The 113090-nt window shown below is 72.3% G+C and carries 102 protein-coding genes, 1 tRNA gene and 9 pseudogenes (2 of these 112 cut by a window edge); 46 read left to right on the top strand and 66 right to left on the bottom strand.

The window, feature by feature from the left end:
* A protein-coding gene (locus tag ACIQAK_RS13765) for an iron ABC transporter permease (RefSeq protein ID WP_366390508.1) crosses the window boundary here: on the bottom strand, positions 1-279 show its 5' portion. It extends 747 nt beyond the left edge of the window; 279 of the gene's 1026 nt are visible here — the first part of the coding sequence; it begins with the start codon at positions 277-279; its stop codon lies beyond the left edge, outside the window.
* Positions 280-281: 2 nt separating this feature from the next.
* Positions 282-1322 (bottom strand): Fe2+-enterobactin ABC transporter substrate-binding protein, encoded by a 1041-nt coding sequence (gene fepB, locus ACIQAK_RS13760; protein WP_366390507.1) that lies wholly within the window; start codon positions 1320-1322, stop codon positions 282-284.
* 225 nt (positions 1323-1547) lie between these two features.
* On the opposite strand from fepB, the gene ACIQAK_RS13755 reads away from it, so the two are divergent.
* The 3 genes and pseudogenes from ACIQAK_RS13755 to ACIQAK_RS13745 all read left to right on the top strand — a co-directional run.
* On the top strand, positions 1548-2741 hold the full coding sequence (locus ACIQAK_RS13755; RefSeq protein WP_366390506.1) for an NAD(P)/FAD-dependent oxidoreductase: 1194 nt from the start codon (positions 1548-1550) through the stop codon (positions 2739-2741).
* 204 nt (positions 2742-2945) lie between these two features.
* Positions 2946-4499: a M28 family peptidase gene (locus tag ACIQAK_RS13750; RefSeq protein WP_366390505.1), complete on the top strand. Its 1554-nt coding sequence runs from the start codon at positions 2946-2948 to the stop codon at positions 4497-4499.
* Positions 4500-4573: 74 nt separating this feature from the next.
* A pseudogene (locus ACIQAK_RS13745) lies at positions 4574-4789 on the top strand (cupin domain-containing protein); the annotation flags it as partial.
* Between the two features lie 174 nt (positions 4790-4963).
* Here the strand turns inward: ACIQAK_RS13745 and ACIQAK_RS13740 are convergent.
* Together ACIQAK_RS13740 and ACIQAK_RS13735 are read right to left on the bottom strand one after the other, a co-directional pair.
* Positions 4964-5835: pseudogene (locus tag ACIQAK_RS13740) on the bottom strand (NAD(P)H-binding protein).
* Positions 5836-6004: 169 nt separating this feature from the next.
* Positions 6005-6078, bottom strand: a tRNA-Met gene (locus ACIQAK_RS13735).
* A gap of 197 nt (positions 6079-6275) precedes the next feature.
* On the opposite strand from ACIQAK_RS13735, the gene ACIQAK_RS13730 reads away from it, so the two are divergent.
* On the top strand, positions 6276-8504 hold the full coding sequence (locus ACIQAK_RS13730; RefSeq protein WP_366390503.1) for an acetate--CoA ligase family protein: 2229 nt from the start codon (positions 6276-6278) through the stop codon (positions 8502-8504).
* A 25-nt stretch (positions 8505-8529) separates the two neighbouring features.
* Positions 8530-9396, top strand: coding sequence for an enoyl-CoA hydratase/isomerase family protein (locus tag ACIQAK_RS13725; RefSeq protein WP_401848035.1), 867 nt, complete (start codon positions 8530-8532; stop codon positions 9394-9396).
* Here ACIQAK_RS13725 and ACIQAK_RS13720 read toward each other — a convergent pair.
* The 4 genes from ACIQAK_RS13720 to ACIQAK_RS13705 form a co-directional block, all read right to left on the bottom strand.
* The gene (locus ACIQAK_RS13720) at positions 9393-10607 is read right to left on the bottom strand and encodes an FAD-dependent oxidoreductase (protein WP_366390501.1); all 1215 of its coding nucleotides are present in this window, start codon (positions 10605-10607) and stop codon (positions 9393-9395) included. The two genes, ACIQAK_RS13725 and ACIQAK_RS13720, sit on opposite strands and share 4 nt — an antisense overlap.
* A complete protein-coding gene (locus ACIQAK_RS13715) occupies positions 10604-10798 on the bottom strand; it encodes a ferredoxin (RefSeq protein WP_366390500.1) in 195 nt (64 codons plus the stop codon). The genes ACIQAK_RS13720 and ACIQAK_RS13715 overlap by 4 nt, the downstream gene beginning before the upstream one ends.
* 118 nt (positions 10799-10916) lie before the next feature.
* Complete coding sequence (locus ACIQAK_RS13710) at positions 10917-11858, bottom strand: pyridoxamine 5'-phosphate oxidase family protein (protein WP_366390499.1); 942 nt, start codon at positions 11856-11858, stop codon at positions 10917-10919.
* 44 nt (positions 11859-11902) lie between these two features.
* Positions 11903-12358: a VOC family protein gene (locus tag ACIQAK_RS13705; protein ID WP_366390588.1), complete on the bottom strand. Its 456-nt coding sequence runs from the start codon at positions 12356-12358 to the stop codon at positions 11903-11905.
* Between the two features lie 150 nt (positions 12359-12508).
* On the opposite strand from ACIQAK_RS13705, the gene ACIQAK_RS13700 reads away from it, so the two are divergent.
* On the top strand, positions 12509-13093 hold the full coding sequence (locus ACIQAK_RS13700; RefSeq protein WP_366390498.1) for a CGNR zinc finger domain-containing protein: 585 nt from the start codon (positions 12509-12511) through the stop codon (positions 13091-13093).
* A 72-nt stretch (positions 13094-13165) separates the two neighbouring features.
* Complete coding sequence (locus tag ACIQAK_RS13695; RefSeq protein WP_366390587.1) at positions 13166-13780, top strand: flavin reductase family protein; 615 nt, start codon at positions 13166-13168, stop codon at positions 13778-13780.
* Here ACIQAK_RS13695 and ACIQAK_RS13690 read toward each other — a convergent pair.
* Both ACIQAK_RS13690 and ACIQAK_RS13685 read right to left on the bottom strand, forming a co-directional pair.
* Positions 13755-15087: pseudogene (locus ACIQAK_RS13690) on the bottom strand (MFS transporter). The gene ACIQAK_RS13695 and the pseudogene ACIQAK_RS13690 overlap by 26 nt on opposite strands.
* A gap of 118 nt (positions 15088-15205) precedes the next feature.
* Positions 15206-15568: a hypothetical protein gene (locus ACIQAK_RS13685; RefSeq protein ID WP_401848032.1), complete on the bottom strand. Its 363-nt coding sequence runs from the start codon at positions 15566-15568 to the stop codon at positions 15206-15208.
* Between the two features lie 106 nt (positions 15569-15674).
* Between ACIQAK_RS13685 and ACIQAK_RS13680 the strand changes: the two are divergent.
* Positions 15675-16669 (top strand): annotated as a pseudogene (locus ACIQAK_RS13680) (GlxA family transcriptional regulator).
* A gap of 6 nt (positions 16670-16675) precedes the next feature.
* On the opposite strand, the gene ACIQAK_RS13675 reads toward ACIQAK_RS13680, so the two are convergent.
* On the bottom strand, positions 16676-17329 hold the full coding sequence (locus ACIQAK_RS13675; protein ID WP_366390497.1) for a TetR/AcrR family transcriptional regulator: 654 nt from the start codon (positions 17327-17329) through the stop codon (positions 16676-16678).
* A 146-nt stretch (positions 17330-17475) separates the two neighbouring features.
* On the opposite strand from ACIQAK_RS13675, the gene ACIQAK_RS13670 reads away from it, so the two are divergent.
* Positions 17476-17733: a hypothetical protein gene (locus tag ACIQAK_RS13670; protein WP_401848030.1), complete on the top strand. Its 258-nt coding sequence runs from the start codon at positions 17476-17478 to the stop codon at positions 17731-17733.
* 80 nt (positions 17734-17813) lie between these two features.
* Here ACIQAK_RS13670 and ACIQAK_RS13665 read toward each other — a convergent pair.
* The 3 genes and pseudogenes from ACIQAK_RS13665 to ACIQAK_RS13655 all read right to left on the bottom strand — a co-directional run.
* A pseudogene (locus ACIQAK_RS13665) lies at positions 17814-18027 on the bottom strand (alcohol dehydrogenase catalytic domain-containing protein); the annotation flags it as partial.
* On the bottom strand, positions 18024-19175 hold the full coding sequence (locus tag ACIQAK_RS13660) for an acyl-CoA dehydrogenase family protein (RefSeq protein ID WP_366390496.1): 1152 nt from the start codon (positions 19173-19175) through the stop codon (positions 18024-18026). The pseudogene ACIQAK_RS13665 and the gene ACIQAK_RS13660, both read right to left, overlap by 4 nt.
* 173 nt (positions 19176-19348) lie before the next feature.
* Positions 19349-20262 (bottom strand): annotated as a pseudogene (locus ACIQAK_RS13655) (SDR family NAD(P)-dependent oxidoreductase).
* Positions 20263-20346: 84 nt separating this feature from the next.
* Here ACIQAK_RS13655 and ACIQAK_RS13650 point away from each other — a divergent pair.
* Positions 20347-21273, top strand: coding sequence for a cyclase family protein (locus ACIQAK_RS13650; protein ID WP_366390495.1), 927 nt, complete (start codon positions 20347-20349; stop codon positions 21271-21273).
* Between the two features lie 45 nt (positions 21274-21318).
* Here the strand turns inward: ACIQAK_RS13650 and ACIQAK_RS13645 are convergent, their stop codons facing one another.
* The 4 genes from ACIQAK_RS13645 to ACIQAK_RS13630 all read right to left on the bottom strand — a co-directional run bounded on the left by ACIQAK_RS13645 (position 21319) and on the right by ACIQAK_RS13630 (position 25669).
* Positions 21319-21843 carry an ATP-binding protein gene (locus ACIQAK_RS13645; protein ID WP_366390494.1) on the bottom strand — a complete coding sequence of 175 codons (525 nt, stop codon included), beginning with the start codon at positions 21841-21843 and terminating at the stop codon, positions 21319-21321.
* A gap of 436 nt (positions 21844-22279) precedes the next feature.
* Positions 22280-23296, bottom strand: coding sequence for an acyl-CoA dehydrogenase family protein (locus ACIQAK_RS13640; protein WP_366390493.1), 1017 nt, complete (start codon positions 23294-23296; stop codon positions 22280-22282).
* 7 nt (positions 23297-23303) lie between these two features.
* Positions 23304-24458, bottom strand: a complete 1155-nt coding sequence (locus ACIQAK_RS13635; RefSeq protein WP_366390492.1) for an acyl-CoA dehydrogenase — start codon at positions 24456-24458, stop codon at positions 23304-23306.
* An 11-nt stretch (positions 24459-24469) separates the two neighbouring features.
* The gene (locus tag ACIQAK_RS13630) at positions 24470-25669 is read right to left on the bottom strand and encodes an amidohydrolase family protein (protein ID WP_366390586.1); all 1200 of its coding nucleotides are present in this window, start codon (positions 25667-25669) and stop codon (positions 24470-24472) included.
* A 186-nt stretch (positions 25670-25855) separates the two neighbouring features.
* Here ACIQAK_RS13630 and ACIQAK_RS13625 point away from each other — a divergent pair, with 186 nt between their 5' ends.
* Positions 25856-27433 carry an AMP-binding protein gene (locus tag ACIQAK_RS13625; protein ID WP_366390491.1) on the top strand — a complete coding sequence of 526 codons (1578 nt, stop codon included), beginning with the start codon at positions 25856-25858 and terminating at the stop codon, positions 27431-27433.
* A 110-nt stretch (positions 27434-27543) separates the two neighbouring features.
* Here ACIQAK_RS13625 and ACIQAK_RS13620 read toward each other — a convergent pair whose 3' ends face one another.
* Together ACIQAK_RS13620 and ACIQAK_RS13615 are read right to left on the bottom strand one after the other, a co-directional pair.
* Entirely contained in the window at positions 27544-28071 is a 528-nt protein-coding gene (locus ACIQAK_RS13620) for an EF-hand domain-containing protein (protein WP_366390490.1), read from the bottom strand.
* Between the two features lie 93 nt (positions 28072-28164).
* Positions 28165-28539, bottom strand: a complete 375-nt coding sequence (locus tag ACIQAK_RS13615; RefSeq protein ID WP_366390489.1) for an STAS domain-containing protein — start codon at positions 28537-28539, stop codon at positions 28165-28167.
* Positions 28540-28878: 339 nt separating this feature from the next.
* On the opposite strand from ACIQAK_RS13615, the gene ACIQAK_RS13610 reads away from it, so the two are divergent.
* From ACIQAK_RS13610 to ACIQAK_RS13600, 3 genes are all read left to right on the top strand, one after another.
* Complete coding sequence (locus tag ACIQAK_RS13610) at positions 28879-29472, top strand: sigma-70 family RNA polymerase sigma factor (RefSeq protein ID WP_366390488.1); 594 nt, start codon at positions 28879-28881, stop codon at positions 29470-29472.
* Positions 29469-30803, top strand: a complete 1335-nt coding sequence (locus ACIQAK_RS13605) for a zf-HC2 domain-containing protein (RefSeq protein ID WP_366390487.1) — start codon at positions 29469-29471, stop codon at positions 30801-30803. Before ACIQAK_RS13610 ends, ACIQAK_RS13605 begins: the two co-directional genes overlap by 4 nt.
* A gap of 79 nt (positions 30804-30882) precedes the next feature.
* Positions 30883-31587, top strand: coding sequence for a GPR1/FUN34/YaaH family transporter (locus ACIQAK_RS13600; protein WP_366390486.1), 705 nt, complete (start codon positions 30883-30885; stop codon positions 31585-31587).
* A 27-nt stretch (positions 31588-31614) separates the two neighbouring features.
* On the opposite strand, the gene purU is transcribed toward ACIQAK_RS13600, so the two are convergent.
* Both purU and ACIQAK_RS13590 read right to left on the bottom strand, forming a co-directional pair.
* Positions 31615-32514, bottom strand: a complete 900-nt coding sequence (gene purU, locus ACIQAK_RS13595; RefSeq protein WP_366390485.1) for a formyltetrahydrofolate deformylase — start codon at positions 32512-32514, stop codon at positions 31615-31617.
* 128 nt (positions 32515-32642) lie between these two features.
* On the bottom strand, positions 32643-33089 hold the full coding sequence (locus ACIQAK_RS13590) for a hypothetical protein (RefSeq protein ID WP_366390585.1): 447 nt from the start codon (positions 33087-33089) through the stop codon (positions 32643-32645).
* 174 nt (positions 33090-33263) lie between these two features.
* Between ACIQAK_RS13590 and ACIQAK_RS13585 the strand changes: the two genes are divergently transcribed.
* Entirely contained in the window at positions 33264-34544 is a 1281-nt protein-coding gene (locus ACIQAK_RS13585; protein ID WP_366390484.1) for an ABC transporter substrate-binding protein, read from the top strand.
* 51 nt (positions 34545-34595) lie between these two features.
* On the opposite strand, the gene ACIQAK_RS13580 is transcribed toward ACIQAK_RS13585, so the two are convergent.
* A complete protein-coding gene (locus tag ACIQAK_RS13580) occupies positions 34596-36158 on the bottom strand; it encodes a hypothetical protein (RefSeq protein WP_366390483.1) in 1563 nt (520 codons plus the stop codon).
* A 173-nt stretch (positions 36159-36331) separates the two neighbouring features.
* A complete protein-coding gene (locus ACIQAK_RS13575; protein WP_366390482.1) occupies positions 36332-37714 on the bottom strand; it encodes a transcriptional regulator in 1383 nt (460 codons plus the stop codon).
* Positions 37715-37988: 274 nt separating this feature from the next.
* On the opposite strand from ACIQAK_RS13575, the gene ACIQAK_RS13570 reads away from it, so the two are divergent.
* Genes ACIQAK_RS13570 through ACIQAK_RS13560 form a run of 3 tightly spaced genes read left to right on the top strand, consistent with a single transcriptional unit; the run spans position 37989 to position 41209 of the window.
* Entirely contained in the window at positions 37989-38675 is a 687-nt protein-coding gene (locus tag ACIQAK_RS13570) for a bifunctional DNA primase/polymerase (RefSeq protein WP_366390584.1), read from the top strand.
* A 60-nt stretch (positions 38676-38735) separates the two neighbouring features.
* Positions 38736-39578: an ABC transporter ATP-binding protein gene (locus ACIQAK_RS13565; protein ID WP_366390481.1), complete on the top strand. Its 843-nt coding sequence runs from the start codon at positions 38736-38738 to the stop codon at positions 39576-39578.
* On the top strand, positions 39575-41209 hold the full coding sequence (locus ACIQAK_RS13560) for a transporter (protein ID WP_366390480.1): 1635 nt from the start codon (positions 39575-39577) through the stop codon (positions 41207-41209). Before ACIQAK_RS13565 ends, ACIQAK_RS13560 begins: the two co-directional genes overlap by 4 nt.
* A gap of 16 nt (positions 41210-41225) precedes the next feature.
* Here the strand turns inward: ACIQAK_RS13560 and ACIQAK_RS13555 are convergent, their stop codons facing one another.
* On the bottom strand, positions 41226-42134 hold the full coding sequence (locus ACIQAK_RS13555) for an alpha/beta hydrolase (RefSeq protein WP_366390479.1): 909 nt from the start codon (positions 42132-42134) through the stop codon (positions 41226-41228).
* Between the two features lie 672 nt (positions 42135-42806).
* The gene (locus ACIQAK_RS13550) at positions 42807-43499 is read right to left on the bottom strand and encodes a metal-dependent transcriptional regulator (protein WP_366390478.1); all 693 of its coding nucleotides are present in this window, start codon (positions 43497-43499) and stop codon (positions 42807-42809) included.
* 237 nt (positions 43500-43736) lie between these two features.
* On the opposite strand from ACIQAK_RS13550, the gene ACIQAK_RS13545 reads away from it, so the two are divergent.
* Positions 43737-44492: an SIS domain-containing protein gene (locus tag ACIQAK_RS13545; protein ID WP_366390477.1), complete on the top strand. Its 756-nt coding sequence runs from the start codon at positions 43737-43739 to the stop codon at positions 44490-44492.
* Between the two features lie 331 nt (positions 44493-44823).
* Here the strand turns inward: ACIQAK_RS13545 and ACIQAK_RS13540 are convergent, their stop codons facing one another.
* Complete coding sequence (locus tag ACIQAK_RS13540; RefSeq protein WP_366390476.1) at positions 44824-46395, bottom strand: PAS domain-containing protein; 1572 nt, start codon at positions 46393-46395, stop codon at positions 44824-44826.
* A 387-nt stretch (positions 46396-46782) separates the two neighbouring features.
* Positions 46783-47421: a pyridoxamine 5'-phosphate oxidase gene (pdxH, locus tag ACIQAK_RS13535; protein WP_366390475.1), complete on the bottom strand. Its 639-nt coding sequence runs from the start codon at positions 47419-47421 to the stop codon at positions 46783-46785.
* A gap of 375 nt (positions 47422-47796) precedes the next feature.
* On the opposite strand from pdxH, the gene ACIQAK_RS13530 reads away from it, so the two are divergent.
* Together ACIQAK_RS13530 and ACIQAK_RS13525 are read left to right on the top strand one after the other, a co-directional pair.
* Positions 47797-48897, top strand: a complete 1101-nt coding sequence (locus ACIQAK_RS13530) for a citrate synthase 2 (protein ID WP_366390474.1) — start codon at positions 47797-47799, stop codon at positions 48895-48897.
* Between the two features lie 184 nt (positions 48898-49081).
* Positions 49082-49639, top strand: a complete 558-nt coding sequence (locus ACIQAK_RS13525) for a VOC family protein (protein WP_366390473.1) — start codon at positions 49082-49084, stop codon at positions 49637-49639.
* 139 nt (positions 49640-49778) lie between these two features.
* Here the strand turns inward: ACIQAK_RS13525 and ACIQAK_RS13520 are convergent.
* Positions 49779-50458, bottom strand: a pseudogene (locus ACIQAK_RS13520) (DUF4232 domain-containing protein).
* Between the two features lie 270 nt (positions 50459-50728).
* Between ACIQAK_RS13520 and ACIQAK_RS13515 the strand changes: the two are divergent.
* Positions 50729-51403, top strand: coding sequence for an AIM24 family protein (locus ACIQAK_RS13515; RefSeq protein ID WP_366390472.1), 675 nt, complete (start codon positions 50729-50731; stop codon positions 51401-51403).
* Positions 51404-51701: 298 nt separating this feature from the next.
* Here ACIQAK_RS13515 and ACIQAK_RS13510 read toward each other — a convergent pair whose 3' ends face one another.
* Together ACIQAK_RS13510 and ACIQAK_RS13505 are read right to left on the bottom strand one after the other, a co-directional pair.
* Positions 51702-52658 carry an FAD-dependent oxidoreductase gene (locus tag ACIQAK_RS13510; protein ID WP_366390471.1) on the bottom strand — a complete coding sequence of 319 codons (957 nt, stop codon included), beginning with the start codon at positions 52656-52658 and terminating at the stop codon, positions 51702-51704.
* Between the two features lie 10 nt (positions 52659-52668).
* Positions 52669-54114 (bottom strand): carph-isopro domain-containing protein, encoded by a 1446-nt coding sequence (locus ACIQAK_RS13505; RefSeq protein WP_366390470.1) that lies wholly within the window; start codon positions 54112-54114, stop codon positions 52669-52671.
* A 204-nt stretch (positions 54115-54318) separates the two neighbouring features.
* Between ACIQAK_RS13505 and ACIQAK_RS13500 the strand changes: the two genes are divergently transcribed.
* The 9 genes from ACIQAK_RS13500 to ACIQAK_RS13460 are packed head-to-tail and all read left to right on the top strand — an operon-like array spanning position 54319 to position 63583.
* Positions 54319-54852 carry an ATP-binding protein gene (locus ACIQAK_RS13500; protein ID WP_366390469.1) on the top strand — a complete coding sequence of 178 codons (534 nt, stop codon included), beginning with the start codon at positions 54319-54321 and terminating at the stop codon, positions 54850-54852.
* A 44-nt stretch (positions 54853-54896) separates the two neighbouring features.
* Positions 54897-56207 (top strand): glycosyltransferase family 4 protein, encoded by a 1311-nt coding sequence (locus tag ACIQAK_RS13495; protein WP_366390468.1) that lies wholly within the window; start codon positions 54897-54899, stop codon positions 56205-56207.
* A complete protein-coding gene (locus ACIQAK_RS13490) occupies positions 56204-57202 on the top strand; it encodes a D-2-hydroxyacid dehydrogenase (RefSeq protein WP_366390467.1) in 999 nt (332 codons plus the stop codon). Before ACIQAK_RS13495 ends, ACIQAK_RS13490 begins: the two co-directional genes overlap by 4 nt.
* Positions 57203-57205: 3 nt before the next feature.
* The gene (locus ACIQAK_RS13485) at positions 57206-58315 is read left to right on the top strand and encodes a radical SAM protein (RefSeq protein ID WP_366390466.1); all 1110 of its coding nucleotides are present in this window, start codon (positions 57206-57208) and stop codon (positions 58313-58315) included.
* The gene (locus ACIQAK_RS13480) at positions 58315-59427 is read left to right on the top strand and encodes a hypothetical protein (RefSeq protein ID WP_366390465.1); all 1113 of its coding nucleotides are present in this window, start codon (positions 58315-58317) and stop codon (positions 59425-59427) included. The genes ACIQAK_RS13485 and ACIQAK_RS13480 overlap by 1 nt, the downstream gene beginning before the upstream one ends.
* Before the next feature lie 16 nt (positions 59428-59443).
* Entirely contained in the window at positions 59444-60241 is a 798-nt protein-coding gene (locus ACIQAK_RS13475; protein WP_366390464.1) for a radical SAM protein, read from the top strand.
* 23 nt (positions 60242-60264) lie between these two features.
* Positions 60265-61980, top strand: a complete 1716-nt coding sequence (locus ACIQAK_RS13470; protein ID WP_366390463.1) for a carbamoyltransferase C-terminal domain-containing protein — start codon at positions 60265-60267, stop codon at positions 61978-61980.
* 5 nt (positions 61981-61985) lie between these two features.
* Positions 61986-62600, top strand: a complete 615-nt coding sequence (locus tag ACIQAK_RS13465; protein ID WP_366390462.1) for an HD domain-containing protein — start codon at positions 61986-61988, stop codon at positions 62598-62600.
* Positions 62597-63583: a glycosyltransferase gene (locus tag ACIQAK_RS13460; RefSeq protein WP_366390461.1), complete on the top strand. Its 987-nt coding sequence runs from the start codon at positions 62597-62599 to the stop codon at positions 63581-63583. The genes ACIQAK_RS13465 and ACIQAK_RS13460 overlap by 4 nt, the downstream gene beginning before the upstream one ends.
* A 7-nt stretch (positions 63584-63590) precedes the next feature.
* Here the strand turns inward: ACIQAK_RS13460 and gltX are convergent, their stop codons facing one another.
* The gene (gene gltX / locus ACIQAK_RS13455) at positions 63591-64967 is read right to left on the bottom strand and encodes a glutamate--tRNA ligase (protein ID WP_366390583.1); all 1377 of its coding nucleotides are present in this window, start codon (positions 64965-64967) and stop codon (positions 63591-63593) included.
* A 754-nt stretch (positions 64968-65721) separates the two neighbouring features.
* Here gltX and ACIQAK_RS13450 point away from each other — a divergent pair.
* The 3 genes from ACIQAK_RS13450 (at position 65722) to ACIQAK_RS13440 (ending at position 69300) form a co-directional block, all read left to right on the top strand.
* Positions 65722-66801: a MarR family transcriptional regulator gene (locus tag ACIQAK_RS13450; RefSeq protein ID WP_366390460.1), complete on the top strand. Its 1080-nt coding sequence runs from the start codon at positions 65722-65724 to the stop codon at positions 66799-66801.
* A 314-nt stretch (positions 66802-67115) separates the two neighbouring features.
* On the top strand, positions 67116-67463 hold the full coding sequence (locus ACIQAK_RS13445; protein ID WP_366390582.1) for a transposase: 348 nt from the start codon (positions 67116-67118) through the stop codon (positions 67461-67463).
* A gap of 85 nt (positions 67464-67548) precedes the next feature.
* A complete protein-coding gene (locus ACIQAK_RS13440) occupies positions 67549-69300 on the top strand; it encodes an RICIN domain-containing protein (protein WP_366390459.1) in 1752 nt (583 codons plus the stop codon).
* Positions 69301-69643: 343 nt separating this feature from the next.
* Here the strand turns inward: ACIQAK_RS13440 and ACIQAK_RS13435 are convergent, their stop codons facing one another.
* The 12 genes from ACIQAK_RS13435 to ACIQAK_RS13380 form a co-directional block, all read right to left on the bottom strand.
* Positions 69644-69880: a hypothetical protein gene (locus ACIQAK_RS13435; protein WP_366390458.1), complete on the bottom strand. Its 237-nt coding sequence runs from the start codon at positions 69878-69880 to the stop codon at positions 69644-69646.
* 115 nt (positions 69881-69995) lie between these two features.
* Positions 69996-72203 (bottom strand): permease, encoded by a 2208-nt coding sequence (locus ACIQAK_RS13430; RefSeq protein WP_366390457.1) that lies wholly within the window; start codon positions 72201-72203, stop codon positions 69996-69998.
* Complete coding sequence (locus ACIQAK_RS13425) at positions 72200-72892, bottom strand: ABC transporter ATP-binding protein (RefSeq protein ID WP_366390456.1); 693 nt, start codon at positions 72890-72892, stop codon at positions 72200-72202. Before ACIQAK_RS13425 ends, ACIQAK_RS13430 begins: the two co-directional genes overlap by 4 nt.
* Positions 72893-73001: 109 nt before the next feature.
* Complete coding sequence (locus tag ACIQAK_RS13420; protein WP_366390455.1) at positions 73002-73277, bottom strand: hypothetical protein; 276 nt, start codon at positions 73275-73277, stop codon at positions 73002-73004.
* 628 nt (positions 73278-73905) lie between these two features.
* Positions 73906-74508 (bottom strand): TetR/AcrR family transcriptional regulator, encoded by a 603-nt coding sequence (locus tag ACIQAK_RS13415; RefSeq protein WP_366390454.1) that lies wholly within the window; start codon positions 74506-74508, stop codon positions 73906-73908.
* On the bottom strand, positions 74496-75230 hold the full coding sequence (locus ACIQAK_RS13410; RefSeq protein ID WP_366390453.1) for an enoyl-CoA hydratase family protein: 735 nt from the start codon (positions 75228-75230) through the stop codon (positions 74496-74498). Before ACIQAK_RS13410 ends, ACIQAK_RS13415 begins: the two co-directional genes overlap by 13 nt.
* On the bottom strand, positions 75227-76810 hold the full coding sequence (locus tag ACIQAK_RS13405; protein ID WP_366390452.1) for a 4-coumarate--CoA ligase family protein: 1584 nt from the start codon (positions 76808-76810) through the stop codon (positions 75227-75229). Before ACIQAK_RS13405 ends, ACIQAK_RS13410 begins: the two co-directional genes overlap by 4 nt.
* Positions 76811-76948: 138 nt before the next feature.
* Entirely contained in the window at positions 76949-78109 is a 1161-nt protein-coding gene (locus ACIQAK_RS13400; protein WP_366390451.1) for an acyl-CoA dehydrogenase, read from the bottom strand.
* A complete protein-coding gene (locus ACIQAK_RS13395; protein ID WP_366390450.1) occupies positions 78106-80106 on the bottom strand; it encodes a biotin carboxylase N-terminal domain-containing protein in 2001 nt (666 codons plus the stop codon). Before ACIQAK_RS13395 ends, ACIQAK_RS13400 begins: the two co-directional genes overlap by 4 nt.
* 45 nt (positions 80107-80151) lie before the next feature.
* Complete coding sequence (locus ACIQAK_RS13390) at positions 80152-81759, bottom strand: carboxyl transferase domain-containing protein (protein ID WP_366390449.1); 1608 nt, start codon at positions 81757-81759, stop codon at positions 80152-80154.
* The gene (locus tag ACIQAK_RS13385; protein WP_366390448.1) at positions 81756-83483 is read right to left on the bottom strand and encodes an acyclic terpene utilization AtuA family protein; all 1728 of its coding nucleotides are present in this window, start codon (positions 83481-83483) and stop codon (positions 81756-81758) included. Before ACIQAK_RS13385 ends, ACIQAK_RS13390 begins: the two co-directional genes overlap by 4 nt.
* Positions 83480-84286, bottom strand: coding sequence for a TIGR03084 family metal-binding protein (locus ACIQAK_RS13380; RefSeq protein WP_366390447.1), 807 nt, complete (start codon positions 84284-84286; stop codon positions 83480-83482). Before ACIQAK_RS13380 ends, ACIQAK_RS13385 begins: the two co-directional genes overlap by 4 nt.
* Before the next feature lie 333 nt (positions 84287-84619).
* On the opposite strand from ACIQAK_RS13380, the pseudogene ACIQAK_RS13375 reads away from it, so the two are divergent.
* Positions 84620-85335 (top strand): annotated as a pseudogene (locus ACIQAK_RS13375) (NUDIX domain-containing protein).
* Between the two features lie 74 nt (positions 85336-85409).
* Here ACIQAK_RS13375 and ACIQAK_RS13370 read toward each other — a convergent pair.
* Positions 85410-86375 (bottom strand): EamA family transporter, encoded by a 966-nt coding sequence (locus ACIQAK_RS13370; protein ID WP_366390446.1) that lies wholly within the window; start codon positions 86373-86375, stop codon positions 85410-85412.
* Between the two features lie 118 nt (positions 86376-86493).
* Between ACIQAK_RS13370 and ACIQAK_RS13365 the strand changes: the two genes are divergently transcribed.
* Positions 86494-87486: a LysR family transcriptional regulator gene (locus ACIQAK_RS13365; protein WP_366390445.1), complete on the top strand. Its 993-nt coding sequence runs from the start codon at positions 86494-86496 to the stop codon at positions 87484-87486.
* Positions 87487-87580: 94 nt separating this feature from the next.
* On the opposite strand, the gene ACIQAK_RS13360 is transcribed toward ACIQAK_RS13365, so the two are convergent.
* Positions 87581-90478 (bottom strand): FAD-binding and (Fe-S)-binding domain-containing protein, encoded by a 2898-nt coding sequence (locus tag ACIQAK_RS13360; protein WP_366390444.1) that lies wholly within the window; start codon positions 90476-90478, stop codon positions 87581-87583.
* Positions 90479-90729: 251 nt separating this feature from the next.
* Between ACIQAK_RS13360 and ACIQAK_RS13355 the strand changes: the two genes are divergently transcribed.
* From ACIQAK_RS13355 to ACIQAK_RS13320, 8 genes are all read left to right on the top strand, one after another.
* Positions 90730-92274, top strand: coding sequence for an ATP-binding protein (locus ACIQAK_RS13355; RefSeq protein ID WP_366390443.1), 1545 nt, complete (start codon positions 90730-90732; stop codon positions 92272-92274).
* A complete protein-coding gene (locus ACIQAK_RS13350; RefSeq protein WP_366390442.1) occupies positions 92271-92693 on the top strand; it encodes a roadblock/LC7 domain-containing protein in 423 nt (140 codons plus the stop codon). Before ACIQAK_RS13355 ends, ACIQAK_RS13350 begins: the two co-directional genes overlap by 4 nt.
* A complete protein-coding gene (locus ACIQAK_RS13345; RefSeq protein WP_366390441.1) occupies positions 92690-93061 on the top strand; it encodes a DUF742 domain-containing protein in 372 nt (123 codons plus the stop codon). Before ACIQAK_RS13350 ends, ACIQAK_RS13345 begins: the two co-directional genes overlap by 4 nt.
* Entirely contained in the window at positions 93042-93686 is a 645-nt protein-coding gene (locus ACIQAK_RS13340; RefSeq protein ID WP_366390440.1) for an ATP/GTP-binding protein, read from the top strand. Before ACIQAK_RS13345 ends, ACIQAK_RS13340 begins: the two co-directional genes overlap by 20 nt.
* Entirely contained in the window at positions 93683-94945 is a 1263-nt protein-coding gene (locus ACIQAK_RS13335; protein ID WP_366390439.1) for a cytochrome P450, read from the top strand. Before ACIQAK_RS13340 ends, ACIQAK_RS13335 begins: the two co-directional genes overlap by 4 nt.
* A complete protein-coding gene (locus ACIQAK_RS13330; protein ID WP_366390438.1) occupies positions 94942-96171 on the top strand; it encodes a cytochrome P450 in 1230 nt (409 codons plus the stop codon). Before ACIQAK_RS13335 ends, ACIQAK_RS13330 begins: the two co-directional genes overlap by 4 nt.
* Positions 96172-96289: 118 nt before the next feature.
* On the top strand, positions 96290-97408 hold the full coding sequence (serC, locus tag ACIQAK_RS13325) for a phosphoserine transaminase (RefSeq protein WP_366390437.1): 1119 nt from the start codon (positions 96290-96292) through the stop codon (positions 97406-97408).
* A 162-nt stretch (positions 97409-97570) separates the two neighbouring features.
* Positions 97571-98182, top strand: a complete 612-nt coding sequence (locus tag ACIQAK_RS13320; protein ID WP_366390436.1) for a Uma2 family endonuclease — start codon at positions 97571-97573, stop codon at positions 98180-98182.
* 43 nt (positions 98183-98225) lie between these two features.
* Here ACIQAK_RS13320 and ACIQAK_RS13315 read toward each other — a convergent pair whose 3' ends face one another.
* The 16 genes from ACIQAK_RS13315 to ACIQAK_RS13240 all read right to left on the bottom strand — a co-directional run bounded on the left by ACIQAK_RS13315 (position 98226) and on the right by ACIQAK_RS13240 (position 108834).
* Positions 98226-98639, bottom strand: coding sequence for a DUF4259 domain-containing protein (locus ACIQAK_RS13315; RefSeq protein ID WP_366390435.1), 414 nt, complete (start codon positions 98637-98639; stop codon positions 98226-98228).
* A gap of 95 nt (positions 98640-98734) precedes the next feature.
* Positions 98735-99196: an Asp23/Gls24 family envelope stress response protein gene (locus tag ACIQAK_RS13310; RefSeq protein WP_366390434.1), complete on the bottom strand. Its 462-nt coding sequence runs from the start codon at positions 99194-99196 to the stop codon at positions 98735-98737.
* 107 nt (positions 99197-99303) lie between these two features.
* Entirely contained in the window at positions 99304-99591 is a 288-nt protein-coding gene (locus ACIQAK_RS13305) for a gas vesicle protein K (RefSeq protein WP_366390433.1), read from the bottom strand.
* Positions 99592-99608: 17 nt separating this feature from the next.
* Entirely contained in the window at positions 99609-99839 is a 231-nt protein-coding gene (locus ACIQAK_RS13300; RefSeq protein WP_366390581.1) for a gas vesicle protein, read from the bottom strand.
* 5 nt (positions 99840-99844) lie between these two features.
* Positions 99845-100669: a GvpL/GvpF family gas vesicle protein gene (locus ACIQAK_RS13295; protein WP_366390432.1), complete on the bottom strand. Its 825-nt coding sequence runs from the start codon at positions 100667-100669 to the stop codon at positions 99845-99847.
* A complete protein-coding gene (locus ACIQAK_RS13290) occupies positions 100666-101052 on the bottom strand; it encodes a gas vesicle protein (RefSeq protein WP_366390431.1) in 387 nt (128 codons plus the stop codon). The genes ACIQAK_RS13295 and ACIQAK_RS13290 overlap by 4 nt, the downstream gene beginning before the upstream one ends.
* Positions 101049-102269: an SRPBCC family protein gene (locus ACIQAK_RS13285; protein WP_366390430.1), complete on the bottom strand. Its 1221-nt coding sequence runs from the start codon at positions 102267-102269 to the stop codon at positions 101049-101051. The genes ACIQAK_RS13290 and ACIQAK_RS13285 overlap by 4 nt, the downstream gene beginning before the upstream one ends.
* A 6-nt stretch (positions 102270-102275) precedes the next feature.
* Positions 102276-103355 (bottom strand): histone protein, encoded by a 1080-nt coding sequence (locus tag ACIQAK_RS13280; RefSeq protein WP_366390429.1) that lies wholly within the window; start codon positions 103353-103355, stop codon positions 102276-102278.
* Positions 103348-103614 (bottom strand): gas vesicle protein GvpG, encoded by a 267-nt coding sequence (locus ACIQAK_RS13275; RefSeq protein ID WP_366390428.1) that lies wholly within the window; start codon positions 103612-103614, stop codon positions 103348-103350. The genes ACIQAK_RS13280 and ACIQAK_RS13275 overlap by 8 nt, the downstream gene beginning before the upstream one ends.
* A gap of 2 nt (positions 103615-103616) precedes the next feature.
* On the bottom strand, positions 103617-104399 hold the full coding sequence (locus ACIQAK_RS13270) for a GvpL/GvpF family gas vesicle protein (RefSeq protein ID WP_366390580.1): 783 nt from the start codon (positions 104397-104399) through the stop codon (positions 103617-103619).
* Between the two features lie 2 nt (positions 104400-104401).
* Positions 104402-104875: a gas vesicle protein GvpJ gene (gene gvpJ / locus ACIQAK_RS13265; protein ID WP_366390427.1), complete on the bottom strand. Its 474-nt coding sequence runs from the start codon at positions 104873-104875 to the stop codon at positions 104402-104404.
* A gap of 34 nt (positions 104876-104909) precedes the next feature.
* Positions 104910-105233, bottom strand: a complete 324-nt coding sequence (locus ACIQAK_RS13260) for a gas vesicle protein (RefSeq protein WP_366390426.1) — start codon at positions 105231-105233, stop codon at positions 104910-104912.
* Positions 105234-105528: 295 nt separating this feature from the next.
* Complete coding sequence (locus tag ACIQAK_RS13255) at positions 105529-106221, bottom strand: class I SAM-dependent methyltransferase (protein ID WP_366390425.1); 693 nt, start codon at positions 106219-106221, stop codon at positions 105529-105531.
* 61 nt (positions 106222-106282) lie between these two features.
* Positions 106283-106645 carry a GNAT family N-acetyltransferase gene (locus ACIQAK_RS13250; protein WP_401848020.1) on the bottom strand — a complete coding sequence of 121 codons (363 nt, stop codon included), beginning with the start codon at positions 106643-106645 and terminating at the stop codon, positions 106283-106285.
* Between the two features lie 345 nt (positions 106646-106990).
* Positions 106991-107911 carry an ABC transporter permease gene (locus ACIQAK_RS13245; protein ID WP_366390424.1) on the bottom strand — a complete coding sequence of 307 codons (921 nt, stop codon included), beginning with the start codon at positions 107909-107911 and terminating at the stop codon, positions 106991-106993.
* The gene (locus ACIQAK_RS13240) at positions 107908-108834 is read right to left on the bottom strand and encodes an ATP-binding cassette domain-containing protein (protein ID WP_366390423.1); all 927 of its coding nucleotides are present in this window, start codon (positions 108832-108834) and stop codon (positions 107908-107910) included. Before ACIQAK_RS13240 ends, ACIQAK_RS13245 begins: the two co-directional genes overlap by 4 nt.
* 127 nt (positions 108835-108961) lie before the next feature.
* Here ACIQAK_RS13240 and ACIQAK_RS13235 point away from each other — a divergent pair, with 127 nt between their 5' ends.
* Positions 108962-109876 (top strand): TetR/AcrR family transcriptional regulator C-terminal domain-containing protein, encoded by a 915-nt coding sequence (locus ACIQAK_RS13235; RefSeq protein ID WP_366390422.1) that lies wholly within the window; start codon positions 108962-108964, stop codon positions 109874-109876.
* A gap of 62 nt (positions 109877-109938) precedes the next feature.
* Positions 109939-110118: pseudogene (locus tag ACIQAK_RS13230) on the top strand (PPOX class F420-dependent oxidoreductase); the annotation flags it as partial.
* 25 nt (positions 110119-110143) lie between these two features.
* On the opposite strand, the gene ACIQAK_RS13225 reads toward ACIQAK_RS13230, so the two are convergent.
* The 4 genes in view from ACIQAK_RS13225 to ACIQAK_RS13210 are tightly spaced (at most 29 nt apart) and all read right to left on the bottom strand, a layout consistent with a single transcriptional unit that may run on beyond the window.
* Positions 110144-111163 carry a WD40 repeat domain-containing protein gene (locus ACIQAK_RS13225; protein WP_366390421.1) on the bottom strand — a complete coding sequence of 340 codons (1020 nt, stop codon included), beginning with the start codon at positions 111161-111163 and terminating at the stop codon, positions 110144-110146.
* A gap of 29 nt (positions 111164-111192) precedes the next feature.
* Positions 111193-111552: an STAS domain-containing protein gene (locus ACIQAK_RS13220; RefSeq protein WP_366390420.1), complete on the bottom strand. Its 360-nt coding sequence runs from the start codon at positions 111550-111552 to the stop codon at positions 111193-111195.
* Positions 111552-112814, bottom strand: coding sequence for a SpoIIE family protein phosphatase (locus ACIQAK_RS13215; RefSeq protein WP_366390419.1), 1263 nt, complete (start codon positions 112812-112814; stop codon positions 111552-111554). Before ACIQAK_RS13215 ends, ACIQAK_RS13220 begins: the two co-directional genes overlap by 1 nt.
* Positions 112814-113090: the end of an alpha/beta hydrolase gene (locus tag ACIQAK_RS13210; RefSeq protein ID WP_366390418.1), read on the bottom strand. 533 nt of this gene lie beyond the right edge of the window; 277 of the gene's 810 nt are visible here — the last part of the coding sequence; the start codon falls outside the window, past its right edge; its stop codon occupies positions 112814-112816. The genes ACIQAK_RS13215 and ACIQAK_RS13210 overlap by 1 nt, the downstream gene beginning before the upstream one ends.

The raw sequence follows: 113090 nt of genomic DNA, 5'->3' as shown, positions 1-113090 counted from the left end.
GTCGGCCAGGGGGTTACGGGTCATCCCCTGCATCACCGCGCCCGCCAGGCCCAGCGCCGCCCCGGCTGTGACGGCGAGGAGGGTGCGCGGCACCCGGACCTCGCGGACCAGGGAGGCGTGCGGGGCGTCGGGGTCGGCCAGTGCGGCCAGTACCTCGGCCGAGGGCACGGGCTGCGCGCCCACGGCGAGGCCGCCGGCCACGGCGAGGGCCAGGAGGACCAGCCCCGCCGTGAGCCCGGCGGCGTACCGCGCGTGTGCGGCAGGCTTCTTACGGGCCACCGTCAGCCGAAGGCCTTCTCGATCTTGTCGATCAGGTTGCCCGCGCTGTAGTAGTCCAGCCGGAAGGTGTCCAGGCCGAGGTCGTACACGCGCTTGTCCTTGACGGCCGCCAGGTCCTTCCAGACCGGGCGCGCGGTGGCGGCGGTGATCTCCTCGGGGGTGTGGCTGACGAAGAGCAGCGAGCTGTCCTTCGCGGTGTCGGCCACCTTCTCCTGGCTGAACTCGGCGAAGTCCGAACGGCCGCCCTGCGTCTGGCCCTTGCCGGCGGGCGGCTCCAGGACGGTGAAGCCGAGCGAGGTGAGCAGCCGGCCCTGGGCGGACTCGGGGGTGAAGACGGTCATCGCGGACTGGTTGTCGCGGACGAGCGCGGCGGACTGCTTCGGCACGGTGATGGCGGCCTTGACCTCGCCGACCCGCTTGTCGTGGGCGGCGACGACCTCGCTCGCGCGCTTCTCCAGGCCGAGGTCCTTGCCGAGGCGGGTGGTCAGGTCCTGCCAGGAGACGTCGTCGTGGCGGTAGAGGAGGGTGGGGGCGACGACGGAGAGCTTGTCGTAGAACTTCTCGGCGTTCTCCGCACCGGAGGAGGCGCCGACGATGAGGTCCGGCTTCAGCGCGAGGACCTTTTCCACGTCGGGCTCGAAGCCCTGGTAGGCGACCTTGACGCTGTTCTTGGCGGCGGCGTCGGACCACTGGGTGAAGAAGCCCTGCTTGTCGGTGATGACCGAGGGCGGGGTAGCCTGGGAGGCGATGACCGGGGCGTCGAGGGCCAGCAGGTGGCCGGTCATGGTGACGCTGACCGAGACGATGCGCTTGGGCTGGGCGGGCACCTTCTCGGTGGTTCCGGCGTCGTGCTTGACGGACCGGGTGGCGGCGGCCGCCTTGTCGCCCTTGGCGTTCGCGTCGGCCGCGTCGCTCCCGCCGCCACCGCAGGCGGTGAGCGCGAGGAGCCCGGCGGCGACGACCGCCGCGCCCTTGATTCCGGCCCGGAGCCCGGGGAACCCGCCGCGTCCGGTCACTGTCCGGGCCAACTGTCTGCCGTTCATGTACGTCCCACCTTCCAACCGCCTGGTGGGCGCGCGGCACTGCACCGCGCGACGGCCCCCCGGTGGTCACCTCACGTCAACCGAGGCAAGGTTAGCCTTACCTTAGATGGGGTGAGCGGCGCGAAGGGTACGCAATCACCGCATCACGCCCCCCGTGATCAATTCGCAATCGATTTCCATCTTGACCGAGACCCATCAACAGAGCGGGCGATTACGCTCCGAACCATGCCCAACAGCCCGTCCCCCACCGGCACTACCGACGCCATCGCCCTCACCGACCGTACGGACGACCGTCCCGTCTACGTCATCGGCGGCGGCCCCGGAGGCCTCGCCGCCGCTGCCGCGCTCCGCGCCCGGGACGTACGGGTGGTGGTCCTGGAGAAGGCGGACCGGGTCGGCGCCTCCTGGCGCGGCCACTACGACCGGCTGCACCTGCACACCACGCGGCGCTGGTCGGCGCTGCCGGGACTGAAGATGCCCCGTAGGTTCGGGCGTTGGGTGGGCCGGGACGACGTGGTGCGGTACCTGGAGAAGTACACCGAGCACCACGAGCTGGAAGTGGTGACGGGTGTCGAGGTGACCCGGATCGACCCGGCGCCCGACGGCTCCGGCGACTGGCAGCTGACCGCCACCGGCGGCCGGGTCCTGCGGGGCCGCGCGGTCGTCGTCGCCACGGGCTTCAACCACACCCCGCGCATCCCCGACTGGCCGGGCCGCGGGACGTTCACGGGGAAGCTGCTGCACGCGGCCGAGTACCGCAACCCGTCCCCGTACGCGGACCAGGACGTCCTGGTCGTCGGGATCGGCAACACGGGCGCGGAGATCGCGGCGGACCTGGCGGAGGGCGGGGCCGCCCGGGTACGGATCGCGGTGCGCACCGCCCCGCACATCGTGCGCCGCTCCACCGCGGGCTGGCCGGCCCAGGCGACCGGCATCCTGGTCCGCCGCCTGCCGGTGTGGCTGGTGGACCGGGCGGGGGCGGTGATGGCCCGGATCGCCGTACCGGACCTGTCCGCCCAGGGGCTGCCGCGTCCGGGGACGGGCCTGTACTCGCGGGTGCGGGAGGGGGCGATCCCGGTGCAGGACGTGGGGTTGATCGCTGCGGTGAAGGCCGGCCGGGTCACCCCCGTGGCGACCGTCGCCTCCTTCGACGAGGACGCGGTGGTCCTGGCCGACGGCACCCGCCTCACCCCGGACACGGTGATCGCGGCGACCGGTTACACCCGTGCCCTGGAGCCGCTGCTGGGCCACCTGGGCGTGCTGGACGCGGGGGGCCGCCCGGTCACCCACGGCGGCCGCACCCCGAAGCAGGCCCCGGGCCTCTTCTTCACCGGCTTCACCAACCCGATCAGCGGGATGCTCCGCGAAATGGCCCTGGACGCCGGGAAGATCGCCAAGAGGGTGGCGCGGATCCGCTGAGGCCGCGCCCTCCGGGACGGGACACACCCGGGGCGCCGGGTGCCGCCCGGCGGCACCCGGCGTAGATCGAGGCCACGCAGGAGTGACTACGGCGGCATGATGACAACTGTGTGATTGATGCCCCGAGTTGTGGCGCAGCTGTTCACAGGGGGACGTGGAGATCGCTAGCTTTCCCTCAACCTGTCCGTACCGGGAAGGACTTCTGTGAGCGCCTCCGTTCGAAGACCCGTCGCCGCCCTGGCCGCCGCCGTACTCGTGGCCCCTCTTCTGCTGGCTTCCGCCTCGCCTGCCTCCGCACACCGGGACAGGGCGGGCCAGGACGCCGCCGCCCTGTCGAAGGCGCTGGTGCGTGACGCGTCCGCCGAGGACGCCCGCGGGCACCTCGTGGCCTTACAGGCGATAGCCCGGGCGACGGGCGGTCACCGGGTCGCCGGATCACCGGGGCACGAAACCTCCGCCGCCTATGTGCACACCCTCCTGAAGGCGGCCGGGTACCGCGTCTCGTACCAGAAGTTCGACTTCGTCTACACCGAGACGCTGGCCGAGAAGCTCTCCGCCGTCACGCCCACGCCGTTCGACGCGGAGATCAAGGCCCTCACGTACACGAAGTCGACGCCGGTCGGCGGGATCACGGCCGAGCTGGCCGCCCCGCCGGTCGACGCCGACGGCACCACCGGCTGCGAGCCCGGCGACTACGCGGCGGGCGCCTTCACCGGCAAGGTCGCGCTGATCAGGCGCGGCGGCTGCGCCTTCGGCATCAAGCAGGAACAGGCCGCCGCGGCGGGCGCGGTCGGGGCCATCATCTACAACAACATCGACGCCGGGTACGGCCCGCTGTCCGGCACCCTCGGCGACCCGGCCACCGGGAAGATCCCCACCGCCGGGCTCTCCAAGCCCGACGGGGACCGGCTGGCCGCCGGCCTCGCCCAGGGCCCGGTGACGATCTCCTTCGAGGTCCGCCAGCTCCAGGAGACACGTACGACGAAGAACGTCATCGCCGAGACGCGGGGCGGCGACGCCGCCGACACCGTGGTGCTCGGGGCGCACCTGGACGCGGTGAAGGCGGGCCCGGGCATCAACGACAACGGCTCGGGCTCGGCGGGTCTGCTGGACGTAGCACTGAAGCTGGCCAAGAGGGAGAAGCAGCCGCGCAACAAGGTGCGGTTCGCCTGGTGGTCGGCGGCGGAGAGCGGCCTGTTCGGCTCCGCGCACCACGTCGGGAACCTGACGCCCGCGGAGCGGCAGAAGATCAAGCTCTATCTGAACTTCGAGCTCATCGCCTCGCCGAACTACGGCCTGTTCGTCTTCGACGGCGACAACTCCGACGGTCTCAACTTCCCGGCCGGGCCGCCCGGATCGGCGCAGCTCGAACGGGACATCACCACGTTCCTGGGCGGCCGGGGCCTCCCGACCGCCGGAACACCCTTCATCGGCCGCTCCGACTACCACCCCTTCGTCCTGGCGGGCATCCCCTCCGGCGGTACGTTCACCGGTGCCGAGGCGCTCAAGACACCGGCCGAGGCGGCCCGGTGGGGCGGCACGGCGGGGGCCGCGTTCGATGGGAACTACCACGCGGCCGGGGACACGCTCAGGAACATCAGCATGAGGGCGTTCGACATCAACATCGACGTCATCGCCAACGCGGTGGGCACGTACGCCCACGACCTGGGCTCCCTGAAGGACCCGCCCGCCACCGCCCGGGCGCAGAGCACCGCCGTACGCCCCGGACAGGGGGACGGGCGCGACCTGACCGAGTAGGAGGCCGGCGCCCGGACGCCCGCCGCAGGCGGCGGGCGTCCGGGCCGCACGGCGTTTCGTCCTATCGTGGCGCCATGGACGTGTTCGACGAGCTGTTGCGGGGCGTGCGGGGCAGGGGCGCGATGTTCGGGCGGTCGGTGCTGTGGCCGCCGTGGTCCCTGCACTTCACGGACGGGGCCTATCTGACGCTGTGCCTGCCGATGCGGGGTGCCGGGTGGCTCGTGCCGGAGGGCGGGGAGCCGCTGCGGCTGACCTTCGGGGAGGCCGCGATCGTACGGGGGCCGCGCCCGGAGCTGACGGTGGCGGCGGTGGCCCGGCGGGTCGGCTACGCGGACGCGTTCGGGTTCAGCGCGGCGTTCAAACGGCTCCGCGGCGAGAGCCCGAGCGCGTACCGGCGGGAGGCCGCGGCGGCCGGGGCGCGCCGCTCCCCACCCCCTTGACGTCGACGTGACGTACGGGCCTGTTCAGCCGAAGGCCCCCGCCGCCGCCGCGTCCCGGAAGACCTCAGCGACGTCGCGCGGGGGGCGGCCCAGGGCCCGGCGGACGCCGTCCTTCAGCGGGGCCTCCCGGCTCGTGCGGATCGGCTCCAGCGCGGCCATCCAGAGCGAGGCCTCCACCTGCGACATGCCCCCCGCGATCAGCCCGTCCCGGTACACGGTCTCCTCGGCCGGGGCGTAGGAGGCGCGTACGCCGGTCACCTCGGCGATCTCGTCCAGGACCTCGGCGATGCCCAGCGCCCGGGGGCCCGACAGCTCGTACACCTCGCCGTCGTGGCCGTCCTCGGTGAGCGCCGCCACCGCCACCGCCGCGATGTCGTCCGTGTCGATGTACGCGGCCCGGCCGTCCCCGACGGGCAGGGTCAGCTCACCGGCGCGTACGCCGTCGAGGAAGACGCCCTCGCTGAAGTTCTGGGCGAACCAGCCGGGCCGCAGAATCGTCCAGGCCTGCCCGGAGGCGCGTACGGCCTTCTCGCCGTCGAGGTGCGGCCCCCGTCCGCGTACGCGGAGGAACCGAAGTAGCCCGGCACGTCCACCCCCCGGGCCGAGAGCAGCACCAGCCGTCGCACCCCGGCCGCCACGGCCTGCTCGACGAAGGCGGGCGTCGGCGAGGGCACGGTGTCCAGGGGCACGATGTAGACGGCGGCCACCCCCTCCAGGGCGGCCTGCCAGGTGGCCGGGTCCTCCCAGACGAAGGGGGTCCGACCGGACCGCGAGGCCGCCCGGGTCTGCACCCCCAGCTCACGGAGGCGGGCGACCACTCTGCGGCCGGTCTTGCCGGTGCCGCCGGTCACCAGGACGGGGGACGGTGCGGGTGTTGTGTCGGGTGTCTGTGTCATGACCCCAGCCTCGCCCGGCGCCCCGCGCCCCGCCATGGCTCAGCGTCCGGGAGGGATGTCCGCCCGTCCGCCCCGTCCGGGAGGGATGTCCGCCCGTCCGCCCCGTCCTGGGAGGGAAGACGACTGAGGCCCGGATCCAGGGATCCGGGCCTCAGTCGTCTTCTGTCAGTAGCGGGGACAGGATTTGAACCTGCGACCTCTGGGTTATGAGCCCAGCGAGCTACCGAGCTGCTCCACCCCGCGTCGGTGAACACCACCCTACGCCACTCGCCGCCCCTCCGTGACCAGCGCGGGCCGCCGCCCCGCGCCGACGGGAGCCTTTGCCTGCACGACCATTCCTGACACGACGTCAGTTCAGTAACCTGACAGAGCGTCAGCCAACCGCGCCGGCCACCACGGACACCGGGCCGGCGGACCATCGAGCAGGAGTGGGCGGAACGATGCTTGGATCGACTCACGGCACCTTCACCACCGGCTTCCGCGCCCGGGTGGTGGCCTGCGGCGAGGAGCCGCACGCCGCCGTCGTCAGCCTGCCGACCGCCGCGCGGCAGGGCGGGCTCGACGTCAGCGGGCGGCCGCTGCACCTGGCCGTGCCCGACCTGGACCGCTTCTTCCGGCCGCGCTCGGTGGCCGTCGTCGGCGCCTCGGACACCGAGGGGCGCCCCAACACCGGCATCACCCGGCAGCTCATCGCCTGGGCCGAGCGCGTCGGAGCACGGCTGCACCCGGTGCACCCGGCCCGGGACGCCGTGTTCGGGCGGGCCTGCGTCCCGTCCGTGGCCGAGCTGCCCGAGCCCGTCGACCTGGCGGTCCTGCTGGTCGCCGACCCGCTCCCGGTCATCGAGGAGCTCGCCGAGGCCAAGGTCCCCTTCGCCGTGGCCTTCGCCTCCGGGTTCGCCGAGACCGGGCAGGCGGGTGCGGTGGCGCAGGCCAGGCTGGCGGCGGCCATGGAGCGCTCCGGAGTGCGACTGCTGGGGCCGAACACCAACCTGAACGCCTTCGAGGAGTTCCGGGACGACCTGGAGGGTCCCGCCATCGCCCTCATCACCCAGTCCGGGCACCAGGGCCGGCCGCTCCACGCCCTCCAGGAGCTCGGCATCCGGCTCTCGCACTGGGCCCCCACGGGCAACGAGGCCGACCTGGAGACCGCCGACTTCCTCGCGTACTTCGCCCAGCGCCCCGAGGTGGGGGCCATCGCCTGTTACGTGGAGGGGCTCAAGGACGGCCGCTCCTTCCTGCTCGCCGCCGACCGGGCCGCCCGCGCCGGGGTGCCGGTGGTGGCGGTGAAGGTGGGGCGCACGGAGGCCGGGGCCGAGGCCGCCGCCTCGCACACCGGCAAGCTGACCGGGGCGGACCAGGTGGCGGACGCGGCGATGCGGCAGTTCGGGGTGGTCCGGGTGGACGGGCTCGACGAACTGCAGGACACCGCCGCCCTGCTGGCCCGGGCCCGGCCGCCCCACGCGGAGGGCGTCGCCGTGTACTCCATCTCCGGCGGCACCGGCGCCCACTTCGCGGACCTGGCGACGGCGGGCGGACTCTCGCTGCCCACCCTCTCCCCCGCCAAGCAGGACGAGCTGCACACCTGGATACCCGGCTACCTGAGCGTCGCCAACCCCATCGACAACGGCGGCCACCCGGTCGGCGACCGGCGCGGCCGCAAGATCATCGACGCGATCCTCGCGGACCCGTCCGTGGGCGTGCTGATCTGTCCGATCACCGGCCCGTTCCCGCCCATGAGCGACCGGCTCGCCCAGGACCTGGTGGACGCCGCCGAGGCCACCGACAAGCTGGTCTGCGTGATCTGGGGCTCCCCCGTGGGCACCGAGGACGCCTACCGCACCACGCTCCTCGGCTCGTCCCGCGTCGCCACCTTCCGTACGTTCTCCAACTGCGTCACCGCCGTGAAGGCCTACCTGGACCACCACCGCTTCGCCACCGGCTACCGCTCCCCCTTCGACGAGGCCCCGCGCACCCCCTCCCCCTCCGTCCGCAAGGCGCGGGGGCTGATGCGCCCGGGGCAGCGGCTCAGCGAGCACGCGGCGAAGCAGCTCCTGCGCGCGTACGGAATCCGGGTGCCACGCGAGCAGCTGGTGACGAGCGCGGCCGGTACCGTCCGGGCGGCCGGTCCGGTCGGCTACCCCGTCGTGATGAAGGCCTCCGGGCCCCACCTCGCCCACAAGACGGAGCTGGGCCTGGTCAGGGTGGGGCTCACCTCGGCCAGTCAAGTACGCGACACCTACCGCGAGTTGACCGACATCGCCCGGATCGAATCCGTCGACCTCGACGGCATCCTGGTCTGCCAGATGGTCGACCGGGGCGTCGAGATGATGGTCGGCGTCACCCACGACGCCCTCTTCGGGCCGACCGTCACGGTCGGGCTCGGCGGGGTCCTGGTGGAGGTGCTGCACGACACGGCGGTACGGGTGCCGCCCTTCGGCGAGAAGGAGGCCCGGGACATGCTCGGCGAGCTGCGCGGCCGGGCCCTGCTCCACGGGGTGCGCGGCGGGGCACCGGTCGACGTGGACGCCCTGGTGGAGGTGGTGCTGCGGGTGCAGCGGATGGCCCTGGAGCTGGGCGACGACCTGACCGAGCTGGACATCAACCCGCTGGTGGTGCTGGGGCGGGGGCAGGGCGCGGTGGCGCTGGACGCGCTGGCGGTGTGCCGGTGAGCCGGGAGCCGGCGGGGGCGGGCCGGTGAGCCCGGCGCCCGTGGACCGTGCGCCGACGACCGGGCCGGAACCCGCGAGCGGGGCGGCCGGGTCCACCGTCCTCCACCGCACCACCCCCGAGGGCGTCTCCTGGATCACCCTCAACCGGCCCGAGGCCATGAACGCCGTCACCTGGGAGCAGCGCGAGCGGGTCATCGCCCTGCTGGCCGACGCCTCCGCCGACCCCGCCGTACGGGCCGTCGTGCTCACGGCCACCGGGCGCGGCTTCTGCGCGGGCGCCGACCTGCGCGACGCCCGGGCCGGGGCCCCGGCCCGGGCCCGCGAGCGGGTCCCCGGGGATGTCGCCCGGACCATCCGGCTCGGCGCGCAGCGGCTCATCGCCGCCGTACTGGACTGCGAGAAGCCGGTGATCGCCGCCGTCAACGGGACCGCCGCCGGGATCGGCGCGCATCTGGCGTTCGCCTGCGATCTGGTCCTGGCGGCCGACACGGCGACGTTCATCGAGGTCTTCGTCCGCCGGGGGCTCGTCCCGGACGGCGGCGGCGCCTATCTGCTGCCCCGGTTGATCGGGCCGCAGCGGGCGAAGGAGCTGATGTTCTTCGGGGACGCCCTGACGGCGGCGGACGCGGAACGGATGGGCCTGGTCAACCGGGCGGTTCCGGAAGTGGAGTTGGCCGGCCTCGCCGCCGCGTGGGCCGGGCGGCTGGCCTGCGGGCCCACCCGGGCCATCGCCCTGACCAAGCAGCTCGTGAACGACTCGCTCACCGCCGACCGGGCCATGGCGTTCGCGGCGGAGGCAGCCGCCCAGGAGATCAACATGACGACGCGGGACGCGACCGAGGGGGTCGCCTCGTTCGCCGAGCGGCGCACGCCGAAGTACCAGGGGTACTAGACCCCGTATGCGGCCAACGTCCGCCGGTAGGCCGCCAGTCGGGAGGTCCGGCCGACGGTCAGGGCGCCGACCAGCCGGCCGTCCAGGTGGTAGCTGACCTCCAGCCGCCGGGCCTCCCGGTCGCACTCGTGGACCTTCACCGTGTCGCCGAGGACCGGAAGGCCCACCGAGCGGAGCCGGACGCCGTGGATGTCGGACCAGAAGGAGGGCACCTCGGCGAAGGCCGGGGCCGCCGCACCGGACAGCAGCGTACGGGCGGCCGCCGCGCCCTGCTCGACCGCGCCGGACCAGTGACCGAGCGCGGGCGCGGCGCCGCCCGCCAGGGGCTGCGGGACCCGGGCGGCGTCGCCCGCCGCGACCACGCCGGGCACGGCGCTGCCGTCCGGGAACAGGGCCCGCAGCCGGGAGTCCGTAGGCACTCCGCCGGCCGCCTCGATCCCCGACCCGGCCAGCCAGCCGGTGGCCGGGACCGCGCCCAGGGCCAGTACGGCGACATCGGCCGCGACGCTCCGCCCGTCGGACAGCCGGGCGCCCGTGAGCGTGCCGTCCGGGGCGGTGCGGAACGCGGTGACCGTGGTGCCGGTGCGCAGATCGATACCCGCCTCCCGGTGGAGCGTCCCCACGAACGCGCCCGCCTCCGCGCCGACCGCGCGCTCCAGCGGTACGGCCCCGGCCTCCACGAGCGTCACGTCGAGCCCGAGCGCCCGGCCCGCCGCCGCGACCTCACCGCCGAGGAACCCGGCGCCGACGACCAGGAGCCTGCGCCCGGGGGTGAGCGCGGACCGCAGCGCCGCCGCGTCGTCCCGGCCGCGCAGGGTGAACACCCCCTGTTCCGGACCGGGTTCGCCGGGCACGGCACCGGTCCGGGCGGCGGCCCCGGTGGCGATGAGCAGACCGTCGTAGGGCAGCCGGGTGCCGTCGGCGAGGGTGACGATCCTGCTGTACGGGTCGAGCCGGACCGCGGCCCGCCCCAGCAGCCAGCGGGCCCGGAGGTCGTCGGGGACCGGGAGCCGGGTCTCGGCCGGTTCGGTGGCCGTCAGGTACCTCTTGGACAGCGGCGGGCGGTCGTACGGGGTGTACTGCTCCGCCCCGACGAGCGTCAGATATCCGTCGAACCCCTCGGCGCGCAGGGTCGCGGCCGCCCGCAGCCCCGCCAGCGAGGCCCCGACGATCACCACCTCGCGCGGATGGCCGGCGCCGGCGGTGTTCACGGGGCGGCGGCCACGGTGATGGCGCGGACCGGGCAGGAGGCGGCGGCCTTCTCGGCGCCCTCGCGCAGTCCGTCGTCCGGCGCGGCCTCGTAGAGGAGGTGGTCGTCGTCGTCGAACGAGAAGATCTCGGGGGCCGCGAAGACACAACTTCCGTGGCTCTCGCAGAGGTCCAGGTCCACGGTGATCCGCATGGTGGCTCCGTCAGAGGTAGGGGCGCGGTGGGGGTGGGGCGGCGAGGCGTCAGCCGGCCGTCGGCGGGTTGAAGCGGGAGAAGGCCGGCGCGGACCAGCGGGGTGGGGCGGCGAGGCGTCAGCCGGCCGTCGGCGGGTTGAAGCGGGAGAAGGCCGGCGCGGACCAGCGCAGCGGCGAGGCCGCCGCGATCTCCCGTACGGCGGTGATCTCGAACTCCACCAGCCGCTGGGCCCCGGGGTGGCGGGCCACCCGCTCCTCGTCCCACACCGTGCGGGCGAAACCCGTCAGGTGCAGGGAGGTGCCGGTCTCCCAGCCGGGTACGAAGAGGCCGGCGGCCGGGTTGAGTTCGAGGTTGCCCAGGGTCAGGAACATGGCGTTGCCGGCGTAGTCGGGCCAGCGCAGCAGCCGGGGCGAGAGCACCTGGACGAAGCCGGGGTTGCCGCCCCGGTGCGAGGCGTCCGCGTCGCCCCGGTCGGAGGCGGTGGCGATGAAGAAGGTGTCGGCGGCACGCAATGTGCGCTGCTGTCCGGGGCTCAGCTCCGTGCTGTCGGCGGCGGTACGGGTCACGGGCGCGCTCGTGTCCGCAGCCGCTGCCGGGGCCGGGTGGTGTTCGCGTTTCTGGATGTACTTGGGGCAGTTGGAGAGGACCTGGTCGAGCTCGACCCGCAGTCCGTCGCCGTCGCGGACCGCCCGGCCGTTCATCCGCATCCGGCGCCGGGTGGCGGGTTCGATGCCGATCATGCCGATCGGGACGCGACCCCGACCGGCACGGGAACCCGTCAGGACCGCCGCGAGCGGGTCCTCCGGCAGGGGCAGCACCCCGATGTTCAGGGTGTGCGGCCCGGGAACGGTCAGGAAGCCCGGCTCCCCGGTGAGCTGGGTGGCCCAGACCCGGCCCCGCTCGTCCGTGCCGCCCACCACCACGTGGGGCTGTTCGGCGAGGAACGCCACCGCCACGTCGGGGACGGTGTTGCCGATGGCGCCCCGCGCGTGTCCGGCCTGGCGCGCGAAGCCCGCCCGCTCCTGCACGGCGATCTCGCCGCGGTGGTAGCCGCCCATGGTTCCGCCTTTCGCCGGGAAGTGGCCGGTGCCGCGCCTGCCGCCTAGAAGAAGCCGCAGGTGGGGGCCCCGGTGGTGGGGGCATCGGCCGGGTCGGCACCGGTGGGCGCGTAGATCTCCAGGCGGATGCCGTCGGGGTCGGTGAAGAAGATGCCGCCCGAGGTGCCGGTCTCGCCGTGGGGCACGACCCCGTCGTAGGCGAAGGTGGCGCCCAGCGAGCGCAGGACCTGTTCGGTGGCCCGGATCTCCTCGACGGTGTCCACCTGGAAGGAGAGGTGGTGCAGGCCGGGCAGCGCGGGGGCGAAGGTGCCCTCGCTCTGCTGCCACAGGGTCACCACGAGCCGGGAGTCCCGCCCGAGGAAGGCCCAGCGGCGGTCGCCGTCCTTGCCCTCTCCCTGCACCTCGAAGTCGAAGACCTCCCGGTAGAAGGCGATCGAACGGTCCAGGTCGGTGACGTTGAGGCCGATGTGGCCGGTCCGCAGGTTCTTCGCCTTGCCCATGGTCGTCCCCATGCTTTCGGTCAGGGCCGCGAGGCCACCTCGCAACCAGTGAAAACGAATTTAAGGGTTAGACCGAGAAGGGTCAACCAGTGAAAGGCTCTTGTCCGGTTAGAATCGGGGAAGTACCCCGCGACGGAAGGACCCGCTGCCGTGCCGCACCCCACCGGCGCCGACCCCCGGCCGCTGACCGGCGAACCGCTCGCGCTGGATCTGCTGAACACCCGCTGGATCGGCGCGGAGGGCCCGCGCGACCTGCTGGAATCAGAGGACGGCCTGGCGGTCTGGCTGGGCAGCGAGCCGGTGCGCGCCCTCACACGGCCCGCCGCCCCGGCCGCCGACCGCGCCACCCTGGACCGGCTGCTGGCCACCCGTACCGCACTCGAAGCGCTGGCCGGGTCCGCCACCCGGCGGGAGCCGGCCACCCCCGGCGCCACGGCCGCGCTCAACGAGGTCCTGTCCCACGGGCGCATCCGCCGCACCCTGGGGGCCGGCGGGCTGCCGGAGTCGGCGGTGGAGGTGGACGACCCGTCCTGGGCTCCCGCGTGGCACGCGGCCGACAACTGGCTCCAGCTGGTGGCCGACCGGCCCGACCGCATCCGCCCGTGCGCCAACGACACGTGCGTCCTGCACTTCTACGACATCTCCAAGAACGGGACCCGCCGCTGGTGCTCGATGGCCGGCTGCGGCAACCGCGCGAAGGCCCAGCGCCACTACGCCCGCCGCACCGGCGCCTGAACCGGAGGTACGCGCAGGTTCTCATCTGACGTATCGTCAGTTCTAATGGGCGGTGTGATGGGACACGCAGGCATGGCCGCCACCGCCGTCCGGTACCTCAGGTCCGTCGGCGCCGCCACGACAGCGGGAGAGCCGCAGCCGCTGGAGGCGCTGCCGCGGCCCGACCTGCGAGCCGTCCGGGACGACGAGCGGCTCTCGGTCGACCCGGACGAATTCCGCCGCGTACTGGGCCACTTCGCCAGCGGCGTCACGGTCGTCACCGCGCGTGACGCGGACGGGCCCACCGGATTCGCCTGCCAGTCCTTCGCCTCGCTCTCGCTGGACCCGCCGCTGGTCGCCTTCATGGTCGCCCGTACGTCGACGACCTGGCCGCGCATCGCCCGCGCCGGGGCCTTCTGCGTCAACATCCTGGGGGCCGGGCAGGGCGCGCTGTGCCGGGGGTTCGCGGTGAGCGGTGCGGACAGGTTCGCGGGGGTGGCGTACGGGGACGCCCCGGCGACCGGGTCACCGCTGCTCGACGCCGTACCCGCCTGGGTCGACTGCCGCGTCCACGCCGTGCACACCGGCGGCGACCACCTCATCGTGGTCGGCCGGGTGGCGGCGCTGGGGGCGGCGGCGGAGGGGGAGCCGCTGCTGTTCCACCGGGGACTCTTCGGCCGGTTCAGCCGCCCGGCACTCCGGGAGTGACCGGGTCCGCGTCCAGGGCCCGTCGGTGCCGGATCACCAGCGACATCAGCGCCGCCACGGCACACAGCGCCCCCGACGCGTACCAGACCACGTCGTAGGAGCCGAACCCGTCCCGCGCGACTCCGCCGAGGAACGCCACCACGGCCGCGCCCACCTGGTGCGAGGCGAGCACCCAGCCGAAGACGATGGCACTGTCCTCGCCGTACCGCTCCCGGCAGAGCGCCAGCGTCGGCGGGACCGTGGCGACCCAGTCAAGACCGTAGAAGACGATGAAGAAGACCATCGGCGGCCGCACGTCGGGCGCCATCAGCATCGGCAGGAACAGCAGCGAGATCCCGCGCAGCGCGTAGTGGACCGCGAGCAGCCTGCGGGCGTCGAAGCGGTCGGTGAGCCAGCCCGAGAAGATCGTGCCGATGACGTCGAAGACCCCGATCACCGCCAGCAGCGAGGCGGCCGCCGTGATCGGCATGCCGTGGTCGTGGGCGGAGGGGACGAAGTGGGTGCGGATCAGGCCGTTGGTGGAGGTCCCGCAGATGGCGAAGGTGCCCGCCAGCAGCCAGAACGGACCGGTACGCGCGGCGTCGAGGAGCACCTTCACCGTGCGGCGCGCGGCGCCCCGGGCGGGGGCGGGCTTCGCCACGAACGGACCGGCGTACGGGGCGAGCCCCACATCGGCCGGGTGGTCACGCATCAGGAGCCAGACGAACGGGACGACGACCAGGGCGGCCAGGGCGACCGTGATGGAGGCGGGCCGCCAGCCGTGTTCGTCGACGATCCAGGCGCAGAGCGGGAGGAAGACGAGCTGCCCGGAGGCGCCCGCCGCCGTGAGGATGCCGGTGACCAGGCCCCGGCGGGCGACGAACCAGCGGTTGGTGACGGTCGCGGCGAACGCCATCGCCAGGGACCCGGTGCCGAGGCCGACGAGCAGCCCCCAGTAGATCATCAGCTGCCAGGAGGCCGTCATCCAGACGCCGGCGAGCGCCCCGGCGGCCACCATGGTCAGCGCGGTCGCCACGACCCGCCGGATGCCGAAGCGGTCCATGAGCGCGGCGGCGAAGGGCGCGGTGCCCGTACAGCGCCATGTCGATGGAGACCGCGAGCCCGATCTCGCCCCGCGACCAGCCGAATTCGGCGTGGAGCGGATTGATGAGCAGCCCGGGCAGGGAGTTGAAGGCCGCGCCGCCGATGATCGTCACGAAGGTGACGGCGGCGACGATCCACGCCCGATGGACGCGGGGGCGGCGGCGCGCCGCGCGGGGTGTCCGCCGGTCGTCGTCCCGGTCGGCACTTTCGATGGTCTCGGTCACGTGGACCAGCTTCTTGGCCTGCGCCTCTCCCCACGAGTGGCCCAGAGGCCACGGTTCGCAGGAATCGGGCCACGGCCCCGCGTGCGAGCCCGGGGCGAGGAGTCCCGCCCCGGCGGTCTCACCCGTACCCCATCCGCCTCAGCCGCCGGATCGGCCGGGCCACCAACAGCACCGCCACCACCCCCATGTTGATCACGGCCGCCGCCACCAGCAGCCAGGCGGCCAGCGCGAACCCGACGGTTGAGGCGGGGCGGCCCGCGCCGAGCAGCCCGGCGGTCAGGGTGACGGGGATCATGCCGTCGCCGAAGAGCGTGACCGTACGGGCCACGAAGAAGTAGCGGAAGTTACGGTTCCAGAGCCCGCCGGAACCACCCGGGCCGCCCGGAGCACGGGGCCCCCAGGCCCTCCAGGCCTCCCGGACCGCCGGGAGCACCGACGCCGAGCGGCGGCAGGGGCGGCAGCCGCCCTGCTCGGGGGGCACGCGGGACGTCGGGAATGGACGCGGCCCCTGTCGGCTTCTCCGGCACGTCGCCAACCTGTAACAGCCCATGGTCTATACCAGCCAGTGAGTTTCGAGGAGGCCCGCCGTGCCGCACCGCGTCGCCGTCCTGGCCCTGGACGGACTGCTCCCGTTCGAGCTGGGCATCCCGGCCCGGATCTTCGGCCGCTCCCTGAACCCCGAACCGGGCAACAGGGGGGAGAAGCTGTACGAGGTCGTGACCTGCTCCATCCGCCCGCCGGGGCCCGTGCGGACCGACTCCGACTTCTCGATCCTCGTGGAGCACGGCCCCGAGGCGCTCGCCACCGCCGACACCGTGGTCGTCCCCGCCTCCTACGAACTGGGCCCGGTCTTCGAGGAAGGCAGGCTCACCGAGGAGCTGGCGGCCGCCCTCGCCCTGGTCCGGCCCGGCACCCGGATGGTCTCCATCTGCACCGGCAGCTACGTCCTGGCCGCCGCCGGGTATCTGGACGGCCGCCCGGCCACCACGCACTGGTCCTGCGCCGACCACTTCCAGCGGCTCTTCCCGCAGGTCCGGGTCGACCCGGACGTCCTGTTCGTCGACGACGGCGACGTCCTCACCTCGGCCGGGGTGGCCGCTGGGATCGACCTCTGCCTCCACCCCTGGTGCGCCGCGACCACGGGGCGGCCGTCGCCAACGAGATCGCCCGGCGCACGGTCGTCCCCCCGCACCGGGACGGCGGGCAGGCCCAGTACATCCAGCGCCCCGTGCCCGAACCGCAGTCCGCCACCACCACCGGCGCCCGCGCGTGGGCGCTGGGACGGCTGGACCGGCCGATCCTGCTGCGGGACATGGCCCAGCAGGAGTCGATGAGCGTACGGACCTTCACCCGCCGCTTCCGGGAGGAGGTGGGCGTCAGCCCCGGCCAGTGGCTGACCCGGCAGCGGGTGGAGCGGGCCCGGCACCTGCTGGAGTCCTCGGACCTGTCGATCGACCAGGTGGCCCGGGACGCGGGCTTCGGCACGGCGACCTCCCTGCGCCAGCACCTCCAGGCGGCGCTGGGCGTGCCGCCTACGGTGTACCGGCGCACGTTCCGGAACGCGGCGGACACCACCCGTTAACCGCCGTTACGTCCGGGGCGCCGACAGGCTCTCCAGTTCGGCCGCGAAGAGCTGAGCGGGGTCGAAGCGCATCCCGGTGAAGTGGCCGGCGAGCTCCAGGGACAGGACGCCGTGCATCCGGGTCCAGAAGCTCATGGCCAGGTGCAGGGCGGCGGGCGGGGCCGGGTGGTCGCCGGCCCATTGCCGGTGCTGCACCAGGTGGGCGGCGAGCGGGGTCGCGGGGGCGTCGGGGGTGAGCGCCGCGCAGGCGTCGAGCAGGGTCGCCATGATCTCGGAGGAGATGCCGGTGATGTCGCCGGGCGCGTGGTAGCCGGGGACCGGGGTGCCGTAGATGAGGAAGTACCGGTGCGGGTCCTCCAGCGCCCAGCCGCGCAGGGTGTGCGCCAGCCCCGACAGGCCGGCGCCACCGGCGGCGGCCGTACGGAGGGTGTCGGCCAGGCTGCGGTAGGCGTCCCGGATGAGCTCGGTGATCAGCTCGTCCCGGCCGGCGTAGTAGCGGTAGAGCGCGGGGCCGCTGACGCCCATCCGCTTGGCGATCGCGTTGAGGGAGAGCGCGGACGCGCCGGCCGTGGCGATCTGCTCCCAGGCGTGTTCCTTGATCTCCGTACGGACCTGGGCGCGGTAGCGCTCCCGGGGGGTCGTGGTGTCGGGCTCCGCCATGGTCTGCCACCTTCCTCAGCCGCGAGCGCCGCAGGGCTACTTATTCAAAGTTTCGTTAGAAGCTATCACGAGACCTGTTGACCCCTCAGCCGACAGCGCGTTACAACTTCTAACGAACAAACCAAGCACTCACCGGGGAGGCCGTCATGTCCCGCACCCGCACCACCGCCCTGTCCGCCGTCCCGCTCGTCGTCGCCGGGGTCCTCGCCACCGCCGCCGCACCCGCCGGAGCCACCGCCGCCGCACCCGCCGGAGCCGCCGCCCCGCACTCCGAGCCGTCCCCCTCCCTCACCTGCCAGGGACGGGGAGTTGACCCGAAGGCCCTGGTCCGGGCGAAAGCCGAGACCGTCGTCGACGCCCCGCTGAGCACCGTCTGGAAGCTCCAGACCGACGTGCGGCGCTAGCCGTCCCGGCAGACCCACGTCACGAGCGCGGACCGCCTCGACCACGGACCCTTCCGCGCGGGTTCGGCCTTCCGCTGGACCACCCCGATCCCGCCCAACCCGGCGACCCCCGCCACCGGTCTGGACATCACGACCACCGTCGGGGAAGGGGATCGTGCCGTCGATCACCGACAGGTCGCTGTGGCAGAGGCCGGCGGCGGCCACCGCGACCAGCACCTCACCGGGGTCCGGGTCGCGTATCTCCAGGTCGTCGACGACCTCGGTCCGTGTGCCGTCGAAGACGACGCCTCTCATCCCGGCTCCCTCGGTAGGCCGAGCACCCGCTCGGCGATGATGTTGCGCTGGATCTCGTCGGAGCCGCCGTAGATGGTGTCGGCCCGGCTGAAGAGGAACAGGTGCTGTGCGTCGTCGAGTTCGTACGGGTGCTCCGGCGACCAGGGCCGCGGACCGACGGTCCCCGCCTCGCCCGCCACCTGCACGGCCAGCTCGCCGAGCCGCTGGTGCCAGCCGCCCGACAGCAGCTTCGCCACGCTGGGGGCGCCCGGGTCGCCGGTGGTGCCGAGGGTGCGCAGGGCGTGCCGGCGCATGGTGATCAGCTCGGCCCACTGCCGTACGAGCCGGGCCCTGATCACCGGGTCCCGCGCCGCGCCGCTCGCCACGGCGGCGGCCACGACCTGGTCCAGCTCGGCGGCGAACCCGACCTGCTGGGCCAGGGTGGAGACCCCGCGCTCCAGGGCGAGCAGCCCCAGGGCGACCTGCCAGCCGTTGCCCTCACCCCCGACGACCTCGCCGGCCCGGGCCCCGTCGAAGAAGACCTCGTTGAACTCGCTGGTCCCGGTCATCTGGCGGATGGGCCGCACCTCGATCCGGCCCGGCTGGTCCATCTCCACCAGGAGGAAGGACAGGCCGCGGTGGCGGGCGGAGCCGGGTTCGGTGCGGGCGAGCACGAAGCACCAGTCGGCGTCCCGGGCGAGCGAGGTCCAGATCTTCTGCCCGGTCACGGCGTAGGCGCCGGTCCCGTCCGGGGTGGCGGTGGTTCGGATGCCGGCCAGGTCGGACCCGGCTCCCGGCTCGCTGTACCCCTGACACCAGAAGGTCTCGCCCCGGGCGATGGGGGGCAGGTGGCGCCGCCTCTGCTCCGGGGAGCCGTACGCGATGAGAGTGGGCGCGAGGAGCTTCTCACCGATGTGGCCCATACGGGGCGGGGCGGTGGAGCGGGCGTACTCCTCGGCCCAGACGACCTGTTGGGTGAGGGTGGCCGGCCGGTTGCCGTAGCTCTCGCCGCTCTTGGCCGGCCAGCCGATCCCGATCCACCCCGCCTGCCCCAGCTCGCGTTCCCACGCGCGGGGGGCGGGGGCGGGGGTCGCGGCGAGGCGGCTCTCCAGCCAGGTGCGGGCGTGGGTGCGCAAGGTGTGATCGTCCTCGGTGAACCGGAAGTCCATACGTGCCTCCTAGATCAAGCCCGTCCGGCGTTCGAGGACCGGGGGCCCGGGGGGCGGAACCCCGAATCCAGCCCCTCCGGCGTTCGAGGAGCGGGGGTTCGGGGGCGGAACCCCGAATCCAGCCCCTCCGGCGTTCGAGGAGCGGGGGTTCGGGGGCGGAGCCCCCAAGGCGGTCAGGCGTTCGGCCGCGCCCACCGTCGCGCCGCCGCCGCCCTCTCCTCCACCCGCGCCAGCATCGGCATCGGATCGGCGCCCACCGTCCCCGGCAGGAACTCCGCGATCCGTTCCGGGGTCCAGGGCCCTCCCCGTAGGCGGCCCGCAGCTCCCTCGGCTGGGCCCAGACCTCGATCTTGGGCCCGGCGACCGTGTACACCTGCCCGGTGATCTTCTCGGCCCGCGCCCGCTCGCTCAGCAGGTAGACGACCAGCGCCGCCACGTCCTCCGGCTCCCCGATCTCCGAAAGCTCCGTCGGCACCCCGGCCGACATCCGGGTCCGGGCCACCGGAGCGACCGCGTTGGCCGTCACCCCGTACCGGTGCAGGCCGAGCGCCGCGCTGCGGACCAGCGAGATGACGCCGCCCTTCGCCGCGCTGTAGTTGGCCTGGGACACGCTCCCCTGGTGGTTGCCGCTGGTGAAACCGATCAGCGTGCCTCCGCCCTGCTGCCTCCGCATCACCGCCGAGGCCGCCCGGAAGACCGTGAAGGTGCCCTTGAGGTGCGTGGCGAGGACCGGATCCCACTCCTCCTCGGACATGTTGAAGAGCATCCGCTCCCGCAGGATCCCGGCCACGCACACGACTCCGTCGAGCCGCCCGTACTCCGCCAGTGCCGTGTCCACGATCCGCTGCCCGCCCGCCATCGTGGAGATGTCGTCGGCCACCGCGACCGCCCGACCGCCCGCCGCCTCGATCTCCTTGACCACGGACCGGGCGATCTCGCTGGTCGGCTCCGCACCCTCGACGGAGACGCCGTAGTCGTTGACGACGACCCGCGCCCCCTCCGCCGCCGCGGCGAACGCGACCGCCCGCCCGATGCCCCGGCCGGCCCCCGTCACGGCGACCACCTTGTCTGCCAAGAAGTTCCCCATGCCCGGCCCCTTCCCGAGGTTTCTGACGGACCGTTAGATTTTACGGGCAGTCGGATGCTCCGGCACAAGACCCAGGAGGCCTCCATGTCCCTGCCGGCCGAGTTCCACGAGATCGCCGAGCGCGTGAACAACTGGGGGCGCTGGGGCGGGGCCGACGAGCGCGGGACGCTCAACCTGATCACCGACGCCGTCATCCGGGAGGCCGCCGCCACCGTCCGTACCGGCCGCCGGATACCGCTCGCGCTCCCCCTGCGGCACGGCGGGGTGCAGAGCGGGCTCATCCCGGGCCGGATCGACCCGCTGCACACGATGGTCCAGATCAACCAGGAGACGTTCGGCCCGGGGACCGTCGCCACCAGCGACGACACCGTCACCATGGGGCTCCAGGCGGCGACCCACTGGGACGCCCTGACCCATGTCTCGCACAGCGGGAGGATCTACAACGGCCGCCCCGCGGACACCGTCACGGCGCACGCCGGCGCACGGTTCTCATCGATCGCCGCGGTGGGGCCTCTCGTGTCGCGGGGCGTCCTCCTGGACGTCGCGCGCGCCCGGGGCGTGGACCGGCTCTCCGGCGCGCACGCCGTCACGCCCGAGGACCTGGACGCGGCGGCGGAGTTCGGGGACGTACGCGTACGGGCCGGGGACATCGTCCTCGTACGGACCGGTCAGGTGCGGGTGGTCCTCGCCGGGGACCGGCACGCGTACGGCCATCCGTCCCCCGGGCTGTCCGTGCGCACGCCCGAGTGGTTCCACGCCCGGGACGTGGCGGCGGTCGCCAACGACACCCTGACCTTCGAGATCTTCCCGCCGGAGATCGAGGACCTGTGGATGCCCGTGCACGCGCTCCACCTCGTCGAGATGGGCATGCTCCAGGGCCAGAACTGGGACCTGGAGGCGCTGTCCACCGCCTGCGCCGAGGAGGGGCGCCACACCTTCCTGCTCACCGCCGCGCCGGAGCCGTTCACCGGGGCCACCGGCTCTCCGGTCGCCCCGGTCGCGGTGCTGTGATCGTTCGCGGTGCCGGGAACCGCCGCCGCGAACGATCCGCCGGACTCAGGCCAGGTTGGTGAAGAGGCGGGACGGCGGCTCGCACACCTCGCCGCCCTGGACGACGACCTTCGGCGACGCCTCCTGGACCACCGCAGGCGCGCCCATCGGGCCCCCCGCCGGAACGCTCCGGTCCACCTCGCACCAGATCCGCTTCCCGGCGCCCTCCGGCTGCCAGCCCCAGCGGTCCGCGAGGCCGTCCACCAGCTCCAGGCCCCGGCCGCCCGTGTCGTCGCCCTCCGCGTGGCGCGGTCGCGGCGGGCGGTCGCTGGCGTCGGCGACCTCGACCCGGACCGTCCCGGCCTCCCCCACGCCGCCGCCCCCGCCGAACAGCATCCGCAGCACGGCCGGACAGCCCGTGTGGACGACCGCGTTGGTGACCAGCTCCGAGATCAGCAGGATGAGCGTCTCGGCGAGCGGCTCGTCATCCCCTATCCCGGACCCGAGCAGACGCGACCGCGCCCATCTCCGGGCCCGCCCCACCTCTGCGGGATCCGGACCGACCTCCAGCTGAACCTGAAGCACCTGCACCGCTCACACCATCCGAACCGGCGGACACATCGCCTCGCGCCTCCTCAGGGTCACGGAACGTGATTCCCTTACGCGACAGCATGGTTGACGTACAGTCACCGCAACAAGCGCTTCGGGCATATTCCAGCGCGAAGGAGTACGCGTGGTGCATACTGTGCGACGCACGCTGCGGGGAGTCGAACAGGAGCGCGCAGAGACCGCGAGAATCGCTTCCCGGGCAGGCCCGGCACATCTCCGGCAAGAGCCCTCGCCCCGGACCGGAGCCGCCGCACAGGCCGCCCCCGGATCGTCCGGTTCCAGAACCACTCGCATCCCACGGAGGGTACCCGAGCCCGGCACCGACTCCACCCGGTGACGAATCACGCAAAGGACACAACCCGGTATCGACGCCGGCCAACTGCGCTGAGTCACCCTCCGCCCCTCGCTTCCCGACGCGTCAACCCTGGCCCGCTGAACCGCCGTACAGCGGCGCCACGGGACCCAGATCGGCGGCCAGGATCTCCTCCGCCTCCGCCGCCGTGAGCCACCGGGCCGCCCGGAGCCAGGCCCGTTTCAGGTGGAGGTGAACATCTGCCTCCCAGGTGAACCCCATACCGCCGTGGATCTGGAGGCAGTCCCGCGCGTTGCGGACGGCCGCCTTGTCGGCGAGCAGCTTGGCCGCGGCGATCTCCACCGGGTCGCCGGTCAGCGCGGCCGCGTACAGGGCGCCGCGGGCGGGTTCGGTGCGGGCGAGCATGTCGGCGCAGAGGTGTTTGACCGCCTGGAACGATCCGATGGGCGCTCCGAACTGTTCGCGCGCACCGGCGTGTTGAACCGCCGTCTCGGTGGTCCGGGCGGCACTGCCGAGCTGTTCGGCGGCGGTGAGCAGCGCACCCGTGGAGCGGAGTGCGCCGGGGTGCGCCTCTGTCGCGGCTACGAGCCCCGGCGCCCGGCGCAACGGTCCGAACGCCTCCCGGGCGCCCTCGCGCCCCTCCACCTGGTGCAACGGGGTGAGCGGGTCCACCGACCGGATGGGCCGGGCGGCGGCCGCCCAGTCCCGTAGTGCCTCCCCGCTGAGCGGGTGGGCGCCCACCAGCACCGCGTCCGCGCCCGCCAGGTCCGCCACCGGCAGGCCGCCGCCCTCCGCGACCGTCACCACCGCCTCCCCCTCGGCCGCCCCCTTCACCAGCCCCGCCGCCAGGTGCGTGGCGACCAGCGGGCCCGGCAGCAGGACCCGGCCCGCCTCCTCGAAGAGCAGCACCGCCTCCGGCAGCCCGAGCCCCACCCCGCCCGCCTCCTCCGGCAGCCGCAGCGCGAAGGACCCGGCCGCCCCCAGCTCCCGCCACAGCCCCCGGTCCACCGCCCCGCCCCGGTCCACCGCCGCCCGCATCCGGTCCCGGTCGAACACCGCACCGAGCAGGTCGCGCATACCGGACCGCAGGGCCCGCTGGTCGTCCGAGAGCTGGAAGTCCATGGCTGCCTCAGCGCCCCTTCGGGAGGCCGAGGACGCGCTCGGCGACGATGTTCCGCTGAGTCTGCGAGGTGCCCGCCGCGATCGGGTAGGAAAGGGAGGAGAGCCGGTCCAGGACCCATTCCCGGTCCACGTCGAACGCGTCCGCCCCCAGCACCTCCGCCGCCGCCTCGTACAGCTCTTGGCGGAGGCCGGAGTACCGCAGCTTGAAGACGGACCCGCCGGCCCCCGGCACCCCGCCCGTACGCTCCGACTCGCTCACGTTGCCCTGCGTCAGCCGCCACAGCGCCCGGAACTCCGCGTTCAGCCGTCCCAGGCGCCGGCGCAGCACCGGGTCGTCCCACCGTCCGTTGCGCCGGGCCTCGGCGGCCAGGGCGTCCAGGGTGCGGCGGCAGGCGACGACCTCCCCGACGAAGGCCGTACCGCGTTCGAAGGAGAGGGTGACCATGGTGACCCGCCAGCCGTCGTTCTCGGCCCCGACCCGGTTGCGTACCGGCACCCGGACCTCGTCGAGGAAGACCTCCGCGAACTCCGTCGACCCGGCGAGCGTCCGCAGCGGCCGGACCGTGATGCCGGGGGCGTCCATGGGCATCGCCAGCCAGCTGATCCCCCGGTGCTTCGGCGCCCCCGGGTCCGTACGTACCAGCAGCTCGCACCAGTCGGCGACCTCCGCGTGCGAGGTCCAGATCTTGCTGCCGCTGACCACGTACGTGTCCCCGTCGCGCACCGCCCGCGTCCGCAGCGCGGCCAGGTCCGAGCCCGCGTCCGGCTCGCTGAACCCCTGGCACCAGATCTCGTCGCCGCGCAGCACCGGGGGCAGCCAGCGGGCCCGCTGCCCGGCCGTACCCTCGGCGGCGATGGTGGGTCCGGCGTGCAGCAGTCCGACGAAGTTCGCCCCGACGTAGGGCGCCCCGGCCTTCTCGGTCTCCTCCAGGAAGATCAGGTGCCGCGTCGGGGTGGCGCCCTGCCCGCCCGCGTCCACCGGCCAGTGCAGGCCCGCATACCCGGCGTCGTACAGCATCCGCTGCCACGCCGTGTCGTACGCCCGGCGCGCGGGCCAGTCGTCGGGCGAGGGCTTCGGGGGCAGGCCGGGGAGCACGGCGGCCAGCCACTCCCGCAGCCGTCCCCGGAACTCCTCCTCGGCCTGCGTGTACGCGAGATCCACCGCTCCGCCGCCTACTTGTCCAGGTCCAGGCCGAGCATCCGGATCACGTTTCCGCGCATCAGTTTGTGGACGGTCTCCTCGTCCAGTCCCTTGACGTGGTCGAGTGCGACCTCCTTGGTGTGCGGGAAGGTCGAGTCCACGTGCGGGTAGTCGGTCTCGAAGGTGGCGTTGTCGCGGCCGACGGTGTCGAGCGAGGCGATGCCGTGCTTGTCGCGGAAGAAGCAGCAGAACATCTGCCGGTAGTAGTACGTGGACGGCGGCTCCGGGATCAGGTCGCGCACCCCGCCCCAGGCCCGGTGCTCCTCCCAGACGTCGTCGGCGCGCTCCAAGGCGTAGGGGATCCATCCCATCTGGCCCTCGCTGTACGCCAGTTTGAGCGTCGGGAACCTGACCGGCACCCCGCTGAAGAGGAAGTCCATCATCGAGGCCATCGCGTTGTTGAAGGAGAGCGAGGCCTGCACGGCCGGGGGTGCGTCCGGGGAGGCGGCGGGCATCTGGGAGCTGGAGCCGATGTGCATGTTGACGACGGTGCCGGTCTCCTGGCAGACGGCGAAGAACGGGTCCCAGTAGCCGGTGTGGATGGACGGCAGACCCAGGTGGGTCGGGATCTCGGAGAAGGTGACCGCACGGACGCCCCGGGCCGCGTTCCGCTCGACCTCCGCCACCGCGAGGCCGATGTCCCAGAGCGGGATGATGCAGAGGGGGATCAGCCGGCCACCGCTGTCGCCGCACCACTCCTCGACCATCCAGTCGTTGTACGCGCGCACGCAGGCGAGGGCGACCTCCTTGTCGTGCGCCTCGGCGAAGGTCTGCCCGCAGAAGCGCGGGAAGGTCGGGAAGCAGAGCGAGGCCTCGACATGGTTGAGGTCCATGTCCTTGAGACGCTCGGCCGGGTCCCAGCAGCCCGGGCGCATCTCGGCCCGGGTGATCCCCTCCAGGGTCATGTCGTCGCGGTCGAAACCGACGGCGGCGATGTTCCGCTTGTACGGGAACTTCAGGTCCTCGTAGATCCACCAGTCCGTCGGCGGCCCGTCCGGGTCCATCGTGATGACGTACTTCCCGCCCGTGTAGGCCAGCTCCCCGATGCCCGCCGTGAGCGGCCGCGGTCCGCGCTCGCGGTACTTCGCGGGCAGCCAGGTGGCGAAGAGGTGCGCGGGCTCGATCACATGGTCGTCGACGCTGACGATCCGAGGCAGTTCCGCATCCGTCATGGTGTCGTCATCGGTCATGGTGTCGTCCCCTCCGGCGCACCCGGCACGCTCCCGGGCGTACATTTTCTGATGGACCGTCAGATGTGGTCGCGGCCTTCAGGCTAGCCCCGCACCCCTGGACCGACAAGGCGCGGGGCCCTACGCTCTCCGCACTACCTGACTGAACGTCAGTTCGGAGGGACCGCTGTGACCGCCGTGAACGACGTGACCGCCACCGCCCATGCCCTGGGCGCCTCCCGTACCTTCTGGGAGCTGATCGAGGCCCGCGCCGCCCTCACTCCCGACCGCCCGGTCCTGCTCCAGGAGGACCGGTCCCTGACCTTCGGACAGCTGCGGGACCGCGCCGAACGGGTCGCCACCGGGCTGTACGGGATGGGCGTGCGGGCGGGCAGCGTCGTCGCCTGGCAGCTGCCGACCCGGCTGGAGACGGCCCTGCTCTCCTTCGCCCTGACCCGGCTCGGAGCCGTACAGAGCCCGGTCATCCCGTTCCACCGGGACCGCGAGGTGCGGTTCGCGCTGCGGGAGTCGGGGGCCGCGTTCTTCGCCGTGCCGGGCGTGTGGCGGGGCTTCGACCACACCGCGCTGGCCGAGCGGATCGCCGGGGAGCTGGCGGACCCGCCGCAGGTCTTCGCGGCGTACGACACCCTCCCCGACGGCGATCCGGCCGTGCTCCCGCCCCCGCCGGAGCCCTCGTCGGGCGAGGAGGTCCGCTGGATCTACTGGACCTCCGGCACCACCTCCGACCCCAAGGGCGTCCTGCACACCGACCGCTCCCTGATCGCCGGCGGATCCTGCCTCGCCCACGCCCTGAGGCTTCTCCCGGACGACGTGGGCTCGATGGCCTTCCCGTACGCGCATGTCGCCGGGCCCGACTACACCGTGATGCTCCTGCTGTACGGGTTCCCCGCGGTCATGTTCGAGCAGTTCGCGCTGTCACAGGCGCTGGCGGAGTACCGCAGGCACGGGGTGACCGTGGCGGGCGGGTCCACGGCGTTCTACGCGATGTTCCTGGCCGAGCAGCGCAGGGCCCCGGACCGGCCGCTGATCCCGTCGCTGCGGCTGCTGGCGGGCGGCGGGGCGCCGAAGCCGCCGGAGGTGTACCACGCGGTGGTGCGGGAGATGGGGGTCCAGCTCACCCACGGGTACGGGATGACCGAGGTCCCGATGATCACCATGGGCGCCCCGGACGACACCCCGGAGCAGCTGGCCCTGACCGAGGGGCGGCCGCCGGAGGGGATGGAGATCCGGATCACCGACGAGCGGGGCGAGCCGCTCCCGTACGGCAGGGAGGGCAAGGTGCGGCTGCGCGGGGAGGCGGTCTGCCGGGGCTACCTGGACGCCGGAGCCTCCGCCGCGGCCTTCGACGCCGAGGGGTTCCTGATCACCGGGGACCTCGGCCGGCTCCAGGAGAGCGGGCACCTCACGCTCACCGGACGGCTGAAGGACATCATCATCCGCAAGGGCGAGAACATCTCCGCCAAGGAGATCGAGGACCTGCTGCACACGCACCCGGGCGTGGCGGACGCGGCGGTGATCGGCCTCCCCGACGCCGAGCGCGGCGAACGCGTCTGCGCGGTCGTCGAGCCGCCGCCCGGCGTCCCCGCGCCGACCCTGGCCGGGATATCGGCCCATCTGCGGGGCGCCGGGCTCTCGGTCCACAAGGTGCCGGAGCAGCTGGAGGTGCTGGACGCCCTGCCCCGCAACGAGACACTGCGCAAGGTGCTGAAGTACCGGCTGCGGGAGCGGTTCGGCGGGGACGCCTGAGCGGGGAGGGTCACGGGGGTGAGGCACCCGGGGACACCCGCCCCCGTGACCGCGCCGTGGGACTACGGGACCTCGGGACTACTCGGCGTCGGGACTACTCGGCGTCGGGACTACTCGGCGTCGGGCTCGATCACGGTGAAGTACACGGCGAGCGCGGACACCGCATCGCTCTCGGCGATCAGACCGTCCCGGTCGGTGTCCAGACTCTGGGCCGCGATGCCCGCGATCTCGGCGCTGGCCCCGAGCACCCGCAGGGCCCGCTCCACGGATGCCACCGACGCCCGGCCGCCGTCGTTCTCGCTGTCCGCCACCGCGATCGCCGCCCGCAGGAAGGGACGGGCGATCTCCGCGAACCGCTCGGGATTGTCCCTCAGCCGCTTCACCGCCCCGCCGACGAACTCCTCACGGGTGACCCGCTGGTCCCCGTCCACGTCGGCGATCCCGGCCATGCCCTGCCAGAAGGCCTCGGCCCCGGTGTAGAGCGCCTGGCCCTTGTCGCAGCGGGCCGTCGTACCGAACTCGGTGAGCAGACGGGCGGCTGCGGCGTTGAAATCGGCGCGATCGATGGTGCCGTTGCCGTCCTGGTCGAAGGCGGCGAAACGGTGCGCGATCTTTCGCTCGTACTCTGCGCTGTCCATGCGGGGAGCGTACGTCGCCCGGGGCCTTCACGTGTCACCGAGCGACGCCTCCTGTGTGACAACCTCGCTTCAGCACCGAACGCTTTCGGCCGCTCACACGGTCAACGGCCGGCACGCCTCGTCGACGGCGGACACCGTGTCCGGGTAGACGTCGAAGAGCCTGCGCACGCCCAGTACCCCCAGCACCTTGTTGACGTGGGAGCCCTCCTCGGCGCCCCGGGCCGGGAGGATCAGCCGCAGCCGGCCGCCGCAGGACTTCATCAGGCGGCGCGAGGCGATCAGTACGTTCACCCCGCTGGAGTCGCAGAAGAAGACCTCGGACAGGTCGAGCACCACGTCGTGCTGACCCTCCGCCACGGCCTCGTGGACGGACTGACGCACGACGGGTGAACTCACGAGATCGAGTTCACCGCTTATCTGCAGCACGGTCCAGTCGCCCTGCTCGGTCTCGTCCACCTTCAGCGTCACGCGGCTGGACCTCTCGTTCCGGGGCTCCCGGCAATCCGGAAGTTTCCGTTCCTCCTCGCGGCTGCCCAACCGCGCAGCCATGAAACACCGCTCCGCCCCCCGAGGCCCAGGGGATTTCCGGGGGAAATGATCACTTCGGCCGGTTTTCCCTGCTCAGGGGAGCCCGAGCGGTGAGAACGGCCGAAAACGATGGGTGGGGGCCGAACCGTCCTCACCTCGGACAGTTGCGGTAAAGGCAGGTGCGGGGCCCGCGCGGCGGACTACATTCGGACAACAAGGGCAGAGGCTGGATCACGAGGCGTCACGGAGCTGGGCACAGGGCCGGGGGCTGGGGGTTTCATGGCGAAGGACACACCGCCCCGCTGGGACCGCAGGATGCAGCAGAGGCTGGCCCGCGGTGAGGCGGCGGCACTCGGTGAGCTGTACGACCGGTTCGCCTCCCTCGTCCACAGCCAGGCGCACCGGATGCTCGACGACGAGGACGCCGCCGACCTGGTGACCCGCGAGGTCTTCGCCCAGATCTGGGAGAACCCGGAGGCGTACGACCCCGAGCAGGGCTCGATGCGCTCCTGGGTGGCCCGGCTCACCCACCGCCACTCCGTGCGGCGGCTGCGGCGGGCGGCCGCCGTGGCGTACGCGCGGGAGCACGGCGAGGGTGCCGTACCGGACCCGGAGGAGCTGGAGCGGCGGGTGCGCAGCGCCACCGCGGCGGCCCGGGCCGACTACATCGTCTCCTCGATGCCCGTCTCGCTGCGGCAGGCACTGGAGCTGGCGTACATCCAGCGGCGGGACTACCGGCAGACCGCGGCCGACCTCGGGGTCACCGAGGACGAGGCCCGCCGCCGGCTCCGGCTGGGGCTCCAGCTGCTGTCCACCGCCAGCACCCGGCCGCTCGACGGGGCCTCACCACCCGGTTACGGGAGCGTCCGGTGAGCGGCGACGGACGCGAGGGCGAGCGGCGTGACGACGAGGTGCGGGGCGCGCGCCGCATACCGGGTCCGCGCGGCGCGGTGGACGACCTGGACCGGGAGTCGGCGGAGACGGACCCCGAGTCCGGCCCGGCCGACGCCACCGCCCCCTGTCCCGAACCGGCGGAGACGGACCCCGTGTGCGGCCCGCCCGACGCCACCGCCGCGGCGCACGCCGTGACCGCCGCCGCCCCGGTCCTCCCGCACCGGGTCCTCAAGGCGCTCCTCGGTGCCTGGGCGCTCTCCGCCTGCTCGGCCGGGGAGACCGCGGCCGTCGAGGACCACCTCACCGGGTGCGCGCCCTGTGCGGACGAGGCGCTGCGGCTGCGGGACGCGGTGGGGCTGCTGCACACCGACGGCTCGCTGGACCTCGACCCGACCCTGCGGACCCGGGTGATGGACGGCTGCCTGGGGCGCCGCCCGGCCCGGATACCGGTGCCGGAGTGGGCCACGCCGTACGACGCCGAGACCGCCCGGCTGGACGCGCTGCTGCGGGACATCGCGGACTCCGAGTGGCACGCGCCGGTGCGGCTGCGGTGGTTCGAGGACGAGCGGGCCGTCACCCGCAGGACCACGGTCGCCGGGGTGATCGGCCACCTGATGGCCGTCGACGGGCTGGTCTCCGCCGCGCTCGGCCTGGACGACCCGCTCGGCGGCCCCGAGGTGCCGCTCTCACCGACCCGGCGCACCGAGACGTACTGGGCGGCCACGCGTCCGCCCGCCACCCGGGCCGTCCGTGAGCCCTGGCGGGACCTCACCCATGAGCTGATCCGTACGGCGTCGCTCGGCGGGCCGAACGTGGCCGAGCGCTCCGTCTCGTACGGGGACTTCGCCCTGCCCCTCCAGGACGCGCTGCTGGACCGGGCCTTCGAGTGCTGGGTGCACGGCACGGACATCGCGCAGGCGGTGGACTACCCGTACAGACCGCCGTCCGCCGCCCATCTGCACCGGATGATCGACCTGGCCGCACGGCTGCTCCCGGCCGCCCTCGCGGGGCGCCGCCGTGCCGGGCTCGCCGGACCGGCCAGGGAGCTGGTGACGGCCGGGGAGCCGGGCCGCTCGGTCCATCTGGAGGTGGAGGGGCACGGCGGCGGCGACTGGTACATCGCGCTCGACTCCCCGGCCGCCGTCGGCTCACCCGACCGCGCGGTGGCGCAGGTGGCCCTGGACGGGGTGGAGTTCTGCCAGCTGGTCGCGGGCCACATCCCGCCGGTCGAAGCGGCGGCGGGCCAGGAGGGCGACCGCGAGGCCATCCGGGACGTGCTGTTCGCGTCGGCCTCGCTCAGCCGGCTCTAGGGCCCGTCGTCGAACCGCCGCCTGCCGCGCGACGCCCCGCCCTGGCCGCGGGCCGGTCCGGGACTCGTACGCTTGTGCCGTGTCCCACGCTTCCGGCAGCCCCGGCCCCTCAGAACCGCTGACCACCGACGCGGTGACGCGTATCGTGCTCCGCCCGATCGCCAGTCCCCTCCCGCTGGGCTTCTTCGCCCTCGGCATGGGCAGCGTGGTCCTGTCCTCCCTGCAGCTCGGCTGGGTACCGGCCGCGCAGAGCGGCATCCTGCTGCTCCTGGTCCTCATCTTCGTCGTCCCGCTCCAGCTCGTCGCCGGGATCTTCGCCTTCCTCGCGCGCGACGCGGGCGCCGGTACGGCGCTGCTCCTGCTCGGTGCCGCCTGGGCCGGGACGAGCGTGACGTCCCTGGACTCCGCGCCCGGCGAGCCGGTGGTGGCCCAGGCCGTCTTCCTCCTGGCCCTCGTCCCGTTCGTCCTGGCGCTCGCCGGGGCGGCGGTGCAGTCCAAGCCCCTGTTCGCCGTACTGCTCAGCCTCACCGCGGTGCGCTTCGCCCTGACGGGCCTGTACGAGGCGGGCCTGGGCAACGCGCTGCAGGTCGCGGCGGGCTGGACCGGTCTCTGCATCGGGGTCTTCGCGCTCTACGGCGGCCTGGCCCTCCTCGTCGAGGACGGCAAACAGCGCACGGTGCTGCCGCTGTTCCGGCGCGGCAAGGCCCGCGAGTCCATCGAGGGCGACCTGCGGGACCAGCTCACCGAGGCACAGCAGGAAGCCGGGGTCCGGCACCAGCTGTGAGCCCCGCGACGGCCGTGCGTACGGGAGCTAGTTGAAGATCACCGTGCGGCGGCCGTTGAGCAGGATGCGCCGCTCCGCGTGCCACTTCACCGCGCGTGCCAGCGCCTGGCACTCCACGTCCCGCCCGATCGCCACCAGCTGGTCCGGGGTGACGTCGTGGCCGACGCGCTCGACCTCCTGCTCGATGATCGGGCCCTCGTCGAGGTCGGCGGTGACGTAGTGCGCGGTGGCGCCGATCAGCTTCACCCCGCGCGCGTGCGCCTGGTGGTAGGGCTTGGCGCCCTTGAAGCTCGGCAGGAACGAGTGGTGGATGTTGATGATCCGGCCGCTCAGCCGCTTGCACAGGTCGTCCGAGAGGACCTGCATGTAGCGGGCGAGGACGACCAGCTCGACGTCCTCCTCGCGGACCAGCTCCAGCAGCTGCGCCTCGGCCTCCGGCTTGTTGTCCTTCGTGACCGGGAGGTGGCGGAAGGGGATGCCGTACGAGGCGGTGAGTTCGGCGAAGTCCGTGTGGTTGGAGACGACGGCCGCGATCTCGACGGGCAGCGCCCCCGTACGGGAGCGGAACAGCAGGTCGTTGAGGCAGTGGCCGAACCTGCTGACCATCAGCACGATCCGCATCCGCTCCGCGGGCCGGTGGATCTGCCACTCCATCCGGAAGGCCTCGCCGATGGCGGCGAAGCTGGCGCGCAGCTTGTCGACCGTCACGGTGGCGTCGGCCGAGAAGTGGACGCGCATGAAGAACAGACCCGTGTCGTGATCCCCGAACTGCTGGCTGTCCTCGATGTTGCAGCCCGTCATGAAGAGGTAGCTGGAGACGGCGTGCACGATGCCCTGTTTGTCGGGGCAGGAGAGCGTGAGGACGTACTGCTCGGGCAGGGCGGTGTCCGAGGCGGTCTGGGGGGCGGTGGGCTGCGGTGCGGTCATCCTCGTAGGGTGCCACAGCCGCTTGGCGCCGGGCGGCTGTGGTCACCATGCCGCCCGGTGATCACACGGCCCCGGTGATCACACGGCCCGGTGATCACACGGCTCCGGTGATCACATGGCTCCGGTGATCACGCGGCCCGGGTCATGATGCGGATGACGTCCAGCGAGCGCGGCGGGGTGTCGGGGTCCTCGGCGTCGTTGGTGGCGAGCATCACATGCGCCTCGCGCGCCGCGCGGACCGCCTCCGGCCAGCCGTGGTGCTCCAGATAGGCGGATACCGGGGCGTCCGCGCCGACCTGGTGCATGATCCGCAGTACCCGCAGCGCGGCGGTGTCGACGGCCGCCGCCTCGGCGGAGTCCCGGAAGATGGTGCCGACGTACTTCTCCGCGGACCAGTTGTCGAGCCAGGTGTCCTCCACCAGGCGGTACACGGCGTCGGTGACGTCTCCGTACCCCTCCCGGCCGGCCAGCCAGCACTCGCGGTGGAAGTCGGGGTCGGAGAGCATGTGCAGCGCCGAGCGCACGTTGGTGCGCCAGCGCCACCACGGCATGTCAGTGAGCGGCATGACGCCCATGGTGGAGGAGCGACGGCCGCGACGGGAAGAGTTCTCCGAACCTTGCTGCACGGTCGTCGATCGTACGTTCCCCTCCGGCGGGCCCGCGCGGGCCCCCGTAATTCACCTGGACGTCACCGAGCGTTGAGCACGGCACACCGCGGCGTTACCCCGGGGGCGGGAGCGTTGCTGTCCATGACCGGACGGAGACGCACCGCCTTCCCCCGCCCCTTCCAGTTCCTCATCGGTACGGCGGCGGCCGGGGCGCTGCTCCTGTCCGGCTGCGGCGTGCTCCCCGGAGGCCCGGGGGGCTCCGGGGAGCCGGTCACCGTGATGACCTGGGCACCCGACCGGGTGGACGACGCCGACGCGGTGAGCATGCCGGGCGTCCCCGCGATGGCCCGGACCTACGCCCGTTGGATCAACGAGCAGGGCGGCATCGACGGCCGCGAGCTGCGGGTGATCACCTGCGACGAGCGCGACACGGCGGCGGGCGCCGAGCGGTGCGCCCGCCAGGCCGTCGACCGGAAGGTGGCCGCGGTCGTCGGCTCGTACAGCCGGCACGGGCAGGGCGCCATCCCGGTGCTGGAGTCCGGTGGCATCCCGTACATCGGCGGCTACGGCGCCTCCGACGAGGAGTTCCGCAGCTACCTCTCGTACCCGGTCAACGGAGGCCAGTCGGCGCTGCTCGCGGGCCACGGCCGGCAGCTGGCGGGCGGCTGCGAGCGGGTCGCGCTGGTGCGGCCCGACTCGCTCGGCGGCGCCCGGATGCCGCAGCTCCTCAACACCGGGCTGCTCGCCGCCCAGCGGCCGCGGACCACCGACATCCTGGCCCCGGAGAACGCCACCTCCTACGACGAGCAGGCGGCGAGGGCGCTGGAGCGGCGGGCGGGCGGCAGCTGCGTCACGGCGGTGCTCGGCACCCGTACGGAGACCTTCTTCGACTCCTTCCGCCGGCTGGAGCCGGAGGGTGACCAAGTCAGGATCTCCTCCGTCCTCGGCAGCGTCAGCCAGCCGCTCATCGACCGCACGGGCGGCCGCAGGAGCCCGTTCGAGGGGGCCTACATCACCGGCTGGTACCCGGACGCGGGCGACGCGCGCTGGAACGGGATGCGCGAGGTGATCCGGAAGTACGCCTTCGGGGACAACCGGATCGACCCGAACGACGCGGGCGTGCAGACGACGTGGATCGCGTACACGGCGCTGCGGGCGGTCGTCGCGGCGATCGGTGACGACACGATCACCGCGAACAAGGTCACGTCCTCGCTCAACCGGGGCACCGAGGTCGACACCGGCGGTCTGACGCCGGTGCTCCGCTGGCGGTTCAAGGACCTGCTCGGCACCTCGCCCTATCCGCGGATCGGCAATACGGACGTGACCTTCCAAGTGGTCCGCGAGGGGCGGCTCATCGCCCAGAAGCAGGGCTTCGTGGATGTCGCGGAAACCCTGTCGAACGCCCGGCGGACGGTCGGCTGATCCCGCCCCCCCGCCCGCCCCGGTGTGCCCGGGGTGGGCGGGGGACGCGGCTCAGAGCTCCACGGGCGTGTGCTTGGTCAGGCCGTACTTCTCAGCGATCGTGTTCCACAGCCCGGAGGCTTCCTGCTTGGCCGCGGTCGCCACACCGCTCTGCTGGTTGGCGCGGGCCGTCTCGTTGGTCGACCGGGCCTGGCCGCCCTTGCAGACGTTCTTGTTCTTCTTGGCCTGCCGGGCCCAGGTGGCGTAGTGCTCGTCGGCCGCTGCGGAGGCCTTCCACGCCCGGGTCAGCGAGGAGTTCAGCGCCTCGTGCCGCGGCAGCCGGTCCAGGCTGAGACCCTCCAGCCGGGTCACCAGGTCGCGGCGCTGCTGGGCGGCGCCCCTGAGGTCGGTGTTCGCCCGGTCCAGGTCCTTGCAGGACTTGATCTTCTCGACCGCGCTGATCACCGCGGCACGGCTGTCGTTGCTGTCGGCGAGCAGCTTGTCCAACGCCTCGGCCTGCGGCTTCGCGGGGTCGGCCGCCGCCTTCGTGGTGGGGGCGGTGACCGGTGAACTCTGCGAGGCGACCGGCTGCTCGTCGTCCTTGCCCACGTCGTCGCCGCCGCTCAGCAGCGCGCCCGCGCCGAGCCCGATGACCGCACAGCCGATGACCACCGCGGCGATGAGCGGGATGTGGGCCGAGCGCCTGCGCGGGGCGTCGTCGCCGCCGCCGTGCAGGGGCGGCTGCGGCTGGTGGTACTGCTGCTGCGGCTGCTGATGGGGTGACGGCTGGGGTGACCGCTGGGCCGCGTCGAAGTGCGGCATCTGCTGGGTGGCGCCCGCGGGCCCCTCCGCGCGGAACAGGTTGTCGAACTCCGCGGGCGGCTGCCGCTCCTCCGGCGGGCCCGGCCTGATCCCGTACGGGGCTCCGCCGGGCACCGGCGGTATGTACTGCGTCGCGTCCGTGTCCCCGCCGCCCGGGACCGGCGCGATGTACTGCGTGGCGTCGGCGTCCCCGCCCGGAGCGCCCTGGCCCGGCCCGACCCCGGCCCCGGCCTCCGGCGGCAGCGGCTGTGCGTACGGCTGCGACGGGTGGTGCTGGGGCGGCTGCTGGGCCTGGTACGGCTGGGGCTGCTGCTGCGACGGGTACGGCTGGTTCTGCTGGTACGGATCGGAGTACTGCGGCTGCTGCTGCGGCGGCTGGTACGCCCCGGGGCCGCCCTGCCCGTACGCCTGCCGCGCTTGCTGCGGCTGCCCCTGGCCGTACTGCTGGCCCTGCCCCTGCTGCCCCTGCTGCCCCTGTGCGGGCGGCAACGGCTGAGCCTGCGGCTGCTGGTGCTGGTGGTGCGGGTGCTGCTGGTGGTGCTGCTGCTGTTGCTGCTGCCGGTCCTGCTGCTGCTGTTGCGGGTACCCGTACGCCCCCGGCGCCTGGGCGTCCGGCTGCGGCGGGGCGTCGGACCGCGGCCCCCAGGGCCGGTCCCACGGCTGCCCGCCGGCCGGCGCGGCCTGGTCGGCCTGGCCGCCGGTGGGCGCCCCCGGGATATGGGGGGCACCGCCGTCGGAGGGCAGCACGACACCTTCGTGCGCGGGTCGTCCAGCGGGGAGCTGTTGCTCGCCGCCCTGTCCGCTCTGCGTCACCGGGACTCCTACGTGTGAACCAACGGAATCGTCGGCTCACGCTATCGGGTGGCCGCCCGCCTCCGCCAAGCGCGTGGTGCCCCTCACCACCCCTTCACAGGGCGGGTGACGCCCAGCACCCGCGGGGCGCTGTCAACGGCCGGCCCGCCAGGAAGCCCCTCCGCACCGGCCCCTCACGCCGCCTGGAGCTCCAGCCGCTCCCCGAACTCCCGGACGGCTGGCTCCTGCCCGTACGGCGCCAGCCGCTGCTGGAGGTCGTCGAGATACTCGGCGCCCCGGCTGGAGCGCACCGTCCCCAGCAGTTCCATCGCCCGCGTCCCCGTGTGGCAGGCGCGCTCCACCTCGCGCTGCTGCACCTGGGCCGAGGCGAGCAGCACGAGCCCGATGCCCCGGCGCCTGGCCCGGGTCTCCGGCAGGGCGGCCAGCGCCTCCTTGGCCCGCTTGGCGGCCTCCGGCGCCTGGCCGAGGTCGCGGTGGCAGTGGGCCAACTCGTCCGCGAGGTAACCGTGGTCGAAGTGGGCGATCCAGTCCGGGTCGTCGCCGCTCTCCGGATCGGCCTGCTCCAGCGCGGCGACCGCCCGCCCCATCACCACCTGGTGGGTCCGGGCGTCCCCGAGCAGCGCGTGGCCCCGGGCCTCCGCCGCGTAGAACATCGCCTGGGCGCGGGGGGTGACCCGGCCGCGGGCCCCTTCCTGGGCGGCGCGGGCGAGTTGGGCGATCTCGCGGGGGTTGCCGAGCTGGGCGGCGAGGTGGCTCATCGAGGCGGCCAGCACATAGCCGCCGTACGCCCGGTCGCCGGCGGCCTGGGCGAGCCGCAGGGCCTGGATGTAGTAGCGCTGGGCGAGGCCGGGCTGGCCGGTGTCGACGGCCATGTAGCCGCCGAGTTCGGTGAGGCGGGCGACCGCGGCGAACAGCTCGCGGCCGACCTGTTCGCGGTACGCCCCCGAAAGCAGGCTGGAGACCACGCTGTTGAGGTAGTGCACCAGCACCGGGCGGACATGGCCGCTGCCGAAGCGGTGGTCGAGGTCGGTGAGGGCGGTGGTCATCGCCTTCACCGCCGCCACGTCCGCCATCCCGACGCGGGCCCCGGCGGCCCGTTCGACCTGGGGGTCCTTGCCGGAGATCAGCCAGTCGCGGCTGGGCTCGACCAGGGCGGAGGCGGCGACGGCGGAGCCGGTGAGCAGGTCACGGCGGCCGACGTCGCTGCGCCACAGCTCGCAGACCTGCTCGATCGCCCCGGCGACGGTCGGCGCGTACTGGAGGCCCACGCCGGAGGCCAGGTTCTTGCCGTTGGCCATGCCGATCTCGTCGATCGTGACCGTACGGCCGAGTTTGCGGCCGAGCGCCTCGGCGATGATGCCCGGGGCCCGGCCCCGGGGTTGCTGTCCGCGCAGCCAGCGGGCCACGGACGTCTTGTCGTACCGCAGATCGAGGCCGCGCTCGGCCCCGACCATGTTGACGCGGCGCGCGAGGCCCGCGTTGGAACAGGCGGCTTCCTGGATGAGTGTCTGGAGCCGTTCGTTGGGCTGGCGGGCTACGAGAGGCCTTGCTGCCACATTTCCCCCTGGAACAGTCTGGAACAGTCTGGAACAGTCGAATACGCGGTGATCGGTGGAAGCATCACTTCCCGTCACCCACACAAGAAATGCGCATATTCCATCGGCATTCGGTACGGGCGCGGCGAGTTGCCCGGCCCTGCTGGGTGCTACCCGCACATCGGGTCACCGCCGCACGCGCGCCCCCGCCCGTGCTCCGATGCGCCCCGCGTGCGGGATCGACGCGTCGTGACCCGGTCCTCCGCGCCCGTAACCCCAGGTGGTGCCGGGAGTTGTGCTGGACGTGGAAGATCGCATCGGAGTCACGGAAGCCGCACAGGTCCCTCAGCAGCGGAGGGAGCACCTGCTCGACGCCGCGGTGCGGTACGCGGAAGAGCGCCACTGGGACGTGTTCCCCGGCACCTGGCTGGAGGCGGTGGAGGGCGCGGAGCGCTGCTCCTGCGGCGACGCGGCCTGTCCGCTGCCCGGGGCCCACCCGGACCGGCCCGACTGGGCGGGCCGGTCCACCGGCAGCGGGGCCGCCGCCCGGCGCATGTGGTCCAAGCAGCCGCGCGCCTCGGTGCTGCTGCCGACCGGCCGCACCTTCGACGTGCTGGAGGTCCCCGAGTCCGCGGGTTTCCTGGCGCTGGCCCGGATGGAGCGGATGGATCTGACCCTCGGCCCGGTGACCTGCACCCCCGACCGCCGGATGTTCTTCTTCGTGCTGCCCGGCGCCGCCGCCAAGGCCGCCGAACTGGTGCGCTCGCTCGGCTGGAACGCCGGGGCGATCGACCTGACCGGCCGGGGCGAGGGCCACTACATCGCCGCCCCGCCCACCCGGGTCGGCGGCCGTGGGGCCGTGCAGTGGGCCCGTCGGCCCACCCACGTCAACCGGTGGCTGCCCGAGGTGGACGAGCTGATCAGCCCACTGGCGTACGCCTGCGCACGCGAGGCGGCGGACGCCCGCGCCCGCGTCTCGTAGCTGCCGGCGGGCCTTTCGTAGGGTGGTCCCCATCTAGCGGGGAAATCGAAAGGCTGTGCCATGCCGGACCAGGCAGATGCACGTACGGAAGACGCGCGTACGGAAAGAGACGCGACGGCGGGCGGAGCGCGGAGCGCGCCTCCCGCGGTGCGCGTACAGGGTTTGTGGAAGCGGTTCGGGGACCAGGTCGCCGTCTCGGGGATCGATCTGGAGCTGCCCGCCGGGAAGTTCATCGGTCTGGTGGGGCCCAACGGGGCGGGCAAGACGACGACGCTCTCCATGGTCACCGGGCTGCTCCGGCCCGACATGGGGAAGATCGAGGTGGCGGGCCACGACGTGTGGACGGACCCGGTCGCGGTGAAGTCCCGGATCGGGGTGCTGCCGGAGGGGCTGCGGCTCTTCGAACGGCTCTCGGGGCGCGAACTGCTCGCCTACAACGGGCGGTTGCGCGGCATCCCGGGGGGCGAGGTCGACAAGCGGGCCGCCCAGCTCCTGGACGTCCTGGATCTCGCGGGCTCGCAGCACAAGCTGGTCGTCGACTACTCGACCGGTATGCGGAAGAAGATCGGACTCGCCGCCGCCCTCCTCCACAATCCCGAAGTGCTCTTCCTGGACGAGCCGTTCGAGGGCGTCGACCCGGTCTCGGCACAGACCATCCGGGGCGTGCTGGAGCGGTACACCCGGTCCGGGGCGACCGTGGTCTTCTCCAGCCATGTGATGGAGCTCGTCGAGTCGCTCTGCGACTGGGTGGCCGTGATGGCGGCGGGCCGGATCAAGGCGCGGGGCACCCTGGCCGAGGTGCGCGGCGACGCCCCCTCGCTGCAGAGCGCCTTCCTCGAACTGGTCGGCGCGGGCGGCCGGGACACCGGCGACTCCCTCGACTGGCTGGGCGGCTCCCGATGAGCGTGCTGGACGCCCCCGTCACCGCCGCCCCGGCCGCACCGGTGACGGGCCTGACCCCCCTGTTCGTACGGCTCAAACTGACGCTCCTGCGCAACGGGTTGCGCCAGTCCAGCGGGCGCAAGGCCGCGTTCATCGCCTCCCTCGTCCTCACGCTGCTGCTCGCGGCGGGCCAGGTCCTGGGTCTTGTCCTGCTGCGCGGCAACGAGCACGCGGGGACGGTCGTGGTGCTGCTGACGGCCCTGGTGGCGCTCGGCTGGGCGGTGCTGCCGCTCTTCTTCCCCAGCGGGGACGACACGCTCGACCCGACCCGGCTGGTGATGCTGCCGCTGCGGCCGCAGTCGCTGGTCCGGGCGCTGCTGGTCTCCTCGATGATCGGCATCGGGCCGCTGTTCACCCTCTGCCTGGTGCTCGGCTCGGTTCTCGCGCTGGCGCACGGAGTGGCGGGCGTCGTGTTCGCGGTGCTCGCGGTCCCGCTGACGATGCTGCTCTGCGTGGCGCTGTCCCGGGCCGTAGCCACCGCCAACGTACGGCTGCTCAACTCCCGTAAGGGCCGCGACCTCGCGGTGCTCAGCGGGCTGGTGATCGCGGTGGGCATCCAGTTCGTCAACTTCGGCGCACAGCGGCTCGGCCAGGCCGGCGGGCTCTCGGCGCTGGAGCCGGCGGCGGACGTGGCGCGCTGGCTGCCGGGTGCCTCCGCGATAGCCGCGGTGGACGCGGCGGCGGACGGTTCGTACGGAGTCGCGGTCCTCCAGCTGCTGGTCACGGTGGTGGCCCTGGTGGGGCTGGTGTGGCTGTGGCAGCGGGAGCTGGTGAAGCTGATGACCTCGCCGGACGGCTCCACGCTGGCCGCCGCCGAACCGGACCGCGAGGAGTCCGGGCGCACGGGCCTGTCCGGGCTGCTGCCGGAGGGCCGTACGGGAACGGTCATGCAGCGCAGCTTGCGGTACATCGCACGGGACCCGAAGACCAAGGCGGCCTGGGTCACCGCGCTGGCCGTCGGCGCGATCGTGCCGCTGCTCAACGCGCTCCAGGGCACCGGCTCGCTCTACTTCGCCTGCTTCGCCGCCGGGATGCTCGGCATGCAGATGTACAACCAGTTCGGCCAGGACACCTCCGCCTTCTGGATGGTGGCGCTGACGATCTCCTCGACCCGCGACGCGTACGTGGAACTGCGGGCGCGGGCGCTGGCCCTGCTGCTGTTCACGCTGCCCTACACGGTGCTGGTCTGCGCGGCGACGGCGGCGCTGCTGGGCCGGTGGCAGGCGCTGCCGGAGGTGCTGGGCCTCTCCTTCGCGCTGCTGGGCTCGATGCTGGCGATCGGAGCGGTGGCCTCGGCGCAGTTCCCGTACTCGATCCCGCAGGAGGGCGCGTTCAAGAACGTGGCGCCCGGACAGGGCGGGCTGGCGTGGATCTCCATCCTCGGCGGCATGCTGGCCGCGCCGGTGCTGGCCGGTCCGGTGATCGGGCTGACGGTCTGGCTGCATGTCGCGGATCACCACGGCGCGCTGTGGCTGGTGGTTCCGGCGGGTGCGGTGTACGGGGTGTTCATCGGGTGGGCGGGGCTGCGCATCGCGGCACCGCGCACGGCGAACCGGCTGCCGGAGATCCTGTCGGCGGTCAGCAAGGGGTGACCGGCGCCCGGCGGTCCTACGGGGCGACCGGCTCCCGGTCGCCCCGTGCGTCCTCGGCGAACTGCTCCAGGAACGGCTCGACCGCCGCCCGCCACCCCTCCGGCCGGTCGTAGTGGACGAGGTGGCCCGCGTCCGCCACCTCCGCGTACTGGCCGCGGGGCAGCACCCGGACCATCTCCTGCGCCTCGGCCCGGCCCAGCTCCCCGTCGAGGCCGCGCAGCACCAGGGCGGGGCATCTCACCTGGGCCAGCTCCTCCCAGTGCGCGTCGAAGACCCAGGTGGCGCGGGAGCTGAGCATCTGGCTGCGGGAGAAGACGGGGCGCCAGCCGTCCTCCGTCTCCGTCATCACCTCGGCGTAGAACTCCCCGCGCGAGGGGTTCGGCCGCTCCACCCAGGGGTCGTCCTCGCCGAACCACTTCCGTACGTCGGCGAGGGTGGCGAAGGGCAGCGGCCAGGACGCGAACCAGTCGCTCCACTCGCGCTGCGAGACCGCCCCGAGGGCGGAGGCCCGCATGTCGCAGATGACGACGGCGCTGACCAGGTCGGGCCGCTGGGCGGCGAGCTGCCAGCCGGTGAGCGCTCCCATGGCGTGGCCGACGACGGTGACGGGGCCGAGGTCGAGCTGTTCGATCGCGGCCTCGGCGTCACGGACGTAGGCGTCGCGGGTGTACGGACCGTCGGCGGGCTTGTCGCTGCGGCCGTGGCCGCGCTGATCGAGGCCGACCGCGCGGTACCGCTCGGAGAGCCAGCGGGCGGTGGGGGCCCAGTGGGAGGCCCGACCCATCAGCCCGTGCAGCAGTAACACGCCGGGGGCGCGGTCCGCTCCGGCACCGTCGGCCCCCGCACGCTCCTTGGGCGGATCCGCGAACTCCCACGCCGCGAGGCGTACGCCGTCGAATCCGGTCACATCGATGCGCCGCACCATGGTCCTGGCACCCCCTTCTGGTTCTCGGTCACCCTGGGCTCTCGATCACCGCGTGGTCGCGTCACGCCAGACTATCGAACTCTTATTCGAAAACAGGGATCCGCCGCTCAACACCCCACGTTCGAGTGACACCTGACGAGGATTGCCGTCGGCTGCCCTGGGGAGATCTTCAACGGGAGGCGGACCGCTCGGGGACAGGGGTCCGCGGGGATTGACCTTGAGAGCTCGGGGCTCCAGGTCAGCACAGGGGAGGACAGACCCCGGCGCCTTCGGGTGCCGGGGTCGACCCTTGTTCACGTCGATCACGACAACGATGGCAAAGGACGGCGGAGTGAGGGCCGGACCGTCCCCGGCCAGGGCATCTCGGACCGTGGCAGCCGCCGATCGGCGGACGTGCCGGTAAGACGGGCGCATCCCCTGCTCCCTCCCCGACCGTGCCGGGCCGCATCCGGTCCGGCACCCTCAGGTCATATGCCTGGCCTCAGCCTGGCACGCGATCGCCCGGCCCGCTGCGATTCCACCGGGAAACCCGTCCCGGCCCGCCCGGGCCGCACCCGGCCCGTCCGGACCCCACCCCAGCCCGTCCGGCGTCTGCGCACGGAACCCCTCGCCGAGGTGAGCGGCATCCCTGCCAGGGCTCCAGCGGGGTGCGAGGCAACGACGCCGAAGGCGTCAGCGCTTGGCGACGAACACGTGCGACGCGACCTCCGCGTCCAGCTCGGCCGCCTCCCCGCTGGAACCGACCAGCACCCCGCCGGGCGACTCCGTCACACTGACGACCGACCCGGGCTGCACCCCGGCCCGCCGCAGCGTGTACATCAGCTGGGCGTCCGTCTGGATCGGCTCCCCGATCCGGCGCACGACCACGGTCTTGCCCTCCGTGCCCGGGTCGAGCTCGGCCAGGCTCACCATGGAGTCGTCCAGGAACGGGTCGGCCTCCGCCTTCTCCCCCAGCTCCTCCAGGCCCGGGATGGGATTCCCGTACGGAGACTCCGTCGGGTGCCGCAGCAGATCGAGCACCCGCCGCTCCACGGCCTCGCTCATCACGTGCTCCCAGCGACAGGCCTCGGCGTGGACCTGCTCCCACTCCAGGCCGATCACGTCGACCAGCAGGCACTCGGCGAGCCGGTGCTTGCGCATCACACGTGTCGCGAGGCGGCGGCCCTCCTCGGTCAGCTCCAGATGGCGGTCTCCCGCGACCTGGACCAGGCCGTCGCGCTCCATGCGGGCCACCGTCTGGCTGACCGTCGGACCGCTCTGGTCCAGCCGTTCGGCGATCCGGGCGCGCATGGGGACCACGCCTTCCTCTTCGAGTTCGAGGATGGTGCGGAGATACATCTCCGTGGTGTCGATCAGTCCGGACATACGTGCCCCTCGATGCTGTGACAGAAAAACGTCGTGCGATGGCCCTGCCCCAATTCTGACGCATGGCGACGACAACCGTGCCGCGCCGGTGGAAGACCGGGCGACGGAGGCCGCAGGACGCTATTGACAGGCCACTGGTCCAGACCGCAACGTGATCGGCGGCGCCGGCATTCCCCCTCCGCACAAACCTGCTGAAACCGCCGAACCGCAGAAACCCCGTCGAAAGGGCTCTCCCCGATGAGCGACAGCAAGCTGGCCGGTCAGTTCTTCGATGCGGCGATCGGCCTGCTGCAGCGGGTGCGGGACGAGGAGTCGGGCTCCATCGCGGCCGCCGGGGCCGCCATCGCCGACACGGTCGCGGCGGGCGGGCGGCTGTTCGCGTTCGGCGCGGGGCACTCCTCCCTCGCCGCCCAGGACGTCGTCTACCGGGCGGGCGGACTGGCCCTGATGAACCTGCTCACGGTGCCCGGCACCGTCGGCGTGGACGTCATGCCCGCCACCCTCGGCTCCGCCCTGGAGCGGGTGGACGGCCTGGCGTCGGCGGTCCTGGACTCCAGCCCGGCGGCCTCCGGTGACGTCCTCGTCATCATCTCGCTCTCCGGCCGCAACGCGCTCCCGGTCGAGATGGCCCAGAACGCCCGCGCCCTCGGGCTGAAGGTCATCGGCGTCACCTCGGTGGCGTACGCGGAGCACACCCGCTCCCGGCACACCTCGGGCGGCTTCCTGCGCGACCACTGCGACATCGTGCTGGACAGCAAGATCGCCATCGGGGACGCGGAGCTGAGCACCCCCGGCGTCGAAGCCCCCTTCGCCCCGGCCTCCACCGTGGTGACCAGCGCGATCATGCAGGCGATGATGGCGGCCGCCGCCGAGCAGCTGGTGGCCCGCGGCATCGAGCCGCCGCTCCTGCGCTCGGGGAACGTCGACGGCGGCCACGACTGGAACGGCCGGGTCATGACGGAGTACCGGGAGCGGATCTTCTACCGCCACTGAGCCCCGCGCCCTCGCCCGGCGCGTGGCGGCGGGCCTGCGCCCGGCGCGTGGCGGCGGGCCTGCGCCCGGCGCGTGGCGGCGGGCCTGCGCCCGGCGGAGCGGCTCGAACAGCGGCGGTACGGTCGCCGGGTCGACCACGGGCCCGGTGTCGGCGACCTCCAGGCCGCCCGGGCCGGGCCGGACCCGTACCGTCCCGCCGGGGTGGTTGTGGCGCAGCGCGTTGGCGACCGGGTTGTGCACGAGGTGGTGGTACCCGGGAGTCTTCGGGATGGCGCCCCCGGGGCTTGAGGTGGTGGCACCCGGGGCCGCGAGGTCGCGGCCCCGGACGCCCTCAGTCAGTCGGCCGGCCCGCCGCCCGCGCCAGGTCGACGGCGACCGCGACCCGGGCCGCCACCGTCTCCGCGTACGCCGTGTCCGGGCGCTCGAAGGCGGCCCGGTTCGCCGCGCGCAGGAACGTCAGCACCCCCAGCGTCCGCCCCCGGCTCCGGAGCACCGTGCACAGGGCGTGGACCGCGTCCCGGGGCCAGCGGCGCTCCGCCGCCCAGGCCGCCGCCGCTCCGGCGTCCCCGGCACCCGCGCTCGTACGGACCGAGCCGGTGCGCTCGACGGCCTGGAGGGCGGGGTGCCCGGGGCCGTAGCGGACGGGGATGGCACCGCCCGCCACCAGCAGGCACGGCCCGGGCGTGTCCGAGGGCGTCGCGGCGGTACGCACCAGGCGCTCGTCCGCCGCCGGCCCGCCCGGCCTCGCACCGCCCGCCGTCCAGCTGCCCGGCCTCGCACCGCCCGCCGTCAGGTCATCCGGCGTCCGGCCCCCCTGCATCGCACCGCCCGCCGTCAGATCGAGCAGCACGTGGTCGGCGAATCCGGCCAGCGCGAAGTCGAGCAGGGAGGTCGCCGCCTCCATCGGGTCCTGGCACTCGGAGGCCGTACGCGCCGCCCGGTGCAGCTGGCTCGTGCGGAACCGCAGCCGGTCCGCCTCCTGCTGCGCGAGCTTGGCGGCGGTGACGTCCCGGAACAGCCACCCCACCCCGAGCGGAACCGGCTCCTCCGTCAACGGCGAGGCCAGCCGCAGGAACCCGCTGCGCCAGCAGCGCCGCCGCTCGCCCTCCGCCGTACGCAGCGTCACCCACAGCTCGGCCGGGGCGCCCGGCGCGCCTTCGGCGAGCACATGGTGCAGGGCCGCCTCCAGCTCCTCGACCCCTTGGACCACCAGCTCGCCGAGCGGCCGGCCGAGGAGGGTGGTGCGGCCGCCGCCGAGCGCACGGGAGGCGTACGCGTTGACCACGGTCGGGCGGAGGTCGACGTCCACGAGCACCACGCCCCAGGACGCGTCCTCCAGGAGCGCCTCGCTCAGCGCGATGGACCGCTCCAGGTCGATCTGCGCGTGCACTTCGCTGAACGCGCAGTACACCCCGGCCGGCTTGCCGCCGGCGCCCAGCACCCGGGCGGACTGGGTACGGACCAGCACCCGGCTGCCGTCCTTGCGCAGCAGCGCGAACTCGTGGACCTGGCGCCCGGGCGCCTCCATGGCGGCCATCAGCCGCCCCTGCACCTCGTGCGCGTCGGCCCGCCGCACCGCCCATCCCGCGAACCCCGTACGCCCCACGGCCTCCTGCGCGGACCAGCCGAGGATGCGCTCGGCCTCGCGGTTCCAGTGGGTGACCGCACCGCCCGCGTCGAAGGCACAGAGGGCCGCGTCCATACCGTCGAGCAGGGCGGCCAGCAGCTCGGCGCCGGAGTCGGCGCCGAGCCCCCCGGCGCGGGCGGCGGGCAGCTCGGGGCTCCTGGGTCCACCCGTGTCCCCGGAGCCTCCTGGTCCGCCGGAGCCGCCCGGGGGATCGCTGCCGGCGCCCTCGTCCGGTCCGAGCGCGTCGGTGGTCCCGCTGCTCCTGGAAGCACCCACTCCGTACCCCCCGCAGAACGTGTCGGCCGTTTCCCCGCGCGTCTCCGCGCGTATTGCTGCACGTCAGATCATTCAACTCGAACGTGACCCAGCGCACATCCCCCTTCGCCAAATAAATGGGTTGAACCGCAGCGGGGGCCGCTCCTAGGCTGGGACCAGCGAAGAAAGGAGGTGTTCCGGAAGTGATTTCTTCTCGGACTCGTGAGGTGACTGCGGGCTGACGCCCGTCGTCGCGCTCTTTGCAGTGCATGGCCGGACGCCGGCCAATCCCCAGCAGTCACCGACCCGCAGGCTCGCCGGTAAGTCCGGCCGGCTCCTCTGTGCACGGAGGAACCAGAGCCTGCGGGTTTCTGCTTTTCCCTGGGTTGTCCCCAGGTGAGACGGGCCCTACGGGCAGAGCCGCTCCACCCGCCACCCGCCGCCGGACCCCTGGCCCTTCCTCACGTACCGCAGCCGGTCGTGCAGCCGGTTCCCGTGCCCCTGCCAGAACTCGATGGTCTCCGGGACGACCCGGAAGCCGCCCCAGTTCGGCGGCGCGGGCACCTTCTCGCCCTCCGGGTAGCGCGCGGCCAGCTCCTCGTACCGGCCGATGAGCTCCTCGCGGGAGCCGATCACCGTGGACTGGTCGCTGGCCCAGGCGCCGAGCTGGGAGCCGTGCGGACGGGTGCGGAAGTAGCCGACGGTCTCCTCGCGGGAGACCCGGGAGGCGGTGCCGGTGACGATCACCTGGCGGGCCATGGGGTGCCAGGGGAAGAGCAGCGAGATGTGAGGGTTGGCGGCCAGCTCGCGGCCCTTGCGGGAGCCGTAGTTCGTGAAGAAGACGAAGCCCCGGTCGTCGTACTGCTTCAGCAGGACCGTACGCGAGGAGGGACGGCCGTCCGGGGTGGCCGTGGACACGACCATCGCGTTGGGCTCGTGGAGCACGCCGCCCGCGGCGACCTGGCGGAACCAGCGGGCGAACTGGTCCATTGGATCGGGGCAGAGATCGGACTCGGTGAAGTCCTCGGAGCGGTAATGCTCGCGCATGGCCGCGGGATCGATGGCCGAGTCGTCGGGGGCCGGGCCCGAGCGCCTTGAGGAACCTGGAGAAGGAGCCTGGCGGGCCTGGTCCGCGGCCGACGCGGAGTGCTGTGCGGAGGGGTCTGGTGTGGGCACGGCCCCATCCTGCCGCAGCAGCCGAGTGTGCCCGGCGGGGAGGGCCGGTAACCACGCACCGCCGAAATGGGGTCCTGTGCCGGATGTCACGCTTCCCCGCTCCGTGGGAACCCGCCAATATCTTGGGGCGGGCCCCTGTGGTCTTCGCACAGCCGCGGCCTGAGTACACCGGCGTCCACGGACGTCCGTACGGACGTGGCCGCAGGGGCCGTCGCCCATCCGCCGCCGAACTGAGGGAGCCGCCTGATGTCCGACTTCGTACCCGGTCTTGAGGGAGTCGTCGCGTTCGAAACGGAGATCGCCGAACCGGACAAGGAAGGCGGTTCGCTCCGCTACCGCGGGGTCGACATCGAGGACCTCGTCGGCCATGTCTCGTTCGGGAACGTGTGGGGCCTGCTGGTGGACGGGGCGTTCAACCCCGGGCTGCCGCCGGCCGAGCCGTTCCCGATCCCCGTGCACTCCGGAGACATCCGGGTCGACGTGCAGTCCGCGCTGGCGATGCTGGCCCCCGTCTGGGGCCTGAAGCCGCTGCTGGACATCGACGAGGCGACCGCCCGGGACGACCTGGCGCGGGCCGCGGTGATGGCCCTGTCGTACGTCGCCCAGTCGGCGCGCGGCCAGGGGCTGCCGATGGTGCCGCAGAGCGAGATCGACAAGGCGCAGTCCGTGGTGGAGCGGTTCATGATCCGCTGGCGTGGTGAGCCGGACCCCAAGCACGTCCAGGCGGTGGACGCGTACTGGACCTCGGCGGCCGAGCACGGCATGAACGCCTCGACGTTCACGGCCCGGGTCATCGCCTCCACCGGCGCCGACGTCGCGGCGGCGCTCTCCGGCGCGGTGGGCGCGATGTCGGGCCCGCTGCACGGCGGCGCCCCGTCCCGGGTCCTCGGCATGATCGAGGAGATCGAGCGTACGGGGGACGCGACCGCGTACGTGAAGCAGGCCCTGGACCGGGGCGAGCGCCTGATGGGCTTCGGCCACCGCGTCTACCGCGCCGAGGACCCGCGCGCCCGCGTCCTGCGCCGCACGGCCCGCGAGCTGGCCGCGCCGCGCTTCGAGGTGGCGGAGGCACTGGAGAAGGCGGCCCTGGAGGAGCTGCACGCGCGGCGTCCGGACCGGGTCCTGGCGACGAACGTGGAGTTCTGGGCGGCGATCGTGCTGGACTTCGCGGAGGTCCCGGCGCACATGTTCACGTCGATGTTCACGTGTGCCCGTACGGCGGGCTGGTCGGCGCACATCCTGGAGCAGAAGCGCACGGGCCGCCTGGTGCGCCCGTCGGCGACGTACGTGGGCCCGGGCACGCGGAACCCGCGCGAGATCGAGGGGTACGCGGACATCGCGGGGTGAGCGCCTGGTGGGCGCAGGGGGCGCTCGTCGGCGTACGGGATGCTCGTCGGCGTAAGGGGCGCTCGTAGGCGTACGGGATGCTCGTCGGCGTAAGAGGGGCTCGTAGGCGTAACGGGGTGCGGGATGTTGGATGTGCCGGCACGGGGTACTCGTACCGGCACGTCTTCGACCCGAGGAGGTCACCGTGACCACCACCCCGCGCCCGCCGCGACCGTCCCTGACCCTGTCCAGCACGGTGCTCGACGCCCCGGACGCGGCGGAGCTGGCGGACTTCTACCGCCGCCTCCTGGGGTGGGAGCCGGTGCAGGACGAGCCGGGCTGGGTGAAGCTCCTCCCGCCCGGCGGCGGCTCCGGCCTGGGCTTCCAGACGGAGAAGGAGTACGCGCCCCCGGTCTGGCCCGCCTCCCCCGGCGACCAGCGGATGATGCTGCACCTGGACTTCGAGGTGACGGACCTGGAGGCGGGCGTGGCCCACGCGGTGGCGGAGGGCGCGACGCCGGCGGAGTTCCAGCCACAGCACGACGTACGGGTGCTGTTGGACCCGGCGGGCCACCCGTTCTGCCTGTTCGTGCGCGACCAGGTGCCGGGCGAGACCCCGGCGATCAGCCCGGAGTGGGTGGCTGAGCAGGCCCGGGACATCAGGTCGCAGGACCGGGTGACGGCGGCGGACGCGGTGGAGCCGGACCGCTGGGAGGCGGCGGGCACGCCGGAGCCGGAGGCGGGGGACGGAGTGCCGGCTTAGCCGGAGGGGCTCCGGCTAAGCCAAACAGGCCCCCGGCTCAGCCGGTGGGTTTCCAACTCATCCGCAGGGCCCCCGACTCATCCGGTGGGGCCGTCGGCTCATCCGCAGGGGCCCCGACTCATCCGAAGGGGACGTCGGCTCAGTTGAAGGGAACGGCGTCCTTCGGGGCGGTGTGCCAGTTGGTGACGACTGGCTTGTCGACGTTGATGGTGCCGACATCGAGGGAGACCGGGTCGGGGTCGTCGTTGCCGACGGCCACGATGATGCTGTCGAGCTCCTTGCCCCCGTCGGTGTTGGTGGTCTTGGGGTTGACTCCCGCGTAGGCGACCGTCCCCCCGCCGAGCGTGATCTGCTTGCCCACGGACTGCTCGGCGGGCCCGGCCTCGGTGCCGTCGGACCCGAAGGCCACGGTCGGCAGCGCGGCCGGCAGGACACAGGTGATCCCGGACTTGGCCTTCGCCATGACCAGGATGTAGCCGCCGGCCTGGCTCTCGGAACGGGTGCTCCAGGAGAGGTCGTCGGCCCCGCAGACCTGCCCGACCTGCTCCCGCTGCCCGGACCCGGTGTCGGCGCCGGAGCCGTCCCGGCTGCTCTCGGCGGAGGGGGTGGCGGAGGGAGTTTCGGAAGCTCCGCCGGAAGCGTCTGCGGAGGCGGACGGGGTGGCCGAGGGGCTGCCCGCCCCGCCGGAGGGGGAGCCGCTCTGCGCGGCACCGTTGTCCACGCTCCCGCCGGTGTCCTGACATGCCGTCACCAGCATGGCGCCGCCCACGAGGGCCGCGGAGACAGGAGGGCCTTGCGGTGGTGGCGGTTGCCGAACATGAGATCCCCTAGGTCTGGGTCGGTGGTCCGAGACAGAAGCACTTTCCGGTCTCCCGTTGGATTCCGGATCACCCAGGAGGAGCGCGCCGCGCGCCGCGGGGATCCCGGCGTCTCCGATCCCGGACATCGCCGTCACAGCCGGGTTACATGATCTCGAAACAGTGGCCCGGGCGGAGACGAGACCCAGGCCCGGAAGCCCTAGGCCGAGCAGTGGGAGCGGAGTACTCGGCTCCGAGGCTGCCCGCGCGAGGCCGGGGTAAGCGGTGCGGCATGAGCCGAAACCTGTTCGACCCCGAGAACTTCATCCAGCCTGCCCAGGCCCCCGGGCTGACGCAGGAGAACCCCATGGCGGTGCGCTACGCCGTCAAAGGCGAGGCGTACGCCCGCCAGGGCACGATGGTGGCCTGGCGCGGTTCGCTGTCGTTCGAGCGGCGGGGCCAGGGCGTGGGCAACTTCCTCAAGCGCGCGGTCACCGGCGAGGGGCTGTCCCTGATGACCGTCAGCGGCGAGGGCGAGGCGTGGTTCGCCTCCGACGCGGCGCACTGTTTCCTCGTGGACGTGGACGAGAGCCACGGTCTCACCGTCAACGGCAAGAACATCCTGTGCTTCGACGCATCGCTCAGCTACGAGATCACCACCGTCGAGGGTGCGGGGATGGCCGGTGGCGGCCTGTTCAACTGCACCTTCGGCGGGACCGGCCGCCTTGCGCTGACCAGCGCGGGCGTCCCGCTCGTGCTGCCGGTCACGCCCGACTCGCCGGTGTACGTCGACACCGACGCGGCTGTCGCGTGGAGCCCGCAGCTACGGCCGTCCCTGCACCGGTCGCAGAGCATCGGCTCGATGTTCAAGGGCGGCAGCGGCGAGGCGGTTCAGCTGAAGCTGGAGGGTGAAGGGGTCGCGGTGGTCAATCCGGGAGAGCCCAAGCCGGCGCAGGCGTCCTCCTGAGCCCTCCCCCCTCCCCCGCCGGACGCCGAGGCGTGACGCCCGGGTGCCGGGCCGATCCCGCCCACGCCGAAGGCCTTCGGCAAGCAGGAGGTGTGGGCCGACCGCAGGGCCCCCACCTCCTGCACGGCTCACGCCCTGGCGGGCCGGATGACGGCCGACGGGTCCCGCAGCCACACCTGCTGCCACCCTCCGGCGAAGGCATTCCCGCAGCCTGGTCCGTACCTCATGGAAGGCGGCCGACCTGGGTGGCAGTGCCCTTGAGCACGGGGATGCGTGTGATGGGTGTCCGGCATGGTCGTCACTTGGCAGAGAGCAACTTCCGAGCTTCTTCGGCACACCCCCACGAGAGCGTGACGCCGGCACCCCCGTGCCCGTAGTTGTGGACGACTACGGTGCCGGTCTCCTCATCTCGCTCCGCTTCCATCCGAACCGTGGCACGGCTTGGTCGAACACCGATCCGATGCTCCAGGACGCGCACCTGAGCGAGGCGGGGTTCGACCTGGATACAGCGGGCCAGGATGCCCGCAGCCGCCATGTCGTCGGGGGCGAGGCCGCCTTCGTCGTCGATGGCTGTGCCGCCCAGGACGACGGTGTCGCCGTGGGGATAGAAACACAGAAGGTCCGGGGAGAGGCCGGTGTCCTCGGAGAAGAACTCGGTCAGCCCCGGGTTGGTGACGACGACGTGCTGTCCGCGGGTAGGCCGGAGGTCAGGGTCCGGAAGCAGATCCTTGGCACCGAGACCCGTGCAGTTGACGATCGCGGGGGCAGGGCCGACTTCCGCGAGCGAGGTCAGGCGTCGCCGCTCGATCGTTCCCCCGGCGGCATGGAGGCGACGAAGGAGGTAGTCGAGGTAGGTGGGCATGTCGATCAGCGGCACCGTGAACCGGTAACCGGCCGAAAACCCGACCGGCAGTTCAGTCGGCTCGCACAGTCGGAAGCCGGGCAACGTGGTGGCCCAGTCCGGTGGGGCCTCAGCCGTGCGGGACGCCTCGATTCCGCTGGTGAGTCGAACGCCCGTGGCCGGGTCCTCGGCCAGTTCGCGCAAGATCTCCAGGGACCGCTGCCCCCACTGGTCGACCTTGTTCTTCGGCTCGACCAGATACGGGCCCCACATCGCTCCGGCCGCCAGTGACGTGACGCCGGGCACCTGCTCGGCAATCACACGCACTGAGGCTCCGGCCTCGGCGAGAACGACGGCGGTGGTGAGTCCCGCCACCCCAGCCCCGACAACGACAATGCGCTCCCCGGCGGTCATGATCCTGACCCTACTGACCAGGTGGCGTCGACGGGGCATGTTCGGCGAGGGCGTGCTCCAGGGTCGGCAAGAAGCTGCGCACGTGCGCGTTGCGCTGTCGGCGGCGCAGGTCTGCGGCGAGCTGGTGGAGCAGGGCCGCGCTGCGAGGTGAACGCACGACGTCGAGGCGGTCAGCGACGATCCGACCGACCTCACAGGCGGCCTCCAGATCACCATGAGCGCTGTGGCCCAAGGCCAGCCACGCCCCTTCGAACATGGCCCTGCGCTGGCTGGGGTCGCCGCGCGGCACGTCGTACGCCCCGGACCGGAGCATCTCCGTCCCTCCGGCGAGGAACCGTCGCCCCCTCGTGCCCCTGTCCACTTTCAGCTGGGCGCGGCCCATCTGTATGAGGCCGTAACCGGCCTGGCAATCCAAGTGGTTGTCGGTGAGGAAGTACATCCAGCGCGGCTCTTCTCGGCCTCCGTCCCGGCCGGCGATCAGTTCGCGGGCGGCCCCGCAGGTGTGGGCGAAGTCGTTGTCACGACCGGCGGCGGCGTACGCGTAGGCGAGCCGCGACAGTACGGATGCTCGGACGACCGGCGGTGCGGCATCACTGGCACGGCGGGCGGCTTCGCCGAGGACGATGGCGTCCGCCGGGTGCCCCCGGCTCGCCGCCTGGAACGAGAGGTCGCCGAGGATGTGAGCACACAGGGGCAGGTCGTTGGCCTGGTGTGCTGCCCGCAGCGCGGTGGCGAAGTAGCGCTGCGCCAAACCGTGGTCGGCGGCGTCGAAGGACATCCAGCCGGCCAGCTGACCGATCTCCGCGAGCGCGCGGACGAGGCGGCTCGTGACAGCGGGAGCCTGATCACCTTCGCGGATCAGCAGACCGACCGCACGGAACTGGGCACCCACGTAAGGAAGGTGACGTGCCCCTCCGTGCTCGTCGTCGAGCGCGGAAAGCATAGGTAGATGCTGTTCAACCTGGTCCACCAGCGGATCGGTGCCCACGGATGGTGTAATCCGGGGCGCGTACTGACCGCGACCCGCAGTGCCGTCGAGGTACTGGGAGACGATCGCCAGAAGCCCTGCACCCGAGATCGCGAGGAATCGGCGTCGGTCGACGAGCCCTCCCATCACCCAGTCCTCCACGATCGCCTCCATGCCGCGCACAGTCCAGGGCCGTGCGAGATCCGTGTCCGCCGGGACGAGTGCCGAGGAGTCACCCACGCGGCCCTGCCAGAGTTCGGCCACCGAGACAGGTCTACCCAGTTCCTGGGAGAGCACGTAGGCAGCCATCATGGGTAACGGCAAGCGCGGAAGGGATCCGGCGTCGCGCCAGTGGTACGGCGCCGAATCGGCCACCGTCCCTGCTCCGAACACCCTGTTGAGTTTGCGAGCGAGCGCTTTCGGGCTCCATCCGAGTTCATTCAGGCACCCCGCCAGTACGTCGTTGGATTGCCCTGCCTGCGGTGCCACGTGTGACCACCTCTTGCCCCAGTGGTTCATCCATCACTTCTCGCGCTCTCTCATGGTGACGCCCTCGGGTGACCGAGTCGCCCCCTTCTCAGAGAAGTTGACCGAGTTGACCCGTTGATCGGGTCCTGCGCGACCCCCTCCTCCGGTCTTCTTGGATTCCGGCGAAGGCGCCGCCCTTGGTGCCGACAGAGAAAGAGGTGGGTCTTGAGACACCGCACGAGCACCTCCCGAGGCCGTCTCGGCAGTGTGCTGGACCACGGCACCGAGCGTCCGGACTGCGTCCCGGAGTCCGGGCCCACCGACGGCGCCGGCGCGACCACACTGATCACGGATCTGCCGTACGGGCCCAAGGCGGCCGAGGTCGCTCGGCAGGCTGTGGCTGTCGCACTCCACGGCGCCGAGGCGGACCTCCTCGATGACGCCCGATTGATCACATCCGAGCTCGCCACGAACGCGTTCGCCTCGGGCAGCCCACCCCTGGTCCTGTGCGTCGACCGCACGACTCCGCCCACCGGCGGCCTGGAGGTCGAGATCACCGTCACCGACGGCGGCTGCTGTCACGTCGCTCCGCCTCCTCCGTCGGCTCCGTCGGCTCCTAGTGATGAGACCGAATCGGGACGAGGGCTGGTCATTGTCGAGGCCCTGGCCAATGCCTGGTTGTTGACGACCGGCGCCCACGGCACCCGCGCCTGGTGCCGACTCGCCCGCGAGGCCCGCCCTTCGACGGCCAACACCTGATGCCCACGCCCGCGATACCCCGTTCTTGAAGGAGGCACCACACGGTGCGCATCGACGAAGCGACTCCACCACCCCAGCCCACGGCCGTACCGGAGCTTGTCCGTCCGCCCCGTGTCGTCGTCACGCTCCACGAGGGCCTCTACGGCACGGCGTCGGGCACCGGCTTCAGCAACCGCGCCTTCCTCACGGCCCTCGCCCGCCTGCTGCCGCCGGGCCGCCTCTCCGTCATCGCCCCGCACGTGGCGGAGACGGCAGGAGCGCACGACGGACGGTGGGCCGGCGAGGTCCAGCAGATGCTGCGACAGGCCGAGGCCGACGTCATCACGATCCCGGAGGTCCAAGCGGCGCCGGAGTCGATCCACGGTTCCGTGCAGCTATGCGGCCTGGCGGGTGAGATGGCCGCACGCATCGCTGAACGAGCGAGCCGGTGCCTCCTCATCGGCCTCGACATCCCGTTCCTCGGACTGGCCCCCTACCTGTCGCCCACCACGGACCTGCTACTCGTTCCCCGCTCCACGACGGCACTGACGCGACCCAAGGACATCTCCCGAGTCCGCTGGGAGCGGGACGCTCTGCGGGCGGCGACGGTCCGAGGGGGACTGGTCGGCGCCATCTCCTCGCACATGCGGGGCCATCTCATCGTCAGCTACGCCGTCCCCCGGGGAAGCATCGTGAACGTCCCCAACGGGCTGATCCAGGAGGAGACGGTCCGACCGACCAGCGCACCGACCCTACCCTTCAGGGCCCGCGCCGGCTTCCTGCTCGCCATGGGCCGTGCCGTGCCGACGAAGGGGTTCGCCGACCTCCTGGAGGCGCTGCGCATCCTCAAGGAGCGCGGGGTCCGCGCTCCGCACCTGCTCCTGGCGGCCGTGACTTCGGACGAACCCGAGCGTCCGACCCCGTACCAGGCGGATCTGGCAGCACGCATCCGCACCTATGGCCTGGACGCGACTCTGATCACGCGCTTCACTCCCGCGATCCGCGCCTGGCTGCACAATCCCGCCCTGCGGGCGGTCGTCGTGCCCTCCCGAGTGGAGCCGTTCGGGCGCATCCCCCTGGAGGCGTTCGCGGCCGGTGCGGGCCCGGTGGTGGCGACCACTGCCGGCGGGCTGGCTCGCACCGTCGTCGAGGGCGAGACCGGCTTCACCGCCGCCCCGCAGGACGCCAGGTCGCTGGCCTCCGCCCTGCACCGCGCCTTGACTGTCCTACCCCGAGAACGCGATCGGCTCCGGAGCGCCGGGCTGGCTTTGGTGCGCTCGCGCCACGACTACGAGGCCGGCATCGGCTTCGCGATCGACCGCATCGCCCCCTGGGCTCTGATGGCGGAGTCCAACGCGGAGGGCCAGGCACGATGAACCGGCCGGTGGTGTTGATCAGTCTGGAGTCCCCGCACTCCTTCTGGCGGTTGTCCGCCGAGCACGAACGGGCGCTGTCCGCCGCCTTCCCCGGTATCGAGTTCCGTACGGCGACCGAGCAGGCTGTGCCGCATCGGCTGGCCGAAGCACATGTCTACTTCGGCTGGAGGTTCGAGCCGTCGTGGCTGTTCGGCGCGCCTCACCTGAGGTGGATCGCCTCCCCAGCCGCCGGCACCGACCATCTGCCCATTGCGGAGGCCCACTCCGTCGGCGTGGCTGTGACCCGCTCCTACGGGTTCCACGGTCGGCCTATGGCCGAGCACGCCATGGGGCTGGTCCTGGGTTTCTCCCGCGGGCTGTTCATGAGTCAGCGAGTCCAGCGGAACCGGTCCTGGTGGAAGGACGACCTCGCCGAGGAGTTCTTCGACCTGGCGGGCGCGACGATGACCATCGTCGGCTGCGGCAGTATCGGCGGCCACCTCGCTCGTGCGGCCCGGTCCTTCGGGATGGACGTCATCGGCGTACGGCGGACGCCGCCGGCGGCCGCCGGGGGCGGGATCACGTGGATGCACAGGTCGGCGGTGCACCAGGCGGTCGCCGTCGCCGACGTGGTGGTCGATCTGCTGCCCGCCACGCGGGCCACGGACCGCTTCTTCGACCACGACCTCTTCACGGCGTTCAAGCCCGGGTCCCTCTTCCTCAACCTCGGCCGCGCGGCGACCGTTGATCAGGCGGCGCTCCTGGCCGCCCTCAACGCGGGCCGCCTTCGAGGCGCCGCTCTGGACGTCTGCGAGCCGAAACCGCTGCCCGCCCGCCATCCGCTGCGGCTCCACCCCAGGATCGTCCTCACGCCGAAGAGTTCCACGCTCTGCCGTACGTACATGGACGATGCGGTCGCGTTCTTCGCCGACAACCTGCGCCGCTACCTCACCGACCAGCCACTCGACGGCCCGGCCGAGGTGCCCGCTGCCCACTCTCCCTTCGTAGGAGGCTGACTGATGCCCACCACACGTCACGGCAATGTGGCCGCCGCCTTCGCCACGACCGGCCGCAACCATCCCTATCTGGCCTTCACCCTGAACTCGCTGTGCAACCTGGACTGCGTGTTCTGCAAGCCGCGCTGCATGCCGGACTACGGGCACAAGGACCGTCCCCTGACTACCTCCGACTACGCGGCCATCGCCGCCGAGGCCGGCGCCTGGAAGATCCGGAAGGCGCACTGCTCCGGCGGGGAGCCGACCCTCCGGGCGGACATCCTCGACGTGATCGCCGGACTCGCCGACGGGCTCGGGCCCGACGCCGCGATCGGCATGACCAGCCACGGCAACCTACGCCGCGGGCTGAGCGTCGAGAAGCTTCACCGCGCCGGCCTGACGTACCTCAACCTCAGCCTGCACAGCCTCGACCCCGACCGGTCCGCCGAGATCATGGGCGGCGGCGACCCGCGCGATACCCGGCGCACCCTCGATGCCGCCCTCGCCCTCGGCCTGCGCGTGAAGATCAACTGCGTTCTCCAGCGCACCTACCTGGAGGACGCCTTAGCCGTCGCCGAGCTCGCCCGTGACCTGCCTGTCGCCGTCCGGCTGATCGAGCTCCAGAACATCGGCCCCGCCCAGGCGCTCTTCGACACCGAGTTCATCAACGAGGCGGACGTCCGCTACCGCCTCCACGAGTGGTTCGCGAACGCCGGCGAAGTACGCAGGGATGAGCTCGGGGTCCGCAGCCCCGGGCAGTACCTCCGCCCTGACGGCTGGGCCGGATCGATCGGCTTCATCTCCAACTCCAGCTGCGCCACCTGCTCCGACGCCAACCGCATCAAGATCACGCCCACGGGCGTGGCCCGCCCCTGCATCCTCCACAACCGCGATATCCCCCTGAAGTCCCACCTCGCCGACAACACCCTCGGCGACGCCTTCGCCCACCTCTTCCAGGCGATGCTCGGCCGCAACACCAACGACGCCTGGCAGGGCTTCCACTACGTGGACTACGACCTGCGCTGGGACCGAACGGAGCGCCCCGAAGGCACCCCCGTCCTACCCGTGCTGCCTCTCCTCACCACGGACGCGGTCCGGCCCACCTGCTCCCGCGCCTCCACGGGCGATCGGTGATGGCGGTGGTCGGAACGCCACCCCTCTACCTGGAGCTCGGAGCGCTGTACGAACGCGAGCTGGACGCTCACGGCGTGGGCGCGGTGATGCTCACCCACAAGTGGCAGCCCGCCGACCTGCTGGCTCCCCACTCCGACATCGACGTGCGGGTCCTCCTCCCCCAGGCCCCGGCGGACTGGGAGGAGTGGAACCATCGCCTGGCCTCAGCGCACGCCGCTGCGGTCGGCAGGGAGGTCTCCCACCGGCGTCTCCTGGAGCATCCGCCCGGCTTCGCGTTCACGGTGGCCGAGGCCGACGCACGGCTCGTCTCCGCGCCAGAGCTCGCGACCTGGTCGCTGATCAGCGGAAGCTCCCGGGACGTCCAGCACTGGAAGTCCCGGGCCCAGATGGCGCCGTGGTGCGACACCGACGAGCGGTTCTACCGGGGAATCCTCCAAGGGCGGCTGGGCGGCCGGTACCAGCCGGCGGCGGACAGCACCGACAACGTAGTGGAGGACATCGCCGCGTACCGGCGCCACTGCGTGGTCTGGCACTACCTCGCCCCGTGTTGGTTCGCTGCCGCCGCGCTTGCGACACGGACCCGATGCCCCGGCAAGACGGCTGCCCTCACCCAGTGGCGGCCGGACGGGCTGGACGGGTACGCCGAGCTGTTCCTCGGGCACTCCGAAGACCGATCCGACGCTCGCGGCCCACGTCACCTGTATCGCACAGCCCATGTCGCCCTGGAGGCGGCCATGCGCCGCGTCCCGGACGCGGACCGCCCCGTCGGCCAAGGCAAGCAGCACGCCCGTACCGATTGGGTGATGGCCGCCGGGATGATCCGCGTACGCGTCGCCCGCTGGCTGTACTACCTCGATCCACCGCCCGCCGTAGCCACCGACTACCTGATGCGACGGGAGGCGAATGAACTCCGGGCCGCCGCGCGGTCGCTGAATGCGCTCGCGGCAGACGGGGCCACCCCAACCCAGCGTCTGGCCGCCCGGATGGCGGCTCTGATCCCCACCGGACCGACCACCGCCGACACCCTGCGCGCGACCCTCGCTCGCTGGCAGCGGCAGAAGTCCACCGTGCAGGACTTCCTCAGCCTCACCCCTGATCACATCCACCTCTGACGCAAGGAGTCCCGCCATGTCCACGCGTGCGCCCGTGCCCCGCGCCCTGAAGACGGCGAAGATCAAGATCACGACAAAGTGCAACCGGTCCTGCGACTTCTGCATCTTCGCCGACGGCGCCCAGGGCGAGAGCATGTCCCTGGACTCGTTCTTCGCCATCCTCGCCAGGCTGGAGGTCATCCCCTTCCAGCAACTGCACATCAACGGCGGCGAGCCCACCGTCCACCGGGACTTCCCCGCCCTCAGCGAAGCGGCCCGCACCCGCCTGCCCGACAAGGTCATGGTCCTGGGCACCAACGCCATCACCCTGGCCCGCAACAAGCGGATCATGGAGGCCACTCTCCGCTCGTACGACCAGGTCCTCATCGGCTGCGACGACGAGCACGAGAACTACGACGAGGTCCACGCCGTCGTGCCCCGCCTCCGCGAGGCAGGCAAGACCGTGGTCATCAACAGCGTGCTGGAAGGCATCAGTTCCACCCGCCTCACACAGCTCGCGGGGCTGTGTGACACATACGGCGCCATCCACGTCACCAACCACGTGCACCACGTCGACGTCGGCCAACCGGCCAACGAGCTGCGCGGCATCTGCGACCGCTACCTCGACCAGCACCTGATGGTCGAGATGGACGGGTCCTGCTACCGCTGCTTCAACGCCATGGCGAAGGTCGACAGCGAATTCAGCATCTGGGACGAGGACTTCGCGGCCAAGGTGTTCGCGCCGCGCGGCCACCACTTCCGGTTCTGCCTGCGCTGCCACGAGTACACCGACTCCGGCGGCGTCCCCCGCCCCACCCCCGCCCTCGCCGTCTGACGCCGGACCGGAGGTACACGACCATGCCCGCAGTCCTCGGACTGAACTTCCACCACGACACCAGCGCCGCCTTACTCGTCGACGGCCGTCTCTACGCGGCCGAAGAGGAACGCTGGAGCGGCGTCAAGCACAACCACCCCACCCGCAAGGGCACGCTCGCCTCCCCGACCCGGGCGCTCCAGTGGTGCCTGGAGGCCGCCGGCATCGAACCGCAGGACATCGACGCCGTCTGGGCCGCCTCCATGCGCCCCAACCTCGCCGCCGGCTGGTGGCTGGCCGAGGAGCGCGACGAACTCGCAGCCCTCCTGCCCGCTCCGCTCGGCGAACACCTCCGCCTCCTCTCCCACCACACGGCCCACGTGCTCTCCGGCTACCTGCTCTCCGGTCACGACCACGCGGCGGGCCTCGTCATCGACGCCGGCGGCTCGTCCCTCGGCTCCGACTTCGGCCCTGGCCGGGAACGCATCACCGGGTATGACCTGCGACCCGATCGCATCGACCGGCTCCACCAGGGCATGCCGACCGTCGTGCCCAGCCCGCTCGGCCCCCGGCGCGTTCACTCCTCCCTCGGGCACTTCTACCGAAACCTCGCCCGCCGGGTGATCCCGCCCGGCGACGAGCCCGAGGGCAGCATGATGGCGCTCGCGGCCTTCGGCGATCCCCATCGCTACGGAGCCCAGGTCCGGGATCTCGTACGACTCGGCGACGACGGCGAGGTCCACATCGACCACCCCTGGGGCTCGGCGGACAGCAGCACACCGCTGCTGCTCGGCGGCCGGGCCTGGACCGCCGACAACGTCGCGGAGCATCCGGAACACGAGCGGGCCGACCTGGCTGCCGCCGCCCAGGGGGTCTTCGCCGAGGCCGTCGTCCACATCGCCCGCCACCTGCAACGGCTCACCAGAGCCTCGACGTTGGTGTTCTCGGGCGGGTGCGCCTTGAACTCCCACCTCAACGGTCAGTTGGCCGCCGACAGTGGCTTCGACACCCTGTTCGTGGCGCCGGCCCCGCACGACGCCGGCACCGCCGTAGGTGCCGCGCTCTACGGCTGGCGCTACCAGCTCGGGCAGGAGCGCCCCCCAGTGCCGACCGACGCCGCCTGGGGCCCGCCTCCGGGCGCCCTGCCCGCGACGACGGTGCCACCCGGATACCGAGCGTTGACCAGCCTCGGGCAGGGAGTGGCACCCACGGTGGCCGCGCTGCTCGCGGAACAGCACATCGTCGGCTGGGTACAGGGGCAGCTCGAATTCGGGCCGCGAGCCCTTGGCCATCGCTCGATCCTCGCCCACCCCGGCCACACCGCCACGCGTGATCGGCTCAACGCGATCAAGAAGCGAGCCACGTACCGTCCCTTCGCCCCAGCCGTCCTCGCCGAGCACGCCACGGAGTGGTTCATGTCGGCCGGAGACCCCTTCATGAACCGCGTCGCCCACGTCCGCCCATGCCGCGCCGAGCACATCGCCGCAGTCACTCACCACGACGGCACCGCCCGCGTCCAATCCGTCACCGCCGACCATCAGGGCCTGCGCGAAGTCCTGGAGCGATTCCACGATCGCACCGGACTGCCGCTGCTGCTGAACACCTCCTTCAACCGCAAAGGCACCCCGATCCTGCGCACCGCCGAACAGGCCGTGGCAGCGGCAACGGATCTCGCCCTCGACGCTCTGGCGGTCGGGGACACCCTGCTGCTCGCCGACCACGTGTCCGACCCCCGTGCCACAACTCTCCCTACGAGGTGAGGCGGATGAACCCCATCAACCTGCACCACGTCCTGACCGTCCTCGGCGCCGATGCGTGGACTGCGGACGAGCAGTCCCGCGCTCGCGTCGCCGGTGCCCTCGCCCTCACGGTCTACGACGCTCGCACCCGCGACCAGGGCACCCCGTACCTTGAGCACCCGCTCGCCGTCATCACGCTCCTGAGGACGGAGATCGAGGTCAGCCAAGTCGAGCCCCTCCTCCTTGCCCTCCTCCACGATGCCCTGGAGGTAGCCCCCGCATCGGAGTCGCTGCTCGTCCAGCACCTTGGTGCCCCGTTCACCAGCCGTTTGCGTGCGATGACGGCGGACCACCGCCTGGAACAGCGGCCCAAGGCCGCCGGCGACGAGATCAGCTGGCGCTTCAAGCAAGCCGCGTTGCCTGCTGAGAACCTCCTCGTCCGGCTCGCAGACCGCCTTCACAACCTGCGCGATCTCGCTGCATCGCCCAACGTCGACAGGCGTCGGCGGTTCCTCCAGAGTCTGGAGGACTTCTACCTCCCGCTCGCCGACGCCGCCCGCGGCCTCAGCCTCCACCTGACGGCCATGCACGCGCTGCTCCGCTCCGAGTACGTCCAACACCAACAGGAGGTACGTCCGTGAAACGGGTCGTCCACTCGATGGAGCCGGTCGGCCGGACCGGCGGGCGGGTCTACCTGCGGATGCTCCACGAGGCGACGGCCGACGACCTGGAGTGGCGCACGGTCCCGGACCACAAACGCACCTATCGCGTCCGCCGCTGGCGCAAGCTCCGCCACCTCGCCCGCCTGGCCCCGACGATCCGGGCACTCGACGGCGCCTGTGGAACCTTCGTGTGGGACGACCTGAGCCTGCTGCTCTTCACGCCGGAAATGCGTGCCCGCACGGTATTCCTCCTGCATCACTACGAGCCCTTGCAGCACGACTCCGCCCCTGTCGAGGCCATGCTCTGGGAGCGCCTGTTTCGGATACTGCCCCAGTGCGCCGCCGTGGTCTGCGTCGCCCCGTACTGGGCCGACTTCCTCCAGGCCAGAGGCGTGCGCAACGTGCGGGTGATCTACAACGCCTTCGACATGACGGAGGTCGAGCGGGCTCGAGGCTTCGACCGCGCCGAATGCCGCGCCGAGTTCGACTTGTCCTCGGACGTGATCGGGGTGTACGCGGGCAAGGCTGTGCACTGGAAGGGCACGGAGGAGGTTTCGGCGGCCCTTGCCAGCGCTCCCGGGTTGCGGGTGATCACCAGTGGCAGCAACACCATCGGCTTCGGCGGTGCCCACTACGACGTGGAGCGCGAGCGGTACCTGCGGTTGCTCTGCGCGTGCGACGTCGGCGTCTTCCTCCCTCGGATGCGGGAGGGCTGGAGCCGCTGCGCAGCCGAGGCCCTACTGCTCGGCCTGCCCTGCCTGATCCGCCCGGTGGCCGGCCTGGGTGACCTCACCGCGCTGACCGGCCAGCCGGCCCCGAATCTCGGTCTCCTGCCGGCACAGGTCCGGGAACGCGCGGCGGCACGGCAGACCGAGGCCAAGGCGGCGTACGAGGCGCTGGCCCGGTTCGATCTGAACTACTTCGGAAATGCCTGGGGCGACCTTCTCGCAAAGGTCGCCTGACCAGCGGCTATGCCTGCGCGGCGGCCAGCTTCTTGGCCGCCGCGTCCAGACGGACCAGCACGCGTCCCCGGCCGAGCAGCTCCATGGACTCGAACAGCGGGAGTCCGATCGTCCGGCCGGTAACCGCGACCCGGATGGGCGCCTGCGCCTTGCCCAGCCTGAGGCCGTGTTTCTCACCGACGGCGAGCAGGACGGCCTTCAGGTCGTCCGCCTTCCAGTCCACGACGGTGGCCAGCTCGGCACGGGCGTCGGACAGGATGTCGCCGGCGCCCGCCTTCATTGCCTTGTTCCACGACGCCTTGTCCGAGACCGGCTCGTCGAGGAACAGGAAGTCCACGTAGCTGGTGATCTCCGACAGCAGCGCCAGTCGGGTCTGGGCCAGCTGCGCCGCCACCTCGAAGACGTCCTTGTCGAATACCTCAGGCTGCCAGGGCGCGTACGGGGCGACGAGCCACGGCGCGCAGGCATTGGCGAACTGCTCAGGCGACAGCGCGCGAATGTAGTCGCCGTTGAAGGCAGTCAGCTTCTTCACGTCGAAGAACGCCGGTGCGGTGTTGACGTCCTCGATCCGGAAGAGCTGCTCCAGCTCCTCGTACGGCATGATCTCCCGGTCGCCGCCGGGGCCCCAGCCGAGGAGCATGAGGTAGTTGACGATCGCCTCGGGCAGGAAGCCCTCGGCGAGGTAGGCCTCCAGCGCGACCTTGTCGCGGCGCTTGGACAGCTTTTGCCGCTTCTCGTTCACGATCACCGGCAGGTGCGCCCATACCGGCGGCTTCGCACCGAGCGCCTCCCACAGCAGCTGCTGCTTCGGCGTGTTCGACAGGTGCTCCTCACCACGGATGACCTGCGTGATGCCCTCATCGAGATCATCGACCACGTTCGCAATCAGGAAGACCGGAGACCCGTCACCCCGGGCGATCACGAAGTCCTCGATCGCGCTGTTCGGGAACGCCGGCCCCCCGCGGACCAGGTCGACCACGACGGTCTCGCCCTCGTCCGGCGTCCGGAACCGCAACGCCCGGCCCTCCTCAAAGGTAAGCCTCCGCTCCCGGCAGAACCCGTCGTACCCGAGGTGCTCCGACCCCGTCCGCTCCTTCAGCTGCTCCCGGGTGCAGTCGCAGAAGTACGCCCGACCGGCCGCGAAGAGCAGTTGAGCCGCTTCCCGGTGCCGGGCGGCGTTGTGTGACTGGAAGTACGGCCCCTCGAAAGCCGGGTCTTCGCCATGAATGCCGATCGCGGCGAGCGCGTTGACGATCCCGTCGATCCACTCCGGCTTGTTGCGGGCCACATCGGTGTCCTCGATCCGCAGGACGAACGTGCCACCTGACTGTCGCGCCACCGCCCAGTTGTAGAGAGCGGACCGCGCACCGCCGACATGGAACATGCCGGTCGGGGACGGGGCGAAACGAACACGAACCGGGGCAGTAGACATGCGCTCCAGAGTACCGACGCCGGACCCCCTGGACTGGCCACCTCTCAACCGGTCCGCTGACAGACGTCGTGGCCACGAAGAGCGCCGCATCGACCTTGAGGACACCCTCGCGCCGATCAGTTCTTGGACTTCCCTGCTAGGGATCTTGCACATGGGCGCTTATCGCTTGTACTGGATTACCCTGCTCAGCCCATCGGGAAGGCACCCCAGCACGGTTGTCATGCGAGCACCAACCCCCGCACGTCGGTGTGCACCCGTCACGCCGGCACAGTCCCATCGGGAACAAGCAGGCAACTGCGATGCGCCGCGCCGAAGCTCCCAAGGAACGGTGCAAGTGCAGGTCGCGTTCCCGAAGCTCGGGTCCCGCGGCTCAAGGCCCGGGCTTCGAGCCTCGGGACAGCCCGTTCACCCTTCCGGGGGTACGTGGGCGGGGCCCCGGCCCGAAGCTCGGGGGCCGGGACGCGGGCGTCGGGATGCGGGGCCCGGGGTTCGAGCGCCTTCTTTAACCGGTAGGTGAGAGAAGGGGGTTGGGAAAACCGCCCCTACCTCCCTGACCCGTCAGCGGCAGCAAGTATGACTAATCGTGACAGCTTGCGGCGCAGCGTCACGACTGCTTACGGTTCGAGAACCAAGCGACCCCGACCAGTGTTGGAAGCACCAGGCCGGGGTCTGACCGCAAGATCGAACCCCTAAGAAAGACGATCCCGTGGCTAACCAGCACCCTAGCCCCGCCCTGCTCACCCCCGCACGCTCCGCCGCGTACCCGATGGCCAAACCCGGATACGGCAAACGCTCCGCGCCGGACCAACGTCCCCGTGCGCGCGACGACTTCAGCCTGCTGCCAACACGCGAGCGATACGTCGCCGGGTTCGTCGACCACCTCCCCGAGGGCGCGGCGATGAGCGTGAAGCAGCTGGCCAAACAGCTCCCGCTCTACGGGCAGCAGGCCATCTCCACCGCCCTGAGGGCCTTGTCCGTCGCCGGGCACCTGCGGCGCGTCCGGTGCGCGGTCGGCACGGGCGACGAGACCCGCTGGGTCTTCCGCACCTTCTGGTCCCGTACCGCGCGCGACAACGAGTGGTGGAACGCCTATCTCGCAGCCGAGAACACCGCCCGGGCCGTCAGCCCCGCACCGGACGTAGCGGATGAGCTGGATGTACCGGACGCACCGGACGTAGCGGATGAGCTGGATGTACCGGACGCCCCGGCGCCCGGCGCCGTACCGCACCAACGCACCTCGCCCCGGGGCCAGGACGCAGCACCCCAGCCTCCCGCTCCCCGCACGGCCCCGGCGTCTGCCCCGAGCCCATCCGGCTCCGCCAGGGCCACTCCCTCCCCCGCCTACCTCGCTCTGGCCCGCCTCGGCCGTGACGACCACCGCCTCGCCCTCTCCGCCGCCGACTGCGCCGACCTGGAGGCACAGGCGGCGCAATGGCTCGCCCGGGGCGTGAGCGTGGACTACCTGACCAGCGCCCTGACGGCAGGACTCCCCGCCACGGTCGACTCCCCCGTCGGATTCGTCCGGCGCCGGCTCAGCGACAAGATGCCGCCCCGGCTGCCCGCCGAGAAGACCGCGCCCGGCACCCCTCCCCCGCCCGGCCGCATCCTTATGGAGTGCACCGACTGCGGCCGCCCCGGCCACCCGGACGCCCTCCCCGACGGCCTCTGCCGCTCCTGCCGCACCGCCCACCGCTCCGGACCTGATGAGGACCCGCTCCACCCCGCCGAGACCGCCGCCATCAAGGCGCGGATGGCCAACCTCCGCACCCTGCTCAAGACTCCGTGAACCCAGGATGCTGAGGCACCGGAAAGCCGAGGCCCAGGGGCGCATGTGCACTTCACTCGCTGCTGCGCGGTAGCGGGTGACCGAAACACTGACGACGCACCCCTCTGTGATACCCGTGCACTTGCCCCGCCGGCAGTTCAGTCCAGGCGAGCCGTCCCGCCTCAGAAGCCGTTGCCCTATCGATCTTGAGTGCGGTGTGATCGAAAGTGGCTGCCGGGGCGGTGAACTTGGTCCTGCCCGTGCATGAGGACAGGGCCTCTGGTGCAGTTCGGAGTTGTTGAGAACACCGAGCATGCCAGGAGGCCCTGTTGTCCATGTTGTACGCGGCCGAGGGCGAGGATCTCAACTCGTCGGCCATGTCGTGCGATTGTCTCGCTCACCGGTTCGGGAACGCGGCCGATCAGCCTGGCCGGGCGCCGGCGTACAGCACGGATCTGACGGACATCGAGTGGCGGGAGATCCGTCCGCCGCTACCGGTGCCGGGGTGGCTGGAGGGCCGGGGCGGATGTCCGGAGGGCTACTGCCACCGCCAGATGCGCGATGCTGTCTTCTACGTCCTCGACAACGGGATCAAGTGGCGGGCGATGACGGTGGACTTCCCCGCCTGGGACCGCGTCCACGCCTTCTTCCGACGATGGCGCGAGGGAACTCCCGGCCCCTAAGGAATAGGACTGCCGGGCCTACAAGAGAGACGCCCAGCTCAGTAATTCCGTACGCGTCGGTGGCATGATTGTTTATCCTGCACGAATGAAACTAACGTTCGTACGAAGATGGCGTCTCCTGGGCTTCTCGCTCGGTGCGGCGATAGCTGCCTCGCTTCTGATGCCGGTTCAGCCGGCGCAGGCTGCTCCCGGGCTGGAGGCGTTCACGACCGGTGCCAAACTCACGCGGATCGGTGCGGACAAGACCGGTCTCATCAAATCGGCTGAGGCGGCAGGTGTGGCCCGGGCTGAGATTTCTGAGGTCTTGGGCGGACGGACAGGAACGCCGGGCCTGTGTCACGGTCATGGGATCAACGGTGTTTTCAGGCCTGATGGGTTCTGTTGGGACAAGGGCGACGACGAGTCCGGGTACAGCGATGCCGCCGGCGGCTGGATGCCGCAAGGCTTCGCCGGGGCCCACGCGGCCAAGCCCGACGGCCGGTATGAGGGTCGGCATCTCTATGCCACCTCCTGGTACTTCGGCAAGTACGAGGACGGCACCGCCAACGAGGAATACTCGCGGATCACGATTGCCGAGTCGACCGGCAGTAAGGTTTCCTACGGGCACCTCGCGCTCGTGGAACCGGTGGAGGGGGGCTTCAGAGAGCAGCCGTACAAGTCGCACGCGGATGGTGTCGCCTGGTACGAGGACCGGCTGTTCGTTGCCAACGGGGCAGAACTCCAGGTCTACGATCTGAAGCACATCTGGCGCATGGACGATACGACCAGCGCCGGGACCGGCTGGGTCGACGGCCAGACCAAGACCGCGGCCCGCTACCACCGCTGGGCCCTGCCTCTTGTGGCCCGGTACAGCACCTATAGCGGAGCGAAGCTCGACGAACCTGTCAACGCGTTCCCGAAGAACAACCCCCGCGCCTGTGGCCCGGTCACCGGTGAACTGTGCCTGAGCTCGGTGAGCGTCGACAGGACGGCCGGTTCCGACGGCTCGGGGCGCAGTCTGGTCTCCTCGGAACACTCCTCGGGGCCCGGCAGCCGTATCGTGCACTGGCCACTGGCGAGCCTGGGCACCACCACTCCCGAGGTGGTGAAGGCGCGGCCGACGGCGTACAAGTCTCCGGTGTTCGGTATCCAGGGCATCGCCACGGACGGTTCCGATTACTACATGAGCGGCAGCTGCCCGACCACTTGGCCCGGTTACGACTTCTACACCTGCATTCACGTGGCCAAGCCGGGGCAGGCGCCACGTGTGCTCACCCAGGCGCCGTCGATGACTCAGGGGCTGTCCTGGGACCCGTATGCGAACCGGCTCTGGGGCGTCAACGAGGCGCTGCAGAAGAACAATGTGGGCCAGGGGTATCGCGTCGTGTTTTCCCTGAACCCCGATACCGGAGGCACCGTCGACGGCTGGGGCTGGTTGACCAACCACAACCGGCCCCGGGGTATCTGCGCGACACCGCAGGGCGAGGGCACCGCCAACGGGACCCCGGTCACCGTCTGGTCCTGCAACGGGGCGGAGAGCCAACGCTGGGCCTTCCAGGACGGCCGCCTGGTCCACAAGGCCAGCGGGAAATGCCTGACACCCGAGGGTGACGCGAGCAACGTCAACGGCGCCGTGCTGACCCTGTGGACCTGCAACCCCGCCAGCACCAGCCAAAAGTTCGTCGTCACGGACAGCGCCATCCTCAACGACAGCGATCGCAAGGCCATCACGCCCAAGGGCAACTCGTTCGAAGACGGCACCTGGCTGACGCTGTGGGATATGGCCCATGTTCCTGGACCCGGTGGGGGAGCCGCAGAACTCAACCCCATCCAGGAGTGGTTCGTGAAGGGCTTCTAGCCGTTGCCCTATCGATCTTGAGTGCGGTGTGATCGAAAGTGGCTGCTGGGGCGGGTGAACTTGGTCCTGCCCGTGCATGAGGACAGGGCCTCCGGTGCAGTTCGGAGTTGCTGAGACACCGAGCACGCCAGGAGGCCCTGTTGTCCATGTTGTACGCGGCCGAGGGCGGCTGGCGGGCTGGGGCGGACGTCCGGAGGGCTGCTGCCACCGCCAGATGCTCGATGCTGTCTAGGCCGACGCGGTCCGACGTTCGGCGGGCTGGTGCGCTCACGCCGGCTGGCCCGCGAGTACGACCGGCGGCCCGACACATCCGAGGCGATGATCCTGTGGTCGATGACCATGCTCATGACCCGTCGCCTCGCAGTCCCGGCACAAGCGTGAACCGCCCCGACGGTTCCTTGACCGGCCGGCCCCGTTCCGCCACCCGGGCCGCCTTCGACCGCACCCCCTCGACCTTCGCCGGCACACGCTCCAGGCCGAGCACCGAAGCGATCTCCCCGCAGGCCAACGCCGCGTCGGCGTCGGGGCAGTGTTCTCCGCCCGCCCGGATCAGCAGAAAGTCAGCGATCAGGTACGGCAAGACAACAGCCTCTCAGCGACTACCCATGAGGTCGGCTATTCCTCGTCACCACCCCAGATGAGACGATCCGTTGGCCCGGCAGGTTCCGGGGGACTTCGGAGCGAGGCGCCCGCGGTCAGTCGGCGGACGGTCGCCATTGGTGAGCAGAACGGATCGCGGTCCGTGCCCCCAAGACTCCGACCGACATCGTCAGCAGGATGCATCCGAGCGATGCGGCGCCAAGAACGCCCCAGGAAAAGCTTCCCTCCTGCACCATGGCGATGAAGAACAGGGAATGCCACGCCGTGACGACCGTGGCGATGGCCGTAGAGATCAATAGAGGGACGGTCAGGTGCCAGAAGACTACAGACCGGTAGATGGCGCTGCTTCCAGTAAGGACGGCGAGGGGCGCTAGAACATGGCGAATCCTGGCGAACTCCGCAGCGCTGCTCAAGGCAGCAGTCAATAGGAGAAGGGCGAGTCCCAGGGACCCGAACAGCAGGGTCCAGTTGTTCAAGCGGCCTTTGTTCGCGGCACCGACAAGCCACGTCTCACCTGGCGATTCCACGTTCACGGCAGGGATCAACGCGTACGCAGCCTTTTCAATCTCTGCCTGCTGCCCTGGCACCTCGGTGATTACCAGCAGGGAACCGTTGAGCTCATCGAGAGCCAAACGCGACGAGATGGCCTGGATTCTCAGAGCGGGCCCATACCAACTGGTTACTGCTGAGACCCGAATGTCGTTGCTCGTTATTTCCTGCGGTTTCGCAGGACACGGCAGGCTCAGCGACCGCAATGCCAGGCAGGTCCCCTGAATAAGCGCTGACTGTTGTTCGGGAAAAGATTTAAGAGTGAGAACGTGGGACCCGTCCGGGAGTGAACGCGAAAGATCCTCGATAACTGCTGGTGTGATGTCACGGCTTTGAACACTGACCACCCTGTCGCCGAGCTGGTCCTCAGCGGCGCGTGCCACGGCGGCCTTCTCACCGAGTCGGCTATTCCAAACCTGCATCTGGCAGACGAGCCCGATACCGATGATCATGGCAAGGGCCAGCCGGACGATGACACCGGGGTGCGCAACGGTCCACCGCCCACCGATCAGCACTCCTGGACGACCGGTCCGGAACCCTCTTGCGGCGATCGCGCTACCCAGGGCGCGGCAGGCCACCACGGCTACGGAGGGCAGTAACGCCCACATAACGACCGTGCCGACGGCGAAGACAAGGAGACCGGGCACCTCCCTCACGTACTGGCTGAATACGACGGCAGCAATGCCAAGACCGCAACCGACCAATCGCCAGCGTGGAACATTCGAGGAGAGTGATCGGGGCCTGGTGGTCTTTCTGTCACGATCAACGCGATGGAGCAGGACCACCGCAGCAAGCGAGATAGCGAAGGACACCGTCAGAGCGATGGCCATCATCGGCACCGCCGAACGCGCGTCGTCGCTGTTCAACAAATAGCCGGTGAGAGGAATCCTGATGTCTACCGACACGGCCGCGACCATCGGGAGAATTGCCAGGGCCGTGCCTGCCGCGACGGGAAGGGCTGCCTCGCCGACGTTGATGACCGCACGATGCCACCACGATCCACCCAGTGCTCGCAGCAGGCTGCTGCGACGGTCTCGGGTGCTCGACCCGATTCGTGAGGCAACGACCAGGAGAGCCACCGCAGGAACGCCAGTCATGGCCCCCAGAGCGAGCAGCACCTGCGAGAGGGGGCGGCCGTAGAGGACCTCCCCCATCGGGTACGACTGGCCGAATCCCGTGATGTGGAACCAGGACTCCCTTTCCCGAGCGGTGGGAGGCTGTGCGGGCCTGACGTACGCGAGGCGCTCAGAAGGTGAAACCAGTCCGGACTTGCCGATCGACCCAGCATAGGTGCCGTACCGGCCGGCGATCTGCTCGTGCCGCCCCTGACGGGCCAGTTCCGGAGAGAGCATCACCTCGCCGGGGGCCGGCCAGCGCACGAGCCCCGGTGGGGGCGGGGTGCCTGGCATCAGGGGATCGACGTAGATCACGGTGTGCTGGACCTCACCGACTGCGTCGAATGCCTCCCTCCATAGCGCCACGGCGTCCTGCTTCTGGTCGGTGATCATCGGCCCCCGCGCTTGATTCCGCGCAGTCCGCCCGTCGTAGGTAGCAGCGGCGACGACCGTTGCCAGAGCGACCAGAGCGATCGCTGCGGCAGCCGCGATCAGAGCCCAGAAGCGCAGTCTGTCGCCAGGCCTGCCACGCCCGGCCGCGAAACCGACACGCAGTAGTTGCTGCCATAGACGCCCGCCTTCGCTGCGCGGGCCGGCGGGAGAGTTCGCCTGCGGTTTCGCTTCGGTCACTGAGCTCACGGGCCGACCCCGTCCAAAGAGCGGGTCAGTGCGCCGGCCTCAAGCTGTCGCGTACTCCCGGCACGTGCGGCCACCGCCAAGTCATGTGTGACAACCAGGAGAGCGCAACCCCGCTGCTGGGAAACGGTGAAGAGGATATCGGCCACGGCTTCGCGTGCCGTGGGATCCAGTGCGCCGGTCGGCTCGTCGGCGAGGAGGACGCGGGGCTCCGTGATCAGAGCCCGGGCGACAGCCGCTCGTTGGCGTTCACCGCCCGACAGCATCCCGGTCGGCGTGCCCCCATCCGGTACGCCCAGTTCGGCCAGTAGTTCCGTCGCGCGTTTGTAGGCATTGTGGTGCTTGCCCCCGCCCAGTAATACTGGCAGAGCAACATTCTCCACGGGGGTGAGTTCCGGCAACAGTTCTCCGAACTGAAATACCACCCCGATGTGCTCGCGACGCGTCTGTGCCAGTTTCCGGTCCGGCAGTCCGGTCAGCTCCCGTCCGCCAACCCGGATCGATCCGCGATCCGGCCTGATCAGCCCGAGGATGCACATCAAAAGTGTCGACTTTCCGGAGCCGCTCGGTCCCGTGATCGCCATTGACTCGCCTGGCCCGACGTCGAGGTCGACACCATCCAACAAGACGCGTTCGCCCAGGCGATGGCAGAGGCCGTCCACCTGTAGACCGGTCGATTTTCCGGCTGTCACTTGCCTGCTCCTTTATCCTCACCTCGACGCCGAGGTCAGGCAGATGGGAAACGCAGTCGCCGGGCCAGCCATCACACGGCTGGCCCGGCGGGCTGATCTGTGTCAGCGCCTAGGGAGCAACCCAGCCCGAGCAGTCGTCAGGGGTACCGTAATTCTCGTCGCACGCCTGGAACTTGATGATCTTGGAGCCGCTGCCGGAGGTGGCTCTTGTCGAGGGGCCACTGTGGTTCCACAGAGTCCTCTTGGTGCCGGCACTGGTCTGGCGGTAGTACTCCGCCTTCCCCGGGTCGCCGTCCGAGCTGCCGTCGTACACCGAGATGACACCGGCGTCTCCGCCGTACGGAGCCGTTGCCGTGACGCCGCCCCCCTTTGCGCTGAGAGCCATCGCGCTACCCGTAGGAATCACGAGACCGACGGCAAGCACGGCTCCGATAACAAACTTTATTCGCGGCATGATCTTCCCCTCCCTAATTTTTCAATCTGCATTCATCCTGCGCTAATCATGGGTTAACCAAATTTTCTCTGCAAGAGGTGAATCCGGTCACCGGTCAACGCAAAGTCGCCAGACTTGTGCTGGCTCGATCCGTGACGTGCCGAGGCGATGTAAGAGCTGGCAGCCGATCGTCTTCGGGGCATGCGGAGTGAGTTGCATAAAGTGCCGCTTGAGGGTGTATGTCGTGCCTGCAAGCGGCTATGTGCAGGGCTGCGCGCACGACGAGTTGAAGCGTGACTCGCCCCGCAGGTACCGAACAGCGGTTTCGACACGCACAGCGACACAGCGGCCACCGGCATCCACCTGGGCCGGTGCCGACGCTGAGGTCGGGTGGAAGGCAGGGCCTCGCCACTGAGCGACGGGCCGGTTCGCCCTCAGCAGGTCTACCGTGCCCGGTCCCGGGTGCGGTTCATCGCCGTGAACCCGCGGTCGCTGTTCTCCGCCCCGCGTGGCTCATCCCGCCCCCCCTGCACTCCCCCCAGTCGGCCCCCCGGACTCACCCCAGCCGGCCCGGCTGCACTCACCCCAGCCCCTCCTCCACCAGCGCCGCCCACTGCGCCACCACCCGCGCGCGGCGGGCGGTGTCGTCGGTGAGGAGGTTGGCGAGGCCCAGGCCGCGGGCCATGTCCAGCAGGCCCTGGACCGTTTCGCGGGCGCCGGGGCGGGACTCGTCGGCGCCCAGGAGTTCGACGGCGATGCGGTGGGTCTCGCGGCCCACCCGCGCCTCCAGTTCCGTCACGCGCGGGCGCAGCTGGTCCTCGTTGGAGGCGGCGACCCAGAGCTGGAGGGCGGCCCGGAACAGGGGGCCCGTGTAGAGGTCCACCAGGGCCGCGACCACCGCCGCGCGGCCCTGCACGGGGAGCGCGCGCAGGGCGGCCGAGCGTTCCTCGGCCACGTACTCCACCGCGCCCGTGAACAGGTCCTCGCGGGTCGGGAAGTGGTGCTGGGCCGCGCCCCGCGACACCCCGGCCCGCTCGGCGACGACCGAGACGGTGGAGCCCGCCCAGCCGTGTTCGGCCAGGCAGGCCACCGCCGCTTCCAGGAGCCGTTGCCGGGTCGCCCGGCTGCGGTCCTGCTTGGGCGCGTGCACAGCCTTGGAGGAGGAAGAGGTCACCGCACCCATGCCGGGTCCCGTCGTTCGAGGAAGGCCGTCATCCCCTCCCTGGCCTCGTCGGAGGCGAACAACGCGGCGGAGCGGGCGATGAGGTCTTCGGCGTACTGGTCGAAGCTCCTCAGCACCGTAGCCGTGACCAGCTCCTTCGATGCGGCCAGCCCCTGCGGTGACGCCCGGCGCAGGCCGTCCAGGATCGGGGCGAGGCCCTTGTCCACGTCCTCGGCGGCCAGCGTGACCAGGTTGATCCTCGCCGCCTCCGCCGCGTCGAACCGCTCGCCCGTGAGGTAGTAGCGGCTCGCCGCCGTACGGTCCACGCGGGGCAGGAGCGTGAGGGAGATGACCGCCGGGGCCAGGCCCAGGCGGGATTCGGTGAGCGCGAAGGTGGACGACGGGCCCGCCACCGCTATGTCGCACGCGGCCAGCAGGCCCAGGCCGCCCGCCCGGACGTGCCCGTCGACCCGGGCCACCACCGGCTTCGGCAGCGCCACGATCTCCCGCATCAGGCCCACGAACGCCTCCGGGTCCGGCGGCGCCGTCAGGTCCGCCCCGGCGCAGAACGTCGTCCCGGTGTGGGTGAGGACCACCGCCCGTACGGTGTCGTCCGCCGCGCACCCCGCCAGCGCCTCCCGCACCTCCCCCACCAGCCCCGCCGACAGTGCGTTGCGGTTCGCCGGGGAGTCCAGGGTCAGCGTGGCGACACCGCGCCCGTGGGCCGTGCGGATCAAGGTCACTTCTCCTCCGTCTTCTCCCGGTCGCGCAGCTCGCGCCGGAGGATCTTGCCCGAGGCGGCGCGCGGCACCGCCTCGATGAACTCGGCCTGCCGCACCTTCTTGTACGGGGAGACCCGCTCGGCGACGTACGCCATGACGTCCTCGGTGGTGAGGCCGTCCCCCGCCGGGCTGCGGACCAGGAACGCCTTCGGGACCTCGTTGCCCTCGGCGTCGTACACCCCGATCACCGCCGCGTCCGCCACCTGCTCGTGGGTCAGGAGCAGCGCCTCCAGCTCGGCCGGGGCGACCTGGTAACCCTTGTACTTGATCAGCTCCTTGACCCGGTCGACCACGAACAGCCAGCCGTCCGCGTCCGCCCGGCCGACGTCCCCCGTGTGCACCCAGCCGTCGGCGTCGATCATGTCGGCGGTGGCGTCGGGGCGGCCCAGGTAGCCCTTCATCACCTGCGGGCCCCGGATCAGGATCTCGCCGTCCGCTCCCGGCTCCGCGTCCCGCACCGGGTCCTCCAGCGACACGATCCGCATCTCGGTGTTCGGCAGCAGCTTGCCCGCCGTGCCCGGCGGCGGCTCCTCCACGGAGAGCGGCACCACATGCGTACCGGGCGACAGCTCCGTCATCCCGTACGCCTGCCGCACCGGCGGCAGCCCCAGCCGGGCCGAACACGCCTGGGCCAGCTCGGCGTCGAGCGGGGCGGCGGCGCTGACGATGTACCGGAGCGAGGACAGGTCGTACTCCCCCACCAGCGGGTGCTTCGCCAGCGCCAGCACGATCGGCGGGGCCACGTACAGGCCCGTGATGCGGTGGGTCTGGATGGCCTGGAGGAACTGCGCCAGATCGAAGCGGGGCAGGACGACGACGGTCGAACCGCAGCGCAGGGGGGCGTTCATCAGCGCGGTGAGGCCGTAGATGTGGAAGAAGGGGAGCACCGCGAGAATGCGGTCGCCCTCGCCCATCGGGATGAACGGTCTCAGCTGCTCCAGGTTGGTGGCGATCGAGCGGTGCGTCAGCATCACGCCCTTGGGGGTGCCCGTGGTGCCGGAGCTGTACGGGAGCGCCGCCACGTCCTCGCCGGGGTCGATGGCGATCGCCGGCTCGGGGGCCGTGGAGGCCAGCATGTCCAGGATGGAGGTGTGGCCCTCCGCCTGGTCGCAGACGTAGATCTCCTGGACGCCGCCGGTCAGTTCGGCCGCCCGGCGAGCCGTCTCCAGGAGCGGGGAGACCGTCACGATCCAGCGGGCGCCGCTGTCGCCGAGCTGCTTGGCGAACTCCTCCGCCGTCGCCAGCGGGTGGACCGTGGTGACGGAGGCCCCGGCGCGGGTGGCGCCGTAGAAGACCGCCGGGTAGGCGATGGTGTTCGGGCTGTGCAGGGCGAGTACGTCGCCTTTCCTGAGCCCGGCGTCGGCGAGTGCGGCGGCGATGCGGCGGTGGAAGCCGTCGAGCTGGGCGTAGGTGAGGGAGGCGCCGTTCGTCCCGTCGATCAGGGCGACCGTGTCACCGAAGTCCGCGGCCCCGCCCAGGACCGCTTCGTGGATGGGCGTGTCAAGGGCCGGTACCTCTGCGTACTCACTGCGGAACACCATGGCAGTACCCCTGTCGTCGCGGTGGCCCGCGCCGCCCGGGGAGGCGGCGCGGGACGCCGTGCGGGTGTGGAGAGTCAGAATCGCCCCTGGGGGTGGGGAAGGGGGAGAGGTCGGACAGCAGGAAAACAGGGGCCTCGCCTAGTACGACTTCGGCAGGCCCAGCGACTGGTGCGAGACGTAGTTCAGGATCATCTCCCGGCTGACCGGCGCGATCCGGGCCACCCGGGACGCGGTGATCAGGGAGGCGAGCCCGTACTCGCGGGTCAGGCCGTTGCCGCCCAGGGTGTGGACCGCCTGGTCGACCGCCTTCACGCAGGCCTCGCCGGCCGCGTACTTCGCCATGTTCGCCGCCTCGCCCGCCCCGATGTCGTCGCCGTCGTCGTAGAGCCGGGCGGCCTTCTGCATCATCAGGCGCGACAGCTCCAGGTCGATGTGCGCGGTGGCGAGCGGGTGCGCGATGGCCTGGTGCGAGCCGATCGGCGCCTTCCAGACCTGGCGGGTACGGGCGTACTCGACGGCCTTGCCGAGCGCGAACCGGCCCATCCCGATCCCGAACGCGGCCGTCATGATCCGCTCGGGGTTCAGCCCGGCGAAGAGCTGGAGGAGACCCGCGTCCTCGTCGCCGACGAGGGCGTCGGCGGGCAGCCGTACGTCGTCCAGGACCAGTTCGAACTGCTTCTCGGGGGCGTGGAGTTCCATGTCGATCTGGTTGCGGCCGAACCCGGGGGCCTCGCGCGGGACGATGAACAGGCTGGGTTTCAGCTTCCCCGACCGGGCGTCCTCGGTGCGGCCGACGATCAGGGTCGCGTCGGCCATGTCGACGCCGGAGACGAAGACCTTGCGGCCGGTCAGTACCCAGTCGGTGCCGTCGCGGCGGGCGGTCGTGGTGATCCGGTGGGAGTTGGACCCGGCGTCCGGCTCGGTGATGCCGAAGGCCATGGTGAGGCTGCCGTCGGCGAGGCCCGGCAGCCACTGCTGTTTCTGCTCGTCCGTGCCGAAGCGGGCGATCACCGTGCCGCAGATGGCGGGGGACACGATCATCATGAGGAGGGGGGAGCCCGCCGCCCCCAACTCCTCCAGGACGATCGAGAGTTCGGCCATGCCGCCGCCTCCGCCGCCGTACTCCTCGGGGAGGTTGACGCCGAGGTAGCCGAGCTTGGCGGCCTCCGCCCACAGCTCGTCGGTGTGCGAGCCCTCGCGGATGACGGTGGTCATGTAGTCGCGCCCGTAACGCTTGCCGAGGGCGGCGACGGCGGCGCGCAGTGCCTGGTGCTCTTCGGTCTCGAGGACGGTGCTCATGCGTTCTCCTCCGGTACGGATACGACTGCGGGTACGGGGTCGAGGCCCTGGTCCTCCTGGACCACGGCGAGCAGGGCGCCCACCTCGACCTGGTGGCCGGGCGCGGCGTGCAGGGCGGTGAGGGTGCCGGAGGCGGGGGCGAGGATGCGGTGCTCCATCTTCATCGCCTCCAGCCAGATCAGCGGCTGCCCGGCCTCGACGGCGACCCCCGGAGCCAGGCCCTCCGCGAGGCGGACGACGGTGCCGGGCATGGGGGCGAGGAGGGATCCGGGGCCGGCCTGGGTCGCGGGGTCGGTGAAGCGGGGCAGGGCGGTGAAGGTGTACGAGGCTCCGGCGGTGTCCACGTGGACCTGGTCGCGGTCGTACGTGAGGTCGAAGGTTCGCAGCACGCCGTCCAGTTCGAGGGCGACCCGGTCCGGGGTGGCGGCGAGGACCCGGACGCCGGGCGCGTCGTACGGCTGCGGGGTGCCGGTGCGCGGGGTGCGGTAGGTGATCTCGTGCTCGGTGCCGTCCGGCTCGCTGCGGTAGCGCTTGACCTGGGGCTGCGAGGGGACGTTGCGCCAGGCGCCGAAACGGGTGGGGGCGGGGCCCGTGCCGTGCGCGGTGGTGCGTACGGCGTCCCCCAGGGCGGCGGCCAGGGCGGCCCGGGCGGGATCGCGGCCGGCGGCCGGGGCGGTCAGCTCCCCGAGGTGCCGGTCGTAGAAGCCGGTGTCGAGCCGGGCCGCCGCGAAGTCCGGGTGGCGCAGCGACCGGACGAGCAGGTCGCGGTTGGTGACCGGGCCGTGGATACGGGAGCGCTCCAGGGCCCGGGCCAGCAGGCGTACCGCTGCCGTCCGGGTCGGGGCGTGGGCGATGACCTTGGCGAGCATCGGGTCGTAGTGGACGCCGATGGTGTCGCCGCCGGTGTACCCGGTGTCCAGGCGCAGGCCGGGCGCGTCCGGCACCTCCAGCGTGAGCAGTGCTCCGGCCTGCGGCTGCCAGTCCCGCGCGGGGTCCTCGGCGTAGAGCCGCGCCTCCACCGCGTGGCCCGACGGTTCCGGGAGCGCGGGCAGCGGCTCCCCTTCCGCCACCCGCAGTTGCAACGCGACCAGGTCCACTCCGAACACGGCCTCCGTCACCGGGTGTTCGACCTGGAGGCGGGTGTTCATCTCCAGGAAGTACGGCCGCCCCTCGGCGGAGACCAGGAACTCCACGGTCCCCGCCCCCCGGTAGCCGACCGCCCGCGCCGCCGCCACCGCCGCGTCGTGCAGCCGGGCGCGCAGGGCGTCGTCCAGGCCGGGCGCCGGGGCCTCCTCGATGACCTTCTGGTGGCGGCGCTGGAGCGAGCAGTCCCGGGTGCCGAGCGCCCACACGGTGTCGTACGCGTCCGCCATGACCTGCACCTCGACGTGCCGGCCCCGCTCCACGTACGGCTCCGCGAAGACCTCCCCGTCCCCGAAGGCGGAGGCGGCCTCGGCGGCAGCGGCCAGCAACTCGAATGGCAGCGCGTTGAGTTCGCGGACGATCCGCATACCCCGGCCGCCCCCGCCCGAGGCGGCCTTCAGCAGCAGCGGCAGGTCGTCCTCCGTGGCCGCCGCCGGATCCACGGGGGCCAGCAGCGGCACCCCCGCCCCGCCCATCAGCTCCTTGGCCCGGGTCTTGGACGCCATCAGCTCGATCGCCTTGACCGGCGGGCCGACCCACACCAGCCCCGCGTCCTGCACGGCGGCGGCGAAGGCGGCGTTCTCGGAGAGGAAGCCGTACCCCGGGTGCACGGCGTCCGCCCCGGCGGCCAGCGCGGCGGCCACGACGAGGTCGCCGCGCAGGTAGGTGTCGGCGGGGGCGGACCCCGGCAGCCGTACGGCGAGGTCCGCCTCGCGTACGTGCAGGGCGTCGGCGTCCGCGTCCGCGTACACCGCGACCGTGGCGATGCCCAGGTCACGGCAGGTGCGGAAGATCCGGCAGGCGATCTCGCCCCGGTTGGCGACGAGCAGGGAGTGGATCACGTCTCTCCTCATGAGCGGGTCACATCCGGAAGGGTCCTCATGGGCCGCACGCGCGGGTCACATCCGGAAGACGCCGAAGCCGCCGCGGGCGCCCTCGACCGGTGCGGTGTGGATCGCGGACAGGCACATCCCGAGGACGGTCCGGGTGTCGCGCGGGTCGATGACCCCGTCGTCGTACAGCCGCCCGGACAGGAACATCGGCAGCGACTCCGCCTCGATCTGCTGCTCCACCATGGCGCGCAGCCCGGCGTCCGCCTCGTCGTCGTACGGCATCCCCTTCGCGGCGGCCGACGCGCGGGCGACGATGGACAGGACGCCCGCGAGCTGCTGCGGCCCCATGACGGCGGACTTGCTGCTCGGCCAGGCGAAGAGGAAGCGGGGGTCGTAGGCCCGTCCGCACATCCCGTAGTGCCCGGCCCCGTAGGAGGCACCCATCAGGACCGACAGGTGCGGGACCTTCGAGTTGGCGACCGCGTTGATCATCATGGCGCCGTGCTTGATGATGCCGCCCTGCTCGTACTCCTTGCCGACCATGTAGCCGGTGGTGTTGTGGAGGAAGAGGAGCGGGATGTCCCGCTGGTTCGCCAGCTGGATGAACTGGGCGGCCTTCTGCGACTCCTCGCTGAACAGCACCCCCTGCGCGTTGGCGAGGATGCCGACCGGGTATCCGTGCAGCCGCGCCCACCCCGTGACCAGGCTCGTCCCGTACAGCGGCTTGAACGCGTCGAAGTCCGAGCCGTCGACCAGCCGGGCGATCACCTCGCGCGGGTCGAAGGGCACCTTCAGGTCGCCCGGCACGATCCCGAGCAGCTCGTCCTCGTCGTACTTCGGCGGCTCGGCGGGCCCCGGATCGGCGTGCGCCTTGCGCCAGTTGAAGCGGGCGACGATCCGCCGGGCCTGGCGGACCGCGTCCTGCTCGTCGACGGCGAAGTGGTCGGCGAGCCCCGACGTACGGGCGTGCATCTCGGCCCCGCCGAGGGACTCGTCGTCGCTCTCCTCGCCGGTCGCCATCTTCACCAGCGGCGGTCCGCCGAGGAAGACCTTGGACCGCTCCCGGATCATCACGGCGTGGTCGGACATGCCGGGGACGTACGCGCCTCCGGCCGTGGAGTTGCCGAACACCACGGCCACCGTGGGGATTCCGGCCGCCGACAGCCGCGTGATGTCCCGGAACAGCGCCCCGCCCGGGATGAAGATCTCCTTCTGGGACGGCAGATCGGCGCCGCCCGACTCCACCAGGCTGATGCAGGGCAGCCGGTTGGCGAAGGCGATCTCGTTGGCGCGCAGCGCCTTCTTCAGCGTCCACGGGTTCGACGCCCCGCCGCGTACGGTCGGGTCGTTGGCGGTGATCAGGCACTCGACGCCCGCCACCACCCCGATACCGGTGATGAGCGAGGCGCCCACGGTGTACTCGGGGGAGGCGCTGCCCCAGGCGGCCAGCGGCGACAGCTCCAGGAACGGGGTGTCGGGGTCGACCAGCAGCTCGATGCGCTCCCGCGCCGGGAGCTTGCCGCGCCCCCGGTGCCGGGCGAGGTACTTCTCGCCGCCGCCCGCGAGTGCCTTGGCGTGCTCGGCCTCCAGCTCGGTGAGCTTGGCCAGCATGGTGGACCGATGAGCGGCGTATTCGGGGCTGTCGGTGTCGAGCCCGGTGGGCAGGACGGTCATGCGGTTACCTCCGGGGACGGGCCGTGGTGGCGCTCCAGCAGCGGTACGGGGATGGGCAGCCACCGGGACCGCAGCCACTCCCCCACCGCCTTCGCCTGCGGGTCGAACCGGGCCTGCGCGGCGACGCCCTCCCCGAGGAGACCGTGCACGGTGAAGTTCAGGGCGCGCAGGTTGGGCAGGACATGGCGTACGACGGTCAGTTCGGCGGTCTCCGGCAGGAGTTCCTTCAGCCGCTCGACGGTCAGCTCGTGCGCCAGCCACCGCCAGGCGTCGTCGTCGCGCACCCAGACGCCCACGTTGGCGTCACCGCCCTTGTCCCCGCTACGGGCGCCCGCGATGAGGCCGAGGGGGGCGCGGCGGGTGGGGCCGAAGGGGTACGGCTCGGGGAGCGCGGGTCCGCCAACCTCGGACAACTCTCGCGTGTGGACAGGCGGTTCGATGACGTCCCGGGACCCGTCCGGCAGCACGGCGGTGTGCTCGACCTCGCCCGCCGGTACGTGGACGGCCTCGAACACCCCGTAGGGCGCGCCCTTTCCGGGCGGGGCGGTGAGGTGGAAGCCCGGGTAGCTGCCGAGGGCCAGCTCGACGGCGGCCCCGGAGACGGTCCGGCCCACCGCCTCGGCGTCCTGGTCGCGGACGGTGAGCCGGAGCAGGGCGCCGGCCCGCTCCTCGGTGTCGGCGTCGGGGTGGTCGGTACGGGCCAGCTCCCAGCGGACCTCGGCCGGGGGCCGTCCGCCGCCCCGTCCCAGGGCATCGGTGAACTGGTCCTTCACCAGGCGGGCCTTGGCCTCGATGTCCAGGCCCGTGAGGACGAAGACGACCTCGTTGCGCCAGCCGCCGAGCCGGGTGAGCCCGGCCTTGAGGGTGGGCGGCGGGGCCTCGCCGCGCACCCCGTCGACGCGGACCCGGTCCGGGCCGTCGGGCGTGAGCCGTACGGTGTCGAGGCGGGCGGTGACGTCGGGGCCCGCGTACCGGGCTCCGCCGGTCTCGTACAGCAGCTGGGCGGTGACCGTGCCGAGGTCGACGACGCCCCCCGTACCGTCGTGCTTGGTGATCACCGAGGACCCGTCCGGGTGGATCTCGGCGAGGGGGAAGCCGGGGCGCCGGACGTCGTGGTCGCCGAAGAAGGCGTAGTTGCCGCCGGTCGCCTGCGTGCCGCACTCCAGTACGTGCCCGGCGACCACGGCCCCCGCGAGGGCGTCCAGGCCGTCGGGTCCCCAGCCGAAGTGGGCGGCGGCCGGTCCGGTGACGAGGGCCGCGTCGGTGACCCGGCCGGTGACGACGATGTCGGCCCCGGCGCGCAGACAGGCGGCGATCCCGGCGCCGCCCAGGTAGGCGTTGGCGGTGAGGAAGCCGTCCGGCACGGGCAGGCTGTCGCCCTCGACGTGCGCGACCCTCACCGGCACCCCGACCCTCGCCGCCAACTTCCGCACGGCGTCGGCCAGTCCGGCCGGGTTGAGACCGCCCGCGTTGCTGACGATCTTCACCCCGCGCTCGTGGGCGAGGCCGAGCCCTTCTTCGAGCTGGCGCAGGAAGGTGGTGGCGTACCCCTTCTCGGGGTCCTTGAGGCGGCTGCGGCCGAGGATGAGCATGGTCAGCTCGGCGAGGTAGTCGCCGGTGAGGACGTCGAGGGGGCCGCCGGTGAGCATCTCGCGTACGGCGTCGAAGCGGTCGCCGTAGAAGCCGGAGGCGTTGCCGATACGGAGGGGTCCGGGGCCGCTCACCGGTGGCCGCCCCGATCGGCGCGGGGCGGGCGGCCCGGCCCGGGCGGTCCGGCGAAGGCCTGGGCGATGGAGAGCCACTGGTCGGCGTCACGGCCTTCGGCGGTGACGGCGAGGTCGGCGCGGTGGGCGCGCTGGGTGACCAGGAGGCAGAAGTCCAGCAGCGGGCCGGTGACGCGCTGGGCGGCATCCTTGGGGCCGTACGCGATCGACTCGCCTTCCCGCGACCTCAGTTCGACGCGGAACTCCTCCTCGGGCGCGGAGATGCCCCGTACGGCGTAGGCGTAGTTCCGGGCCCGGACCCCGATCCGCGCGATGTGCCGCAGCCGGCCGGTGGGGGCCCGGGTCGCACCGAGGGCGTCGGCGATGTCCTGGCCGTGGGCCCAGGTCTCCATGAGCCGCGCGGTCGCCATGGACGCGACGCTCATCGGCGGCCCGTACCAGGGGATGCGGGTCCCCGCCGGGGCGTCCCGGAGCACCTTGCCCAGCCGCTGCCGCCCGTCCCGCCAGCGGGCGAGCAGGGCGTCCGGGGCGTGGGCGGCGACCAAGGCCCCGGCGGCCTCGTCGACGAAGGACTCGGGGGCGGCGAGCGCCTTGGTCACCTCGTCGCCGAACCGTCCCGGGTCGGTGGCGGCGAGCAGCGCGACCTCGTCGGTCCAGGTGAGATGGGCGATCTGGTGGGCGATGGTCCACCCCTCGGCGGGGGTCCGGTCGCCCCACCGGCCCGGGCCCAACGACGCCATCAGCGCGTCGAGTTCGTCGCTCTCCTCGCGCAGATCGTCGACCACCGCTGCGACTTCGGACACGTGCGCCCCCCTCGGGACCGGGTGTGGTGCCCAGGAGCATGGCAGCGCCGCGAGAAACAATCAAGCACGCTTGCATGATTTTCCGACCGGCGCAGAGGCCGGCCGCCGGTGACCGGCCGTAGGCGCCCGCCCACCGGCCCCTACCGGCCGATGGATTTCTCCGACCGGTCCCAGCCCGCCGATGCAGTGTTCGGGCACGGGTGCCGCTCGCCCCGGCGGCCTCGGACATCGAGACCGGGCGCCGGCTGCGGCAGGTGTCGGAGGAACTGACCGATGTCCGGTTCTCGTTCCCGGCGTCCGTGAGAGGTCCGCGCCCGCTGCTGATCTCCGCCGATGACTGTTGAACCCCAGCTGGTACAGCCGCATGCCGACGGCGACCGGCTCGTCCTGGAGGAGCGCCGCGACGCGGGGTCCGTCCGCTACGCCTTTCCCGGTAGGGCGACGCCGCACCGGGGCCGATGCAGGCGCTCTCCCTGGACCGGGCCCTGCACGCGCGCATATGGCCGGTCGGTACGGCGGAGGCCGTCCTGCGCGCCTGGGCGCAGGGGGCCGGACCCACGGGGGCGGTCGCGCTGGACGATCCGGCCGCGGTCCCTCCCGTACGGGTCCGGGCCGGGTCGGTCCTGATCCGTGACGGGCACCTGCTGCTGATCCGCTTCCAGGACCCGGACGAGGACGGCCCGTACTACGAGATCCCGGGCGGCGGGGTCGAGGCCGGCGAAACGCCCGAGGAGGCCGCCGTACGGGAGCTCCGCGAGGAGACCGGCCTCCACGGGGCCGTCGGGCGCGAGGTGGCGCGGGTCTGGAAGGAGGGCCGGCGCGAGCACTGCTTCCTCATGGCGGCCGAGGGGCGCCTCGGGCCTGCCGAGACGCTGGACACCTACGGCGGCGTTCCGGCCTGGGTCCCGGTGGCGGACCTGCCCGACGCCCCGCTGTGGCCGCGCCGGCTCTCCTGGCGGATCGAGCACCGGCACCGGACGGGATGGCCCACGCACCCGGCCGAACTCGCCGACTCCATCGCCGATCTCCGGGCACCTTGCACCTGGTGACTGGACCTGCCCACGCGATCGCCCCGCTACCGGACCACCGGGAGCGGTCCAAGCGCACCCGGGAGCTGCCGGTCTCACCTCTTCTTCCGCGCCCCCGCCTGGCTGCGTACCGCGCCCATGCTCGCCCCGATGACCAGTGCGATGGCGAGGGCGTCCGTCGTGGACAGGGCCTGGTTGAGGATCAGGAAGCCCGCCGTGGCCGCGATCGCCGGTTCCAGGCTCATCATGACCGCGAACGTGGAGGCGGGCAGGCGGCGCAGGGCCATGAGTTCCAGGGTGTACGGGAGCACCGAGCTCAGGACCGCCACCGCCGCGCCCAGCGCCACGGTGGAGGGGACCGTGAGCTTCGCCCCGGACTCCAGGACGCCCAGGGGGAGCGAGAGGACGGCGGCGACCACCATCGCCAGGGCCAGCCCGTCCGCCTGCGGGAAGCGGCGGCCGGTGCGGGCGCTGAACACGATGTACGCCGCCCACATCGTCCCGGCCCCCAGCGCGTAGGCCGCGCCCACCGGATCCAGGCGGTCGAAGCCCCCGCCGCCCAGCAGGACCACGCCGATCAGGGCGAGCCCGGCCCACAGGACGTTGATCAGGCGGCGCGAGGCGAACACGGAGAGCGCGAGCGGGCCGAGCACCTCCAGGGTGACGGCGATGCCGAGCGGGATGCGGTCCAGCGCCTGGTAGAACAGCGTGTTCATGCCGCCCATCGCCACGCCGAAGGCGACCACCGTGCCCCAGTCCGCGCGTGAGTGGCCGCGCAGCTTCGGCCGGCACACCACCAGCAGGATCAGCGCGGCCGCCGCGAGCCGCAAGGTGACGACGCCCAGCGCCCCCGCCTTCGGCATCAGCAGCGCCGCCACCGCCGAGCCGAACTGGACGGACAGTCCGCCCGCGACCACCAGCACGATCGGCACCAGTGCCGCCCGGCGCCCCGGGCCGGTTCCGGGCCCCGTCCCATGGTCGGCGGCGTCCAGCGCGGGCGCCGCCTCGGGTACGGCGACGGCTGCGGCGGCCGGCTCCGCGGCACTGCGCTGGACGTTCATGGGCGGCCTTCCCGGGGGTACGGAACAACGCGCCGCGCATGCGGCGGCCAGGCTCCACGTTAGGGACCCGCGCGCGTCCCGTGAAATGAGTTCTGGGCTCCCGTTATGCTCCGGACGCATGAGCCACCCGGAAAGCGCGGGAACCGCGGGCGGCCCGGGGCGCCCCGTACGCCCGGTGAGCCCCGCCCCCGTCCCCGCACACGCCGACGAAGCCCCCGTCCCCGGCCGCCGCGACGGCACCCCCGCCCCCACCCGCGCCGTCGAGCTCCGCCATCTGCGGGCCTTCCTCGCCGTCGCCGAGGAGGGCAACGTCACCCGGGCCGCCGCGCGCCTCGGCCTCACCCAGCCCGCCGTCTCGCGCACCCTCGCCGCCCTGGAACGCCACCTGGGCATCCGGCTCGTCGACCGGTCCACCCACCACCTGGCCCTCACCCCCGAGGGCGTCGCCTTCCGCGACAAGGCCGCCGCCGCGGTCGCCGCCTTCGACGAGGCGCTCGACACCGGGCGGCTGCGCCACTGGCCCCTGCGCCTCGGGCACGCCTGGTCGGCCTTCGGCCCGTACACCACACCGCTCCTGCGGACCTGGCAGGAGCGGCACCCGGACACCCCGCTGGAGCTGCTCCGGATCGACGACCGCAGCGCCGGGCTCACCCGGGGCGAGGTGGACGCGGCGCTGCTGCGCGGCCCGGTCCAGGCGCCGGGGCTCGTCACCGAGGTGCTGTTCACCGAGGGCCGGGTGGCGGCGGTGACCGCGGACGGCCCGCTGGCCTCCGCCACGTCGCTGCGCCTGGCCGACCTCGCGGGCGGCCCCGTCGTCCTGAACACCGTCTCCGGCACCACGACCCCCGAGCTGTGGCCGCCGGACGCCCGGCCCGCCGCGACCCTCACCGTCGCCAACACCGACGACTGGCTGACCGCCATCGCCGCCGGGCGCGGCAACGGGGTCTCATCCGCCTCCACCGCGGCCGTGCACCCGCACCCGGGCGTGGCCTACGTGCCGCTCGACGACGCCCCGGGCGTCCCGGTCCTCCTCGCCCGCCGCGACGGCCCGGGCCACCCCGCCCTGGCGAAGCTGGCGGAGCTGGCCCGGGAGGTCGTCGCGCGGGGGTGAGCCCGCCCCCGGGTCCGACGTGGCCCCCGTCCGCCCCCACTCGAACGCGCGCGCGTCACCGTACAAGCGCCCGCAGAGGCGGGGGAGACGCAGGTCAGCGGACGCCGTTCCTCCGCTCCTCCAGCCCCTGCGCGATCACCTCCGCCAGGTGCCGGGCCCGGCGCCCGGCCAGTTGATCCAGCTGCGTACGGCAGGAGAACCCGTCCGCCAGCAGTTCCGTACCCGGCTGCGATTTCCGTACCGCAGGCAGCAGTTGCTCCCGCGCACACGCGACGGACACCTCCCAGTGCCCCTTCTCGAAGCCGAAGTTGCCGGCGAGACCGCAGCACCCGCCGCTCAGTTCTCCGGTCAGTCCCATCCGCTCCCGCAGCCGCCGCTCCGCCGCGTCCCCCAGCACCGCGTGCTGGTGGCAGTGGGTCTGGCCGGCGACCGGGCGGTCCAGGCGGGGCGGGGTCCAGTCGGGGGCGTACTCCTCCAGGTACTGGGCGAGCGTCCGCACCGCGGCGGCCAGTTCGCCGGCGCGCGGGTCGTCGGGGAGGAGTTCGGGCAGGTCGGTACGGAGGGTGGCGGCGCAGCTCGGTTCGAGGACGACCAGAGGACGGCCGGGGAGGAGACCGACCCGGTCCAGGGTGCGGCGCATCACCCGGCGGGCCGCGTCCAGTTGGCCGGTCGACACGTAGGTGAGGCCGCAGCACACCCCGCGTGGGGGCGGCAGCACCGTACGCCCCGTCGCCTCCTCCAGCACCCGGACCGCCGCTCGGCCCACCTGCGGGGACAGGTGCTCGGTGAAGGTGTCCGCCCAGAGGGCCACCACCCGGTCGGACGAGGGGATGTCCGTACCCGCGGGCACGTCCTCGCCCTGATGCCGGCGCAGCCACCGGCTGTACGTCCGCGTCGCCAGCACCGGGATCGTCCGCTCGGGCGCGATGCCCGCCAGCCGCTTCACCAGCGCGGCCAGGGGGCGCAGCCGGGCCAGGGCGTTGAGCGGCCGGGCGACGGGAGCGGCCAGGCGCAGCCACCGGGGCAGGCGGCCCATCGCGTAGTGGGCGGCGGGGCGCAGCCGGCCACGGTAGTGGTGGTGCAGGAACTCCGCCTTGTACGTGGCCATGTCGACGCCCACCGGGCAGTCGCTGCGGCACCCCTTGCAGGAGAGGCAGAGGTCGAGCGCGTCCCGTACCTCCGTGCTGCGCCAGCCGTCCGTGACCACCTCCCCCGCGAGCATCTCGTGCAGCAGCCGGGCCCGTCCCCGCGTCGAGTGCGCCTCCTCGCCCGTCACCCGGAAGGAGGGGCACATCACGCCCGCACCCGGCGCCGCCTCCGTACGGCACTTGGCGACGCCGACGCAGCGCCGCACCGCGCCCGCGAAGTCGCCGCCGTCCTGCGGGTAGCCGAAGGCCACGTCCACCGGGCTCCGGGGCAGCACCTCGAAGCGGAGGTCGTCGTCCAGGCGGGCCGGGCGGGCGAGGATGCCGGGGTTCAGGCCGCCGTCCGGGTCCCACAGGTCCTTGAACCGGCCGAAGAGGGCGACGAGTTCGTCCCCGTACATCCGGGGCAGCAGCTCGGCGCGCGCCTGGCCGTCGCCGTGCTCGCCGCTGAGGGAGCCGCCGTGTGCGACGACGAGATCGGCCTGCTCCTCGGAGAACCGGCGGTAGCGGGCCACTCCCGCCGGGGTGAGCAGGTCGAAGTCGACGCGTACGTGGATGCAGCCGTCGCCGAAGTGGCCGTACGGGGTTCCGCGCAGACCGTGCCGGCCGAGCAGGGCCCGGAAGTCGCGGAGGTAGCGGCCGAGCCGGGCGGGCGGGACCGCGCAGTCCTCCCAGCCGGGCCACGCCTCAGTGCCGTCGGGCATCCGGGTCGCGGTTCCGGAGGCGTCCTCGCGGATGCGCCACAGGGTCCGCTGCCCGGCCGGGTCCGTGACGACCGTCCCGTCCACCGCGTCGGCCCCGCGCAGGATGCGCTCGGCGTGCGCCCGCGCCTCGGCCGGGGTGTCGCCGCCCGTCTCGACGAAGAGCCAGGCGGCCCCGCGCGGCAGCCCGGCGGGTTCGGTGACCAGGTCGGCGGCCATGCCCTCGACGGTGAGCGGGCGGTACGGGAGGAGGCCCGGGGCGGCTTCGGCGGCTGCCGACTCGTCGGCGTACCCGAGGACGGCCAGGGCTCGGGCGCGCGGGGCCTCCACCAGGCGGACGGTCGCCTCGGTGACCACGGCGAGGGTGCCTTCGCTGCCGCAGAACGCCCGGACGGGGTCGGGGCCGCCGGGATGCTCGGGGAGCAGGGCGTCGAGCGCGTAGCCGGAGATGCGGCGCGGCAGGTCGGGGTAGCCGGTGCGCAGGAGGGCGAGATGGGCGTCGATGAGTTCGCGTACGCCGTGGGGGCCGGCGGTCCGCCCGGGTACGCCGTGGGGGCCGGGCCCTCCCGGCCGCCGGGGCGCCCCCTGCTCCAGCCGCAGCGCCTGACCCCCGTACCGCACCACCGACAGCCCCCGCACGTTGTCCGCCGTCGTGCCCCAGGCCACCGAGTGCGCGCCGCAGGAGTTGTTGCCGATCATGCCGCCGAGGGTGCAGCGGCTGTGCGTGGACGGGTCGGGGCCGAAGGTCAGGCCGTGCGGGGCGGCGGCGGCCCGCAGGTCGTCCAGGACCACACCGGGCTGGACGACGGCGGTGCGGGCGGCCGGGTCCAGGTCGAGGATCGCGCGCAGGTGCCGGGTGAGGTCCAGGACGAGGCCGGTGCCGGTCGCCTGGCCGGCGATGGACGTGCCGCCGCCGCGCGGCACGACGGGGACCCCGTACTCCTGGCAGACCGCCAGGGCGGCCACGATGTCGTCCGCGTCACGCGGGGCGAGCACCCCCAGCGGGACGCGGCGGTAGTTGGAGGCGTCCATCGTCATCAGGGCCCGGGCTGCGGGCCCGAAGTCGCACGTGCCGCGCACGGCGGAGCGGAGGGCGGCGACGAAGGCGGGGGACGGTCCGGTATGCGGGCGATGCTGTTCGGCCATGGCTTCAGGATGCCGTCGGTCCAGATGAACTCTTGGGATGCGGGCGGACAAAATCTCTCAAGCAGCACAAAGAAGGCTACAAGATCTTCCCAAACAGACCGTCAAGTCTCCTATAGTGACCAAGACTTGAGCAGGAATTATCAGCTCCAGTTGTGCATGATCGCCCGCACCCATGACGAACTGTCCTGTTTCGGCCGGTACAGCTCGCCCCGTACGTACCGTCCCGCACCGTCCGCCACCGAGGACTCCGATTGCGCCCCTCATTCCGGCCCACCGCGTTCGCCCTGCTGATCTCGGCAGCCGTCACCGGCACGCTGACTCTGTGGGCCGTGGCCGTGGCCCCCGATTCGGTACGGACCCCGCTGGCCTGGGGCGCGGGGGCGGCCGCCGTGCTGCTGAGCGTCTGCGTGGCCGTCACCGTCCACACCCTGGGGGCCGCGCGCACCGTGCGCTCCCTGCGGGCCGCCGACACCCAGCGGTTCACCTCCGAGACCTCGCGCCTGGTCTCCGCCTCCGCCGCCGAGGCCCAGCGCTTCACCGCGGAGGCCGCCCGGATCAAGGCCGCCGCCTCCGCCGAGACCGCCCGCGTCACCGCCGAGGCCCGCGCCGAGATGGAGCGGACCGCCGCGGAGGCCGCCGCCGAGCGGTCCCGCCTCTCCGTCACCGTCGACCGGCTCACCGCCCGCGCCACCCGCGCCGAGACCGAGCGGTCCGCCGCCGTCGCGGCCTGCGCCAACGCGGCCGGGCGGATGCAGGCCCTGGCCACCAGCATGCTGGCCGACCTGCGGGAGATGGAGCACCGGCACGCGGACGAGTCCGTCCTCGGGGACCTGCTCCACCTGGACCACCGCACCGCCCAGGCGGGCCGGCTCGCGGACTCCATCGCCGTACTGACCGGGGCGCGTTCGGGACGGCGCTGGGCCAAGCCGATCGTCATGGAGTCGATCCTGCGCGGCGCGATGGGCCGCATCGGCAGCTACCAGCGCGTCCGCCTCCACTCCACCAGCGATGTCGCCATCGCCGGGCACGCGGCCGAGGGCGTCATGCACGCGCTCGCCGAACTCCTGGACAACGCGGCCAACTTCTCGCCGCCCACCGCCGAGGTCCACGTGTACGTGGAGGAGGTCCCGGCGGGCATCGTCATCACCGTCGAGGACAGCGGCCTGGTCATGAGCGAGGTGCAGCTGCGCCGCGCGGAGCGGGCCGTCTCCGCCGAGAACCAGGACCTGACCAACCTGTCCGGTACCCGGCTCGGTCTCGCCGTCGTCGGCCGGCTGGCCCGTAAGCACGGGCTGACCGTCTCCTTCCGGCCCTCGGCCCGCGGCGGCACCGGCGCGCTGATGATGCTGCCGCAGGAGCTCATCGCCCGTACCACCGCACCGGCCCCGGCCCCGGCCGCCGCCCTCCCGGCGGCTCCCGCCGAACCGGAGCCGTCCCACGCCTCGGCAGCCGGCGCGGACACCGCCAACGCCCCGGCCACGGCCCGGACCGTGGCCGACTCCCCGTCCGCCTCCGCCCCGGCGGACTCCGAGGACTCCACGCCCCCGACCCCGGCGGCGGAGTCGGAGTCCGAATCCACCGGCGCCGTACCCACGTTCGGTGAGAGCGGCCTGCCCAAGCGCCGCCGCGGCCGCACGCTGGCCGCCGCCGAAGCCCGTACCGGCAACGCCGCCCCCGGCGGAGCCGACACCCCCCGGGCCCGTACCACCGACCCGAAGGTCCAGGCAGCGCGCTTCAGCACCTTCAGCCGGGCGGTACGTGCCAACTCCCCGCACCCGGAAGGCAACACCCGATGACCGCGACCACCGACGAGAAGCTCAACTGGCTGCTGGAGGGGCTGCTGGACCGCACCCCCGGGACCCGCCACGCCCTCGTCCTGTCCCGCGACGGCCTCAAGCTGTGCCGCACCCCCGAGCTCTCGATCGACCAGGCCGACCAGCTGGCCGCGATCTCCGCCGGGATCCAGAGCCTCTCGCACGGCGCGTCCATCGAGTTCGGTGACGGCACCGGCGGCGTACGGTCCGCGATGGCCGAGTTCTACGGCGGCGTGCTGTTCATCGTCGAGGCGGGCGCCGGCGCACATCTGGCCGTCGTCGCCGACGAGGACTCCGACGTGGGCCTGGTCGGCCACAACATGAGCGAGCTCGTCGAGCAGCTCGGCGAGCACCTCGTCGCCCCGCCGCGCACGCCCGCGGCCGAGAACCCGGCCGTATGACGACGGCGCCCCGCCCCCGCCCGGGCCGCGACGACGATCCGGACCGGCTGTACACCCTCACCGGGGGACGCAGCCGCTCCGACTCGGCCGCCTTCGACCTGGTGACCCTCGTCGTCGCCGAGTGCGACCCGGCCCCCGGCATGCAGTCGGAGCACGTCGCCATCCTGCGGATGTGCCAGGGGCCCACCGCCGTCGTCGAGATCGCCGCGACCCTGAACCTGCCGGTCAGCATCGTCCGCATCCTGCTGTGCGACCTGCTGGACACCGGCCGGATCAGCGCCCGCCACCCCCGTACCGCCCGTGTCGCGGACCGGCTCCCCGACCCCGACATCCTGGAACAGGTGCTCGTTGGACTCCGCAACCTCTGACCGCGCCACCCTGAGCGACACCGCCGACAACGGACTCAAGATCGTTGTCGTCGGCGGCTTCGGCGTCGGCAAGACCACCATGGTCCGATCCGTGAGCGAGATCCGTCCGCTCAACACGGAGGAGACGATGACCCGCGCGGGCGAGGCCGTCGACCACCTCGACGGCGTACAGGCCAAGTCGTCCACCACCGTGGCGTTCGACTTCGGCCGCATCACGCTCGACGAACGCTCGGTGCTGTACCTCTTCGGCGCGCCCGGACAGGAGCGGTTCTGGTTCCTGTGGGACCGGCTGTTCTCCGGCACGCTCGGCGCGGTCGTCCTCGTCGACACCCGCCGGCTCGCCGACTCCTGGTACGCCATCGACCGCCTGGAGCACCACGGCACGCCCTTCATCGTGGCGTGCAACGACTTCGGCGGCCCGCTCCACAGCGAGCAGCAGATCCGCGAGGCCCTGGACCTCGCGGACGACGTACCGCTGGTGGAGTGCGACGCCCGCGACCGGTCCTCCAGCAAGTACGTGCTCATCACCCTCGTCGAGCACCTCGCCGCGCTCTCCGCCGCCCGCCTCCGCGCCCCCGAGGTGGCACTGGCGGCGGCCGCCCCGACCCCGGAGCCCGCCCCGTGACCACCACCTCCGGCTGCCCCGTCACCCACGGGTCCGTGCCCCTGTCCGGACCCCGCTTCCAGAGCGACCCCGTCCAGCTCTACCGGGACATGCGGCGCGACCACGGCGCCGTCGCCCCGGTCGCGCTGGACGGCGACGTGCCCGCCTGGCTCGTCCTCGGCTACCGCGAACTGCACCAGGTCACCGGCGACCCGGCCCTCTTCAGCCGGGACTCCGACCTGTGGAACCAGTGGGACCGCATCCCGGACGACTGGCCGCTGCTGCCGATGATCGGGCGCAGGCAGCCCTCGATCCTCTACACGGTCGGCGAGCGCCACAGCGTCCGCGCGATGATGATCAGCAACGCGCTGGAGGGCGTCGACCCGTTCTCGCTGAAGCGGTACGCGGAGGAGTTCGCGGACGAGCTGATCGACCGGTTCTGCACCAAGGGCTCGGTCGACATCATCGCGGAGTACGCCAAGCTGCTGCCCGCCCTCGTGCTGGCCAGGATCTACGGCTTCTCCGACGAGGATACCTACCCCCTGGTCGGCGCGATCAACGACATGATCGACGGCCGGGAGCGGGCGCTCGCCGGACAGCACCACCTGGCCACCTCGATGTTCCAGCTGCTGGCCGACAAGCACGCCGAGCCCGGTGACGACGTCGCCAGCCGGATGATCGCGGACGCCGGCGGCTTCACCGACGAGGAGGTCGCCCAGGACCTCATGGTGATGATGGCGGCCGGGCACCAGCCGACCGCCGACTGGGTGGGCAACTCGCTGCGTCTGATGCTCACCGACGACCGGTTCGCCGCCTCGCTCTCCGGCGGCCGGCACAGCGTCGCCGAAGCGATGAACGAGGTGCTCTGGGAGGACACCCCCACCCAGAACGTGGCAGGCCGCTGGGCCGCCCGCGACACCCACCTCGGCGGCCGGCACATCCGCGCCGGCGACCTGCTGCTGCTCGGCCTCGCCGCCGCCAACGGCGACCCGCAGGTGCGGACCGACGGCTCGGCGCTGACCGGCGGCAACAACGCCTTCCTCTCCTTCGGCCACGGCGAGCACCGCTGCCCGTTCCCGGCCCAGGAGACCGCCGAGGTCATCGCCCGTACCGGCATCGAGGTCCTGCTGGACCGGCTGCCGGACGTGGACCTCGCCGTCCCCGCCGAGCAGCTCACCCGCCGCCCGTCACCGTGGCTGCGCGGTCTGACCGACCTGCCGGTGCTCTTCACGCCCACGCCCGCCCTCGGCAGACCCGCAAGCTTCGGAGGCCCCGCATGACCCGCATCGCGCTCGATCCCCTCGTCGGAGACCTCGACGGCGAGAGCGCCGCGCTGCGGGCCGCGGGTCCGCTGGCCGAGGTGGAGCTGCCGGGCGGGGTGCACGTCTACGCGGTCACCCGTCACGCGGAGGCCCGCGCGCTGCTCACCGACAGCCGGGTGGTCAAGGACATCGACGTCTGGGGCGCCTGGCAGCGCGGCGAGATACCCCTGGACTGGCCGCTGATCGGCCTGGCCAACCCGGGCCGCTCGATGCTGACGGTCGACGGGGCCGACCACCGCCGGCTGCGTACGCTGGTGGCGCAGGCGCTCACGGTGAGGCGGGTGGAGCGGCTGCGTTCCGGGATCGAGGCGCTGACGAACGCGAGCCTGGAGAGGCTGGCGGCCTTCCCGGCCGGGGTGCCGGTGGACCTGAAGGCGGAGTTCGCCTACCCGCTGCCCATGAACGTCATCAGCGAGCTGATGGGCGTGGACGCGGCGGACCACCCGCGGCTGAAGGAGCTGTTCGAGAAGTTCTTCTCGACACAGACCCCGCCGGAGGAGGTCCCCCGGATGATGGCGGACCTCGGGGCCCTCTTCACGAAGATCGTCGAAGGCAAGCGGGCCGCCCCGGGTGACGACCTCACCAGCGCCCTTATAGCGGCCTCCGAGAACGGCGACCACCTCACGGACGAGGAGATCGTCAACACGCTGCAACTGATCATCGCCGCCGGACACGAGACCACGATCAGCCTGATCGTCAACGTCGTGGAGGCGCTCCAGACCCACCCCGAGCAGCGCAAGCGGGTGCTGGACGGGGAGATCGGGTGGGAGGGCGTGATCGAGGAGACGCTGCGCTGGAACACCCCGACCTCGCACGTCCTGATCCGCTTCGCCACCGAGGACGTCGAGGTCGGCGACAAGGTGCTCCCGAAGGGCGAGGCGCTGATCGTCTCGTTCGGGGCACTGGGCCGGGACGAGGAGCAGTACGGCCCGACGGCGGGCGACTTCGACGCCACCCGCACCCCCAACCGCCACATCGCCTTCGGCCACGGCCCGCACGTCTGCCCGGGTGCGGCCCTGTCCCGCCTGGAGGCGGGGATCGCGCTGCCGGCGCTGTACGAGCGGTTCCCGCAGCTGGAGCTGGCGGTGCCGGCCTCCGAGCTGCGCAACAAGCCGATCGTGACGCAGAACGACCTGTACGAGCTGCCGGTGGAGCTGGGTTGCCCGTTCGGCCACGGGGCGTGAACTCCCCTTCCCACGGGCGTCAATTCCCCTTCCCACGGGCGTCCACGGGTCGGAGCGCGCGTCTCACCGGACGGACACGGTTGCTGGGCCGTGGCGCCGAGGGACTACGCTCCGACTCGTGGCCGACATCCAGATTCCCGCTGACATCAAGCCCGCCGACGGACGCTTCGGCGCCGGTCCTTCCAAGGTGCGGACGGAGGCGCTCGACGCGCTGGCCGCCACCGGCACCTCTCTCCTCGGTACGTCCCACCGCCAGGCCCCGGTCAAGAACCTGGTCGGCGAGGTGCGCGACGGTGTGCGCAGCCTCTTCTCCCTCCCCGAGGGTTACGAGGTCATCCTCGGCAACGGCGGCTCCACCGCCTTCTGGGACGTCGCCACGCACGGTCTGATCGAGGCGAAGTCCCAGCACCTGAACTTCGGTGAGTTCTCCTCCAAGTTCGCCAAGGCGTCCCTCCTCGCCCCGTGGCTGGCCGACCCCACCGTCATCGCCTCCGACCCGGGCACCCATCCGGACCCGCGGGCCGAGCCTGGCGTCGACGTCTACGCCTTGACCCACAACGAGACCTCCACGGGGGTCGCCGCGCCGGTCGAGCGCGTCGCGGGCGCCGACGAGGGCTCCCTCGTCCTGGTGGACGCCACCTCCGGCGCGGGCGGCCTCCCGGTCGACATCACCGAGTCCGACGTCTACTACTTCGCCCCGCAGAAGTCCTTCGCCTCCGACGGCGGCCTGTGGATCGCCGTGTTCTCCCCGGCCGCCCTGGAGCGCGCCGCCCGGATCCACGCCTCGGGCCGGCACGTCCCGGAGTTCTTCTCGCTTCCGACGGCGATCGACAACTCCCTCAAGAACCAGACGTACAACACCCCGGCGCTGGCCACCCTCTTCCTGCTGAACGAGCAGCTGAGGTGGATGAACACCCAGGGCGGCCTGGACTTCACCACGGGCCGCACGGCCGCCTCCTCCGGCCACCTCTACGGCTGGGCCGACGAGTCCAAGTACGCGACCCCGTTCGTCACGGACCCGGCGAAGCGCTCGCAGGTCATCGGCACGATCGACTTCTCGGACGAGATCGACGCGGCGGCCGTCGCCAAGGTGCTGCGCGCCAACGGCATCGTGGACACCGAGCCGTACCGCAAGCTGGGCCGCAACCAGCTGCGGGTGGCGATGTTCCCGGCGATCGACCCGGCGGACGTGCAGGCGCTGACGGCGTGCGTCGACTACGTGATCGAGAAGCTGTAGTTCTTCCGCCTTTCCGGCTGTACGGAGACGGCCCGGCACCCACGTGGGTGCCGGGCCCGTTTCTGCTTCACCCGACCGGCTGGCATATGCCAGAAGCGCGGTTCTCGGCTGTCCCGCCCTACGATGATGCTCTCGACACCAGCCCATTTCAGGAGGCCCGCAATGTCTGCAGCAGCAGTCGAGCACCCCTGTGACGGTGAGCCGGAAACGCTGCTGGAAACGGCCAACCGTCTCATGGAGCAACTTCCGGGGCATCGCGTCGAGATCATCGGAGGCGTCATCACCGTGGCACCACCCCCGGACGGCCCGCACGCGGACGCCCTGACCACGCTCATGGTCCCCTTCCTCTCCGCCGGTCTGCACGGCGAGGAGTCGAGAGTCCTCCCAGGCATCGGCCTCTGGCTTCCCAGCGGCCCCGAGGACTACGTGATTCCCGACCTGACGATCGTCGACTCCGACTACAACGAGCGTCTGATCGCGAACAACAGCTACGACCCCGCCTGCTTCCGCCTGGTCCTGGAAGTCACCTCCGGGAACTACCAGAACGACCTCCGCAACAAGGTCACCGCCTACGCCCAGGCCAAGATCCCGGTCTACGTGATCGTCGACCGCAGGCACGGCCGGGTCCACGTCCTGACCGAGCCGCTGCCCGGCGGCTACGACCGCCACGAGGTGTACGCCCCCGGCCAGGAGGCCCCGCTGCCCGCCTCCATCGGCGCCGAACTCTCCCTGGACGTCGACGAGATCGTACGCGCGGGCCGCCCGAAACGCTGAGGACGGGGCCGGGACGCCCAGAGGCCCTGCTCCCCGGTGCGCCCTACTCCCCCGGTGCCGCCGCCAGCACCGCGCGCAGGGCGGCCGTACCGGCCAGCCACTGCGCCTCAGCGCCGGCCTCGGCCCACAGGTCCCGCGGCTCCGCGTTCTCGGCCGTCGCCCGGTCCAGGGCGCGGACCGCCAGCGGGCGCAGGTCGGCGGGGAGCGGGGGCAGCGGCTTCTTCGGGCCGTACGCGGTGGTCACGGGCTCGCCGCCGGGGCACTGGGCCGCCACGAGGGCGGCCGCCGCTATGGCTTCCTCGCCGCCGTCCAGATAGTCCTGCGGGGCGGTGCCGGCGGCGGCGGTCAGGACGGCCCGGAGCACGTCCGCCTTCTTCTCCGGCTCCGCGTCGTCCACGCGCCGGCCGAAGTCCGCCGCGGTGTCGTTGTCGAAGTGGCCGATGTCCCAAGCGCCCATGGGGTCTCCCTCAGTGTCCCGCGCTGTTCTGCGTCGGAGTCCCCATCTTCACAGCCGCCACTGACAATCGGCCGGGAGCCGACCGGAGCGGGGGCTCACCGCACGCGGGAACCCCCGCCTCCGGAACCGCCGCCCGACCTGTTCTCCTCCTCGTCGTCATCGTCCGGGACGTGCACGTCGAAGACGTTGATGTTGACCTCGACGACGTCGAGACCGGTCATCGTCTCCACCGCGTCGACGACCTGCGTCCTGATCCGGTCGGCCAGCTCATGGATCGGAACGCCGTACTCCACCTCGACGTCGACATCGATCGCCGCCTGCTTCTCGCCCACCTCGACCTTCACGGCCCGTCCGGCGCCCGAGGACCCGGACACCCGGCCCGTCATGGCGCCCAGCGCCTTCGAGGCGCCCCTGCCCACCGAGTGGACGCCGTCGGTCTCCCGTATCGCTATTCCGGCGATGGTGGCCACGACGCCGTCGGCGATGGTGGTCCTGCCGCGCACGCCGCCTCCTCCGCTCGCCGCCGGGGTTCCGCTCAGAGGTTCGATGTCTGTCATGTCCGCCTCACAGGGTGTGGTTGCCACGGGCGCTCCCCCCGCCCGCACGGGTCCCCTCATCCACTCTCCGCCCGCCCGCCACCATCCGCCATTCGGGGTACCGGACCTCAGTCGCGCGGCAGCAGCGACCCGAGCGGGCCGAGGTCCAGATTGAGGTCCTCCGGGCGCACCCCGTGCTGGTCGCAGAGCTCCTTCATCCGCTGGTCGAGCAGCATCAGCGTGGTCCCGATCTCCTCGACCTGCTCGTCGCTGAGGTCGCCCTGCTCCACCCGGCGGATCGCCTGTCGCTCCATCAACTGCCGCAACAGCTCCACCACGGTCAGCACCAGGGCCACCAGGTCCCGCCCCATCTGCTCGGAGTCCAGATCGACCCGCGCGCCCCTGCCGGGCCCCATGGCTGAGCGCGTATCCGTCACAGCGGCCCCCCGTCGGCCCACGGCGCCGGAACCCGTTCGCTGACCGACGAGAGCAGGGCGTGCAGCGACACCCGTACGAGAGGTACGTCGGCGATGGCGATCACCAGGTCGCCGCTGACGACGACACCGGTCGCCAGAACACGGTCCAGCAGATCCACCAAGGGCACCCCGATGGGCCCGCCCAGAGGCTCCGGGCTGTCCCAGGGCACCACCGCGCGCTCGGCCACCACGACTACACCTCTCCGACGAAGGAGTACGGCACCCAGGGCCCGGTCAGTTCGATCCGCGCCCCGGTCCGCTCACCCAGTTCACTGACGCGTGCGGCCAGTTCGTCCGTCCGCTGCACGGCCACGAGGTACGTCGCGTTGAGCACGTGCACCCGGCCGTCGCCCGCCGGAACGGCTCCGTGCGTACGGAGGCGGCGCGAGGCGGCCGCCAGCTCACGGAGCTCGGCGTCCACCGATTCGGCGACGGACAGGGCCTGTTCCCGGCGCCGCTCCCGCCGCTCGTGGACCCCGCGCCTGCGGTTCAGGTAGGCGAGCCCGGCACCGGGGGCGGCGGGAGCCTCACGCCCGCCGCCCCCGGCGGTGGCGGGTTCCCTCTCCTCCGGGACGGCCGCGGGCTCGTACACCTTCACGCCCCACTCGGCGTGCTGCGCGATGCGCTTCAGCACGCTGTGGAAGCGGTGCGCCTCGTCGTCCAGGGCTCGGCGGGCCCGGTCGTCGTCGTGGTACAGCGTGGCCAGGGGCAGCGGTACGGCGGGCCCGTGGGCGGCCGCGGCGGACACGACCTCGTGGTGGGCCCGGGCGTACCGCTCGATCTCCTGCCGGTCGGCGAGCCGGGTCTGCCAGACCTCGTCCGTGAAGTCGGCGGCCGGGACGGTCTGGACCACGGCGGTCAGGGGCCCGGAGGGCAGCAGCCGGACCGCCGCACCGCCCGGCATTCCGGCCAGGCCGGTGACATCCGCCGTGTTGGTGGCACGGGTGCCCCGGCAGACCGCGAACACGTACGTGACACCGGTGCCCGCAGCCCGGGCCCGTGAGGTGGGGTGCGTCATCGCTGCCCGGTCTCCTTGCTGCGGTCCGTGTCGGCGTCCCCGTACGGGTGGTCCGGGCCGCCGGCTTCTTCCGTGGCCGGTTCGAGGGCCTGGAGACGTTCCCGCAACCGGCGGTTCTCGTCCTCCAGGGCGTTGCGCGACGCCCGGGAGCTGAGGGCCGGATCGGTCTCCCACCAGTCGATACCCGCCTTCTTCGCGGTGTCGACGGAGGCCACGAAGAGGCGCAGCCGGATGGTGAGCAGTTCGATGTCGAGGAGGTCGATCTTGATGTCCCCGGCGATGACGATGCCCTTGTCCAGCACGCGTTCGAGGATGTCGGCGAGATTGGTGGTGTGGGGGCCGTTGGCCGGCTGTCCGCCGTGGCGGAAGTCGAGGTCGGTCACCGTGCGGCCTCCGACCGGCGCCGGCGGCTCACGCGCTTGGGAGCGGGGGGCTCCTCGGGCTCCTCGTCTTCCTCTTCGTCCTCCTCGGGTTCCTCTTCCTCTTCGTCCTCCTCGGGTTCCTCGTCTTCCTCTTCCTCTTCGCCCTCCTCGGGCTCCTCTTCCTCCTCCGCTTCCGCTTCGTCCTCCGGCCCGTCGCCCTCTTCCTCCTCGTCGTCCCCTTCCTCTTCCTCTTCGCCCTCCTCGGGCTCCTCGTCCTCGTCGTCGTACTCGTCGTCTTCGCCTGCCTCGCCCGCCTCCTCGCCGGGCTCCTCCTCACCGTTCTCCTGGTCCTCGGCCTCCTCCGCCTCCTCGCGCTCGACGGCTTCCTCGTGGCTGACCACGACCTCGCCGTCGCGGATCTCGCCGCGCCACCCCTCGGGCTCCTCCTCGGTGAGGGTCACGTACCGCTGGAAGTGCTTGAAGTCCAGCCGTACACGACGGCCCTGGGCACGCCAGAGGTTGGCCGTCTTCTCGAAGAACCCGGCCGGGTAGTACTCCACGACCAGCACGATCCGGGTCAGGTTCGGGGACAGCTCGTGGAAGCTGATGGCTCCGCGCGTGCTGCCCTTGGCACCCTCGGAGGTCCAGACGATGCGGTCGTCCGGCACCTGTTCCTGCACCGTGGCCTTGAAGCTGCGGGTGGAGGGGCCGACCTTGACTTTCCAGTCGGTCTCCTCGTCGTCGCCCTTCGAGACGCTCTGGACGCCCTTCATGAAACCGCTGAACTCGTCGTACTGCGTCCAGGCGTCGTAGGCGGTGCGCAACGGCACGCCGACGTCCACCACCTCGATGATGTTCATGAACTTGCCGCCGCCGGCCTTGCGGTTGCCGCCCCCGCCGCCTCCGCCACCCCCGCCGCCTCCTTCGCCGCCGCCCCCGCCGAACGCGCTCTTCGCCTTGTCCATGACCGCGTCCTTGGTGCCCTTGGCCTTCTCCGAGATGAAGGCCTTCACCGGGGATTCGCCCTGGAGGACGCGCGAGGCGATGGAGGGCATGGAGCCGCTCTCAGCAGAGTCGGTCAACTGACCGGTGAGGTCCTTGAGTTTGCCGCCGGCCTTCTCGGCGAGCTGCTGGACCTGGGCACTGGCGAACTTCGACAGTTCTTCTTTGATGCGGTCGACACCCGACTCCTGCGGAGCCGCCGGAGCCTCGGATTCGTCTTTGTCCGTCTTTGCCATGGCTGACTACCTCCGGCGGTCGGCGCGCTGGGAAGCTGACCGCTTCGCCGGCGCTGTCTTCTTGGCGGCGGTCTTCTTGGCGGCCGAGCTGCGGGGGGCTGTTTTCTTGGCCGCCGACTTCTTGGCCGGTGCGGTCTTCTTCGCCGTCTTCTTGGCCGCCGTCTTCTTCGCTGCTGTCTTCTTTGCGGGAGCCGTCCTCTTGGCTGCGGTCTTCTTCGCGGGAGCCGCCCTCTTGGCCGCGGTCTTCTTCGCGGGAGCGGCCTTCTTGGCCGGAGCCGCCTTCTTTTCGGCCGCCTTCTTGGCCGAGGCGGACTTCTTGGCAGGGGCCGGCTTCTCGGCAGCAGGCTTCCGGGGCGGGGACTTGCGAGGCTCGCGCCGGGCCTTCGGAGCGGGCGGCGCCTCTTCCTCGTCCGCGTCTTCCTCGTCCTCGTCTTCCTCCTCCTCAGGCTCCTGCTCGCCCTCCTCCTCTTCCTCGTCTTCCTCGTCTTCGGGTTCCTCCTCGTCCTCGTCTTCCTCGTCTTCGGGTTCCTCCTCGTCCTCCTCCTCTTCTTCCTCGGGCTCCTCCTCCTCGTCCTCCTCGTCCTCGGGCTCCTCCTCTTCCCCGCCTTCGGGCTCCTCGTCTTCCTCTTCCTCGGGCTCCTCTTCCTCAGGCTCCTCCTCGTCCTCGTCCGGCTCCTCGTCCTCCTCGCCCTCGGCTTCCGGCTCCTCGCCCTCACCCTCGGGCCCCTCGTCCTCCTGGCCCTCCTCGTCCTCCTCCGCCTCGTCCTCCGGCGCCGCGGTGAGCCGGGCCGTCCGGTCGCCGATGGCGTCCGCCAGGGAGGCCATGGAGCGGTTGGCGGCAGCGGTGACCGCCTGGCGGCCAGCGTTGAGGACCTCGCCCCGCAACTGCTCCTGCAACTGGGCGACTTGTGGTACCTCACCGAGCCTGCGCATCCCCTCGGCCGCCAGTTGGCGGGGTTCGAGTCCGAACCGGCGCCCCGCCAGATAGGTCGCGACGCTCAGGGCCAGTCGGCCCTTCTTCGTCCGGCCCAGCACGTATCCGCCCACCACGGCGGCTGCGAGTGTGACTTTCGCCTGGTCATCCATGCCTGTCACCTTCTGTCGTCGGTGTCCGGCCGGTCTGCGCGGCGTACAGCCGGTCGAGCAGCTTTTCCTCTTCCGCTTCGAACTCCTCCAGCCCGATGTGTCCTTCGTCGAGCTCGTGGTTGAGGGCCGCCAGCTGCGCGCGGATCACCCCGGGGTCGTACAGTTCGCGTTCGGCGGCGTCCTGCAGCCGTTCCGCGACCCACATCACGCCCCGGGCGGGTGCGAGGGGGAGCAGCAGCACTCCGGAGATCAGGCCCATGGTCACGCCCCTCCGACCGGTGCGGGCGGGCTCTGGGTCCCGGCGCCGACGAAGCTGTAGCAGGCCAGCGGACCCGCGACGCGGAGCTCGACGTGGTCGCGGTGGGCCGCCGCGAAACGTTCGGCGGTCGCGCGGAACCGGTCGCCGTCGGCCTGCCCCACCAGGAAGGACACGTTGAGCGCGCAGCCGGGGACCTCGGGACCCCCGGCCGTCGCGCGGGCCATCGGTGCCAGCTCCCGCAGGGCCCGCCGGCCGGCCTCGGCCGCCCGGCGGGCCAGGGCGGAGGCGACGGCCGCGCCCAGCCGCACATTGGCCTCGTAGCCGGGGCGCCTGCGGGTCTCGTCGCGCAGCCGCCGTACGGTCGCGTCCCCCGCCACCAGGGCGGCGAGGGAGTCGTGGGCCGGCAGGGCCTTGACGTTCATCTCCACGTGTCCGTCGACCCGGTCCAGGTCGGCGAGGTGGGACGCCTCCGCTGCGGCCAACTGCGCGCACAGGGCGTCCTCGTCCGGTGCGACCATGCCGAAACGCATGGGCAGGACGGGCCCGCTGCCCGCCAGATGCGTCAGGAGTTCCTGGTGGGCCAGCAGGTCGCGGCGCCGGGCACGCAACTGTGCGGGGGCGGCACTGACCACCGCCGCTACCATCCCCGCGCGGACGGTCCGCAGCGGAGCGGGCGGGCTGCCCACGCCCCCGGCCTCGCGGGGCAGCGGCGTTCCGGCCCGGACGACCGCGTAGACGTACAGTCCCCCTCCGTCTGCGGGTCGACCCCGCCCTTCGGCACGCATGGTCATACCTCCGCTCGGCGGCGACGGCTCGTGCTGCCGGCGGGGGCCCGCCGCTTCCTCGGACGCGCGGGCTTCTCCTCCGCCTCGGCCTCGGCCTCGTCGTACTCCTCGTCGGAGTCGTCACCGGCCCCCACCGCCTTGCGTACGGTGTCGCCCACCGACTCCGCCGCATTGCGCACCTTCCGCTTGCCGATGGACCTGGCCGCGGAGCCGCCGAACAGTTCGGGGACGGTGGTGGAGCCGGAGTCCCGTTCGAGGTCCAGGCGGTTGCACGCCTCGGCGAAGCGGAGGTAGGTGTCCACACTGGCCACGACTATGCGTGCGTCGATCTTGAGGATCTCGATACCGACCAGGGAGACCCGTACGAATACGTCGATCACCATGCCCCGGTCGAGAATGAGCTCCAGCACGTCGTAGAGCGTGCCGGCGCGGGGCGGGCACGGAGCGGCACCGTCGACGTAGGTCGTGGTCGTCATGGGGAGGTCCTTCCAGCTGTCGGGCGGAGTCGGGTCACTCGTCGGCGGCACCGCGCCGGTAGCGGCGGACCCGGGTGTACTCCATGAGCTCGCCGGCCTTGTCGAGCTGAACCTCGTACGAGGCGAGGAGACTGGTCGTGTCCGGGATGCGGGCCACTTCGAGAACGTCCACGACGACGCACCAGCCGTCGTCGTCGGAGCGCCGGATCGCGGAGACGCCCTCGGCCGGGTGGCTGATCAGTGCTTCCAGGCTTCGACAGGCGGCGCGGGCGGCATGCTCGGGCCCCTGCCTGGACGGGGTCTTCTTCCGTGTCCCCGTCGAGGAGCGTCCGGCGTGCGCTGAACGTTGTTCTGCCATGGTGACCAGTCTGGTCACTGTGGGGCACTCCGCATCTTGGGAGAGCCGGTGGTGCGACGCGGCCCGCCGGAGACCGGGCGCGGCAAGGCTCCCGGCCAGGGCGGGGGCACGGGCGGGCGGTCCGGGTGGCACGCGGGGGCACGGGCGGCCGGTCCGGGCGGGCGGCACGCGCGGGGCACGCGCGGGCACGGGCGGCCGGTCCGGGCGGGCCACCGCGCAGGTACGGGCGGCCCGGACCGGGTGGGCCGCCGCGCAACGCCGGGAGCCCGATGGGCGCCGGGGCCGGGGCCCGGGCTCAGGCCGCGGGCGGCCTCCGCGCCAGTACGAACCCCTGCGGCGCCCGCTCCGGGAACGGCCCCTCCGTCTCCCGCTCCTTCCACAGCACGGCTCGCACCTCCAGACCCGCAGCCCGCAGCAGCCCGGCCATCTGCTCCGGCTGCCGGCGGTGGAAGACGAGCGAGACGGCATGGCCCCACGCCTCCGTCATCCGCAGCGGCTCGTCCCCGGCCTGGAAGCCGAGCTGTACGGGGGCGCCCGGCGCCAGAACACAGTGGAACTCGGCCAAGGCGCCCGGCAGTTCTCCGTCCGGGACGTGGATGGTCGAGTACCAGGCGAGCAGACCGCCCAGGGAGCCTTCCGGCAGGTCGAGATCGAGCATGGACCCCTCCTGGAAGCGCAGCCCGGGGTGTTCCTCGCGCGCGAGGGCCAGCATCCGCGGGGACAGGTCGATCCCGAACACCTCGACGCCCAGGCCGAGTCCGTGCAGATGTCCGGTGATCCGACCGGTCCCGCAGCCCACGTCGGCGACGGGGAGCCCCTGTCCGTCGGCGGCGGCCAGCTCGGCGAAGGCGGCGAGCACGGACCGCTCCACCGGCTTGGCCGCCAGCTCCGCGCGGGAGAAGGCGACGTAGTCGACGGCCAGGGTGTCGTAGGAGGTGCGGGTGGTGCGCAGGAAGGCGGGTTCGGATTCCGGTTCGCGTTCGGTCATGGGCGGGGACCCTAGGGCGAGTTCGGGTACCGCCGCCACCCCCGGTGTGCGAGGGGCCGCCTCAGGCTCCCGGTCCGTCCCGCTGCCACCGCCGCTCGCCGTCCTCCCACTCCCCGGTCGGGGCGAGACCGGCCGCAGCGGCGACGGCGCAGGACGCGGCGTGCTCGGGGTGGATGTGCGCGACGAGCGTACGGACCTCCCCGGGACGGCCGCCCTCGGCGTCGTCGTCCCCGGTGTCGCCGCCCTCGGTGTCGCCGTCCCCGACCGGAGCGATCAGGTGCGTGGCCAGACCCGCCACCGCCTCCTTCGCGTAGCCGCGCCCCTGCCACGCGGCCCCGACCACCCAGGCGATCTCGGCCCGGCCCTCCCGTACCGTCGCCTGCACATAGCCCGCGAGGCGGCCCTCGGCGCGTACCCGGAGCACCCAGTTGCTCCACACCTCCCCGGGCTCCGGCGGACCCGCGCACTGGCGCTCGTAGCGGGCCCGCAGCGCGGCCGCTCCGGTGGCTCGCCGCCGGTGAACACGTACAGGGCCGGGTCGGCGAGGACGACGGCCATCTCGTCCGCGTACGACGGGTCGAGCGGCAGGGCGTCCAGGCGGCGGGTGGAGAAGGGCCGGGGCCCAGGGTGCGACACGGGCCGACCCTACGCCGCTCCCCCGGCCCGACCGCCACGGGCCCACCTCCCCCAGCGCCTGCGCCTCCCTGCCCCCGGCCCCGCCCCCGGCCCAGCCCCCGGCCGCCTCACCGCCCCCGGCCCCCGAGCCGGCTCACCGGCTCAGCAGCCGGAACCGGCGCACCGCCAGCGGCAGGAAGACCAGCGTGATCACCACCGGCCACACCACGGCCATCAGCAGGGCGTGCTCCTCCACCCAGGTCCCGCCGCCGGCCACCGGGTTGCCGAACAGTTCGCGGGTGGCGGTCGCGGTCGAGGAGAGCGGGTTCCACGCGGCGACCGTGCCCAGCCAGCCCGGCATCAGGGAGGGGGCGACGAAGGTGCTGGAGATCATCGTGAGGGGGAAGGCGACCGCGTACAGACCGCCCGCCGCCTCCGGGGTGGGGACCAGCAGGCCCAGCCAGACGCCCACCCAGATCAGGCTGAACCGCAGCAGCAGGAGCAGCCCGAACGCGCCGAGGGCGGCCATGGCCCCGCCGTCCGTGCGCCAGCCGATCAGCAGGGCGGTGGCGGCCAGGATGGTCAGTTCGGCGGTGGCGACCACCAGGTCGGCGACCCCGCGTCCGGAGGCGAAGGCGGACGGGGCCATCGGCATGGACCGGAAGCGGTCGACCACCCCCTGGCCGGCGTCGGTGACGACGGCCACGGCGGTGTTCATGAAGCCCATGGACATGGTCATGGCGAACATACCGGGCATCAGGAACTCCCGGTAGTCGCCGCCTCCGGGCACCTTCATGGCGCTGCCGAAGACGTACCCGTACAGCAGGACGGACAGGATCGGGAAGCCGAGCTGCCAGATCACGGCGGAGGGCCGGCGCTGGTAGTGGGTGAGGACGCGGCGGGTGATGTTCCAGCAGTCGGAGACCGCCCAGTAGGCGAGGCCGTGGTCGCGGCCGGCGCCGGCCGTCGTGGAGGTCCGTTCGAGCCCGGCCGTCGTGGAGGTCCGTTCGGGCCCGGTCGTCGTGAAGTTGTGTTCGAGTCCGGTCGCCGTGGAGTTCTGTTCGAGCGTGGTCATGCCGCCGCCACCTCTCGCGCGTCGGGGATGTCGATGTCCTGGGAGGTATCGGCCGTGTCGTGCCCGGTCAGGCGCAGGAACACGTCGTCCAGGCTCGGCCTGCGCAGCCCGATGTCCTCCACCGCGATCCCGTCGTCCTGGAGGCTCCGGGTCACCTCGGTCAGCGCGGCCACCCGGTCGGCGACCTGCGCGTGCACCCGGCGGGTGGTGTCGTCGGTGACGACGAGCCCGCCCCCGGCCACCCGGCCGACGGCCTGCGCCACCGCCGCGAGGTCGCCCTCGTCCGCGGCGACGACCTCGATCCGGTCGCCGCCGACCCGGTTCTTCAGCGCGTCCGGGGTGTCGTCGGCGATGGCCCGCCCCCGGTCGATGACGGTGATGTGCGAGGCGAGCCTGTCCGCCTCGTCCAGGTACTGCGTGGTGAGCAGCACCGTCGTACCGCCCGCGACCAGGGCCCGGATCGTCCCCCAGACCTCGCCCCGGCCGCGCGGGTCAAGCCCGGTGGTCGGCTCGTCCAGGAAGAGCACGTCGGGCGAGAGGATCATCGAGGAGGCGAGGTCGAGCCGGCGTCGCATGCCGCCGCTGTACTCCGTGGCGCTCTTGTCGGCGGCCGCGTACTGGCCGGCGAGCCCGATCCGGCTCCGTACGCGGCGGGGTTCGCGCCCCACGTCGAGTCCGGCGACCTCGGCGCGGCCCCCGTCGCACCGGAGGAGGGTGGCGAGGACCCGTACGGCGGTGGTCTTGCCGGCGCCGTTGGGGCCGAGCAGGCCGTGGACGGTGCCGGAGCGGACGGCGAGGTCGAATCCGTCGAGCGCCCGCTTCTCCACCCCGCCCCTCCCCCGCCCCCGGTACCGCTTCACGAGGCCCTCGGCGACGACCGCGTATCCGGACGCGGACCTCGACCTGCTTTCGGGCATGGACATGAACAACCCCCTGCTTCTCCGACCGACACGGAACCGTACTGAGTACACCGTACCCGTAATCGAGTACACCGTACCTTAATTCGAGTACGGCGTACCCAAACGCCTTCCGGCGCATTACTCTGACCCCATGGCGAAAGACGGATCGACAGCGGCGGCGGACGGCACGGCGACCGGGAGCGGCGACCTCGCGCGCAGCCTGGAGCTCCTCTGGGGCGCCGGGGAGCGCCCGAGTCGCGGCCCCAAGCCGGGCCTCACCCTGGACCGGATCGTCACCTCCGCCGTCGCCGTCGCGGATGCGGAAGGGCTGCCCGCCGTCTCCATGCGCCGGCTCTCCACCGAGCTCGGCACAGGCACGATGTCGCTCTACCGGTACGTTCCCGGCAAGGCCGAACTCCTGGACCTGATGCTCGACCGGGTGCTGGGCGAGCCCCTGGCGGCCGATCCCGGCGCCGGCGAGAGCGCCTCGGGCGAGAGCGCCTCGGGCGAGAGCGCCTCGGGCGAGAGCGCCTCGGGCGAGAGCGCCTCGGGCGAGAGCGCCTCGGGCGAGAGCGCCTCGGGCGGGAGCGCCCCCGTGGACTGGCGGGCGGCGATCGACGCCATGGCCCGCACCTACCTGGACAACCTGCGCCGCCACCCCTGGCTGCTGAAGATCAACCAGGCCCGTACGGTGCTCGGTCCCAGCGCCCTGCGCGGCCTGGAGCTCGCCCTCACCGCGCTGCGGTCCATGGGGCTGCGCGACCCCGAACTGATCGGCGTGATCATCACGGTCAACAGCTTCGTGGAGGGCCTCGCCCGCACCCAGGCCGACGCGGCGGAGGCGGTGGCGCAGACCGGGCTGGGCGACGAGGAGTTCTGGGAGAGCCAGCGCCCCTACCTGGAGCGGGCGATGCTCAGCGGTGAGTACCCGATGATGGCGGGGATGTCGCAGGACACCTTCAGCCCCGACTTCGACCACTTCACGTTCGGGCTCCAGCGGCTGATCGCCGGTTTCGAGGTCCTGGTCCAGGAGCGCGCGGCGGACCGGACACAGGATCGGACATGACAGCGCGCCCGGTCCGTGCCCCCATGGGTCTATGGACGCCGGCCGGGAGCCAGCTCCTTTGACCGGAGGTCAGCGCGCACGCGCGGCTGCTGCGGCCGGGCACGAAGGAGAACACGCACGCGGCGCGGATGCTGTCGCGGAAGTACCCGGTGGCGCAGGGCGTGTCCGTCCCGCTGGTGCACCGGCTCAAGCGGGAGAGGACGCTGCACTACGAGGTGTGGCCGGTGGCGGAGGGCGACTGAGGGGCCCGGCGGAAGCCCTGCCCTCTCACCCCTGCCCCCGGCGCCGCTTCCGCGCGAACCACAGGGCCCCCACCCCGATGATGAGCACGGCACCCAGCCCCACGCTGCCCTTGCCGCCGCCCCCCTGATCGTCGTCCGCCCCCTGGGAGGGGCTCCCGCTCCCCGAGGGCTTCCCCTTCTCCTGGCCGCCCCCCGCCGGGCTGCCGCCCCCCTCGGCCTCCACCCGCACCACCCCACTGCGCGCCCCCTCCGAGCCGAACATCAGGGCCGAGCCGTCCGCCGTGTACGTCACCGACTCCGCCTGCCGCTGGAAGGGCGCGGCGACCGACCGGCTCTCCCCGAGCCGGCCGCCCTCGAAGCCGTACACGCGGGCGCTGAAGTACGAGCGCAGCACCAGCGAGCCCCCGTCGGGCGCGAAGGCCCCGTCCGTCACCCACGGCACCTCCCCCACCCGCCGGAACGTGTTCGTGGCGCCGGTGGTGAGCTCGGCCGGGCCTTCGTAGAGCCCGCCGCCGTCCTCGTTCTTGGAGGCGATGTAGACGCGTCCGGTCTTCGGGTGGACCATCAGCGCTTCGGCGTTGCGGGCCCCGTCGGCGTACTCCACGTCGTACTGGGCGGCCGTGACCGTGGCGTCCCGGAGCTTCTTCGGCTCGGGGAACCGGTAGATCCAGACATGGTCCCAGGAGCCGTCCAGGTTGTCGCCGATGTCGCCGACGTAGATGTCGCCGTCCGGCCCGATGGAGATGCCCTCCACGTCCCGCGGCTCGCCCACGCCCCGCAGGGTGATGGTGGCGACGGTCCGGCCCGTGCGGGAGTCGACGGCGAAGACGTAGGGGCCGTCGTCGCTGTCGTTGTGCGTCCAGTAGACGCCGGGGTGCGCGCGACTGGCGGCGAGACCGCTCGATTCGGTGACGCGGGGGTCCTCGATCGTGAAGTCACGGTCGGGCTCCCCGCCGGCGGCGACGGCGGGGCAGGCGGCCCCCAGGAGCAGCAGCAGGGCTGCGGCGGCGGCAAGGCCCGCCGGACGGGTCGGATTCGAACGCATGGCCCAAGTGTCCACCGCCACGCGCCGGGTCAGCCGCTCGTGGGGTGCCAGGCGGCTTCGGCGTCCTGGGTGGTCGGGTAGGTGGCGAAGACCTGGTCCAGGCCGACGATGCGGAAGATGCGGCTGACGCGGTCGGGGACCGCGGTGAGGACGATGTTCGCGTCCGCGGCCAGGGCGTGGTTGCGGGCGGCGATGATCACGGTGATACCGGTGGAGTCGCAGAAGGTGAGGCCGCCGAGGTCGAAGACGAGCTGCTGACCGGGGCGCAGGTCGAGGCGGGTCAGCGCCGCGTGGACGTCGGGTGTGGTGTGGTGGTCGAGATCCCCTGTCAGTGCGATGACCGCTCCGGCGGGGGTCGTGCGGGTGGTCAGGGTCAGGTGCTGGGTCACTACCGGCCTTCACTGGGGGATCGGGGCACGTGGACCGCGAGGACGGCGGTGTCGTCGTCCACGCCGGTGCCGAAGGTGTCGAGCAGGTCGCGGACCGCGCCGATGGTGGCCGACGCGGTGGTGGGGGCCAGGGCGCGGCCGAAGTCGAGGAGGGCGTCGTCGCCGTAGCGTTCCTTGCCGCCGGCGTGGGGGTGGGCTTCGGTGAGTCCGTCGGTGTGCAGGAGCAGGGTGTCACCGGGGGCGAGGTGGACGGTGGTGGTGGCGATGTGTGCGTCGGGCAGGACGCCGATGAGCTGTCCTCCGGGGGTGGGCAGGAAGTCGGCGGTGCCGTCGGCCCGCATCAGCAGCGCGGGCGGGTGGCCGCCGCTGGCCAGGACGATGCGGAAGCCGGGCCGGTCGGGGTCGGGGGTCAGCAGGCCGAAGACGACGGTGCAGAAGCGGGGGTCGGTGCCGTGGTACTCGTGGTTGAGGACCGTGTTGAGGTTGCCGAGGACGGAGACCGGGTCGGGGTCGTAGACGGCGGCGGCGCGCAGGGTGTAGCGGGCGAGGGAGGTGACGGCCGCCGCGGCGGCGCCCTTGCCGCACACGTCGCCCAGGAAGAGCCCCCAGGCGCCGGCGGCCAGGGGGAAGAGGTCGTAGAAGTCGCCGCCGACCTCGTCGACGGAGGCGAGGTGGTAGTGGGCCGAGACGTCCAGCCCGGGCACGTTCACCAGGGCCGGCGGCAGGAGCGTCCGCTGCAGGGTGGCGGCCAGCGTCTTCAGGCGGTCGCGTTCCCGGTCGGCCTCCTGGCGGGCACGCAACAGCTCGGTTTCGTAGGCGCGCCGGTCGCGGGCGTCGAAGACGGTGGTGCGGATCAGCAACGGCTGCCCGTCGCTGCCCGTCTTCACCGCGGAGGTGACCAGGACCGGCAGCCGGGTGCCGTCGGCGGCCTTCAGCTCCAGGGCGACACCGCTGACCTCGCCCTGCATCCGCAGCAGCGGGGCGAAGTGGGTCTCGTGGTAGAGCCGGCCGCCGACGGTCAGCAGGTCGGAGAAGTACTTGCGGCCGACCAGGTCCTCGCGCCGGTGGCCGAGCCAGTCCAGCAGGGTGCGGTTGACCTTGGCGATCTTGCCGTCCAGCAGGGTGGAGAGGTAGCCGCAGGGCGCGTGCTCGTACAGGTCCTCGGCGCTGTCCTCCAGGAGCGCGGAGAACTGCGCCTGCTCGTCCACCGGCCCCTCGCCCTCCCTGTGGCAGTCCGGTCCCCCGCCGCCGGTCCTGGACATCACCGGACGCCTCCCACGAACGCGGCGATCGCCGTGGCGGTCTCCTCGGGGGCGGCCAGCTGGGGGCAGTGCCCGGTGGCGTCCAGCGTGACCAGCCGGCTTCCCGCGATCCGCGCGTGCACGAACGCGCCCACCTCCGGCGGTGCGATCGCGTCACGCGAGCACTGGGCGACCAGCGTGGGCACCTGCACCTCGGCGAGGTCGGCCCGGTTGTCGGACAGGAACGTCACCCGGGCGAAGACCCGCGCGATCTCCGGATCGGTACGGCAGAAGCTG

It is taken from the genome of Streptomyces sp. NPDC088706, from assembly GCF_044752765.1.
Classification (GTDB): Bacteria; Actinomycetota; Actinomycetes; order Streptomycetales; family Streptomycetaceae; genus Streptomyces.
The sequence above is the reverse complement of the archived record's forward strand: the minus strand, read 5'-3'. Positions and strand labels throughout refer to the sequence as shown.

Excerpts from the sequence above, each read along its gene's own strand:
- fepB (WP_366390507.1), bottom strand. The coding sequence starts at position 1,322 with ATGAACGGCAGACAGTTGGCCCGGACAGTGACCGGACGCGGCGGGTTC.
- ACIQAK_RS13755 (WP_366390506.1), top strand. The coding sequence starts at position 1,548 with ATGCCCAACAGCCCGTCCCCCACCGGCACTACCGACGCCATCGCCCTC.
- ACIQAK_RS13730 (WP_366390503.1), top strand. The coding sequence starts at position 6,276 with ATGCTTGGATCGACTCACGGCACCTTCACCACCGGCTTCCGCGCCCGG.
- ACIQAK_RS13715 (WP_366390500.1), bottom strand. The coding sequence starts at position 10,798 with ATGCGGATCACCGTGGACCTGGACCTCTGCGAGAGCCACGGAAGTTGT.
- ACIQAK_RS13710 (WP_366390499.1), bottom strand. The coding sequence starts at position 11,858 with ATGGGCGGCTACCACCGCGGCGAGATCGCCGTGCAGGAGCGGGCGGGC.
- ACIQAK_RS13705 (WP_366390588.1), bottom strand. The coding sequence starts at position 12,358 with ATGGGCAAGGCGAAGAACCTGCGGACCGGCCACATCGGCCTCAACGTC.
- ACIQAK_RS13695 (WP_366390587.1), top strand. The coding sequence starts at position 13,166 with ATGGCCGCCACCGCCGTCCGGTACCTCAGGTCCGTCGGCGCCGCCACG.
- ACIQAK_RS13675 (WP_366390497.1), bottom strand. The coding sequence starts at position 17,329 with ATGGCGGAGCCCGACACCACGACCCCCCGGGAGCGCTACCGCGCCCAG.
- ACIQAK_RS13670 (WP_401848030.1), top strand. The coding sequence starts at position 17,476 with ATGTCCCGCACCCGCACCACCGCCCTGTCCGCCGTCCCGCTCGTCGTC.
- ACIQAK_RS13660 (WP_366390496.1), bottom strand. The coding sequence starts at position 19,175 with ATGGACTTCCGGTTCACCGAGGACGATCACACCTTGCGCACCCACGCC.
- ACIQAK_RS13650 (WP_366390495.1), top strand. The coding sequence starts at position 20,347 with ATGTCCCTGCCGGCCGAGTTCCACGAGATCGCCGAGCGCGTGAACAAC.
- ACIQAK_RS13640 (WP_366390493.1), bottom strand. The coding sequence starts at position 23,296 with ATGGACTTCCAGCTCTCGGACGACCAGCGGGCCCTGCGGTCCGGTATG.
- ACIQAK_RS13630 (WP_366390586.1), bottom strand. The coding sequence starts at position 25,669 with ATGACGGATGCGGAACTGCCTCGGATCGTCAGCGTCGACGACCATGTG.
- ACIQAK_RS13620 (WP_366390490.1), bottom strand. The coding sequence starts at position 28,071 with ATGGACAGCGCAGAGTACGAGCGAAAGATCGCGCACCGTTTCGCCGCC.
- ACIQAK_RS13610 (WP_366390488.1), top strand. The coding sequence starts at position 28,879 with ATGGCGAAGGACACACCGCCCCGCTGGGACCGCAGGATGCAGCAGAGG.
- purU (WP_366390485.1), bottom strand. The coding sequence starts at position 32,514 with ATGACCGCACCGCAGCCCACCGCCCCCCAGACCGCCTCGGACACCGCC.
- ACIQAK_RS13590 (WP_366390585.1), bottom strand. The coding sequence starts at position 33,089 with ATGGGCGTCATGCCGCTCACTGACATGCCGTGGTGGCGCTGGCGCACC.
- ACIQAK_RS13585 (WP_366390484.1), top strand. The coding sequence starts at position 33,264 with ATGACCGGACGGAGACGCACCGCCTTCCCCCGCCCCTTCCAGTTCCTC.
- ACIQAK_RS13565 (WP_366390481.1), top strand. The coding sequence starts at position 38,736 with ATGCCGGACCAGGCAGATGCACGTACGGAAGACGCGCGTACGGAAAGA.
- ACIQAK_RS13560 (WP_366390480.1), top strand. The coding sequence starts at position 39,575 with ATGAGCGTGCTGGACGCCCCCGTCACCGCCGCCCCGGCCGCACCGGTG.
- ACIQAK_RS13555 (WP_366390479.1), bottom strand. The coding sequence starts at position 42,134 with ATGGTGCGGCGCATCGATGTGACCGGATTCGACGGCGTACGCCTCGCG.
- ACIQAK_RS13550 (WP_366390478.1), bottom strand. The coding sequence starts at position 43,499 with ATGTCCGGACTGATCGACACCACGGAGATGTATCTCCGCACCATCCTC.
- ACIQAK_RS13545 (WP_366390477.1), top strand. The coding sequence starts at position 43,737 with ATGAGCGACAGCAAGCTGGCCGGTCAGTTCTTCGATGCGGCGATCGGC.
- pdxH (WP_366390475.1), bottom strand. The coding sequence starts at position 47,421 with ATGCGCGAGCATTACCGCTCCGAGGACTTCACCGAGTCCGATCTCTGC.
- ACIQAK_RS13530 (WP_366390474.1), top strand. The coding sequence starts at position 47,797 with ATGTCCGACTTCGTACCCGGTCTTGAGGGAGTCGTCGCGTTCGAAACG.
- ACIQAK_RS13515 (WP_366390472.1), top strand. The coding sequence starts at position 50,729 with ATGAGCCGAAACCTGTTCGACCCCGAGAACTTCATCCAGCCTGCCCAG.
- ACIQAK_RS13510 (WP_366390471.1), bottom strand. The coding sequence starts at position 52,658 with ATGACCGCCGGGGAGCGCATTGTCGTTGTCGGGGCTGGGGTGGCGGGA.
- ACIQAK_RS13490 (WP_366390467.1), top strand. The coding sequence starts at position 56,204 with ATGAACCGGCCGGTGGTGTTGATCAGTCTGGAGTCCCCGCACTCCTTC.
- ACIQAK_RS13485 (WP_366390466.1), top strand. The coding sequence starts at position 57,206 with ATGCCCACCACACGTCACGGCAATGTGGCCGCCGCCTTCGCCACGACC.
- ACIQAK_RS13480 (WP_366390465.1), top strand. The coding sequence starts at position 58,315 with ATGGCGGTGGTCGGAACGCCACCCCTCTACCTGGAGCTCGGAGCGCTG.
- ACIQAK_RS13475 (WP_366390464.1), top strand. The coding sequence starts at position 59,444 with ATGTCCACGCGTGCGCCCGTGCCCCGCGCCCTGAAGACGGCGAAGATC.
- ACIQAK_RS13470 (WP_366390463.1), top strand. The coding sequence starts at position 60,265 with ATGCCCGCAGTCCTCGGACTGAACTTCCACCACGACACCAGCGCCGCC.
- ACIQAK_RS13465 (WP_366390462.1), top strand. The coding sequence starts at position 61,986 with ATGAACCCCATCAACCTGCACCACGTCCTGACCGTCCTCGGCGCCGAT.
- gltX (WP_366390583.1), bottom strand. The coding sequence starts at position 64,967 with ATGTTCCATGTCGGCGGTGCGCGGTCCGCTCTCTACAACTGGGCGGTG.
- ACIQAK_RS13445 (WP_366390582.1), top strand. The coding sequence starts at position 67,116 with ATGTTGTACGCGGCCGAGGGCGAGGATCTCAACTCGTCGGCCATGTCG.
- ACIQAK_RS13440 (WP_366390459.1), top strand. The coding sequence starts at position 67,549 with ATGAAACTAACGTTCGTACGAAGATGGCGTCTCCTGGGCTTCTCGCTC.
- ACIQAK_RS13420 (WP_366390455.1), bottom strand. The coding sequence starts at position 73,277 with ATGGCTCTCAGCGCAAAGGGGGGCGGCGTCACGGCAACGGCTCCGTAC.
- ACIQAK_RS13415 (WP_366390454.1), bottom strand. The coding sequence starts at position 74,508 with ATGGGTGCGGTGACCTCTTCCTCCTCCAAGGCTGTGCACGCGCCCAAG.
- ACIQAK_RS13405 (WP_366390452.1), bottom strand. The coding sequence starts at position 76,810 with ATGGTGTTCCGCAGTGAGTACGCAGAGGTACCGGCCCTTGACACGCCC.
- ACIQAK_RS13400 (WP_366390451.1), bottom strand. The coding sequence starts at position 78,109 with ATGAGCACCGTCCTCGAGACCGAAGAGCACCAGGCACTGCGCGCCGCC.
- ACIQAK_RS13395 (WP_366390450.1), bottom strand. The coding sequence starts at position 80,106 with ATGAGGAGAGACGTGATCCACTCCCTGCTCGTCGCCAACCGGGGCGAG.
- ACIQAK_RS13390 (WP_366390449.1), bottom strand. The coding sequence starts at position 81,759 with ATGACCGTCCTGCCCACCGGGCTCGACACCGACAGCCCCGAATACGCC.
- ACIQAK_RS13370 (WP_366390446.1), bottom strand. The coding sequence starts at position 86,375 with ATGAACGTCCAGCGCAGTGCCGCGGAGCCGGCCGCCGCAGCCGTCGCC.
- ACIQAK_RS13365 (WP_366390445.1), top strand. The coding sequence starts at position 86,494 with ATGAGCCACCCGGAAAGCGCGGGAACCGCGGGCGGCCCGGGGCGCCCC.
- ACIQAK_RS13360 (WP_366390444.1), bottom strand. The coding sequence starts at position 90,478 with ATGGCCGAACAGCATCGCCCGCATACCGGACCGTCCCCCGCCTTCGTC.
- ACIQAK_RS13350 (WP_366390442.1), top strand. The coding sequence starts at position 92,271 with ATGACCGCGACCACCGACGAGAAGCTCAACTGGCTGCTGGAGGGGCTG.
- ACIQAK_RS13345 (WP_366390441.1), top strand. The coding sequence starts at position 92,690 with ATGACGACGGCGCCCCGCCCCCGCCCGGGCCGCGACGACGATCCGGAC.
- ACIQAK_RS13330 (WP_366390438.1), top strand. The coding sequence starts at position 94,942 with ATGACCCGCATCGCGCTCGATCCCCTCGTCGGAGACCTCGACGGCGAG.
- ACIQAK_RS13320 (WP_366390436.1), top strand. The coding sequence starts at position 97,571 with ATGTCTGCAGCAGCAGTCGAGCACCCCTGTGACGGTGAGCCGGAAACG.
- ACIQAK_RS13315 (WP_366390435.1), bottom strand. The coding sequence starts at position 98,639 with ATGGGCGCTTGGGACATCGGCCACTTCGACAACGACACCGCGGCGGAC.
- ACIQAK_RS13310 (WP_366390434.1), bottom strand. The coding sequence starts at position 99,196 with ATGACAGACATCGAACCTCTGAGCGGAACCCCGGCGGCGAGCGGAGGA.
- ACIQAK_RS13305 (WP_366390433.1), bottom strand. The coding sequence starts at position 99,591 with ATGGGGCCCGGCAGGGGCGCGCGGGTCGATCTGGACTCCGAGCAGATG.
- ACIQAK_RS13295 (WP_366390432.1), bottom strand. The coding sequence starts at position 100,669 with ATGACGCACCCCACCTCACGGGCCCGGGCTGCGGGCACCGGTGTCACG.
- ACIQAK_RS13285 (WP_366390430.1), bottom strand. The coding sequence starts at position 102,269 with ATGGCAAAGACGGACAAAGACGAATCCGAGGCTCCGGCGGCTCCGCAG.
- ACIQAK_RS13280 (WP_366390429.1), bottom strand. The coding sequence starts at position 103,355 with ATGGATGACCAGGCGAAAGTCACACTCGCAGCCGCCGTGGTGGGCGGA.
- ACIQAK_RS13275 (WP_366390428.1), bottom strand. The coding sequence starts at position 103,614 with ATGGGCCTGATCTCCGGAGTGCTGCTGCTCCCCCTCGCACCCGCCCGG.
- ACIQAK_RS13270 (WP_366390580.1), bottom strand. The coding sequence starts at position 104,399 with ATGCGTGCCGAAGGGCGGGGTCGACCCGCAGACGGAGGGGGACTGTAC.
- gvpJ (WP_366390427.1), bottom strand. The coding sequence starts at position 104,875 with ATGACGACCACGACCTACGTCGACGGTGCCGCTCCGTGCCCGCCCCGC.
- ACIQAK_RS13260 (WP_366390426.1), bottom strand. The coding sequence starts at position 105,233 with ATGGCAGAACAACGTTCAGCGCACGCCGGACGCTCCTCGACGGGGACA.
- ACIQAK_RS13255 (WP_366390425.1), bottom strand. The coding sequence starts at position 106,221 with ATGACCGAACGCGAACCGGAATCCGAACCCGCCTTCCTGCGCACCACC.
- ACIQAK_RS13245 (WP_366390424.1), bottom strand. The coding sequence starts at position 107,911 with ATGACCACGCTCGAACAGAACTCCACGGCGACCGGACTCGAACACAAC.
- ACIQAK_RS13240 (WP_366390423.1), bottom strand. The coding sequence starts at position 108,834 with ATGTCCATGCCCGAAAGCAGGTCGAGGTCCGCGTCCGGATACGCGGTC.
- ACIQAK_RS13235 (WP_366390422.1), top strand. The coding sequence starts at position 108,962 with ATGGCGAAAGACGGATCGACAGCGGCGGCGGACGGCACGGCGACCGGG.
- ACIQAK_RS13225 (WP_366390421.1), bottom strand. The coding sequence starts at position 111,163 with ATGCGTTCGAATCCGACCCGTCCGGCGGGCCTTGCCGCCGCCGCAGCC.
- ACIQAK_RS13215 (WP_366390419.1), bottom strand. The coding sequence starts at position 112,814 with ATGTCCAGGACCGGCGGCGGGGGACCGGACTGCCACAGGGAGGGCGAG.